Here is a 115,343-nt window from a genome sequence, read left to right as displayed (position 1 = left end):
AATCACGCCTGCAAACTGGTCGGTGGTGGTGTTGCGGATACAGTTGCCTGAAGTCTGAATGGCGTGCATTTGCACTGATGCCAATTCCGCCAAAATATCAGGCACTTGTTCAAGTTTGACCCAGTTAAACTGCATATTGGTGCGAGTGGTGATATGTCCGTAGCCACGGTCGTACTGCTCGCTGATGTCGGCAAGTTTACGCAACTGGTAGCTCGCCAGCAAACCATACGGCACGGCGACCCTAAGCATGGGGGCATGGCGTTGAACGTACAGTCCGTTCATCAGTCGCATGGGGAGAAATTCTTCTTCGGACAGCTCACCTGCCAAAAAACGTTGGGTTTGGTCACGAAACTGTGCCACTCGGTCATCAACAAGCTGTTGGTCGATGGCGTTATATTGGTACATGGGGTTTATCCTGTGCTTTTTGCAATTTTTAACTTGCTTATCATAAAGGCTAGTGATGATTTTGCTAAATTCCAAATCCATATAAGCATATCAATATAAGGCATTTATTGGCATAAAAAAACGCCAATTAAAAAATTAGCGTTTAATTTTTAAGCTGTTCCCAATCTCGCAATTCACGCAACATTTCCACGCCTGTTGAATCTTGATTGGGCGTTTTATCACGGAAATTTTTTAGGGCATGGCGTACCAATTCGACTTTATAATTTTTAAAGTTTAAAATAAACCATTCAATTTAATCATTTAATTCACGAGTTGGCAACACATCTTTCACCGCATCACGCAAATCGTGCATGGCTTTGACCGTCATATCCCAATCAATACAACCATCGGTAATCGACTTGCCATATTCTAACTTTGACAAATCAGCCGTTAAATCTTGACGACCACCTTTTAGGTGGCTTTCTACCATCATACCAATGATGGAGCGATTGCCATTTTTGATTTGCTCGGCAATGTTTTGAATCACCATTGGCTGTAAATACGGGTCTTTGTTTGAATTGGCATGGCTAGAATCGACCATGATTTTGCCAGATACTTTACCTTTTGCTAGTTCATTTTCGGCTTGGGCGACTGCGGTAGCGTCATAATTGGGTTTACCATTGCCACCACGAAGCACCACATGGGCATAAGGGTTGCCTTTGGATTTGATAATGGCAACTTTACCATCGGCTGCCAAGCCCAAAAAGCTATGCCCAAATTTCACCGCCTGCATAGCATTGACAGCGACTGTCATACCGCCATCTGTACCGTTTTTGAAGCCAACAGGACAAGATAGACCCGATGACATTTCACGATGCGTTTGGCTTTCGGTGGTTCTTGCCCCAATCGCTGACCAGCTAATCAAATCCTGCATATATTGTGGTGTGTTGGGGTCAAGGGCTTCAGTGGCACAGGGCAAGCCTTTTTCATTCAGTTCAAGGAGCAGTTTACGAGCCGTGTACAAGCCTTTATTGATGTCAAAGCTATCATTCAAATCTGGGTCATTGATTAAGCCTTTCCAACCCACGGTCGTACGAGGTTTTTCAAAGTACACACGCATGACGATATAGATGCTGTCTTCGATTTCTTTGGCAAGCACAGCCAGTTTATCGGCATATTCATGGGCGGCGGTAACATCGTGAATTGAGCAAGGTCCGATGACCATCAATAAGCGTTTATCTTTACCATCAAGGATATTTCGCACGGTTTCACGACCTTGGGTGACGGTGTCGATGGCTTTTTGGCTTAAAGGTAGTTGGGTTTTGAGTTCCGCAGGGGTGACGAGCGGTAAAATTGCTTCAAGGTTCACATTATCTACATTAGCAATATCAGTTTGGGCAAAAGTTGTCATAATACTCACAAATCATTGGGTTAAACTTTTAAACAATCACTATAAACCAAATGTTTTATAATGTCATTAATAGATTCAAGGTAAAAGCCTACTTTTAGTTAGCCTATGGATAAAAATTTTTCGTTAACCAGTTTTGTATAGTATAACAAATAAAGTATCAATATACTAGTACAAAATAACAAAATACTGAAAAAATTGGATAGTTGATTTTACATTTGAAGGGTTTGGCTTTACAATCTAATGAATTGACAAAATTTACCACATAAGGACACTACTTTTACCATGACTTCCCACCCCTCATCTGCTGATATGCCAGAGGCGAATGCCTATCCAACCGCCAAGCCAATCACGGTACGTCCATTGGTGATTGGTATTGTGGCAGGCGAGGTGTCTGGCGATGCGTTGGGGGCGGACTTGATGCGACAGATGAATAATATCCGTGATGATATTATTTGGGTCGGTGTCGGCGGTAGCCAAATGCAGGGACAGGGGCTGACTTCGGTAATTGATATGTCACGCCTTGCGGTGATGGGGCTGGTTGAGGTGCTAAAGCATTTGCCTGATTTATTTAGGGCAAAAGATGAAATTTTGGCGGAATTTGATAAGCATAATATTGATATGTTTATTGGCATTGATGCCCCAGATTTTAATCTACGCTTAGGCGAACGCCTCAAGGCTCAAGGTGTGTATTGCGTGCAGTATGTCAGCCCCTCGATTTGGGCGTGGCGTGAGGGACGAATTGAAAAAATCAAACGTGCGACTCATTTGGTGCTGTGTCTGTTTCCATTTGAGTTGCCTGTGTATCGCAAGCATCACCACCCTGCGATATGCGTGGGGCATTCGCTCTTACACACGCTTGACCCCAATTTGACCCAAACCCCCATCCAAGAACTTCGCCGTGAGCTGATTTGGGACAATGACGAGTTACGTCAATTTTTTACCAAGCATACCGACCAAGAGATGAGTCATTTGATTGCGGTGATGCCCGGTTCTCGGCGAGGTGAAATTAGTGCGATTTTACCGATGATGCTCGAAAGTATCAGAAAAATGTTAATTATTGATAATAAACTGTTTTTTATCATTCCCACGGTCAATCGCAATCATCATGGTATTGTATCGGCGTATTTAGAAACCCAAAGCGACAGCGTTCGCCATCATACGGTGGTATGTTGTGATGAGTCGCAAGCGAATTTTAGCCAACAAGTAATGGCTTGTTCAGATTTGATTTTGCTTGCATCTGGGACGGCAACGCTTGAAGCGATGTTGTTGGGTCGCCCAATGGTGGTGGTGTATGTGATGAAAAATTTGACCTATCAGCTTGCCAAGCGTTTGGTAAAAGTGCCTTATGTGGCGTTGCCGAATATTTTGGCAGGGCGTGAGATTGTGCCTGAGTTGATTCAACAAGAGGCGAGTGCAGAGAATATTAGTCGGATTGTTAGTCAGACCTTAACGCAAAAAAATTACCATAAGCAGTTGCGGGATTTACGCCAAACGACTGCATGGCTACGTGAGCAAAGTAATGTCAATCCTGCGTTTGCGGTGATTGATGGGTGGCTTGAATGGCAAAAAGGGTCATAACAAAAACCCTTTTATCAAATCCCTTGCATCCGTTTTCGCCCCAAGCACCGTCATAAAGGTATAAGCCCCAATAAATTTACGGCTAATAAACATAAACTCTTTGGGTGGTACGCTAAACGCCTTAGAAGTCGCTGACTTGCCTGCCAACTGAATCACACGATTGTGTAAATCGCTATTTGCCCACACATAATTGCCCTCGCTATCCAATGCCTCTGGCGGAATGGTGGGGTTGAGTTGAGGTAAACTAAACGGCTCACTGGCAAGCAAAAACAACTCCGCCATATTGTCACGAATTTGGGCGTTCATCTCAGCAAAAAATGCAAAATGCTCACCTGCCTTGTCAATCGCATTCAACATTGCCGACTTATCATGGTAAAATCCTGCGTGCAAAAATCCTTGTGCGATGCTTAATAACGGCTCATCAAACTGGCGAATCGCCCCAAAATCTAGCAAGACTAATTGGTCAACAGGTTCGGCATTTTGCTCATCGCTATTTTCGTGAGTATTTTCAGCAAGGCGAATCAAATAATTGCCAAAATTGGGGTCAGTCTGCATATCGCCCCATTCAAAAATCTCTCGGAGCATAATCTCAATCGAGGCTTCACCGATACGATTTCGCCGTGCTTGTGACAGCCCAAATACTCGCTCATCCAAAATCGACACGCCCTGCTCATAGCTCATGGTCATCAAGCGAGCCGTGCTGTATTGCGGATAGATTTTGGCGACCACATAGCGGTTATCATTGGCTAATCGCTGATAAAACTTTTGCGTGGTGTTGGCTTCGGCAGTGTAATCAACCTCATGGTGCAACAGGTCACGAATTTCTTCAAACCACTCATCAAGTTCACGAGTTTGTGGTACGACATTGGTGACTTTTAACAAGTGTCTAAATAACGCCAAGTCACTGTCGATTGCTTCGCTGATATTAGGATATTGCACCTTGAGGGCGACTTGTTCGCCTGTGGCTTTGAGGGTGGCTTTATGCACTTGAGCCAGTGACGCTGTGCCGATGGGTGTGGGGTCAATGTCAAAATCATGGATTTTTTCACCCAATTCACGAATGATAGCCGATTCGATAATCGGATAAGCAAAAGCGGTGGTTTGTGCGTTAAGGGTTTGTAGGGCTTCGGTGATTTCTGGGGGCAGAAAATGCTCGCCATATAGGGCTAACATTTGACCGATTTTGACGACAGAACCTTTGAGTTTGCCCAGTTCATCGACAAGGTATTGGGCTTGCTCACGCATAAAGGCTTGTTTTTGGACGGCTTTTTCTTCTTTGGATTTGAACAAACCAAACGCACTGTTTGTCGCCCAACGTCTGCCGATATTGAGTGAGGCTTTGGCAATGGATAGCCTACGGTCAAGGGCGGAGGTTTTTAGTTGGTCAAGTGGCTGATTTGAGGCGGTTGCCACGTTTTCATGGGTCATGTCAGTCTGTCCAAAACATAAAAAAAGCAAACCATTTTAACATGATTTGCTGTTTTTTGCCTGTGTTTGATTTTGTCTAATTTTCAAAATCCACATTCAGAAACCATTGATTGGCTTGTAATTTAATCGCATTTAGAGTCTCATGTCATTTAGGCTAATCACACCTGTTACTAAATTCTGATAAAATAACATTTATAACAATATTTTGAAAAATTATTAACGTTCTTACTTAATGTTATATCCAATAAATTTTTGATAAACTGCTATAGGGTAACATCATGGCTGATAAAAAAATAACGATAACACCAATGCTACAACAAAAAAAATTTTCAAAAAGTTATGCTAAAACATTGGCATTGCTGACTATTGTATCGCTATTTGCCATCAATTTATTGCCTTCAATCACATCCGAACCCAGTCAAATTATCATTTCAGATAATGCCTATAGCCAATGCAAATTTAACCAAGCATTGCAACACGCCCAACGATTAGGATTAACCGTAGAAAATACCGACAGATTTGGTTGGTATAATTTTATTGGTAAACAACAAGCCGTCAATGAATTTCAACAATGGTTTTTTAGCCGTGACAAACAATCTACCACTGATGATATACACACCCAAACTTGTCAAGTCCATCATTTACGCCAATTGGCTAAAAATGCCAAACCAGCACTAATGCCGTATATTCCTGATAATGCCGATTATGTCAGTTACCATCCAACCCAAAATAAAGCCGTTTATTGTCATTACAAATTCTCAAATGTGAGTTTAAGTGGTGATAAACCAAACGCCAATATCGGCTCACAGTGCGAGTTTTTGACGATGGAATATAACCAAGTCGTGAGTTATGACATTTCAGATATGGAACGCAATAATATTGATGGTTGGAAAAATAATCGCTATTACCCTTATGACATTTATCAAGCAAATTCGTATGTCGCAAAATGGGAAGACAAACCAACGAGTTATTTTGGCTTTCAGCTTTTGACCGCAATTAATTATGCTAACTTTGGCATTGGGCAAAATTATTAATCGGCTAAAAACTCTGATATCACTTGATTTAAAAACAAGAAACCTTGCTCACTGCATTTCACATTGTCAGTGGTTAAATCAATCAAGCCACGCTTTTGCAAGTCAATGAGTGTAGGCTCAACCACTTGCCAATCAAGCCCTGTCCGCTCATGCCAATACACCTTTGGCACGCCATCTTTCAGCCGTAAGCCATTCATCATAAACTCAAATGGCAAATCATCATTGGCAATCGCTTGCCAACCAATCGGCGATTGATTATTCAAATAATCTTTTGGCAGGCGAGATTTGCTAAAGCGAAAAATACCATCCACTGTCGTTACTTTACCATGAGCCCCTGCCCCAATCGCCAAATAATCACCAAATTGCCAATAATTAACATTATGTCGGCTAGGCTGTGGGTGGTCTGATTTTGTCCAAGCGGATACTTCGTACTGTCGAAAGCCATTGGCAATCAATAAATCCGACCCTTGCTCAAAAATATCTACCAAGATGTCATCATCAGGCAATACAGGTGTATTACGATAAAAAACGGTATTCGGCTCAATCGTCAGTTGATACCATGAAATATGCGACACGCCCAAATCAATGGCTTGTTGCAAATCTGCCAACGCCTCACTGAGTGACTGATTGGGTAAGCCGTGCATCAAATCGACATTTAACCGCTTAAACCCTGCCTTTTGAGCATTGCTAATCGCCTCTATCGCTTGTGAGGGGTTATGAATCCGCCCCAGTTTTTGTAACTTTTCACTGGCAAAGCTTTGCACGCCCAAGGATAAACGATTGATACCCACCGCCAGATAATCCGCAAAAGGGGCGTGTTCTACCGTTGCAGGGTTGGCTTCCATGGTGATTTCGCAATCATCGCTTAATTTTAACAAGCCACGAACCCCATCAAACAAGGTCTGATAATTGGCAATCGGTAGCAGTGAAGGCGTTCCCCCACCGATAAAAATTGAGCTGATTTGTCGCCCTTGTACATACGGCAACTGGCTCACCAAATCTGCAAGCAGTGCCGATATGTAGCCATCAAAGTCGATTGGGGCTTGGCTTTCGTGGGAATTAAAATCACAATAGGGGCATTTTTTGACGCACCAAGGGATGTGAATATATAAGGATAAAGGAATGTCTGTCGGTATTAACATAGGGGGCGCGATTGAAATGGCTGTAAGGACGATAACGTCAAAAGGGTCAATGAAAATCGCATCAGCCACTCGATTTTGTGGTTGCTATTTTCTATACTTAAAAAACGAATAATGGTAGCATATCCCAACATATTAATTTACTGTTTTTAAGTGTTTTAAGGATTATCCATGTCAAAGTTTAACCAATTTTTATTACCCATGACCTTATGTATGGGTTTATCCGCTTGCGGTGGCTCAGGCAGTGAAACCGTTGACAAAGGTCTGAATAATATCAATGACGCCTACAAAAACATCGAAGCCAAGCTAACCAATAAAGAAAAAAGCATGGCAGAAATCCTAAAAGGCATTTTTTTGCCAGAAGAAAGCCTTGATAATTTCTTGGATAAAATCACCCCAGAAGGTGGTAAAGGTGGGCTGTATGTCGGTTATTTTGTTGAAGATAATGACAACGATACCAAAGACAGCGATATCGGTGCGGTGTACTTTGATATAGGTAAGGATTTTGCCTCATCTGTGTACGGGCAAATGAGCTATCAACAAAAAACCTGCCAAGCCAGCAACCTGTTAACCAGTAACAATATCTCTGTCAAAACTGATGAAGCGATTGGCGGAGCTTTCTCAGGTACGCTTGACCCTGCGACAGCCTTTGATAATGCAGTTTTGAAGTTTTTGCAATTTGATAAACTCAAAACCACGGTATCAGGTATGCCTTTTAATGGTCAATACGATGATAAAACCGACAGTTGGAATGGACAATACACCTACGCTGTGGGATTGGACTTCGGTAAAGAGCTATTTTCCAATAATGACGGCTGTGATGTGCGTTATACCTTGAGTGATAAGGGCGATTTTCATATACATCCGCTTAATTACAAACTGGGTACATTGAATCTCAAGCTCAGCGGTACAGGTAGCACCACTAACCTAAACTGGACTACCCCAAGCGACACCGCCTATACCTTGGTAAGCCAAATCAATGTCGATAAAGCAACCAATCATCAAACAGGCTTTGTACGTACCAATCAGATGACCTATGGCAATACCTTTACGCCATTTATTGACAGTAGCAAAGCCAACTATGCGTTTGTTGTGCAAACCTTTGACAGCCAAAATCGTTTGACAGGCTTCCAAGCGATTGTTCAAGATTTATAACGATAACACTTACACATTTGCATAAACGGTAGGTTGGGTTGAGCATGTAAAACCCAACATTATCAACCAAAGTTCTCAAAAAGTTAGGTTAGGTATCATCCTTCGACCCAACCTAACTATGGTGTTTTTACATAAACTTTACAAATACCTGTATGCAATACACCAATCACACTCTACGCCACGTTGTGCCATTTTTACCATCTTCCAACTCAACCCCTTGAGCCTTCAAATCATTACGAATTTGGTCAGCTTTGGCAAAGTCTTTATCGGCTTTGGCTTTTTTGCGAGCTTCTATTAACGCATCGATATCGCTATCGCTTAAACCATCATTTTCCCCAATTTGGGCTTGTAAAAACGCCATTGGCTCAAGTTGCAAGATATTCAGTGGTTTTGCCAAATCTTTCAATAAATTCGCCAAAGCCACCGCTTGAGCATTGCCCTCGGTAGTTGCAAGGTTCACCGCTTTGTTTATATCACGAGCCAACCCAAACAACACGCTGATTGCCCCTGCACTATTAAAATCATCGCACATGGCTTGATTAAATGGCGTTTCGAACGCTGTTTTATCAATCTCGCCTGCCTGCTCGGTCAAACTTTCTACCGATTTTAGGGCTTGATAAAGGCGTGTCAAACTGGTGTGCGATTCTTTGAGTGCCATGTCCGAAAAATTGACAGGACTGCGGTAATGACTGGACAGGATAAAAAAGCGAATGGTTTCTGGGTGAAACAATTTTCTCACATCACGAATGGTAAAAAAGTTGCCCAATGACTTGGACATCTTCTCGCCATCGACATTGATAAACCCCACGTGCATCCAGTTATTGGCGTAAGTTTTGCCAGTCGCCCCCTCAGATTGGGCGATTTCGTTTTCGTGGTGTGGGAACTGCAAATCATGCCCACCGCCATGAATATCAAAAGTTTCACCCAAACAGCAGGTACTCATCGCCGAGCATTCGATATGCCACCCAGGGCGACCGATACCCCACGGTGATTGCCAATTGGGTTCGCTTGGCTTGGCGGATTTCCATAGCACAAAGTCAAACGGATTCTTTTTATCGGTTTCGACTGTTACTCGTTCGCTTGCCCCTGCCTGCATATCGGCAAGTTTGCGTTTTGACAGTTTGCCATAATCAGCAAAATTTTCGACCGCATAATACACATCCCCTGTTGAGCCTTTATAAGCCAAGTTTTTGCTTTCAAGGGTTTGAATTAGATTTTGCATTTGTGGAATAAAGTCGGTCGCTTTCGGCTCGCTATTGGGACGCACACAGCCCAACGCATCGGCATCTTCGTGCATTGCCTCGATAAAACGAGCGGTTAATTCATGGATAGTTTCGCCATTTTCATTGGCACGGTTGATGATTTTATCGTCAATGTCGGTGATATTTCGCACATAATTGACCTCGTAGCCTGCGTGTCTTAGCCAACGCACCACCACATCAAAGCCCACCATGACCCGTGCGTGACCGATATGACAGTAGTCATACACCGTCATGCCACACACATACATACCGACTTTGCCAGCTTGTAGGGGTGTGAAAGGGCGTTTTTGTCCGCTCATGGAGTCATAAATTTGAATGGGCATGGGTTGGTTCATGGTTTTGCCTTTACGGTTGATTTAATGGTCTATAATCAATGTTGATATAACATAACATTAAGAGGCTTATCATACCTAAATTTGTCAAAAAGTGCTATGATTACAAAAAATCTGATGCAATGAGAATGATGGAAAATTTATTTTTACTGGATTTAGCTGAAGTTTAACAGTATAAGTATTTTAAGGATTTAAAAAACCTAATAGCCTGTATTCATTAAACAAAAATTACTGCTGTAGGGTGGGTTAGCGAATGCGTAACCCACCCTACAAGTTGCTTAAATTTTACTGTCAGTACAGGTTCAATGTAAGACTGTACGCAATCAGATAATTTTAAAATAAAATATTCTCAAGGTAAGGTGCGTCATACGCACCTATTGAAGGTATTGTTTTTGAATGGTGCGTAGAACGCACCTTACGAATGTAAATTTATTTAAAATCATGGATTTATCAATGTTAATTATTATATCGAACGCAGATTAATTAAAGGCAAACCAAAGATGGGCAATCGTTTATCAAAAATCTACACACGCACAGGTGATGATGGTACAACAGGCATGGCAGACGGCTCACGCATTAGCAAAGCCGATTTACGCTTTGATACAATGGGTAAGATTGATTTATTAAACTCACAAATCGGTCTATTGCGTGGTTATCTCACCCAAGCCAACCATCCCCAATTCGACAATTTACTCAGCCGTATCCAACACCAACTATTTAACTTGGGCGGTGAGCTTGCCATGCCTGAATACAAGGCGATTCAAGCGGATGACATCACCACACTTGAGCAACAAATTGACGACTGGAACGACAGTTTACCTTACCTTAAAGAGTTTATTTTACCTGCTGGCTCGATTGCGACCAGTCAAGTGCATATTGCTCGTTGTTTAGCTCGAGATAGTGAGCGTTTATTGGTTAGCCTGCATCAACGAGATGGCAATGTGTCGGCAATAAGCTTACAGTTTATCAATCGTTTATCCGATTGGCTGTTTGTCTTAGCTCGTGTAGTGGCACGGCTAGATGGTGGTCAAGAAGTGCTTTGGCAAAAATTTTAGCAAAAACAATCACAAATAACACCCTTGGCAATAACCAATGACACTTGATAATTTTTTATGGTATTTATTGAGTACCTGTTTTATTTCCGCCACCCCCGGTTCAAACATGATTTTAGCATTTCAATTTGGGCTAAATTATGGGGTGAAAAAAACCTTATGGACGTTAGCAGGGCTAAGTTTTGGGCTGTTTATATTGCTGACCATTTCGCTATTGGGATTGGGATTTATCAATCAACAAGCTCCTGTGTTATTGACCGTGGTCAAAGTCTTGGGGGCATTGTATTTGGGCTATCTTGGGCTACAAGCATGGCGACACGCCAGCCAACCATTGGGCGAACATGAGCAACAGGTGATACCTACACCTTGGCAGTTATTCAAAACAGGGATATTGGTGTCGTTATCGAATCCCAAAGCGATTTTGTTTTTTGCGGCATTTTTTCCCAAGTTTATCAACTTTTCTGCCCCACTCGCACCGCAATACCTTTGGCTTACCGTGGGATTTTTTGCCATCGAAACCACTTGGCAACTGATTTATACCATGAGTGGCAAGCAATTGGCGAGATGGCTGAATACAGGCAATCGTTTAATGTGGCTCAATCGCTTGTGTGGAGGAATTTTCATTATGATTGCGGTGGCGTTGATAGTGGACGTATTGCATTAAATCCAATGCTTTATCACAATATCCACGATTAATTTCACCGCCAATAAGGTCAGCAGATAAGGCAACAAGGTTTTAAGCCAATCCAAACGGATATGATGACGCAGTTTTGTGCCAAGCCATGAGCCGAGCGTTGCCATCACTACCATCATCACCAGTAATTGCCAATATTCCTTAAAGTCAAACCCCATACTGATATACACCAATAATTTAGCGGTATGCACCACCGTCATCATCAACGCCCCTGTGGTGACGACCACATGATTATCAGTATAATGTTTGTTCAATACGGCAATATTCAGTGGGCCGGGTGTGCCAACAAACACGCCTAACCCTGTCTGTATCAATCCCACCAAAAAGAAACTTTCAAAACGGCGTATCAGTTGGTTAAACTTATCCGACCAAGTAATCAGCAAAATATACACGCCAATAAATAACGGTACAAATGCAAGCTGAACAAAGCGAATCATCACGCCAAAAATCAGTAGCCCCAACAGCGAGCCTGCAAAAAACTGCCAAAAATACTTAAAATCCAAACCATCTCGCCCAAACCAAGCCCGTGTACCATTACTGACCAATTGGGTGACCGCATGCACAGGTACAATCGCTGGGGCAGGCATAAACAATGGCATTAACCCAATCAAAATCATCCCCCCACCCACGCCAGTGACAGCGGTAAGGGCAGAGGTCAAAAGATTGGCAATTGCCAATAATACATCATTGAGCATTACCCAATTTTATCCACTTTCATATACGGACGTAGCACTTCTGGGACAGTAATCGTACCATCGGCATTTTGGTAATTTTCCATAATTGCAAGTAAAGTACGACCGACTGCCAAACCAGAACCGTTTAGCGTATGCACCAATTCGGTTTTTTTGCCGTCTTTAAAACGTGCCTGCATACGGCGAGCTTGGAAATCCCCACAGTTTGAACAGCTTGAAATCTCACGGTAAGTATCTTGGCTTGGCAACCATACTTCGATATCATAAGTCTTGACCGCCCCAAAGCCCATATCACCGCCACATAGCATAATCACACGGTATGGCAAGCCAAGCTGTTGCAAAATATACTCGGCTTGAGCCGTCATGTCTTCGAGTGCTTGCATGGAGGTATCAGGATGGACGATTTGCACCATTTCGACTTTTTCAAACTGATGTTGACGAATCAAACCACGAGTATCACGCCCTGCACTGCCTGCTTCGCTACGAAAACAAGGCGTATGAGCGGTGACTTTAATCGGTAATTGCTCTGGGGTCAAAATCACATCACGTACACTGTTGGTCAGTGGCACTTCAGAGGTTGGAATGAGATAGTATTCTTTTTCACCACGTAATTTGAATAAATCTTCTTCAAACTTCGGCAGTTGCCCTGTGCCTTGTAGGCTGTCGGCATTGACCATATACGGCACATACATTTCGATAAAACCAAATTTTTCGGTATGGGTGTCTAGCATAAACTGGATTAATGCTCGGTTTAGCCGTGCTAATTGACCTTTTAACACGCTAAAACGGCTACCTGTTAGCTTGGATGCCATTTCAAAATCCAATTGCCCCAAGCCCTCGCCAATGTCGGTATGGTCTTTGATATCAAAATCAAATTGGCGTGGCTCACCCCATTTACGCATTTCCACATTGTCATTTTCATCTTTGCCCTCTGGCACTTCATCGGCTGGCAAGTTAGGGATTGCCAATGACGCTTCGCTGATTTTATCTTGTAGGGCTTTTAGCTCGTCTTCGGCTTGCTTCATATCACCGCTGATGACCTGCATTTGAGCCATCAATTCATCGGTATTTTCGCCATTGCGTTTCATTTCACCGACTTTTTTTGCCCCTGCATTTTTTTGGGCTTGCAAATCTTCGGTTTTGACTTGAATGGCTTTGCGTTTTTCTTCTACGTCTTGCCAAAAGGCTTTATCAAGGGTGTAGCCACGTTTGGCAAGTTTGGTGGCAATGCCGTCAAGGTCGGTACGCAATAATTTTGGGTCAATCATAACAATTCCTAAAGTTTATCAATCAACAAATCCCCCTTATCATAGCAAGAATGACGCTATTTTTCACATAAAATAATGGGCGAAATGGATTATTACTTTATTTTTATCCCTAGGTTGGGTAAGATAGCTTCTCAATTTTTATCTTTTTGTAACTAGCGAACCGTTTATGGCACTTTATCCTTACACCTTGCAACCTGTGGACTTAAACTTGACCGAAGACGAATTTCGTCAAGCCCAACTACAATTATTTGATGCCAACAATCAAACCTTAACCAAAATCACCACCAAAACATGGGCGATTTTGGCGGTTATCGTGGTATTGGCGATTTTGGGTTTGGTGTTTGTCAGTGGCTATTCCACGATTCTTTTTTGGTTAATGTTGGTGGGTGTGGTGGTATTTTTGTTGGCTCGCACTTATGGGCTAAAATGGTATGTAAAACAAGAATTTGAAAAACAAATGGCTTCGCAATCCATGCCTGCCGAAATGAGCCAAATCAAACTCGGTATCCAACAACACGGTATCGTGATGAGTATGCCTGCCCCTGCCATGCCTCAAATGCCTCGTGGCTTTAATCAGCCGTTGGTGCGTGGCGGTGCGATGCAACAAGCCGTCATCAAATGGGATAACGTCACCAATTGGCAAGAAACGCCTGACTATATCTTTATGATGTTTGATGTCAAAAATCCCAAAACAGGCGAAAGTCAACAAGGTAGCCAAATCGTACCCAAACGCCTTGCCTCACAAAAATTTCCGATTGACACATTAAAGCACCATTTACAAGAAAAAATTGGCAACCAAGGCTTTGATTTGACCGATAAACCAACTGATAAATATTTTCCAGAAAATAAATAACCAAAAAAAACATGAGCCACTACAATTTTTCACAGTGGATTGTCGATGAGTTTGTTATTATTTGATGAGCAGTTTAGATCTTATGTTTTGTATCTTTAATCATTAAATTAAGATTGATAAATTTTACAAATATATAAAAACACACTAAACTAGCAGTGTAAATTCAATAAATCGTTTTATCACAACCATGAAAAGATAACTTTTCTACAATAACTGTTAAATGGAGAATTATAATGGCGACTAAAAAATCAACCAAAGACCTTGGTATTGCAACCCAAGATATGAGCAAAATCGTTGACCAACTCAATGCGGTCTTAGCAAATTATCATTTATATTATATGAATGTACGTGGCTATCACTGGAATGTTAAAGGTTCGGACTTTTTTACCCTACACGTCAAATTTGAAGAACTTTACACCCAATTACAGCTACAAATTGACGAAATTGCCGAGCGTATTTTGACCCTTCGTGGCACGCCAATGCACGCTTATAGCGATTTTACCAAACTTGCCCAAATCAAAGAAGATAAAAACGTTACCGAAGGTCGTGCGTGTGTCCAAGGTGTATTGACAGGCTTGACCATGCTGATTGGCAAACAACGTGAAGTCATCGAAATGGCAGAAACTGCCGAAGACCAAGGTACTGCCGATTTATTGACTGGTTACGTACAAGAGCAAGAAAAATTGGTATGGATGTATAATGCCTATTTGGGTTAAACATTGACTATCGTAGGGGCGTAATGCTTATGCCCTGATATTTAAAGCGACTTTGACGAGTCGCTTTTTTTATTAATTTTTATGCCAAATTTTGCTATAATCATCAGCCAAAAACTCACTTATTCCCTTAAAATTACCAATTGCGATGCCCTATGAATTATTCAATTTTTTGCCAAACCAAAAACAATGCCCTTACCGAACCGATGTTTTTCGGTCAGCCTGTGAATGTCGCACGCTATGACCAACAAAAATTCCCTATTTTTGAACAGCTTATCGAAAAGCAACTGTCATTTTTTTGGCGACCCGAAGAAATTGACGTATCCAAAGACCGCATGGATTTTGCCAATCTTGCCGAGCATGAACAGCACATTTTTTTGAGTAACCTCAAATACCAAACCCTACTCGACTCGATTCAAGGTCGTAGCCCCAATGCCGTGCTATTGCCCTTGGTTTCGCTACCAGAGCTGGAAACATGGATTGAAACATGGTCTTTTTCTGAAACTATCCATTCTCGTAGCTATACCCATATCATTCGCAACGTGATGAATGAGCCAAGCAAGGTGTTTGATGATATCGTGGATAATCCGTATATCCTTGAGCGTGCTACCGATATCGCCAAATATTATGATGATTTGTACCATTTTTCCCAACTGTATAACCTGTATGGCGACAGTGAACAGCATATTCATGGCAAAACCGTCCACATTAACCTCACTACGCTCAAGAAAAAACTTTACTTATGTTTAATGGCTATTAACGTACTCGAGGCCATTCGTTTTTATGTGTCATTCGCCTGTTCGTTTGCCTTTGCCGAACGTAAGCTGATGGAAGGCAATGCTAAAATCATCAAGCTAATTGCTCGTGATGAAGCCTTGCATCTTAATAGCACTCAACATATGCTAAATATTATGCAAACAGGGCGTGACGACCCAGAAATGGTTGAGATTGCCAAAGCCTGCCAAAGCGAAGCGATTGAGATTTTCCGTACTGGGGCAGAGCAAGAAAAAGCGTGGGCAAAATATCTATTTAAAGATGGCTCGATGATTGGGTTAAATGAAAATATTTTGACGCAATATGTTGAATATATTACTAATTTGCGTATGGAAGCAATTGGTTTGCCGTCTATTTTCCCAGAAAGTAAAACCAATCCAATTCCTTGGATTAATGCGTGGTTATCGTCTGATAATGTGCAAGTTGCCCCACAAGAATCGGAAATTACTTCGTATTTAGTAGGTCAAATTGACGCTGAATTGGGTGACAATGCGTTTGATGATTTTGAGTTATAATTGAGTATGGCTTGGATTTTTACCAACAGTCGTCAATTCTATTTACATGATGGTGAAACCTTGCTGGCAGGGTTATTGCGTGTGGGGATTGTGGCTGACCACCAATGCGGTGAGGGGTATTGTGGCACGTGCAAGCTTACTCACCAACCGCTTAATTCTAACAGCCAAATTATGTATGATAATACGCCGATTTTTATGTTAAATGAGGGTGAAATTTTGCCTTGTTCGGCACGCATTGTAGGAATTTTACAATTGGATTTGGCATAAAACCATGTCAAAATTTTGCTTTTTAACCGATAATTTTTTGTGTTAACCCTTGATAAATCCCCTATTACCCCCATTTATCAGCTATAATACTGCGTTTAATTTTAAAAAAAATTCCAGCCTAAAAAAGTGAGTCCCCATGAGCGAACAATCTACCTCTCAACTAGCCACCCTCATCCAACTGGGTAAAGAACAAGGCTATCTGACTTACGCCGAAATCAACGACCAACTGCCCGATTCCGTCACCGAAAGCGACCAAATCGAAGACATTATCCAAATGCTCACTGACGTGGGTATTCACATCTACGAAACCGCCCCAGACGAAGATGACATCATGCTAAGTAACGATGGCGATGATGATGATATCGCTGTCGATGAAGCGGCCGCCGTGCTTGCGTCCGTTGAGTCTGAGCCAGGGCGTACCACTGACCCTGTGCGTATGTATATGCGTGAAATGGGAACGGTTGACCTACTCACTCGTGAAGGCGAAATTGCCATTGCCAAACGTATCGAAGATGGGATTCGTGATGTGCAGTACGCCATGACCTTTTGGCCGGGTACGGTTGAGATGGTGCTTGATGAATACCACCAAACCGCTGAGGGTGAAAAAAAGGTATCGGATATCATCACAGGCTTTTTGGACAATGCCGAAGGTGACGAGATTCTGCTAAATGACACGGATGAAATCGATATTCCTATCATCAGCACCCAAACCAAAAAAGTGGATGCAGACGAAGCAGAAAGCGAAGAAAGTGAAGATGAATTAGAAGAAGGTGGTGAAGAGGTTTCAGAAGATGCGGATGCAGATGAAGCCAGCGGTCTTGACCCAGAAGAAGTGCGTGTGCGTTTTGAAGAGCTAGAACAACTGTATCAAGTTGCCAAAACCGCCACGGACAAACATGGTCGCAGTAGCCCTGAAGCCATCGAAGCGTATAAAACGCTTGCCAACTGCTTTATGTTATTCAAACTAAACAGCCGTGTCGCTGATAATGTCATGGAAATGATGCGTGAAGTCTATGAAGATGTCCGCAAACATGAACGCCATATTATGAAATTGGTGATTCGCCGTGGCAAAATGCCCAAAGAAGAATTCCGCAAAACCTTCCCTAATAACGAAACCAACCTAGAATGGCTACCTAACCGTATCGCAGGTAAACCAAGCTTTGCCGAACATTTAGAGCGAATTTTGGACGAAGTATTGCTTTATCAAGGACGTATCCAAAACCATGAAAAAAATCTAGGCATGGATATCTACCAAATGAAGCAAGTGGCTCGTGAGATGTCGATTGGGGAAGCCAAGGCTCGCCGTGCCAAAAAAGAAATGGTAGAAGCAAACTTGCGTCTGGTTATTTCAATTGCCAAAAAATATACCAACCGTGGCTTGCAATTCCTTGATTTGATTCAAGAAGGTAATATTGGCTTGATGAAAGCGGTAGACAAATTTGAATACCGCCGTGGTTATAAGTTCTCGACCTATGCAACTTGGTGGATTCGCCAAGCCATCACTCGCTCGATTGCCGACCAAGCTCGAACCATCCGTATTCCTGTGCATATGATTGAAACGATTAACAAAATAAACCGTGTTTCTCGTCAATTATTGCAAGAAATGGGACGTGAGCCAACACCAGAGGAATTGGGCGAACGCCTAGAGATGGACGAGGCGAAAGTGCGTAAAGTGCTAAAAATCGCCAAAGAGCCAATTTCGATGGAAACGCCAATTGGTGATGATGAAGATAGCCACTTGGGCGACTTTATCGAAGACTCGAGCATCTCAAGCCCTGTGGATGAAGCGACCGCTCAAGGCTTAAAAGAAGCCACTCGTGAGGTCTTGGCAAACTTGACCGAACGTGAAGCCAAAGTGCTAAAAATGCGTTTTGGTATTGATATGTCAACCGACCATACGCTAGAGGAAGTCGGTAAGCAGTTTGATGTAACTCGTGAGCGTATCCGTCAGATTGAAGCAAAAGCCTTGCGTAAACTACGCCATCCGTCACGCTCTGAACATCTGCGTTCGTTCTTGGAAAATGACTGATAAGATTTAGCAGTATTAATTGAAAAAGGCGTAATGATTACGCCTTTTTTATTGACCTTGAAAACCACCAAGAACACCCCATTTACTCCTTATCAAAAAATAAGGAAACCACAATGACTGACAAAACCGTAAATATTAGCCAACTTGATGCAGGGCTTGCTACCAAACTTCAAGGCAAAAAAACCGACATCCAAAACCCCGAACTGTGGAACTTTCCTATGGATTATCCACTGAGCATCATCGGACATGAAGGGCATAAAGACACCTTGCTAGATGAAGTCAAACTTATCTTAGGCACGATGTTCCCAGATTTTGATTTGGCAAGCCTCACCGTCAATCCTTCTCGTACAGGGCGTTTTCACTCGGTACGTGCCAACGTCTATCTGACTGAGGCAGAGCAAGTGAACCGTCTTTATCAATTGCTTGATGATGCTAGCACCGTCAGAACTGTTTTATAATTTTGAAATTGGGGCTTAGGCATCTTTATGACAACCTTAACAATTTCTGAAGAGTTACAAACGCTGTTAACACAATATTTAAGCCAATCATTACCCAAACCTATCACGCTTGACCCCACGGTTTTGGCTTACCGTTGGCAGACCAATAGCCGTACAGGTTATGGTGAGCTTGTGCCGTTAACAGTCGCTTCCAGTGTTAGCCTTGATGACTTAATTGGTATTGACACTCAAAAGGCGAAATTGGTGCAGAATACTCGCCAATATCTCGCAGGATTGCCTGCCAATCATGTGCTAATGACAGGTACTCGTGGGGCTGGTAAGTCGTCATTGATAAGGGCATTACTCAATACCTTTGCCAAAGATGGCTTACGTATTATTGAGGTGGCTCGTGATGATTTGGTCATGCTTGAGCCGATTCGTCAAGCGGTGCGAAACTTGCAACAAACCCACCCTAATCACGGTTGTCACTATGTGATTTATTGTGATGATTTGGCATTTAATGGGCAAGATGAAAATTACCGCACCTTAAAATCAATTTTAGACGGTGCATTAGATAGCGAACAGGATAAATTATTGGTATATGCGACCAGTAACCGCCGTCATTTGTTACCGCAACTAATGAAAGACAATGTAAATATTTATAATGGACAGACCGATGAGGTCAATCCGTATGAAACCATTGATGAAACGGTATCATTGTCCGACCGTTTTGGCTTATGGCTATCGTTTCATCCAATGCCACAGCCTGTGTATTTGCAGATTTGCGAACATTATTTAACGTATGCTAATTTGGCATTTGATGAGAAAGCCAAAGCGTCTGCGTTGCGGTTTGCCAGTGAACGAGGCGGACGCTCTGGGCGAGTGGCGTATCAGTTTAGTCGGTATTATATTGGCTCAGAAAAACTACCAACTACCCATTACTCCAACATGAGCTGATACGCTTTTTGATAGGCAGTTTGATTAAAAGCATGACTGCCTTCAATGTAAGGTTCGATTTTCTTAATTAGGCGTTCATCTAGCACATTATCGCCATTTTCATCCTTTGTTTTATGGGTTTTCATATCCTCAATCGCCACTTCTGCTAACATTTGCTCAAATCTATCTACCGATTTTTGTTGTTTTGCTAATTGGTTGGCTTGTTGAGCTTCAGCTTTTTTGAGCGATTTTTGATAGGTGCTTTCAATTTTTTGACAAATCCCTTGGATTTTATGTTTGGCTTGTTTATCCAAGCTATCACTGTCTAATAAGGTGCTACAAGCATCATTTTCAAAAATTAACGGCACATTCTCAAGGGCGTCAGATTCATTTTCATTGCTTTCGTATTCATATTCATCATCGTAACTGTCTTCATCGACCTCATTTTTTAATGCCTCATACAGTTTGGCAAAAATTTTGGCTTCTGGTACACCTTTTTGGCGTTGTTGTTGAATATCAAGGTATTTTTGTTGATGCAAATAGGCTTGATAAACCGCTTCATCGACCGTGTCAGCAATGTCTTCATCGGTATAGGTATCATCTTTGGCATCATTATTGCTATCATTAGCAGTGAATTTAGCATCGGTTGGAATATCATTGTCTACGGCATATTCCATTGCAAAATTTTGGGCGGTTGCCTGTAATTTTGCCATTTCAACGGTGTTTAGTTTCTCTTCATCATTTTTCAATAAATATTGATAGACATATAAGGTTACAAACTCTTGTTGATAGCTATTTTTCTTGATAAGGCTGTTAGCAAGTTGCTCAAGATTTTCTTGTTTGTCAAATTTATCCGATTTTTTAGACATTGCCCATAAGCTATCTTCTTTAGTCGCTTCCTCAAAACTGACCGCATTTTTAAAGATAGCAGGGTCAACTTTGGCTTTACCATAATCATAAAAATTCAGCACAGATTGCATTTTGAGCGGATGATTATCTTGGAGGACTTTGGAAGTTGATGGCATCAGATTTGGTATGGCATCAATGCTTTCGATACGAACCAATTGATTGTTTTTATTAAACAAATAGTTAATTTTTGAATTTGCCGTGTCATTCATCCCCATACTTGCAAAAATTTGCGAGGCAGATTTTCTCAGTTTGGCATAGCTTTCTGGGTTTTGTCGAATGATATCTGCCAAGGCTTTGGCAGTGATAAGTTTGTCAGATTTATATTTATCAAAGGCTTCAATGGCTTGACGGCTCGATTCATAGCTTTCGGCTTGCTCTGTGCTAATCGCTTCATCTGAAGCGGTTGTATCGGAGGTTTCATCCGTTGAATCGCTTGAAACATCTTCTGCTGTCGCTTCATTTTCTGTTTCGGCAGTCATCTGCGTAGCGTCTTCTGTTTCACTGTCAGTTTCTTCAATTTCTTCTGCCATCGCCATTGATTGCCCTTGCAATTCGTTAATGGCTTGGTTCATTCGTTCGGCGGCTTGCAAGGCTTGCTCATTAAGGGTAGGTGCAAGCACGGTTGAGTTTTTGTCAAAAAGCTGTTTAATCGGTGAATGCGACATTTCTGCCAAATTGCCTTTATCCATCACTTGTCCAAAGGTTTTTTGGTTTAGATAAATAAATAGCACATAACTTGTTAACACATCTTCATAATGAACGTGATGAGCCACACGCTGGGCAATACCTTGCTTTTGGTCTTCCGCAGTAAGAGGGAGTAGCTGATAATCACTTTCTTTAGCAAGTGTGGGGGTCAAAACGGTAAATTCTCGCAATAATCTCAATAAAGGCAAGGTATCTACGCCCATTTTTTTGAATAATTGCCCATAATCATACGCCACATAACGCCCATCATACTTTGGATTGGTAACAAATGTAGACAGCATCGATATATCAGCATAAATTTTGGCTTGTCGCAAGTCGACTGCCAACGGCAACTTCACATTGGCATTGGCATTCGTGCTTCGATAACCCCATTCTGGCACGATACTAAACCGTCCTGCCCCCATATCTACCACGCCTTGACCATGATAGTAGATTTTTTGACCGATGGCTTGAAAGGTCTTGAGCATGGCGATATCGCTATCGCTTTGGTGATTGATACCTGCTTGCATCAATTCACGTTGCTGGCTATTGAGTTGTTGTTGATTTATCAGCTCGGTTAATAGCTTGTCACGGCTAGGACTTTTGACCAAATCATGGGTCAAAGGCACAGATTGGGGCTGTAGGGCAACATGAAAATCAAAACCATAGCTTTGTAAACCGACTAAATTTTCGTGAGCTTGTAAGATATTTTTTTGTAATTGAGGCGAAGTGGTGTTGGTTTTTGGCAAGGACGCACAGCCAACTAACGTGGTCAATAGCCCACCTAAAATTGTCACATGAATCACAGATTTAATAGCAATCGGCAATGGTTTTGCCAAAAATAAGTTTGGTAAATTTTTGGTTAGCATGGTATTTCCTAGGCATGAATTTGGTTATGATTTTTAACTTTTATATAAAAAAGTGTTAGTATTGTTTTATAATCCAATAAATTAATGTTTATTAGTAATAAAGTCAAGCCTTTAATTTAGCGTCAGTGGTGATAAATACTTTATCGTCATCGACTACTTATCTGTAATTTAATTTTTGGCAAAATCATGGTAGAGTAACATTTTTCACAAAAAATATAAATTATGTACACACCCCAAGACCAACTGACTGAACTTGTCCGCCTACTTGAAGAAAAAAACCACATCTTCACTGCTGACCCTATTTTAATCACCGAAAAACTGCAAAAAGAACCCAGTGAACCCCTCACCAAATTACGTCACCGAACCACTCGTATTGACAGTGATGGCAAACTGGCTCATTTACTTGCCACCATCGACAGCCGTATCAATGGCTCAATTTGGGGATTAACTTTATTGTGGTTTGTGTTGGGATTTGTCGGACTATTTGGCGTGATGCAGGTCGAAAAAGTCAACTTTTTTTATATTTTAGCCAGTTTATTGGGCTTTAATACCTTGATGTTATTGGTATGGCTTGGCTATTTACTATTTGCACCTCGCAATAAACCCACATTGTTGGGCAGTTTTTTTAGCCCCAGTACACTGGTGCGAGGTAAGGATACACTGACCCAAACGGCTGTCGAACTATACCAACAACAACTGAATCACGCAGGCACAAAATGGTTTGTTAGCCGTATTAGTCATCAATTTTGGTTGGCAAGTTTGTTGGGTATGTTGCTATCGTTGATTTTACTACTACTGGTAAAAAATTATAATTTTGTTTGGGAATCAACACTGCTGCAAAACTCAACCGTGGTTGATTTGATTAATATCATGGGATGGTTACCCAATCTAGTCGGTTTTCCCACCCCATCCGCTCAAGATATCATCACCGCTCAGATGAACCCAGATATCACACCACAAATGGTGGCATTTCGTTGGGCGATGTTGCTCATTGGTAGCTTGGTCATGTATGGCATCGCCCCACGGCTGATAGCGTGGCTGTTTTGTCTAATTATGGTACGCTCTAGCCGAATGAAGCTGGACATTAAACAACCTTATTACCAAAAAATAATCGACTTTTGGCAACGAAAAATTACCGACCCAGACGACAGCCCCACCGAGCTAAAACCTGTCGCTCCAACTGCCCAAGTTAGCACCCATAAAAAACTGGTGGCGTTATTGGAATACCCTGTGGATGATGAGTTTTGGTATCAATTTGCAGTTGGTCACAATGTTGAGAATTTTGGCATTGTTGATGACAGAGATGATATGGCTCGTTTAACTGAGCAGTTGGCTTCACAAAATGTACAAGTGTGTCTTGGCATTCCCCCTCAAGCCCTACCTGACCGAGGCACGATGCGAAAATTGGATAGCATTGCTCAACATTCGAAAGGTGGATTAATTGTGCAACTATTAGATTTTCAAAAGGATTTTTTACCTAGTCCGACCGAATTGGCACAGCTGAAAACTCGCAAAGAACAATGGGAAACTGCATTGGCAGAACGCCAAATTCCATTGGTGCGGATTCATTAGGCATTGATTTTCTACCCAATAATTAGGGCGTGTCCCCAATTTGGCATACTTAACGTTTAATGGGCTAAGAAAAATCAATAGTTACAAAAATCACTTGAAATATCATAAATTAATCTTATATAATGATAAATCCTATTGGGGATGTTCTGGCTTCGACGCTGGTGATGAAACTCAATGATGCATGTCGAGTGAGTATGTTCACTCGTAAATAAAATATACATTTTAAACTAGTCGCAAACGACGAAACTTACGCTCTAGCAGCCTAAGGGCTGCTTGGGACGGCACAGATTGCCATTGGTCTGGTTGCTCTCCCCGAAGCGAATGCACGATGGATAGCTTAGGTTGTTGTCTCGCCAATCTGAGCAAAACTTTAGAGGCTCGTGCTTGGTATCCTGACTGTCGGTTCACTAAGCATTAAAGCCATAGACAGACTCTAAACATGTAGAGTCATGGGCGTAGTGCTGGCGGACGCGGGTTCAACTCCCGCCATCTCCACCATTTATTTATAATAAAGTCAATCACTTAGGTGGTTGGCTTTTTTATTTGACAGGATTTTGACAGATTTATCTATGATTTTTTGAGCATGGTCTAAATCTGTCATTTGAATAATAACAAACTTTTGCTATCTTTTTTACTTTTTAAACATCGGCAATTTGCTATTTTCAATTTTCAGCAATGCCTCTGGCAGTTTTTCCACCACCGTGCCAACCAAAGCCTGAGCCGTTTGAGCAAAGCCCAATTTTTCTGCCAATGTCGGTTTTTGGCGAGAATGAATCGCAAACACCTCATTATCCTGCATTTTTGCCATGATATAGCTATCCGAGGTTTCGAGTTTATCGACTAATTTTAGCTTAATCGCATCTTCACCGTACCAATGCTCGCCTGTCGCCACTTTATCAAGTTCAAGCTGTGGGCGGTATTTGGTAACAAAATCTTGAAATAAGGTGTGGGTTTCTTCCAATTCTTGTTGAAATTTGGCTTTATCTTCTTCGGTATTTTTACCAAACACGGTCACCGTGCGTTTGTATTTGCCTGCGGTAAACACATTGACATCCACATCATGTTTTTCAAGCAAATCATGGAAATTTGGCACTTGAGCGACCACACCAATCGAGCCAACCACGGCAAAGGGTGCAGATAGAATCTTATCCGCCACGCACGCCATCATATAGCCCCCACTGGCAGCGATTTTATCGACACATACTGTCAGCGTCAGCCCTGCATCTTTGATACGAGCGAGCTGGGCGGCTGCTAAGCCATAAGCGTGTACCATACCACCGCCAGATTCAAGGCGTACTACCACTTCATCGCCTGTTTCAGCAGTGGTCAAAATGGTGCTGATTTCTTCTCGTAATTGCTGAACGTGCGAGGCTTTGATATCGCCATAAAAATCAAGCACAAATACATGATGTTGTTTATTTTTGCTTTTAAGGGCTTTGGCTTTATCTTTAAGGGTTTGTTTAATAAAGGCTTTTACGCCTTTTTTGTCGCCCATTTCGAGCATCAGTTGTTGCTTACGGTTATTTTTAACTTTATTTAAGTGGGTGATTTTAAGTTCGATGGGATGTTTGGCATTTTGAAACAACATATAATCGTATTCCTATTTACATTTTACATTCGGTAAAAAGCTTGTCATTTTTATTGTTATGGTGTTGATGTCAGATTTTTCAAGATGCGAAATTTAGCACAATATAATTTACCCAAACCATTGAGAATTTGCCCCAAAAACGGCATAATAGTTGATTGAATTTTTTTTGATTTTAATTTTTCATTTAAATAGCGAATATAGTTTAGGAAAGCGTTGTTATGATGCGTACACATTATGCTGGTAATCTTACCGAAGAACAGATTGGGCAAACCGTCACTGTCGTGGGCTGGGTGCATCGTCGCCGTGACCACAGCCATGTGATTTTCTTTGATTTGCGTGACCGTGAAGGCTTGCTACAGGTTATCGTTGAAAAAGCGGACGACCCTGCCCTGTATGATGCGTCTGGCAAAATGCGTAATGAATACCTATTACAAATCGCAGGTAAAGTGCGTGCAAGGGACGAAAATGCCTATAACCTTGAGCATAAAAGCGGTAAAATCGAATTGGTTGCCGAAACCATCGAAGTCGTTGCCGAATCAGAAACCCCACCATTCCCATTGAATGATGACTTTGTCACCGTATCAGAAGAGCTACGCCTCAAATATCGCTTCCTTGATATGCGTCGTCCAGAGATGCTGGAACGCATGAAATTCCGTGCCAAAGCCACGTCAACCATGAGACGCTATCTTGACGACCACGGATTTTTGGACGTTGAAACCCCAATTTTGACTCGTGCCACACCAGAGGGTGCAAGGGATTATCTTGTGCCAAGCCGTGTGTCAAATGGCGAGTTTTATGCCCTACCCCAGTCGCCACAGCTATTTAAACAGCTATTGATGGTGGCAGGTTTTGACCGTTATTATCAAATTGCCAAATGTTTCCGTGATGAAGATTTGCGTGCCGACCGTCAGCCAGAATTTACCCAAATTGACATCGAAACGTCATTTATGAGTGATGAAGACATTATGAATTTGGCAGAAGGCATGACCAAAGATTTGTTCAAAACCATGATTGGTATTGAGTTTGCCGACTTTCCACGCATGACTTATGCTGATGCAATGCGTGACTATGCGTCTGACAAGCCTGACTTACGCATTCCGATGAAACTGATTGATGTTGCCGACATCATGCAAGCGGTTGAATTTAAAGTATTCTCTGCCCCTGCCCAAGACCCAAAAGGTCGTGTGGTTGCGTTGCGTGTGCCAAACGGTGGCGAAATGACTCGCAAACAAATTGACGAATACACCAAATTTGTCGGTATTTATGGGGCAAAAGGCTTGGCGTATATCAAAGTCAATGATGCGAGCAACATCAACAACGGTGTGGATAAAGAATCTGGCTTGCAATCACCGATTATCAAAAACATGACCGATGAGGTATTGGTCGAGTTGATGAAACGCACTGAAGCCCAAACGGGCGATATTATTTTCTTTGGTGCGGACAAAGCCAAAGTGGTGAATGATGCAATGGGTGCATTACGTGTCAAAGTCGGTCTTGACCTAGAGATGACGACTTGCGAATGGGCACCATTATGGGTTGTGGATTTCCCAATGTTTGAAGAAACGGATGATGGTAAATGGACTTCGGTGCATCACCCATTCACTCGTCCGAAAGGCACAGTGGAAGAGATGAAAAACAGCCCAGAAACCGCCCTATCTATCGCTTATGATATGGTGTTAAACGGTACTGAAATCGGTGGTGGTAGTCTTCGTATTAATACGTTAGATATGCAAAAAGCGGTATTTGAAGCCCTAGGCATTGATGAAGCCGAAGCTGAAGAAAAATTCTCATTCTTGCTAAATGCGTTAAAATACGGAGCGCCGCCACATGGTGGTTTGGCGTTTGGTCTTGACCGTTTGATTATGTTGATGACGGGTTCACAGTCGATTCGTGACGTAATTGCCTTCCCAAAAACCAAAACTGCTGAATGTCCGCTGACTGATGCCCCTGCCCCTGTTGACAGCAAACAACTGCGTGAATTGGGTATTCGTGTGCGTGAAAAACAAAGCGAAGGTAAAGCGGAATAACGCCTACCTATGAATGGATTTAAGCTGATTCGTTATTTGCCCATGTGGGTGTTATATGCCCTTGCCACGCTGGCAAGTTGGGTCATCGGTCAGCTTAAATCACAAAGTGTATATCGCAACTTACACACCAATTTACGTCTTGTATTTCCGCAATTGAGCGATGATAAACGTGAGCAACTTCAACGTGCCGTCATCGCCAATCAAGCCAAAAATGCAGTTGAATCATTCAAATGTTGGGCGATGCCTGTCGAGTGGAGCATTGCCCAAATTCATACCGTGCATAACCAACATATCCTGCGTGACGCCCTTGCCGACCCTAAAGGTATGCTTGCCATCGTCCCCCATCTTGGCACTTGGGAGATGATGAACGCATGGCTCAATCAGTTCGGCTCGCCCACCATCATGTACAAACCTGTCAAAGGCAAATCCGCCAATGAATTCGTATTGGCAGGGCGTGAACGCCTTAATGCTACACTTGTTCCCACCGATGCCACAGGGGTAAAAGCGATTTTTAAAACCCTCAAAGAAGGTGGTTTTAGTATTATTTTACCTGACCATGTGCCAGACCCTTCTGGCGGTGTGGTTGTACCGTTTTTTGGTATACCGACCATGACCAGCACCCTCGCCCCCAAACTTGCCAGTAAAACAGGTTGTCGGCTTGTCGGCTTGGTATGTGTTAGACGTGATGATGGCAATGGCTTTGATATTCATTGTGAAGACTTGAGCAATCCCAATCTGTATAGCAAAGATATCGAAACCGCAACTTTGGCAATGAATCATGCGATTGAAGCGATGATTTTACGTTTCCCCTCACATTATATGTGGAACTATCGACGCTTTAAATATGTGCCGAATGTCGATGATGTGTATGCCTTAGATGATAATGAGCTGGCTCAAGTGTTGGCTACTTATCAAGATAATAACTTAACGTTGAAATAGTAAGGTGCGTCACACGCACCTTACCCATTGGATTTAACGCTAACATTGGATAGCAAAATGACCCATCAAGCAGACTGTCAAATAAACCGCCATGATACAGACACCAATTATGTCCTCTGTATGAAATGGGGAACAAAATACGGTGCAGAATACGTCAATCGCTTATATAGCATGGTCAAGCGTCATTTGACCTTGCCGTTTGTGATGGTGTGCTTGACTGATGATAACACAGGGATTGATAGTGACATTCAATGCTACCCTATTCCGCCTTTAAATCTTCCCAATAATCTGCCCGAGCGTGGATGGAAAAAACTCACGACTTTTACACCGAATTTATATGGTTTAAAAGGCACGGCATTGTTCTTGGATATTGATATTGTCATCGTGGATAATATCGACTGCTTTTTTACTCACAAGGCAGAGCATGATGATAGCGTGATGATTATCCGTGATTGGAAAAAACCGTGGCGAATGGTGGGTAACTCATCAGTTTATCGTTTTAAAGTGGGGTATAATACTTACCCTAACCTACTTGAGTTTTTTGAGAAAAATTTTGAAAAAATCCGTCAAGAAGTCCGCCATGAGCAGGCATATTTGTCCAATTATTTGCGTGAACATCATCATTTAGAGTATTGGGATGCTTCTTGGTGTGTGAGTTTTAAATACCATTGTTTGCAAAAAATCCCAATGGCGTATTTTGTACCACCCAAAAAACCAATTGGGGCGAAAATTGTGATTTTCCATGGCGAAATCAATCCGCCTGATGCGATTGCTGGCGGTGGTGGCAAGTGGTATCGCCATGTTTTGGCAAGTGATTGGATAAAAGAGGCGTGGCAATAATTAAAGGGATTAATCATGGGTAATAATATTTCTATTGTAACTATGTTTTTTGATATTGGGCGTGGTGATTGGTCAATAGAAAATGGTATTGCCGATTTTGCCAATCGTAACAATGATAAATACTTTGCTTATTTTGCAAATTTGGCGAAGTTAGAAAATGATATGGTGGTATTTACCACGCCTAATTTTAAAGACCGCATACTTGAGTTACGTCAAGACCGACCAACGCAATTTGTTATGGTGGATTTAGATAAAGAGTATGGCGAATATATTGCTCAAATCAGCAAAATTCAAAATGACCCTAATTTTTACAATCAGTTGCCTAATGAGCTAAGAAAAAACCCCGAATACCGTTCGCCAACTTATGTATTGATTAATAATCTAAAGACACATTTCGTCAATCAAGCGATTAAAGGTGGCTTAACAAAGCATAAGCAGATTGCTTGGGTGGATTTTGGTTATTGCCGGGATGAACATACTTTGGGCGATATTACTGAGTGGAGATATGCGTTTGACCCACAATTTATGCACTTTTTCACCATTAAACGCCCAAATTATTTTGGCGTAATCAAAAACCCTCGTTTTGCCAGCACACTAGATGATGCTTACCATGCGATTTTTCATAACAAGGTTTATATTATTGGTAGTATTTTTATAGGAACAAGTGAGTTATGGCATAAATTTGGTAAAGCTTTAGGGGATGTTCAGCACGCCCTTTTAGCAGAGAATATTATTGATGATGACCAAGGCGTTTATGTGATGACGTACGTCAAAAATCCCAATTTATTTGAATTACATTTTTTGGGTAAAGGTCATTTTGACAAAGCGAATTGGTTTAGTTTATTTAAAATTTATCATCAGTAGTATTTAAAAAACCATAGTAAGTTAAGCTATTATATACTTTAATTTTTGGTGTGCCATGCAAACTCAATTTATGCAAGGTTGATAGTTGCTTGATATTCTCAAAATATGTTGGGTTAAATTCTTGTTCAATCACATCTTGAAGCAAATGAGGTAATGTATCATCAATAATTGGAAAATTAAACAAGTTAGGTATGGCGACTTTCAGCTCATTTAGTAAAATTTGATAGAAAAAATAATGTGTAACAGGTTTATTAGCTTGCCAAAAGTACAATAATAAATCCAGCACTATACTTGCTAATTGGCTATTTGGTTTAGTAAAGATAATACTATTTAAATAATTAACTTTAAAATCATTATGCCAATTAAAATAGCAATGCCCATTATGCTCTGCCCAATGCTTCATCTGTGAATTTGGGCATCGTGAATAAACAAAAAAACCATATTCAGTATATTCTTTTGGTAGTTTATCTGTCATCAACACGGACGCATCAAGCCAAACACCGCCATACACTACTAATAAAGCCGTGCGTAAAATATCGGCATAATATGCAGGGCGAAAATCTGAACGTTGACGAATTTTTTCCAAAAATAGTGGCAAATCCAAATATTCACTGAACGTATTGTCAGTCAATCTGATAACTTGGTAATCACCTTTAAACTTATCAACCGAAGCAAAGCACAACCGTGCTACCTCTGGTAAATCGTCTAACCCCTGCCCCCAATACTGCCAAATGATTTTTTGCCCGACCAACTCAGGCTGTTTGGCAATCATCTCATACTTGGGGATTTTGCCTTGTTCATAATCCATAATTGCCTGTTGCCAAAACTGAGCAACGGCTTCTTGCCTTGGCATTTCATCAAAATGAAATTGCCATTGTTTACGTGTCGCCCTTGGTACTAGCAAATTGTAAAAAGGCTTAAATGGCTTTTTACTAAAATTATCAAAAATAAACTGATTAAATTGTGCCATACAGATGTTGAACCCCTTTCCAAACCGACATCTAATTAGTCGTTTTTTGCAAAAATCTGCTCGACTGATTTAACTTTGCTTTTAAACTTTCGATATGACAGCCAACCCAATTTACTACTGACTTGGTCACGATAGACATTAAATTTTGGGGTAAACTCACTTTTAACATGGTCAAACAAATCCTGCCGTCCCAACTCGTCAAGCTCTGCCACCATACTGGCAAACCGACTATAGGTTTTATAAAAAATAAAATCTTGGTCGGGGTGTGTTTTTTCATCGATGCGTGATTGCCATTGACACACCGCATATAGATATCCCCCCAAAAAGTCATCGACATATTGTTTATCCATGGACTTGACAATCGAGCCTTCACGCTCACGATAGTCAATCAGTGGGTATTTGAGATAACTATAGGTTTGGCAAAATTCCGCCAAATCCGCCATATAATAGATATCTTCAAACTTTTTGCCAACTTGGTAGCTGATATTGTCAATGACTGATTTTTTATAAATTTTACACCATACAAAGTTACTGTTAGTCGCCACTAAGTTTCTAAAAAACGATTCATTATCATTGTGGAAAACGTGATTCGCCCTACCTTCAAAACTCCGTTTGGTACGCCGATAATTACCTCGCCATGCGATATAGTCACCAAACAATACATCCACAGGCTCATCTGTCAATCGCTCTATAATTTTGGCATAAGCACCCTCGTGCATGACATCATCCGAATCAATAAACCACACATATTCCCCTGTAGCAAACGGCAACAAGGCATTACGAGTGGCAGATAAACCTCGGTTATGTGGTGCATCATGGATGGTGACTTGTGGATGACTGGAAAATGCCTCAATAACTTCACGGCTATTATCCGTTGAGCCATCATTCATTAAAATCACATTAGCACGCTCATCAATTTGAGCTAAAATGGACTGCATACACTCGGTGACATAGTCAGCAACATTATAAACAGGGATTAAGATACTGATAAAAGGATGGTTATTTGCAGTCATATCTTCTCAAATGAGTTCAATTAAAGATTATACTTGATTGGTCAATTTTAAACTGGCATGGTATTTTGCTTGTTTGATTTGACGGTATTTACGCACAAAAAAATTAAACGGCTGAAATACCCAGCGTTTCGCATCAATGATGATATAGTTTTCACTAATATTTAAGGTATGCAAACCGTCTGGATAGATTACGGATTGTGACTGTATTTGTGTTTGTGTCAACTCTTGCCAAGTAAGAGGTTGGCTGTTGCTATTGATGTGTAACGCTTTGATAAACAGTGATTTGCCATACTCTTTAAGGTGATTTTCTTGCACTGGTAAATAGACCTGCTCATCAAGAACTAGCCTAAATGCCCCACCGCCTAGCCGACTGTGATTATCATCGCTAATATACTCAATCTCAATGGCTTTCCATGCTTCATTTTGATAACCAAAAACTTTGCGTTCAGCCGTTTTGTGCAAACTGGTGACTAGCCACTTTTGATTATTATTCTCAAATACCACGCTATCAATGTATTTACCATTGTCAATGGTTTGCACCACTTGCCATTTTTTTGGAAAATCAATGGCTTTAAAAATATAAATGGCGTTTTTTTCATGGCTTTCTGGCATCAAAAAAATCTCGCCATTTGTCTGCCAAACTTGTGGAAATGACAAATGAGAGCCCAACGCATTGATATCATCAAGGGCAAAATCTTCTAATTCGTGTAAATTACTATCTAATACTCGACACCGCAAATGCCCTTTGACCCAGCTATGATTTAATGCTTCATAAAAAACATATAACTTGCCTTGATATTCAAACAAGAAAGGGTCGGCTTGAAAGTGATAACGCACCGCAAGCCATACTATTTTATCATCTTGGCAAATATTGGTTAAGGTATCAAGTGTCAAGTCAGACGATTTTTTAGCGATACCAATATTCCACTCTTCGTGGTAAAAATATTTTTTTAGCATGGTAAGTTTTACAGGTTAATTTTTATCGTTGGTATTGGTCAATTGACTAAATAACTTTAAATAGTTCTCAGCCATCACGGATTTATCATAATATTTTACGGTTTTTTGTTGGGAAAGCGTTGCCATTGCTTGATAGCTTTCAATGTTTGACAAAGTTGTTGCCAAAATATCAGCCAGTTGTGTCGCATTATTCACATCAAACAAAAAACCATCTTGCTCATGTTCAATCAACTCGCTGATACCCACCACATCACTACCAACCACCACACAGCCCGAAGCCATTGCCTCAATGACGGATAAACTTAATCCTTCATGGAAACTCGCTAACACAAAGACTTTATGACTCGCCAGTTGCTCTGCCATATCGGAGCAATGACCGAGCAACATCACTTGGTCTTGTAAGCCGAGTTTAGCGATTTTATCCACCACGGCTTGCTCGTGACGACCGTTACCAGCACCCAAAAAGTTAAGTTTTGGTGTGATATTTTGGTTTTTTAACAATGCCAACGCATCAAGCAACACGGCATGATTTTTACCCTTAGAAAACCTTGCTACCATGATAATATCATGTTGTCTTTCGACTAAAGGCTTATCACTAGAAAACTTCTGCGTATCAATACCATTAGCAATCGCCATGATTTTACATGATAAATTTTGAGAGCGAAGCACATCGGCAACGCCTTGTGACACGCCAATCGCATAATCGGTATATTTACTCAAATGGCGTGTTTGCCACAGTCGAAATGGCGTATAACGTTCTTTGGAAGCATGTTCTACTTGGATTAAATGCGGTACACCTGCCTGCTTGCCCGCCCAACGTCCGATTAAATGTTCTGGGAAACCATGGGCAACCAAAATATCGGGCTGAAATTCTTGGCAGATTTTTTTGAGAGCAAAGATAGTGGCTAGATGACTACTACCTGTCACAACTTGGTAATCAATACCTAGACTGTCTAGTCTTGCTAATTTATCGGCAGTGGTGGTCTTCTTTTGGCGTAACACAAGCAAACTTTGTAAATTTGGCTCGCTTAAATTTGAAAAGCTGTTGTGAGCTTGCACCAATTCAACTGCAAGATTGGTCGCCCCAGAAAAGCCCCCTGTCACAAAGTGTATGACTTTAATTTTATTTGTCATCGTATGATTAACCGCTTGCTCACCCAGTTATTAATGTTAAAAAATAAAGGATAGTCATTTTAACATAACTATCCTTAGTATTTAACCTTTTAGCTCAAGTCAATTACTCATCGACATAACTTAACCAGTGAGCGTATTTGTCATTACGACCTTGCACCACATCAAAGTATAAGCTTTGGATTTTTTCGGTCAATTCGCCTCTTGCCCCATTACCGATTTCACGGTCATCATACTCACGAATTGGCGTGACTTCGGCAGCTGTACCTGTCATAAAGATTTCATCCGCAAGGTAGAACTCATCACGAGTGATACGGCGTTCATGCACCTTGATACCCAAATCATTAGCAAACTGGATAATGGTACGGCGTGTGATACCATCCAATGCACCGCCAGCAAGGTCTGGGGTGTGTAGCTCACCGTCTTTGACCAAGAATAGGTTTTCACCAGAGCCTTGGCACACATAGCCTTGAGGGTCCATCAAGATAGCTTCGTCATAGCCATTTTTGGTGACTTCTTGATTTGACATAATTGATACTGGGTAGTTACTGACCGCTTTGGCTTTACACATGGTGATGTTAGGGTGATGGTGGGTGTAGCTTGAGGTTTTGACACGGATACCTTTTGCCATGCCTTCTTCACCGAGATACGCACCCCATGTCCATGTCGCAATCATGCTATGCACGGTGTTGTCTTTGGCAGCGATACCGAGCTTTTCAGAACCGACCCAAATCAATGGGCGTAGATAGGCTGATTCAAGCTTATTATCTCTCACGACTTGTTTTTGGGCTTGGTTTAGCTCATCGAAGCTGTGTGGGACTTTTAGCTGAAAGATTTTTGCTGAATTAAGCAAGCGTTTGGTATGGTCATCAAGACGAAAAATAGCGGTACGTCCATCTGCTGTTTTGTAGGCACGTACACCCTCAAACACGCCCATGCCATAATGCAAGGTATGGGTCAAGACGTGGATTTTGGCATCACGCCAGTCAACCATTTGTCCATCCAACCAAATAAATCCATCTCTGTCTGCCATGCTAGGAATTTTTGTCATTTTTTCACTCCTTGTTGAAAATGCTTGCGTTAATGGTATATTAATAAACGAACAATATTCAACTATAATTTCATTTATATGAATTAGCAATCGCCAATCCACGCTATCGAATTAGCTATTATAGGCTAATTTTGCTTGAATACTTCAATAATTAATCATTAATTACGATTAATTATTTTTTGTTTCATATAAAAAAAAGTTATATTTATGGGTTGGGTTAATACCATTTATAACGATTGAGGACGTTGACCAATCAAGCGTTGCCATTGTTCATCAACAAAATTACGCAATTCATGCCAATCGGCTTCTGCTACCACGATTTTCTGCCCTGCCAATGCCAGCGTATGGGTCATGGCTCTTAGCTTGAGGTAAGCTTGGGTCAATTGTTCACACACCACAGGGTCAATGATACCTGTCTGCCCCAATGCCTCAAAAATCCGTACATTATCACTCCACACCGCAAGGCTTGGATGGGCATTGGCATACGCCAACACCGCAAACTGGGCGATAAATTCGATATCCACCAATCCGCCTGCGTCTTGTTTGAGGTGGAATAAACCCTGTTGTTTGGTGTGTTTATCACTGCCAAGATGGTCTTGCATTTTATGACGCATTTCGGCAACATCGACACGCACCGCATTTTCATCCCTTGGTATGGTCAGCACTTGTTGGCGAATTTTGTCAAATTGTGCCATCACACCACTATCACCGCAGATGGCTCTGGCTCGCACGAGGGCTTGATGTTCCCATGACCATGCTTTGTCGAGTTGATACCGCTCAAACGCATGGGTCGAAACCACCATCATCCCTGCCTGCCCAGACGGACGCAACCGCATATCAATCTCATACGCTTGACCATCACGGGTATGCACCGTCAGATAGTTCATCAGTTTTTGGGCAAGCCGAGCAGCGAATTTCATGCCACTGATGGGTTTATTCCCCAACGTCATCGCTTCTTCATCAATGTCATGGATAAACACCAAATCAAGGTCGGAGCTATAACTCATCTCAAGTCCGCCCAGTTTGCCATAACCGATAATCGCAAAGCCATTATGTGCCTCGCTGACAGGCTCGCCTTTGGCATTGAGCGGATAGCCATGTTTTTGCACCAAACTGCTAAACACTCGCTCCAATGTCTTGGTAAGCACCACTTCGGCAATAAAAGTCAACGAATCAGACACCTTCATAATCGGACGTTCTGCCAATACATCACTGGCAGCCACGGCTAGCACTTGGGTTTTTTTGAAAAACCGTAAGCTATTAATCATGCCCTCTTCGTCATCTGGCTCAATGCGAAGCAACTGTTGGCGTAAAATACTATCAAGTTCCGCTTTATCGGGTAAATGGCGGTATTTTTCACGCAAAAACGAATCCAATAACACAGGATAACTTGCCAATTCTTCGGCAATCCAAGGGCTTGCGACTAGCATGGGAATCAGCTTGGTGGTGGCTTCTGGGTTTTCGGCAAACATTACCCAATAAATCGAACGTCCACTCACCGCCTCTAGCAAGTTCAACAAGCGAGGCAACGCCACATTGACCGCCTCATCCTCAAGGGTCGGCTGTAGCAAGGCATTGACCAACAACGGATAAGCGGTATCCAATCGACTTCTGGCTTCTTGGCTGAGTTTTTTGACCAAATTACTTTGCCAAAATTGCTCAAGGCGTTGCTGGTTGTCGGCAGTCAAGCGTTGTTGCAACGCCTCAATATTGGCATCATGGTTAATGCTGACTTGCTCGCTGGGCTGTTTACGCTCAGTGACCATATTGTCAAACGGTAGCTTGACGGTTTGACGATAGGCGTTGAGCTGTGTTAATAACGCTTGCCAATCGGCAAATCCTAGCACTTGGGCGAGATTGGCTTGAAGCGTGGGGTCTTTGGGCAAACGTTGGGTTTGCTCGTCATTAATGGCTTGAATACCATGCTCAAGACGGCGTAAAAAACGGTAGGCGGTATCCAAATCTTGATAGGTCTGTTTATCCAAAAAGCCCATTTCGTGCAAACGTTGCATCGCCGTCAAGCAATGTTTCACGCTAATATTCGCCACTCGACCGCCATAAATCAATTGAAATGACTGCACAATAAACTCAATATCTCGAATACCGCCTGCCCCCAATTTGACATTATCGGTATCTTGGCGTTGTTCGACTTGGTTTTGAATCAGCGACTTCATCTCACGAAGTGCTGAAAACGCACTATAATCGACATAATAACGGAACACAAACGGCTTAATCAAGGCTTGCAAATCGTCATCAAAGGCAGTCGGATTGACCACACGGGCTTTGAGCCACGCAAAACGCTCCCACGCTCGCCCATGTTGGGCAAAGTATTTTTCGAGGGCGGATAAATGAATCGCCAAATCACTGCCATCGCCCCACGGACGCAGACGCATATCAATACGAAACACAAAACCATCTTGGGTTTGCTTATCAAGCAAATTGATAATGCCTTGACCCCATTTGGTAAAAAACTTTTTATTATCAATCGACTTTGTGCCATTTTCACGGCTACCATTGGTTTCGCCCTGCCCTTGATGCACAAAAATCAAATCAATATCACTGGATAAATTGAGTTCTTCCGCCCCCATTTTACCCATCGCAATAATCGCCAAATCATCAACTTTGGCTTTATTTTTGATGGTAAAAATCGGCTCGCCATAACGTTTAATCAAATCTTGATACACATAATCTTTGGCAAAAATCAGACAAAAATCAGCAAACTTGCTTAATTCCCATGTCAATTGCTCAAGCGAAATCAGCCCCAACGCATCTTGCCAAATCCAACGTAGCATCAGCAAATTTCGCAGATGACGCAAACCACGCATCACACAGGCTTCATCCGCCACTTGGCACTCATCGTCCAACGTATAATCACGGATTAAATCCTTGATTTGTTGGTCATTAAGCGTCATGGTGAGCGGATAGCTTTTGATAAAGGACTGAGCAATCGTGGGTTTTTCTTGCCAAATTCGATAGCCAAATTGACTGGCTAATCGTAGGGTTTCAACTTGCTCAGGCGTTGGGATTAACATAGGCATGATGGTCTTCCATATCGTGGCAACAATCTATTGATAGTCGTTTAAATAGAAATAAGACAGTTTGGTAGGGGCGTATTGCATACGCCCAAAATCTTCAAGTTTCATTGCTGATTTAATTCACTATACATTGATAGCCTAGCACATTCACGCCGTTGTCAAAAGCCTTTTAGCGATTTTATTAGCCATTGTTTAGCGTTTATTTATTTGACGAAACAATAGTTTGTTAAAAAAGTTAACCCATCAAAAAAAGAAACATTTGGTAACAATTGGTAACTAACACTTGTCAAATCTTAAATTTGCTCTATGATAAAAGCAAGCATGGAAAGCCCAGTATTTAAGCCGATATCCGAGCTAGTCATGGATGCTAGCGAGGCATTAACCAATGGCTTAGGTACGATTTTATTTGGATGAAAGGAATCAACCCCAGCGGTTTTAATTACAAAGTCACTATATTGTAACCAAGTGGTCATAATAGTGGTTCATAATAAGAACCTACTTTAGTTTTGGTATATTCGATAGCCAAAGCTTTATGCGCTACTTTCATCTGAATGATTTCAACAAACAATTCTAACCACAACACTTTAAAGGAGTATTATATGTCAACATCAGCCACCACAAAAAAAGTTGCCTTGGTCACAGGGGCCTTGGGCGGTATCGGTACGGATATTTGTCACGCCCTTGTCAATGACGGCTATCACATCATCGCCACTTACACCCCTCGTGAGGGTCAAGAAACCCACCGTGGGCATGATTGGGTTGCTCAAGAAGGTCTAAAAGAAGAAGATTTCACCTTTATCGAAGCGGATTTAACCGACCACGAAGCGACCACCCAACACATTAATGAAGCCATTGAAAAATTGGGTCGTATTGACGTATTAGTCAATAACGCAGGGATTACTCGTGACAGCACCTTTAAGAAAATGAGCTTTGACCAATGGTCAGCCGTGCTAGACACCAATCTCAAAACCTTATTCACCGTGACCCAACCTGTGTATCTAAAAATGCTAGAACAAAAATCAGGGCGTATTATTAGCATTAGCTCAATCAATGGGGTAAAAGGTCAATTTGGTCAAGCCAACTACTCTGCCGCCAAAGCAGGTATCATCGGTTTTAGCAAAGCCCTTGCCCAAGAAGCTGCCAAATCTGGCATCACAGTGAATGTCATCGCACCCGGTTATACAGGCACAAAAATGGTGATGGCTGTGCCAGAACAAGTCCTAGAAGGCATCAAAGCTGGCATTCCAATGGGTCGCCTAGCCGAACCTAAAGAAATCGCCGCTGCCGTCATGTACCTTGTCAGTGATGGGGCGAGTTTTATCACTGGGGCGACCATTAACGTCAATGGCGGACAATATATGCAGTAAAGCATCGTATATAAAATAAAAAAGGCGATAAATTTATCGCCTTTTTTATTACTTACTATTTAAGTTTTAAAACAAATCGTTACCTGCTCGCCATTGGTATTGGGGCAGTAATAATGGTTGCTACGCCCATGTAGTTCATTGTTACTAAACATCGCATCTAAACTCCACACAAGCATGAGAGCAATCGCTAAACTAACCAATAAAATCACCACCAAACGATGAACGGTCAGCTTGGGTTTTGGAAAAACCGACTCAGCACTTGTCGTTGGGGCAAGTGTATCAGTGTTATCAAGATAGGTTGGCATGTCCTTTGATTCCATTAACGGTGTTTTTTTATCATCCAATGGTTGTTGCATGGCTGTCCTCTATGTCATAACCGTGCATTACCTAGGCAAGGTCAACAATTTATACCGCATTATTTTTGGGTAGTTTGTTATTGTTAATTACATTATAACGCATGAATGTTACTTAATTATAACAATGTATCAAAAAATCACCAGTCCATTTGACCGATAAACCATTGGCTTTATCAAAAAAGCGGTTATTATTTTATTAATTTTTAGGGCTAATTAAGTAAAAACCACCGATAAACAGGATAAGCGGTATAGCATGGCTGATTGTATTTGGGCAATAATCCTCTTACAATAGACCTCTTTCCATACCCAAGTTTTGCCATAATATATCGTGGGTAACGCTTTGCTAACTCACGCTAATCGGTGGTTTGGAAACAAGTCTAATCGCCATTTTGCCAATGTCATTACCCTAGGATATCATTGTTTCATGTTAAGTCATCGTGAGCTACAAAAACGCCAAACTCGCCATGCTTTTTTTCAGGCAGTATTGGATTTAACCATGCAAGGTCATGCGTTTTCATCAATTTCGTTGCGTCAAATTAGCCGTGAGGTGGGGGTCGTACCGACCGCATTTTATCGACATTTTAAGGATATGGATGAGTTGGGCGAAGCGTTGGTAAACGAGGAGTTGGGCAATGCGTTGCACCAATTGCGAGAACATTTGCAAATGGGACGCTTACGCACGCATGAACAGCAGATTGCCAGTAGTGTGGCATTATTTTTCGAGAGCATTGATACATCGCCTTTATATTGGCATTTTATTGTATCTGAGCGTTTTGGCGGTAATCGAGCGGTATATGAGGCATTGGATGCTCAAATTCGATTATTTGTCAAAATTTTATCCGCTGATTTGCGGTTACAGCCTGCGTTTGGACATTTAGCTCCCCATGTATTAGCGCTGATTGCGGACATGGGGGTCAATATGTATTTTTCATGGGTGTATCATTGGTTAAAATTAGCAGATGCCGATAATGCCACCCAACAAGCGTATTTACAACGTTGCACCAAACAAGCCCAAGTGGTGTTTTATGGGGTAAGTAATTGGAAAACTAACGGTTAGGTGATACAAGGTAGCTTTCTATGACACCATATAGCTGTTGATATTTTTTATTGATAGTAATACTGCTCACGCCTAGTTTTTGCTAACCATTGGCAACCCCTTTAAATAAACACACTAGAGCATTTTTTGTACAAAACAACTTTTTATATCATGTTAATATAGAGCATCATTTTTTAGAAGTGGATTTACCATGAAATCAGCTACCAATGCCGAAAATGCCTCACACAATGCCACTGCCACCACCGCTCGCCAATGGCAAATCCTTTCACAACTTGACCGCAAACGTTGGTTAGGGACAACGTATATCAAAGAGCAGTTGGATTTGATGGGATTTGATATTAGCTTACGTACCATTCAGCGTGACCTCAATGCCCTTGCCGAACGCTTCCCCATCGAAAAAAACAATGCCAATCCGCAAGGCTGGCGTTGGCGTGAAGATGCCCCTATGCAAAGCTTACCTCACATGAATCTGTCGCAAGCCGTGGCGTTTAGCATGGTTAAAGATAATTTAACCCAACTGCTTCCGCCTGCAGTGCTTGATGAACTCGTACCTTGGTTTGACCTTGCCAATCGCCAGCTCAAAGAAAGCAAAGTCGCCAATACATGGCTTCATCGTGTACGTATTTTATCCGCCAATCAACCGCTTATCGCCCCTAGCGTCAATGCCGATGCTCAAGAAGCCGTATATGAGGCTCTGTTTCAAAATAAACAACTCATTGCCAATTACAAGGCTCGAGGACGAGAGGAAGCCCAAGCTTATACCCTCAATCCATTGGCAATTATCCAACGTGGGGTGATTATTTATGTGATTGCAAGCCGTGATGATAAGCCAATTGACGACATTCGCCAGTTTGCATTACACCGTTTTGAATCCGCAGAAGTATCAGAAAATCCTGCCAATTTGCCCGATGATTTTGACCTTGATGCCTATATCAACACAGGGGCGATGGGCTTTAATTTTCCATTGTTTGAATCTCTCAAAACCGAACCTACCAGCCCGCCCAGCCAAGCCATTCATTTGGTCTTTGACCCAAAAGCAGGTACAAGTCTGCTTGAAAGTCAACTCAGTGACGACCAACAAACATGGGAAGATGAACAAGGACTGCACGTCACTGCCACAGTGAATTTGACCTCACAACTGGTTTGGTGGCTCAGAGGGTTTGGTAAAGGTTTGTACCAAGTTAAGCCTGATATTTTGGCGTTGGCAGTGTATGAGCATAATGATTAACACCCAATTTTGAGCAAGCAAATGACAAAAACTAACGACAACCCAAACTTAGACAAAACAACAAATAACCAAATCGTGTATAGCACGTTGTTAGACGATTCACCGATTGTTGCCAAAAAACCAGCTAACAATGAAATTGGTAATGTAAATAATACAAATAGTGCTAACACAAATAAAACCAATGCTAATAGCATGATGGATACTGCCATTAATGCTGATGTTAAATCCCCTACTATTCCTACTTTGCACCGTATACATAAAGGTGAGCAACTTACTGACCAGCATATTTTAAGCCAAAGTCATCAAGTGATTCCCACTGATGACCAACTGGTCGATGATAAAGCCGAGGCAGGCAAGATGATTGAACAAATGGACGTTGCCTTAAAGCAATGGCTATTTAGCGTCAATTGGCAACGTACTGATGTACCAAAAGCAGGTTTGCTCAATAAATTTAAAGGCAAAACCCAACTGCTTGACTTAGAATTGGCATGTTTATTGTGCAACCGTTATGGCGAAGTCATCGAGCGTGTGTGGTTCAAAAATGTGCGTGACCGTAGCGAAGCCATCCGCCATCATGGTGATGAGTTGCTTGGCTCAAAACCACCCACGCCCAATAATGTTGACCCTACCATTCCTAGCGATATGGCAATGTATGCCGAATCCAGTGACAGCGAAATGAACCAAGAAAGTATTGCGATTTATCTTCCCAAGATTAGCAATGAAATTTATCACCTTGTTTGGGTACTCTCAAGCTATGATGGTCATCCGCTGAATATGGCTCAAGCAGGGCATTGTAAAATGAGCGATGATGAGGGTAACGTCATCAGCGACCTTCACTTAGCCCAGTTACCGAGTGACTGCAAGGCGGTATGGGTTGCCACCTTGACACGGGCAAGAGAAAGTTGGCGATACATTGACGAAAAAAAACCGCTAACCCAATATAAGTTAGCGGATATTGAAACCCAAATAATGACCGAACTCACTCGTACGGCAAAATAACACCCGACCCACAATGTAAAACTATAGGGCTATTGAATAAACCCAAAATCTAACCTATCACACAGGGCGTAAGCATTACGCCCCTACAAAAATGCGTATTTTTTATCTCTTAGGACTTACGCAAATTTTGAATGTATCTTGCTAAATAAAGACACTAGACCCCTGCATTCGCAGGGGTGACGAAATATAAAAAGAGCCGTCATTCCCACGAATGTGGGAATCTAGTGTCTTTTGCGTAAGTCCTATCTCTTTTAGCTCAACATTATCCCAACTATGCCAATAAAGCTTGAGCAATCCTAATATCCTCAAAATCCACATTGACCGCCTCTGGTAATGCAGGGCGAGTATATGACGGAACAGCACTATCATCAATCACCGTTGTGGATTGGGTATAAGTTTGCAAAAATGAGGTTAATCGCCCTCTACTGATAATTTTACTTGACGCTAATATGGTAGAATTTGCAGTATCAGCCACACTGGCAGTCGCTAAACTATCTGAATGTTGATACTGATAGCGAATAAAGCCAAAACTCGCAAGGCGTGCAAGGTCTATTTTACTGACAATCTTCGCCACACCTTGTATGCTTAATTTATCATCCTTACCCAGTAATAATAAAAGTTGGCGTTCTCTTGCCGATAAAGCAGTCGCTTGCATTATGTGATGTTGATTACCAATTAAGGTAATTGATAACACTGTTGTCATCACATCATTATTGATAAAAACTTCCATTTTTCATCTCCCCATTCAGCGTATTGAATGTTACCCTACGCTAATACATAAGATATATCCGAGTATTATACTGGGAATTAATTATAAAATCATTACAGTCTTTACAAAAATTCTTAGTAATCGTCCTTTTAATCCATCATTACTCATCAATATGATGCAATGAATGCCCACAATGCGGACAAAAATGTAATGATTGAATACGTTTTTGTTGCAGTTGTTGTTCTTTTAACAATTGGTCAATCACCATGCGAGCCTGCTCTTGCGACAAACCAATCTCTTTTCGCAGATTTTCGATGGTAATATTTTCGTGTAGCACATCAATTTCATTTTCAAGTAATTGCTCTCGAAATTCCATTTCAAGCCGTTCTCGCCGTAACGCCAATTCATTGGCAAGCCCAGATGCCAAGATACCTGCAGGCAATGCCGCCAAGCCGACACCCAAAATCGTCATCATCGCCCCCAGTGTCTTGCCCAATGGTGTAATCGGCACGACATCGCCATATCCCACCGTGGTCAAGGTGACGACCGCCCACCACATGGCTTTGGGAATTGAGTCAAACTTATCGGGTTGGGCTTGATGTTCGACCAAATGAATGCCACTAGCAGCCAATACTACTAAAATCATCAAAATCAATAACACCGCTTTAAACGATTCTTTTTGTTTGGCAACGACTTTTAACAATAATCTGAGAGCGACAAAATAACGAGTGAGTTTAAACAAGCGAAGCAAACGTAAGACAATCAAATAGCGTAAATCAATCGGCACAAAGAAATTAACATATGCAGGGGCGATGGCGATAAAATCAATAATCCCATGTGGGTGACGAATCCATGTAAGGCGGTTATGGGTGGCAGAATATTGCGGTTTATGCTCGGCAGACGACCACAACCGCAAAAAATATTCAATGGTAAACACGGCGATTGAAAAATGCTCAAACCCATCAAAAAATGGGCGATGGGCATGATACCAATCGTGCATGGAGCTTAACACGACCGAAGCCACATTTGCCATAATCAAGGCAATCAAAAAACGATCCACCAAGCGATTGATACGGCTTTCGTAATTTTCGTTATGCAATAAATCATACACATAACGGCGAAAGATTTTTTTGGGGTGTGGTGGCAAGGGTGGTATAGGGGCTTGGGGAATCATGGGAGGCGGTTTCAGTTTCTTATTATTGTCACAAATTGTAACATGGTTATTTTAAGCAAGAAATGGCTTTTAATTATTTTTATGCTAACCCACTTTTTACGAAACAGTACGAAACAGGAGGCTATGCTGATGAAGCAGTAACCCCCAAACTCTGCTATAATAGCAAACCCTCTATCCTACTATTTTTACCAAATTCGCTTATGAACGCATTTAATTTATCCGATATCCCAAATCCTTCCCAAACTCGTGTCATCGTGGGTATGTCTGGCGGTGTGGACTCTTCCGTCACCGCTGTGCTACTCAAGCAAGCAGGCTTTGTTGTCGAAGGCTTGTTTATGAAAAACTGGGAAGAAGATGACGGCACAGAATATTGCACCGCCATGACTGACCTTGCCGATGCCCAAGCCGTTGCCGACAAAATCGGCATCAAACTGCATACAGCTAACTTTGCGATGGAATACTGGGACAGGGTATTTGAGCATTTTTTGGCAGAATATGGGGCAGGTCGCACGCCCAACCCTGATATTTTGTGTAATAAAGAAGTCAAGTTTAAAGCCTTTCTCGATTATGCGTTGACGCTCGGAGCGGATTATATCGCCACAGGGCATTATACACGGCGTGGCATGACCGATGACAACGGCAAAGCCCCCTTATTGCGTGGCTTGGACAATAACAAAGACCAAAGTTATTTTTTACATGCTGTCAGTGGCGATAAAATTGCCAAAACTTTATTTCCTGTGGGCGAACTAGAAAAACCACAAGTGCGAGCAATTGCCGAAGAATATGACCTTGCTACGGCTAAGAAAAAAGATTCGACAGGGATTTGCTTTATCGGTGAACGGCGGTTTAAAGACTTTTTACAACAATACCTACCTGCCAAAAAAGGCGATATCTATACCGATGACGGCAAAAAAATCGGTACGCATGACGGCTTAATGTATTACACACTGGGTCAGCGTGGTGGGATTGGCATTGGTGGGGTGAAAGACCGCCCAGAAGAACCGTGGTTTGTGCTACACAAAGATTTGGCAAATAATCGCCTTGTCGTGGGGCAAGGGCATGAGCATCCAATGCTTCAATCCACTGAACTCACCGCCTATAAACTTGATTGGGTGGTATCTGCACCAAGCGAGATTTTTACACCGCAAGGCTTTCGCTGTACTGCCAAAACTCGCTACCGCCAGCCCGACCAAGCCTGTACGGTGTTTGCGTTGGATAATGATGAGGTAAAAGTGGTATTTGATGAACCACAACGAGCCGTGACCGAAGGGCAATCGTGTGTGTTTTATGTCGATGAAGTGTGTTTGGGCGGTGGGGTGATTAACAGTATTAATGCTCCGACTGCTTTATAACTAATATAGGACTTACGCAAATTTTGAATTTATCTTGCTGAATCAAAGACACTAGACCCCTGCCTACGCAGGGGTGACGAATAACTTAAATTTACCTGAGTTCGATATAACAAACGCCATTATTATTGATAAATCTATGATTTTTAAAATAATTTAAATTCGTAAGGTGCGTTTTACGCACCATTCAAAACCAATATCTTCAATAGGTGCGTATGACGCACCTTACCTTTAGAATATTTTATTTTAAAATCATATGATTGCGTAAAATCTTACACCGAACTGAGGTTAAATTTGGGCGTATGCAATACGCCCCTACAACGATATCGTATTAATTTAGACTTAATCTACTACTTGGTTTACATCATAGCTAAGTTGGGCGACTGGCTCAAGCTGTGACGTGAATTGATAAAACTTCACATCATAGCTCCCCACTTGCCAGCCCTCATACGGCTGATAACTAACCCAATTTTCGTTAGAATTTGGCACAATCAGCTTTTTCTCAAACAATAAAACCTCACCTGTCGTGCGATTCGTCCATTTGACAAACACATTTGCACCCAATTTCACTTTGCCAAATGTATTGAGATGAGCAAATAATTTTTGCTTCTTTTGCAAAACCGCTGTGTTCAATGATTGACTTGGCAAATTAGTAGAATCACCTATCAACACTTGCCCTATTAATGGCTGATTATCATTGGCTTTATACAGCTCTTCAATGGCTCGATTGGCAAATTGACGCTTATCATTAATCAGTTCAGCATCTTTGGTCGTCATAAATCGCTCAACATATTGATTAAGTTGGGCATTTGGCAGAGCATTGACCAGTTGTTTGGCTTGTTGCTCATTAAATTGTTGGGTGTTAAAGGTGTTTTGATTGGCTTGTTTGGCATTATTAGTCAGTGTCGCCATTGGACTACTGGCTATCGTAGATGCAATGATTTGGGGGAAATTGGGTTGAGCTAAGGCATTGGCAGAAATGGGGTGTTGGTTTTCTTTACTCAAACTATTTTGGCTATCTGTATGATTAGATTGGTAAGTAATAGCAAATGTGGTAAATACCCCTAAGAAAAAAACAGCCAAGGTATAAACTGCAAAAAATAGTTTGTTCTTCATTTTTCACCAATGGAAACGGCTAATCAATATTAGCCGTCTTGATATATCACCCGAAGAATTTATTTACATACGAAATTGACACCATTTATATTATATGGTGAAGAATAAGTGCTAGCTGTTGAGAAAAATCGACCAATATTACCATCTATATATAATTTATTCGAATCACAAGCAACAGTTACATTTGCATCTTTAGTAGTATCTATATACTTACAGGTTGCACCATTTCTAGCATATACTACATTATTAGACACTTCACAAACAGTCGTAGACGTCGGATCAATAGGCTTTACAACTTGTTTGGTTATGGTACATTTAGCTACTTGACAACTAGAATCACCTTTACAACTATCCAAAGCCACCTTAGTTGGACAACTATAAACATTCCCATTAGCTAATGTTGAGCTAAAGGTGGAATTTACTGAACCCGAGCTATCTGAGCTACCGCCACCACAAGCTGTCAATGCCATTGAGCTAGCAAACAATACAACTAATGCTGATAATTTTTTCATAATAACACCTTTTTTGTTGTGTTGAAATCAACGTTTAATCAATGAACATCACGCTTAAAGTGACAAATCTAATATGAATAATACCTAGAATTGTTTTTGGTTATTTTCTATAAACTTGATTATAACAAAATCTTCACATAATGGACATAAACCTCTCACCGTTTATCGGAAATTACTCACAAATTTTTATGACATTTTACCCACACTTTATTATTCAACCTAGATTGGTTATGATACCCCCTAATCTCTAAAAAAATAACCACCCATAATGACCCATCAAATTCTCATCATCGAAGACGACCCAGCCATCGCCAGCACCCTCAAATTCACCCTTGAGCGTGAGGGTTGGCAAGTCACATGGCTTGACACCGCTTCGGCAGTGCTACCCACGCTCGCCCAACTGCCCACCCTGTCCGCCATCGTCATGGATGTCGGTCTGCCAGACGGCGATGGCTTTAGCCTGTGTCAGCAAGTCCGCTTTGGTGAACATCATAGTCACGTGCCGATTTTATTTCTCACCGCTCGCAATGATGAAATTGACAAAATCATCGGTCTTGAAATGGGTGCAGACGACTATATTACCAAACCATTTAGCCCTCGTGAGGTCATCGCAAGGCTCAAGGCGATTTGGCGGCGTGAGGAAATGCACCTTACCCAAACCCACCCCACACCCAATCCACCGACCTATGAAGCTCATCACACTGAACCTCATCCTAAACCTAGCACCCAAAACTTTGCCCAAGATTTTAGCAAACAATTACCCACAGGAAGCTGGCAATATACCGACCATAACTGCCAATTAAGTTGGCAAAATACGCCGTTAGTATTGAGCAAAATGGAGCTGACCATCATGCTGACGTTGCTCCATCAGCCGAATCGTATTTTAAGCCGTGAGCAAATTTTACACCAAGTCAGTGATTACCCAGAACACCGTTTGGCTCGCACCATTGACAGTCATATCAAGACCTTACGCCAAAAATTGGCAGAAATTGACCCTACGTGTGAAGTCATCATTACCCACCGTGGGTTAGGCTATGGATTAAAGCAATAATGACCATGCCTGCGTTTCATCATTTTTTGGATAAAATCTTTGCTAAACGCTTGACCTTTAGCGTGTTTTTTCGCATTTGGTTAGCATTTGCTGTGATTGTGATGTTTGCCAGTGGGCTTGCCATTTATCAATTACAAAAAAGTATCAAGCCCTCCGCCCAAAAGGTGGTGGAAGATACCTTGGTGGATATTTCTCGCACGCTTGCGACCACATTAAGCCCTGCCGTAGCCTCTGGCGATATCCGTGATTTGGCATTTCAACAACAGCTTAATCAAGCATTTTCACCCAATGGGCAAACCGCCATTCCGACTTGGTTTGACCAAAAAACCCACAGCCAGCTTCATGTGTATGTCACTGATAGCCGAGGCGTGGTGCTGTATGACAGCCAAGGCGTGAGCGTAGGCAAGGATTTTAGCCGTTGGAATGATGTGTATCTGACCTTACATGGCAAATATGGAGCAAGGTCAACCCGTGTCAACCCAAGGGATGAAGCCAGTTCTGTCATGTATGTGGCTTCGCCGATTGTCGATAACACCCATCAGCTTATCGGTGTGGTGAGTGTGGGCAAGCCAATTTTGACCCTACTGCCTTATATTGACAAAAGTCGTGAAGAAATGTTTAAAACTATGCTGTATATCACAGTTATTTGTTTGGTTTTATCTGGGCTGATGGCATGGTGGTTACGCCATAGCATTCAAACGGTCAACCGCTATACCCAAAACCTTGCCAATGACCCACCGCCACATTTTTATTTGGGAAAAGAGCTAAATCAACTGGTAACCACCATTGATGAGATGAAAAATACCATTGAAAACAAAGCCTATGTCACAGAATATGTGCATACCTTGACACATGAGCTCAAAAGCCCACTCACCGCCATTCGAGCCAGTGGCGAGCTATTGGGTGACGAATTACCCCCTGCCAATCGAGAACAATTTAGCCAAACCATCATCGAACAGTCAGATAAATTACAAACATTGGTAGAAAAATTACTGGTGATTGCCAAACTTGAACAGCCCAGTTTTAAACTTAGCCAACAACTAAGCGATGTTAAGCCGTTAATCCAAACCCTTATCACGGCTCAACAAGCCAAAATTCAACAAAAAAACTTACAGCTAAACTTACAATTTGACACGCAGAATCAGGCTTATATTGATAGTTTTTGGCTATCCCAAGCCTTACAAAACGGCATTGACAATGCCATCAAATTTGCCAAACACCATGTTATGATTATCACCGAACGCACGCCTCAAGCTTTGCGTATTCATATCATCAATGACAGCCCTACTTTGCCAGATTATATTTTACAAAAAGCCTTTGAGCGGTATTTTAGTGTCAATCTTGCCGAGCAACATAACAAAGGCACAGGATTGGGCTTAACCCTTGCCAAACAGGTGGTTGAACGCCATCAGGGCAATGCGATAGGGTCGATTGGCTTACAGCAATTGGAGAATGATGTTGATAAAAACAACCAAAATTGGGATAAACAACCGCAAAATAATAAAAAATTAGACCATTTAATTTTTGATAAAAAAACACCATTTAGTTTAGAAAAAGTCAATAATAAATTTGATGGAAACTTGGTAATATTAACCATACAATTACCCACATCTTCTAGCTAAATCATTGTAAATAATAATATTAAGACTTACACATTTAACCAAATCATAGGTTGGGTAGAATATTATATAAAAATTTGTTTAGTTAAGCATTTACTAAATAACCCTTTAGCATTATAATATTTTACAATTGTTTTAAATTAAGGTACTTATATGTTTGATTTTTCTTCTAATCTACGTTATGGGGCATTACTCATTGTTAGTATGATATTGGTTGGTTGCAACCAACCCTCGCAAACAAACACCCAATCCATCGCTAGCTCCGCTACCCCGCCTCAAAATAGCACTTCTACTACCCCAGCTTCTAGCATGGCTCAAGCTACTGCTTCAGCAATAACCAACGTTGAAGCGTATACTGTCGCTATTAACCCTTACTATCCACCTTTTGAATACCGTGAAGCGGATGGTTCATTATCAGGTTTTGATGTCGATTTATTGAATGCCATCGCTCAAAAACAAGGCTTTAGCGTCAATTACCAACAACATAAAATTTTAAATATCGTTGATACTATCAAAGATGGTAAAGAAGATATGGGTGCATCCTCCATCTTTATTTTGCCAGAACGTGCCGAAGTGATTGATTACTCAAATTCTTACTTTAGCTTACCCCTTGCCTTCGTTGGCATCCAAAAAGAAGGACACCCCACGTCCGTTGCAGATATTAAAGATAAAACCATTGCGGTACAAAAAGACATCATCATGGAAACCATTGTTGACCAAGATTTTGTTCCCAAAGGCAATACCAAAGTGGCAGAAAAATCCAACTTTTTGGCTCTCAAATCCGTGTTAAATGGCAAATCTGATGTGGTTTTGGATAACGTTATCACGCTAAAAGGCTTACAAAACGAACATAAAATCAATAATTTATATTATTTACCACTCGATGAATCAAAGTCATTACAGTTGGGTTATGTGGTCAAAAAAGGCAATACTGAATTATTAAACAAACTCAATGCGGGTATCCAAGCCGTGAAAGCGGATGGTACGTATGACAAAATTTTTGATAAATGGTTTGGACCATCATCAAAATATGCCTTTAAAAACATCACCGTCAATAACGGTACAGCATCTGCACCTGCCAATCCTTAATTTTAGCATCTCAACAAACTGACAAAATCTAAAAAGGGCGTAAGATTACGCCCCTTTTGTTTGTGTATTCATATCAAATTTTACGTTGATTCCAACCCATTTTTTTCCGCCACGTTCCCACGCCCCAACACAGCAAATAAATCAAAAACGAAATGGTGGTAATGTAAGGCGAAATCGGCAAGCCTGCCCCCAATGACAATAAAATCCCCCCTACCCCTGCGGTCATCGCAAACCCCATCGACAACAGTGACACAAACAGTGGACGAGCGGTGATTTGGGTAGCAGAAGCGGTGGGGGTAATCAATAATGACAATATCAGCAATGCCCCCACAAACTGCACACTCACCGCCACCACAAGGCTTAACATCAGCATAAATAGTAGCGATAGCCATTTGAGATTAAGGTGTTGGGCTTCGGCAATTTGTGGGTCAATGGCAGAAAATAACATTCGCCTACCAAATACCGCCATCACTGCCAATACGATGACTGCCACCACCATCATGCCTTGTAATTCGGTGGGTGACACTGCCACGATTTGCCCTGTAAGCAAGCCAAATTTATTGGAAGAACGCCCTTGGTACAGCGATAAAAATAGCACCCCCAACCCTAAGCCAAACGGTAGCATAATGCCGATGAGTGAATTGCGATTTTTACCATCCAACCCCATCACCGCCAAAATCATCCCTGCAACCACCGAACCAATCACCGCCCCCAACGTCACCGAAGTGCCTAACCACAAGGCACACGCCGCCCCTGCAAAGGACAGTTCAGCTGTGCCATGCACCGCAAATGCCATATCACGAGCTTGAATCATCGGACCGATTAGCCCTGCCATCACACCCAAAATCATCGCCGCTACTAGTGATGAATACACCAACGGCAACAACTGGGCAAAATTATCAAAATTGATAATGGTATGAAAAAAAGACGCAAGAAGCATAACGGACTCAAATTATTATAGGCTAAATTCTCGATAACGCCGAACCAACGACACATCCCCCACCTCAGCCTGTTGCTGATGCAGGTACACCACCTTATCAATCAAGGGTAAAATCGGCACAAGTTCATGGCTAATCATCAAAATCGCTGTGTGATGGGTCTGCTTACGGTGGGCTAAAATCTCGCTTACCACTTGTTGACTGGCGATATCAAGGCTTAACAGTGGCTCGTCCATCAGCAATAGCTCTGGCTCACTGACCAATGCTTGAGCGATTCGCATGCGTTGTTGCTCCCCGCCTGACAAAAGATGCAGTGGCGTGTTGGCAAAGGCTTTCCCCCCTACCTCATCCAGTGCTTTGTCAATGTGATAATTTTTTTGTTTGGTCGATAACCACGCCCGCCCCAACGTGCGTTTGGGGTCAAATAAACCAAACAAATAGGTGTGTCCATCCAGCCCTAACGCCACCAAATCTCGTCCACGAATCGGCAGTTTGGGGTCAAAGTCTTTGAGCTGTGGTACATAGCCGATACGTAAGTTTGGCAATAACTGAATCTGCCCTGCACTGAGTTGATAACGTTGTAAAAGGGTCTGAAATAGCGTGGTTTTACCTGTGCCATTTGCCCCCAATATCGCCACAAACTCACCTGCATGAATGGCGAAACTGACATTTTGCCATAATAACCGTTGCCCAAACTGCATGGTGGCTTGCTCGACATTAATCAAGGCTTGGCGAGTGGGTAGCACTGCCACAGGCTCACAGCGAAGGTGAGCAAGGGCAGTTGAATGAGAGGATAAAGAGGTAGAATCAGTTGGTAGCATAGTTGGCTATTTTAGGGCTTTGTAGTAGCCTTGGCAATATCATCAATGGTTTTTTCCATAAATTGAATATAGCTATCCACGCCTTGTGGGAAGGTTTCGTAAGTTTGTACCACTGGGATTTGCTTAGACTGAGCAATCGCCACCAATTTTTTGGAAGTAGCATCTTCGGTTTGGGCATTGACCAATAACAGCTTGACCTGTCCATTATTTAATAAGTTGGTGCTATCGCTCAAGGTTTTGACCGACACACCTGCATCCGTTTCGGATTGTTCAACATAGCTTTCTGGCGTGACATCCTTGATGCCCATATCTGCCAATAGGTAGCCCACCACAGGCTCAGTCGCAAATGCGGTCAAGTTTTTATCTTTTCCGATGGCTTGGGCTTTGGCTTTTAGGCGGTCAATTTCTTGGTTAAAGGTTTTGGCATTATTGGCATAGTCGGCTTGGTGAGTTGGATCGGCTTTGCTCAGTTGTTCGGCAACCGCTTGGGCGACTTTTTTGGCAGTGTCTAACGAATAAAAGACGTGTTCATTAAACTCGCCATGATGATGGTGATGGTCATGCCCTGCTTCTGTTTCTTTAGCAGGTTCAACATTTCCTTTTGTAAGTTCAGCTTCGTTTGCATGGTCTTTATCATGCTCGGCTTGTTGTTCGTGCTTATCATGCTCATGTTCGTGGTCATGCTCATCCGCATGGTCAGCCTCAGCAGGCTGTAGTCCAGACACAGCTACCGCATCAATGATGGTCGGTTTGGTTGGCAATGAATTAGCTATCACCGTAGTCCATTCATCATAACCACCGCCATTGACCAACATGACTTTGGCTTTGCTGATATTTAACTTGTCATTGGCGGATGCTTGATAATCATGCGGATCTTGGGTGGGGTCATTCACAGCGATGATGACATCGACATGGTCACCGCCCACGGCTTTGGCAATCGCTCCCCAAACATTGGTGGAGGTGTATACACTGATTTTTTCGCCTATGGGAGAGGTGGCAGTCATTGAGGCAGTCGCAGTGGTTGTACTGGCAGTTTTTTCAGTCGGTGCTGGTGTATTGGTTTCACTGGGTTTTTGACAAGCGGTTAAGCCCAATATCGCACCCATCGTTACGACTAATAATTTTTTGGTATTGGTTTTTGGCATAGTTGATATCGACATAATTTTCTCCAAAGCGGTGTTGCAAATTAATCAGTAAACGAAAAAATGGCTACTATCATACCGTATTTTTGCCGAATTGCACCTGTTTTTATGGACTTTTTATTAACATTATCATAGATAAATCTTCACAACGTGAATATTACTTTTTAGCGTCTGAATTTTATGCCATAATCTCACCGTTGGTTTTTTAATATTAGACTTCTTTCCATACCCCATCCCCTGCTAAGGGGATGGCTGGGGTGGGGTCAAATAATCATATCAAACTCATAATAGGTTATGCTAATGAAAAAATCCCTACTTACCTTGGCGGTTTTCGCCCTCCCTATCTTCGCAGGTATGTCAAATGTACATGCCGAATCACGCCCCATTGACAAAAATGCTCGCCTAAAAATGGGGGCAAATGCCTCGTTTAATCAATACGCCTACGCTCAAGATAACGATGTCACCTTTATGCCACAAGCATTTTATGACAATAATCGAGTATATATCGAAGGGGCTGAAGCAGGCATGTATGGCTATAAAGATGCTCAAAATGAATGGCGACTGACTTTAGGGTATGACAGCCGTCAGTTTAACCCAGAGGATGCCACCAAAGCCCCACTTAAAGGGCTGGATGAGCGAGAATGGTCAGTGATGGCAGGCTCAAGCTATATGCGAATCACGCCGTATGGTGGCTTTAAAGTACAAGCCGAAACCGATGCTTTGGGGCGTAATAAAGGCACAGGGGTCAAACTTGCTCACCTCAGCAAATTTAAACTATTGGATGACAAAGTCACCGTGTATCCAGAACTTGGCTTGCAATGGTTTGATGATAAATACAACAATTATTATTTTGGTGTAAGTCAACAAGAATCCACCAAATCAGGTGTGGCAAAATACCAAGCAGACAGTAGTGTCAGCCCTTATCTAAATGTCAGTGCTAGCTATGCCATCACCCCAAAATGGAGTGCCTTTATTAGCCAAAATGTTGAATGGCTAAGTGATGAGCAGAAAGACAGCCCATTGGTGGAAGATAATATCAATAGCAAAACTAAAATTGGGTTTAATTACCAATTTTAATATTGAACGCTTACACAAATGGATTTGCGACTTCACTGACATTGTTTTGTTGGGTATTGACAATGGTTTGGTGAGATTGCTCCGTTGCCCCATGCTGTTCTAAATAAGCCACAATATCTGCCATGACTTGCTGGAGTTGTTTTGCCAATTCAAGGCTATCTTGGTCGAGTGTAAAGGTGGCATTGCCATATAAATTGACTTGTTGCCCTTGATTTTCAAGGGTTAATTCGCCTGCATTGGTGGTGATGCCGACACTTTGGCTGCCATTGTTAAATGGCGAAAAATTCAGTGGTGAACGTTGGGGCATGTGATTCAATCCCTATTGTGATTAAGTTTGTTATCAATTTTACCCTATTCATTGGGGTTATGTGTATGGTTATGACGATGAATGATGCTGTATCTTTACAAATCAAATACCTTACGGATGCCGATTATGAGCTGACCCATCAAGCCATGCTCAACCGCACCCTTGAGCGTATTGAACAGAAAAAACACGCTGATAGCACAGGACAACCAGCCACCACAAGCGATGAGTTATGGATTGTTGACCATAATGATGTTTATACCCTTGGGCAAGCAGGTAAGCCTGAGCATATCCTACAACGTGATAATACGCCAATTATTCACACCGACCGAGGTGGGCAGGTGACATGGCACGGGCATGGACAGCTTGTGGTGTATTTTTTATTTGATTTGAATACGTTGGGTTGGGGCGTGCGTGACCTTGTGAGTCATGCTGAAAATATTATCATCGCCACGATTATGCCCTATTTGCCGACTGGTTATACGGCTTCGGCTCGTAAAGATGCCCCGGGGGTGTATGTGTATAATACGGATGGGCTAGAACTGGGGAAAATTGCTTCATTGGGCTTTAAAATCAAGCATGGTTTTAGCTACCACGGTATTGCCCTGAATTTGGTCAATGATTTAACGCCGTTTACTATGATTAACCCTTGCGGTTATGCAGGTATGACAATGCTTCGATTGGCGGATTTTGCCGCCATTGATGTGCAACAAGTCACGGAAGAATTTATCGCACAGGTCAAATGTGTGCGATAAATTTATGGGGATAAATGATTTATCCTAATTTTAAAAAGGTTTGGCTACACCACTTTTTCTTTTTTCTTGAGCAATACAAGTACCGCACCATTGCCACCTTGGTCGACAGGGGCGGAGCAAAATGCTAAAACTTCTGGTAATTGACGTAGCCAGCCATTCACGCAAGTTTTTAGGATGCTATCAACACCTTTACCATGCACAATTTTCACCACACTTTCATTTTGTTTGCGAGCTTGATGAATCAACTGGCTTACAGCTTCTCTTGCCTCTTCGATGGTAGAACCATGCAAATCTACCGCATCATACCAACGCAGTTTGCCTTGTTTTAATTCGTTAAATACTTTGTTTTGTAGCGTTGGCACTTTATAGCTAAGATATGCCTCGCCTGCCACAGGATTTAGCAAGGCTTGCATATCAGATAATTGGTGATTGGCTTCATCATCTGTGCCTTGGGCGGCCGCACGTTTGGCAAGGGTGCTGGCATTGGGCTTGACGATGGTTTTGGATTTGTCTGCTAAGTTTTTATCTTTGATGGGCTGTACGCCTGTCATGGCTTGCATAAACAACAATTTATCATCATTAAGGTGTTCACTGTCGTACTTCTTGACTTGTTTGGCAACTTGTTGTTTGCTTGGTAGCATGACGTTACCTGTCGGTTTGCCATTTTCATCGCTTTCTTTGGTTTGACTGCGTCCTTTGCCCAGTTCGGTTTTGAGCTGTTTGAGTTGGTCTTGCATTTCTTTAGAAAATAAATCCGCCATATGACTACCTTTATTGGGCAATGTTGAGCCACACATATTGACTCATTAAACAAACAAAAAACCCCTTGAAACTCAAGGGGTTAATTGCTATAAATGGTACCAGTGGTCGGACTCGAACCGACACGCTTTTAAAGGCATCGGATTTTGAATCCGACGTGTCTACCAATTTCACCACACTGGCATAAGTGGTTATACTAGCTTTTTATGTTTTACATATCGCTCTGTATGTGGGGTGCTATTTTAGCAAAAAAAAATATTTATGCAAGCACTTTTTTATATTTTCTCATTTTTTATCAAAATTTATCCTCATTGCCCCATTAGGGCGAATTTTGCAAATGAATTGATACGATTTTATACAATATGATACTGGACTATCGAGTATCATTTGCTGACTTTAAAGCTTTTAGTTTCAATAAGGTACTACGGATTGTTTTTTGATACGCTACGTCTTGGTTTTTTGGGGATGCCAATGCTTGGGTTGATGGCTTGTCAACCGAGTGTGCCTAATGCTGAGTCACGTTCAGAACAACCTGCCTCCCAAGTAGCTACGTCTGCTTCGACCGCCAAACAAACCACGCCTGCCCCAGCATCGACCGCTACCACACCGCCAGTTGAGTTGGTGGTAGGTTCTACCCAAAATTTGGAAATCGTGATGCCAATGTTGGTATCTGAGTTTGAGCAACATTATCCCAACATCCGTATCAAGGTTAAGTTTGGTTTATCAAGAGTGTTGTATCAGCAAATGGAGCAAGCTGACAATGGCTATGATGTTTTTTTATCTGCCAATCAGCTATATCCGCAACAATTGGCAGATAAGTCAAAAACCACCCCCAGTTTGGGGTATTCTCAGCCTTTTACTTATGCTCGTGGGCAGTTGGTGTTGTACAGCACCAAACATCCCATTGTGAATACGCCGACTTCAACGCTCAATGATTTGGTATTAGAAAATAAAGACTTTAAGATAGGCACGTCAGACCCTGAAACCACTGGCTATGGCAACGCTTCTCAAGCGTGGCTAATCAACCAAAATCTGTATGAAGGAACAAAGGATAAACTGGTTAATAGTGATAATTTGAATGAAACCTTCCAATTAACGGATAAAGGTGTGGTAGATTTTGGCTTTGTGTCGCTGGCACAGGTGATGGAAAGCCCCAATAATAAATCGCTTCGCTCGATTAATCCACAAGCCAATTATATGATTTTGCCAAAAGATAGCTATCCGCAGATTTTACACGATGGGATTATTTTAAAAAATTCTGATGCCAGTCAAGCCTTTAGCAAATACTTACAATCACCAAAAGCCCAACAGATTTTTAGCAGTAGCGGATACCTACCTTTATGTAATAATACTAGGCTGATGCCTGCTTGTAAATAATTGGCGTTACCCATCAATGCGATTGATAACGCTGGTAGAATTTGAGGGTTTGGGCGTATTCAATACGCCCCTACAAAATAGGTTAGGACTTACGCAAAATTAAAGATTCTACTTTAAAAAAAGACGCTAGACCCCTGCATTCGCAGGGGTGACGAAATTTAAAAAACAATCGTCATTCCCACGAATGTGGGAATCCAGTGTCTTTTGCCTAAGTCCTATAGGTAAAAAATTCGCTACAGCTTGTCAATAACTGCTCTAAGCTGTGTTGCCAACTCTGCCAATTCGCCATGATTCGCTTGGCGGTCTTCGTGATTACCCAATTGATGAATGCTACTGGGAATCAAATGCACGTGGTAATGAAACACCGATTGCCCTGCTTGGGCATTGTTAAGTTGCATTTGTACGATGCCATCACGTTGTAGCACTTGGCGTTGGGCGGTCATCACTTTTTTGGCGGTGTCAAACACAGCAGTGATATAGTCGCTTGGCATATCACTCAATTCCACGGCTTGGCATTTTGGAATCACCAACACATGACCTGTTGCCATTGGCATGATGTCCATAAAGGCAAGGGTTTTATCGTCTTCATAGACTTTGTGACAAGGAATATCGCCTTGAATGATTTTGGCAAAAATATTTTGTGGGTCGTAAGTCATAACAAACTCCTTGATTAATGGGATGGGGTCGAAATTTTTAGCCTATTTGTTGTAATAACTGATGTAACGCCTCGCCTGCATTGTCTGTTTTCATAAATTGTTCACCAATCAAAAACACGTGAATATCATTAGCTAACATCCGTTTAACATCATCCGCTGAATGAATACCGCTTTCGGTAACTAACAAACTATATTTGGGAAAGAGTGGCTTTAAATTTAATGTGGTATTGATATCAACCACAAAGTTATTTAAGTTACGGTTATTAATACCATAAATATTTTGGCGATGTTGAGGCAAACGCAATGCTCGTTCGACCTCATGGGCATCATGGCATTCAATCAACACACTCATACCTAGACTGATTGCTAATTCGTGCATTTCTCTGACTTGCTCATCAGATAAGCACGCCATAATCAGTAAAATACAGTCCGCCCCTAACGCACGTGATTGTAAAATATGATAGGGTTCAATCATAAAATCTTTACGCAATATCGGTAAGCTCACGGCTTGGCGTACTTGCACCAAATATTCATCCGAACCTTGAAAATAGTTAACATCTGTCAAAACTGATAAACAACTTGCCCCTGCCTGCTGATAGCCTAAAGCGGTGCGAATGGGGTCAAAATTGGGGGCAATCACGCCTTTGGAGGGTGAGGCTTTTTTGACTTCGGCAATCACTTGGATACCCGCTTGACGTAAACGATGGGCAAAATCTCGCAAGTCATCGGCGTTGGATTGGGCGATTTGTTCAAGGTCATAGTAGCTTTGGCGTTGTTTTGCAATCACCAACTCTTGTTGTTTGGTGCTAACGATTTGTTGCAATACCGAAGGAATTTGATGGCTCATAGGGCGGATTATCCAAAATAAATGGGGTTACTATGGTCGTTTAACCTAGAAATAAGACATTTTGTAGGGGCGTGTTGCATACGCCCAAAATTTTGAAGTGTTATTTCTAATTTAAGTCACGATAGATTGATGACTGAGTAAATTCAGCAAATTGTTGTAGCCTTGTGAGGGCTTCGCCACTGTTAATAATCGCCATTGCCATTGCAACGCCCGCCTTATGACTGTCGGCTTTCCCTGCGACATAGATACTCGCCCCTGCATTCAAGGCAATCATCGCACTGGCTTTTTTGGCAATCATCGACTTATCCGCAGTATTGGGTGCAAGGGCTTGTTGGATAAGCGTCAGACTTTGGGTAGGGCTGTCAATCATCAGTCCTTTAAGGGTTTGCGACTGAATGCCGAGGTCTTCAGGCTCAATATCATACACGTTGACTTGACCTTCCTTTAATTCAGCAACGTGGGTATGGGTCGCCAATGAAATTTCATCCAAATTATCCATCGAGCCTACCACCATAATGTGATTTGCCCCCAAATTTTTGAACACATAAGCCAATGGCTCACATAACGCAGGGTTAAACACGCCAATGATGGCGTTTTTTACACCAGCAGGGTTGGTTAAAGGCCCTAAGATATTAAAAATCGTCCGAGTTTTGAGATTTCTCCGCACAGGCATGGCGTATTTCATCGCAATATGGTGATTGGGGGCAAATAAAAATCCCAACCCCAGCTCTCGAATCCCTTGTACAATCCGCTCACGGCTAAGGTCTAAATTGATACCTGCTTGACGCAAAACGTCCGAACTACCAGATTTGCCAGAAACCCCTGCATTGCCGTGTTTGGCAACATGACACCCTGCACAAGCCGTCACCAATGCCGAGGCGGTAGACACATTAAACAGATTTGCCCCATCCCCCCCTGTGCCGACAATATCCACCACATGCGACAAGTCAGATAAATCAACCGTCACTGCCAGCTCTCGCATGACTTGGGCGGCCGCCGTAATCTCCTCGATACTTTCACCTTTCATCCGCAAAGCGGTCAGTAATGCTCCCATCATCGCATCAGGGCATTGTCCCTGCATAATCGCTAGCATCACGCCTCGCATTTCGGTATAGGTCAAATCAATGGTATTAATCACCCTATCTAATGCGGTGGTTAATAGTAATTGATTTTGGCTTTCCGATAAGGGCTGGTTTTGCTGTAACGCAGTGATGATTTCTCCCAAATAAGGCGTGGTCGTATTGGTCATAATAGCTCTCAAAATTTATCATTTTAGGACTTACGCAAAAATACCATTTGTAGGTTGGATATGTAAATCCTATATTCATCAATATGTTCTAGTTAACTGATACAGTTTACTGGATTTGGTGCATATTGTGTTATGAAATTTTGTAATAACTGATGTCCATATTCACTCAAAATCGACTCAGGGTGAAACTGCACCCCAACCACCGCAAGACGCTCATGGCAAATACCCATAATCGACTCACGCTCACCTGTACTATCTTGCGTCCATGCCGTCACACGCAAACAACTCGGTAGACTATGAGCATCAATGACCAATGAATGATAACGAGTCGCCAAAAACGGCACTGACAGTGAAGCAAAAATACTTTGTTGCTCATGGTAAATACGAGATACCCGACCGTGCATGATATGCTCGGCTCGTACCACGCTTGCCCCAAAGGCTTGACCGATGGCTTGATGACCTAGACAAATACCCAAAATGGGAATTTTCCCTGCAAAATAACGAATAATATCCAGCGTCATCCCTGCCTCATTTGGCGTGCAAGGACCCGGCCCAATCACAATATAGTCAGGTTGCAACGCCACAATATCGGCAATACGATGGGTATCATTTTGCCAAACCGTCACCGTCATGGGTGGCTGATTGGGCTTGGCAAGTCGTTGGCAAATCTGCTCAAGATACTGAAAAATGTTATAGGTAAAACTGTCATAATTATCAATCAGTAAAATCAAAAATACTCCTTGAGCCAATATTGCGTAGATTTATAACACTCCCAATAAAGATTGGATTGTAGGTTGGGTTGAGCATGCGAAACCCAACATTATCAAACATGACGTTGGGTCTCATACTTCGACCCAACCTACAAATGACATTTTGGTATAAATCCTATTATTAACAATACCTACAGGCTAAAACCGTTTCATTTAAAATAAATTGACGCACATCATTGAGCATGGTCACATCATAATTATGCACATACGCCACCGCAAGCTCTCGGCTTGGGTCGCACCATGCCATTGAGCCATTATAGCCCATATGCCCAAACGCATGGGTAGTATCAGCAAATAAGCTAAACACTCGATGATAACCCAATCGCCACTGCATCACCGCAGGCATGATTTTATCAAACTGTTGGTTATGGATTTGGCTAAGTTCGGCAAAGATTTCCGCTTTGATAAGGGATTTGCCTTGCCATTGCCCATCATTGGCTAGCATGGCATAAATCGTGGCAAGTGCCATACTGGTCGCCACGCCATTGGCGGCAGGGATTTTGGCTTGTAGGCTGGTTGGGTGATAATAATTAAACTGACGGCTTCCTGCTGGGACTAAAGCGGATTTGTAGTCATTGGGGTCAACTTGCGTGGGGCGAAAATATAAGCCATTAATCGCTTGCGTGGTCAAAGCGTTATCGGTTTTTGCTAAACGTTGCCAGTCTTGATAAAACCCAAGCGTCTGATAAAACGCCATCGTTTCTGCGGTATCAGTGGTTAGCACAGGTTTGGCATGGGTATCTTTTTCACGAATTTGTTCTGCAACTTGGGCGACTTTATCCGCTGGTACACCAAAATATGCCTGTCCCACCAATCCCAACGGCTCAAGCAAATACTGCTCTAACGCCTTTTGTAATGGCAACTGCGTCACTTTTTCAATCAATCCACCCAATACCCAACCTGACACCAAGGCACTGTATGCCACAAAGCCATCATCGGTTGTCGCATTTTGATTAACATTAACATTGTCATTGGTATTATCGGTTTGTGGATTTGATGAGGGCTGATAAACCTGCATCTGCTCGATATTGGTCAGCATGGTTTGCCAATCTAGCATATCTTTGGCGTGTTCAGTCACCGCTGTAATATCAAACAGTCCTGCCTCATGCGTGAGGATATCTCGCAAGCTAATCGCTTGCTTACCGTTTTGGGCAAAAGCTTGCCAATACTCACTAATCGGACGGTCATATGCCAAAATCCCCTCAGATACCAAACGGTGAATTAGCGTAACCAAAACGCCTTTACCTGTCGAAAAATTCAGCGACAAGGTATCAATCGTCCAAGGCGTGGTGTCGCCTGTGGTTCTGTCGAGTTTGGCAATACCGTGAGCTAACGTGGTGACAACTTGACCTTGGTAAAATATCACCAAACTACCGCCACCGTATTTTTGGTTAAGGTCAAAATTGGCTAATAACTTAGATAATTGTTGATTAAGGGAATTAAAATCCATATTAAATCTCTTGTCAAAGTGCTAAGACTATCGTGAATCAAATTAGAAATAACCGTTTGCCATCTTGGGCGTATGCAATACGCCCCTACAAAACCTGTGTGATTTCTAATTTAAACGATTATATGATTGGCTATCCTAGGCGTTGGGCGACCACTGGTTCTAATGCCAACAAACCAAAATCCTTGCCACGTTGCACCGCATCAACAGCTGAATACCCTTGTAATAAACCTGCTTGCAATGCCACGATTGCCCCCACACGGTTACCCGATTTGCAGTGCAATAGCATATTTTGTGAGGCATATTGGGTCATGGCTTGGTCAAATTGATTGATAGTGGCTTCGGTTAAGTCATCCGCCCCACTGACAGGGATATTGACATAGCTCATGCCTGCCTGCTCGATTGCAGATTGCTCATCAAAGGTCAGCTCACTGGCTGGCTGAACATTAATCACCACATTGATACCTGCTTGTTTTAAGGCATCAATCACACTTGGAGCAATCGCCCCAGTGACCACGATATTGGGTTCAGGTGATAGCACTTGCCCAAGATTCTGCTCGGTAAAAGTAGTTTGTAGTTGGTCAATATTTAATGGTTGAATTGTCATACGATTATCCAGTAATTATGTGGTTTTTTGATAGTGTGTAAAATAATTTTTGACAATCGTAAGGTGCGTCATACGCACCCATAAAAAGCCTGATTGTATCTAATGTGGTGCGTTAGACGCACCTTACATTTGGTTTATTTTTTAAAACTTATCAGTTTTTAATTATTCTCTGTAGCAAGTTGTACCACTTGCCCAATCAAATGCGGTTTTGGGCTATTGACATCGTACACACCAAAATCAATCTGCTCATCACGGTTATCATATTTGGCAATAAATTCAACTTCTGACGGCAAAAAAATCGGCAATTTAAATGACACATCACAACGAAACGCTGTTAGCAAGTCACCCAAACTGGCTAAACACTTGGCTTTTGTCCACATACCATGAGCAATGGCTTTGGGGAAACCAAAGGCTTTGGCGGATAATGGGTGTAAATGAATCAAATTAAAATCCCCTGAAACAAAGGCATAACGTCTGCCGATATCTTCTGGAATTTCCCAAAAATTGTGCATATCATTTTCATCAAGTTCAGGTTTTACACTGGGATTTTGATTGGCTGATGGGCTAGGATTGGGTTTTTTGCGTTTTTGGCGTGACAAATAAGTCGAAGTGCCTTGCCATACCAACTCATCTTTTTCATACACTTGGGTAATAAAGTCAAACTGCTGACCTTTGTCGTGTTCACGCAAATTGGCAAAGCTCACTGCCATTTTGAATTCGCTACTGTCTTGAATCAAACGATATTGGGTAACGCTATTTTCAACGTGAACCAATCCCAACATGGCAAACGGAAACGGCTCTTTGACCATCATATTCATCTGCAACGCTTGCGACAACACCGCAAAATAGGTCGGTGGCACATAGCTGTTATGGTCAAAACCACAAATTTTACGGTAATCCGCCAAATTATCATGGTCAATCTGCAAATTATCAACCGTGTAAGTGGCTTGTGGCAACTGACATTTATCAAGTTTTTCATGGTCGCCAATCGGTAATAAACTTTTGATAATATTGGCGTAAGTGGTGTGGGGTTTTGGCAGGGCTTTAAAATGTTGGTCTGACATACGTCACTATCCTTGCTAGTTGGCTCGGCAAAATGCCTTTTTTATTTAAGTTATCAAATTTGGTAAATTATTATAATAGAAATGGCATAAAAAATTTGTGGATTTTTGCTATTTTTTGGCAAAAAATTGGTAAGCAATAATTTATATGGTCGTATATCATCCTTTGACATAAAAAATACCATAGTAGGGGCGTATTGCATACGCCCTATTGAATATAGGTTGAAACTCTTTAAAAACAGGATAAATCGAGGTTGGGTGGAAGAATGACAGCCAACATAAGCCATTCAAATTATTGGGGATCGCAAGCTCTACCCAACCTACAATTTGGTTAAATGCGTAATTCCTATAATTATTACGCCCCTAACAAACTTTGCCCACAAACACGCACGATTTGACCATTCACCCCACCAGATGCAGGGCAAGCGAGCCAAGCGATGGTTTCAGCAACGTCCACAGGCAATCCGCCTTGGCTCATCGAGTTCATACGGCGACCTGCTTCACGAATCGCAAAGGGAATGGCGGCAGTCATTTGGGTTTCGATAAACCCCGGAGCAACAGCATTGATGGTCATGCCGTTTTGTAGGCGAGGTGCGGTGGCTTGTACCGCCCCAATCACGCCTGCCTTACTCATGGCGTAGTTGGTTTGCCCCAAATTCCCTGCAATCCCAGAAATAGACGACACGCAGACGATACGAGCATTGGCATTGAATACGCCTTGCTCAAGCAAATCATCGTCAATTTGCTGTTCGGCTTTGAGGTTGATATTCATCACCAAATCCCACATGGCTTCATCCATTTTGGCAAGGGTTTTATCACGAGTGACCCCTGCATTATGGATGATAGCGTCCAATCCACCACGTTTTTTGGCGACTTCGGCAATTTTCTGCCCTGCATCACCAGCCGTGATATCAAGGGTCAGGCTTGAACCGCCGATTTCCCCTGCAACTTTTTGCAAATCGGCTTGTTGGGGAGCAACGTCCAAACAAATCACATGAGCCCCATCACGAGCCAATACTTTGGCAATCGCTTCGCCAATGCCACGGCTTGCCCCAGTCACTAGCATGGTTTTGCCTGTCAAAGGTTTATCCCAATTGACCGCCACATCCGCCCCTTCAGCGACTCGCACCACTTGTCCAGACACATACGCCGAGCGAGGTGACATAAAGAAACGCAAGGTAGATTCTAAGTTTTGCTCCGCATTTTTACCGACATAAATTAGCTGTGAGGTAATGCCACGTTTGAACTCTTTACCCACGGATTTGACAAAACCCTCTAACGCACGTTGGGCGGTCGCTTGGGCAATACTTTCACACTGCTCTGGTGGCACACCTAGCACAATCACACGCCCAGATTTGGCAATCGAGCGAGCGATGGGATGAAAAAACGCATACACTTGTTTTAGCCCATCGGTGTCCTTGATACCTGAAGCATCAAAAATGGCGACTTTATATTGGGCATCGGCTTGAAAATTTTTGATGGTCAAATTGGCGGTTTCAAGAGCAACGACACTGGTTTTGGCTTCATCAACGAATACTTCGGCATTCACATTTGCCAAAATGTTGGCGACACTGGCGGTCAAAGTGGCGTTTTGGCTCGCCCCCACAATCACACTGCCTGTCACAGGAGCTTGCCCCTCACGAAAGCGTTCGAGGGTCACAGGTTGTGGTAAACCTAAATTTTGGGCGACTTTTTTACCTAGCCCTGATTGGACAAATTCTGAATAACGGTCTGACATAGATTTTCCTTATTAATCAATTTTGTAAAATAAAAACATAACCAATAAAAATCAGCCTAACATAAAATCCAAATTGGCAAAATTTTTAATTGTAATAGGACTTACCGCAAAAGACGCTGGATTCCTGCATTCGCAGGAATGACGGAATATTTTTAATTTACTCGTCACCCCTGCGTAGGCAGGGGTCTAGTGTCTTTATTCAGCAAGATAAATTCAAAATTTGCGTAAGTCCTATGTAAAAGAGTGCATATTACTTCCAATATACCATAAACCTAGCCTTAATCCAGTATTTAAAACTTAAAATTATCACATCAATAATAATATATAAAATATAGTTATTATTTACAAGAAATCCCCCAAGTATGGTAAAAATTTGTGTTAAGATTAAAAAATATTGCTTTATTAAAGTTAAATCCAAAAATATAAGGACTTCCCATGACCGTATCAGCCCCTCGTAAAGTCGCTATTTTAGGCGGTAATCGCATCCCTTTTGCTCGTTCAAACGGACAATATGCCAACGCCAGCAACTCTGAAATGCTCACCGCCGCCCTTAATGGCTTGGTCGAACGCTATGATTTACAAGGTGAACGCCTTGGCGAAGTGGTCGCAGGTGCGGTGATTAAATTGAGCCGTGACATCAATATGACTCGTGAATGTGTGTTAAGCACTGCTTTAAGCCCACAAACGCCTGCCTATGACATCTCGCAAGCCTGTGGTACAGGGTTACAAGCCACGTTTGCTGTGAGTAATAAAATCGCCCTAGGGCTGATCGATTCTGGCATTGCAGGCGGTGTGGATACCACATCGGATGCCCCACTGGGGATTGGTGATGGCTTACGTAAATCTTTATTAAAACTTAATAATGCCAAAACCGCCAAAGACCGTGTCCAAGCGGTATTAAGCATTAATCCCAAAGACTTGATTGACGCACCGCAAAATGGCGAGCCTCGCACCAAACTATCTATGGGCGAACACCAAGCCATTACCGCCCTTGAATGGGGTATCACTCGTGAAGACCAAGATGAACTTGCCTTTAACAGCCATAAAAACCTTGCTCGTGCCTACGAAGAAGGCTTCTTTGATGATTTAATCACCCCATTTAAAGGCTTAACTCGTGACAACAATTTACGCCCTGATATTTCAATCGAAAAACTTGCCTCATTAAAACCTGCTTTTGGGAAGAAAAACGCTAACCCCACCATGACCGCAGGTAACTCAACGCCATTGACCGATGGGGCTTCGTGCGTGCTATTGGCAAGCGAGGACTGGGCAACCGCTCATAACCTTAAACCATTGGCATACATCACCCACCAAGAAACAGCAGCGGTGGACTTTATTGGCAAAGCTGGGGTAAAAGAAGGCTTGTTAATGGCCCCTGCGTATGCCGTACCTCGTATGTTAGAACGGGCTGGCTTGACCTTGCAAGACTTTGATTTTTATGAAATCCATGAAGCATTTGCCTCGCAAGTCTTATCAACCCTCAAAGCATGGGAAGACGAAAAATTCTGTCAAGAGCGTTTGGGATTGGATAAAGCGTTAGGTTCAATCGACCGTAGCAAACTCAACGTCAACGGCTCATCTTTGGCGGCAGGTCATCCATTTGCTGCCACAGGCGGACGCATCTTGGCAAGCACTGCCAAATTACTTGACCAAAAAGGTTCTGGACGTGCGTTGATTTCGATTTGTGCGGCAGGCGGGCAAGGTGTCGTGGCGATTTTGGAAAAATAAGGTAAAATCTTTGTCTTATGCCTAATCAACCAAACACCTTACTAGAGAATATTATGCAAAAACAATCCTTGATTGCCATATTATTACCTGTTTTTAGCTTGGTTGGCTGTGGCGGTAGTGGTTCAAATCCTGTTGTTACGCAACCAACGCCCCTACCCACCCCAACAACCAACCAATGCGACAAACAACTACTTGACCAAACCCAACCCATCATTAGCGAAAAACTCGCTCAAAATGCCTATCCTTTATGTTTTGATGGGTTTAAAGTCATGTATTCTGGGGTTTCCAAAACCCCTATTTGGGTGGCGGAGTACCTTACACGCCAACGTTTGACCTATGCCAAATCCTTGGTACGTGAAGATAATTTCCATGAGGAAACCCAACTGCCTGTGGGTGCAAGAAGCTATTTGGCAGATTATAGCAACTCTGGCTATGACCGAGGGCATTTAGCCCCCAATGCGGATATGTCAAATAAAACTTCGCAATATAACAGCTTTAGCCTTGCCAATATTGCCCCACAAAATCCGACCAATAACCGCCAAACATGGGTAAAAATCGAAAATAAAACCCGAGAGCTGACCAATCAATATGCGTCAAGTTATGTGGTGACAGGGGTGGCATTTTTAGACCCACGAGTAAAAATGCTCAATAATAATGTGTTTATTCCCACGCATTTTTTTAAGGCAGTTTATTTGCCAAGCCAAGCCCAAGCAGTTGCCTTTATCAGCCCCAATGATGCTAGCAATACCGTAGAGGCCATCTCGCTCAATGAATTGGCAAAACGCACAGGAGTCGATGCTTTCCCAAATTTACCCTATGCGGTAAAATCTATGCGTATGACGGTTAATCTTGATAAATAACGGTAAATAGAATTGCTTCCCATCACAGGGGTGGTGAGTTATGTAAATATGCCAACATCTCAGCCAATGCCTTTTGATAATCCGCTTCGCTGTAGCTATTTGATGGCGAGTTTGGCTGAGTGGCTGTTTGATTTTGATGAAGTTGATTCTCTTGCCAATCACCCAAAATCTGCTCACGATTTAACGCACCGCCAGCCCCAAAACTAATATGTAGCGAAGCATTATCCCCACCCTTAAAAAAATCTTTTACCGTCAACTGGTCACTACCGCCGACCATGTTTAAGGTCAAATCGTTTTTGACTTGCGACACAAGGGCTAGTTGGTCAAATCCCCTATCGGCAAAATACACATTGTCCACGCCACCGCCTGCATTGACAATGTTATCCTGCCCAAACCCTGCGGTAAAATAATACAAATCATTGCCTTTGCCCCCTGCCAATATATCGTTGCCACCACCACCGACTAGGACATCGTTATCACTACCGCCCAATAAAATATCCTTGCCTGTATTGCCCATCAGTATATCATTGCCTTTTGCCCCCCATAGCAAATCGCCCTGCCCTTGCCGACCCAGCACCGAGCCACCTTCATGGGTGTTTATCAAGGTGTCATTGTTTGGCGTGCCGTAATGGGCGTTGGCTTTATTGACAAGGGATTTTGCTTCATAGGTATTCCAGTCAAATGCCTTGTTCATGGCTTGCTGAAAGTCGGTGGATATCCTGTCATCTGGGTGTTTGTTATTCAAAAAACTCAGCTTATTGTATTCATCATAAGTATAGGATGGTGGGTGAATTTGTCCGCTTGGAATGAGGTCAAGATTGAGCTTGGCAAAGGCGGTCACGGTGTCAGCTTGGCTCAGATTGGCATTGATGATGGCTTCCATCAAGGGGTATAAGTCAAGGCTTTGAATGGTCTGCTGATTGTCGAGCCATGCTTGTTTTTTGAGGTGTGAGATACCGAGTTCTTTGGCGACCAAAAATTCGTAATACATGGCTTCGCCCTCGGCAAGGGTGCGAGCGTTGGTATAGTCTTGTGGGCTGTCAAATTGGGTAAGGGTTTGTTTTTGTTGGTATTGTCCTGTGGCGTGTCCAAGTTCGTGGGCGAGTGTGATGAGGTTTTTGTAGGTTTTGGATAGGTAGATGGTATTGCCTTTGGCGACTGCACCGTCTGCGATTGTGCCGATGATAAATGTGCCTGTAAAGCGGTTGAGTAGGTTGACTAAGGTGGGGGATTTTTCGATGTCGGTTGGGTTAAAGCCTGCTTGAATTAGTTGTTGGTTGTTGGGGTTAGTGAGGTCAAGGGGCATTGCGGTTTCCTTATAAAATCATTGAATTAATCATCTACATTAAATGGCTAATTGAATGGTTTTAGAGGTGTTGGTCGCTCGGTTGTCGTGTAGGGTGTCTTCGATAAATTCGGTACTGCGAAAGGAGATGACTTGGTCGCCTTTTTTGATGTCTGTGCCTGCGATGTCTTGTTTGGCTTCAAAGAGTGTGCCTGAGAAGCCTGTGGTGGTGTTGGCTTGGTGGGCTTTGACTTCCCAGTTTTGGACAAATTGGCTGGCGGTGACGGAAGTGAATTTGGTGGAGTGTTCGTTGCCCGATTTTAACATATCAACATCTAAAATTATTTTTTCATCATCAGCAGATGCGGTATTTACAATAGTATTTTTCAACCCCATAAATGCTTCTGAAGCCATTTGAACATTAACTAATTCTAGTAGCTGTGCGGTACTTGGTTGGTTGTTTTGGTCTGACATAATATTTTCCTTTTGGTTAAATTTAATTGATTGATTCTAAAAAACTATTGCTTTGGTATTAAAACTTTTTCTACAAATGAGCGAGTAGGTATGCTCTCCCGTCCATCAATTGGACAGCTAATCGCCCCTGCAAGCCAAGGCTCTCTTTGCCCTGCATGACTGCCTTGCCCTGGCTCTAAGGCATACCACGTTTTTTCGGCTAAAATTTCATTGGTTTGTGTATCTGTAATGGTTACTTTAGTTCCTGCTACCCAATATTCACGGTCTTTTGGGTCAATGTAGTTAATATAATCAATAGCATATCTGCTTGGTTTTTTAACCAGTTCTGTTAGTGTCCTTGAAAGAGCTTCGCTATTAGCATTAGGCTTTAATCTATGCTGTATATATTCATTATCTTTCTTTACATCAACAAAATTATAGCCTTTTGTTACTTTAAAACTTGAAGGATTATATGGTTCATATACCAAGTTTCTATTTTCAACATTCCATCCTAAGAATGAATTAATATAGTTATCAGCAATTTTTTGTCTTGGCAACCCTGCATCCGCCCACATTGGGTCATCCCACGCATTATAAGTCTGACGATTCCAATCAGGACGCACCTTTAACAAAGTCACCCCCTCCACATTATCCACCGTCTTATAAATCTTCTCTCCTGCTGACTTACACCGCTCATCAAATATCGCCTTGGCAGTCGAATATCTATCCTGCTTGGCTTCTACCACCTTTTTATCTTCATTTATCTGTAATGCTATCGGTGTAATAAATCCACACATCACCAATATCCCTGCCACTACCCCAAAAAACTTACGATGTACCGATTTACTTACCATCGCTACAATCACAGTCACCACGATAGTCGCCACCAGAGCCATACCCCAGTAACTATAAAATGCAAACTTTGAAAAAATGGATAACAACATGATTTGATTTTCCTTATTTTTATGAAATTACGGTTTATATCACCATCAAAGCCCCAATATAAAAATCATTTGATACAACCACCCATAAGCATACCGATTTTACAACATTAATCAACTTTATTATCATTATTTGGATTTTTTATGCTAACTATCAACAACGCCTACACCACCCTTGACCCACGCCTCTATCACAAACAACCACCCAAGCCCCTCACCAATCCCCAAGCAGGGCATTTTAACCCCCTAGTTGCCACCCAACTCGGCTGGGATAAAGACGATTTCCTAACCCAAAACTGGGTAAACATTTTAGGCGGTGACATCGTCCCAAACGGCTTTGACCCCCTAGCTATGGCGTATGCAGGGCATCAGTTCGGACAATGGGCAGGGCAACTCGGTGATGGGCGTGGGCTACTCCTCGTCCAAGTCATTGACCGACACGGCACACTCACCGACCTCCATCTTAAAGGGGCAGGCTTAACCCCCTACTCTCGCATGGGCGATGGGCGAGCCGTGATTCGTAGCACCGTGCGTGAGTACCTTGCAGGTCATGCGTTGAACGCCCTTGGTATTCGCTCATCCAATGCGTTGGGCTTTGTCGTCAGCGACACGCCAGTCCGCCGAGAGAGCATAGAGCGTGGGGCAAGCCTACTTCGCACTGCCGATTGTCATATTCGCTTTGGGCATTTTGAGTGGGTGGCGAATTTCGCCCCAGATATGCTCTTGTACTTTACCCGTTATGTGATTCAAACTTACTTTGCCGACTGTATGGAGAGCGATACACCAATTGCGGATTTTTTACGCCAAGTCGTTGATAAAACTGCCAAAACCATTGCCGATTGGCAACTCTTTGGCTTTGCTCATGGCGTGATGAATACCGACAATTTATCCATCACAGGGGCGACCCTCGATTTTGGGCCTTATGGCTTTATGGAGCGTTTTAATCCGCTATGGATAAACAATCATTCGGACTATCAAGGTCGCTATGTGTATCAAAATCAACCATCTATTGGACAATGGAATTTGTCACGCTTAATCTCGCTATTTTTACGCTTAAATGGTGAAAAATTAACGGCAAACCATAAGGCTGAAACGCTGGATAGAGAGGTTTTAACGGAAATTTTGGATAAATTTGGTGAAATTTTTTATGGTTATTATCAAAAAGGATTGTGTCAAAAATTCGGGCTTGAAGTGAATGAAGCAAACTGCGATTTTGCATTAGAATTTTTACAACTTATGCAAAACCACAAGCTTGATTTTACCAATAGCCAACGAGCGTTAGTGGCAATCGTGGCTAATAACAGTAAATTTGAACATGAACACCAACTGTTCGCCACCTTAACAGCCGAATTGCAACAAGCCAATGCGTTACAACAATTTGAACAATGGCAAAGCGATTATTTGCAAAAAAATCCCAATCTTGAAAAAGTGATAAACCACAATCCGATTTATATTTTGCGAAATGGCATCGCACAGCGAGCGATTGAACTGGCAGAACACAATGATATGAGCGAGGTCGATAGACTGTTTCAGCTACTCACTAAGCCGTTTGAACCTAACCCATTGGCAAAACCGAGTGACACCGCACCGCCCACCGTTAATGAGGCAGAAATTTTTGTCAGTTGTTCGTCTTAATGGTTTAGCTATAATCAATTTTTTGTAGGGGCGTAATGCTTACGCCCAATACCTCAACGTGTGACGCTTGATTTAATTCACCAAAAATCCAAATGACTCAAAGTTCACAGTCGCAAAGTTCGCTAGATAAAACGCCTGTATTAATGATAGAATATTTCAAATTTGATTACATTACGTTGAATGACTATTTTTTTACTTGATAAAGCGAAATCATTATGGATAAACTCACCACACAAAACCCTGCTTCCGATAAAGAACAATTTGAACAAGCCGCCCTGCATTACCACGCCAACCCAAAACCCGGAAAAATCTCGGTCACGCCCATCAAAGCCCTTGCTAACCAACGTGACTTGGCACTTGCCTATTCTCCGGGTGTAGCGATTCCTTGTCTTGAAATCGAAAAAGACCCCAAAAAAGCCGCTCTTTATACCGCTCGTAGCAATCTAGTCGGTGTGGTTACCAACGGTACAGCCGTGTTAGGTCTAGGTAATATTGGACCTCTAGCGTCTAAGCCTGTGATGGAAGGTAAAGGCGTATTGTTCAAAAAATTTGCAGGGATTGACGTATTTGACATCGAAGTCGCCCAAAACGACCCAGACAAATTTATCGAAGCGATTGCCTCACTTGAGCCGACTTTTGGCGGTATCAACCTAGAAGATATCAAAGCACCAGAGTGTTTTTATATCGAGCGTGAATTGCGTAAACGCATGAACATTCCTGTGTTCCACGATGACCAACATGGTACAGCGATTATTGCATCTGCCGCCTTGCTCAATGCCCTACAAATCACAGGCAAAAAAATCGAAGACATCAAAGTCGTTTGTTCTGGTGCTGGGGCAGCCGCCATTTCATGCCTTGACCTAATCTGTGCATTAGGGGCGAAAAAAGAAAATATCTTTGTCGGTGACTCAAAAGGTATTATCACCACCAGCCGTGACAATCTTGACGAATCAAAACAACGCTACGCTCGTGATACCGATGCCAAGACCTTATCCGATGTCATCGCTGGGGCGGATATGTTCTTAGGTTTATCAGCAGCTGGTATGTTAACCCAAGATATGGTTAAGCAAATGGCTATCGACCCAATTATCTTTGCCCTTGCCAATCCAAATCCAGAAATTTTGCCAGAAGATGCCAAAGCCGTGCGTCCAGATGCCATCATTGCCACAGGTCGCTCGGATTATCCGAACCAAGTGAATAACGCCTTGTGTTTCCCTTATATTTTCCGTGGGGCGTTAGACGTTGGGGCAACCACGGTCAATGAAGACATGAAACTTGCCTGTGTGCGTGCGATTGCAGCCATGGCTCACGTTGAAGCAACCCCGCTAAAAGGGCAAAAAGCCGTTGACGAATCAAAGCAATTTGGGCGTGAATACTTGATTCCCGGTCCACTTGAGCCAAATTTGATTATCGAAATTGCCCCTGCGGTCGCAAAAGCGGCGATGGATTCTGGCGTGGCGACTTTACCTATCGAAGATATGCGTGTTTATAAACAAAAATTGTCTGAATTTGTCTATAACTCAGCCTTCTTGATGAAACCGATGTTTGCCAAAGCCCAAAAAGACCCTAAACGCATCGTTTACTGTGAAGGTGAAGATGAAAATGTCTTACGTGCCGTGCAAGTCGTGGTCGATGAAGGCTTGGCTCGTCCAATTTTGGTCGGTCGTCCTGCGATTATTGACAATCAAGTCAAACGCTTGGGGCTTCGTATGGTTGCCGAACAACATTATGATTTGGTTAATATCGAAAATGACCCACGCTACAAAGACTACTGGCAACATTATTACAAAATCGCCCAACGTGATGGCGTAACCGTAGAGTTGGCTCGCCGTGATGTCCGCCGTAAAACCTCATTAATTGGAGCATTATTGGTTGACCGTGGTGATGCGGATGGTATGATTTGTGGTACATTTGGCTCATATCACTTGCATTTAAGCTATGTGCAGAAAGTGCTGAAAAAACAAGACGGTGTCAAAGATTTTTATGCCCTAAATGCCCTATTACTTCAAGGTCGTAACTTATTTATCGCTGATACCTATATCCACGAAGACCCAACTGCCGAACAGCTTGCCGAAATGACGGTCTTGGCTGCCAAGGAAGTCCGCCGTTTTGGTATTGAACCTCGTGTGGCATTGTTATCACATTCTAACTTTGGCTCGTCAGACTTCGCTTCTGCCAAGAAAATGCGTGAAGTCTATCGCCTATTAGATGAGATGGACGTGGACTTTGAGTTTGATGGTGAAATGCACGGTGATGCCGCCCTTGATGACCGCTTACGCAATGCGTCATTTCCATTTAGCAAATTGACAGGCTCGGCAAATCTCTTGATTATGCCTGACTTGGACGCTGCCAATATTGCCTATAACTTGCTAAAAACAGCGACCAATAGCGTCACGGTTGGACCAATTTTATTAGGTTCTTCTAAACCTGTGCATATCTTGACGACTTCCGCCACTGCACGCCGTATTGTTAATATGACCGCCGTTGCTGTGACTGAAGCACAAGATTTGGCGAAATAAGTTTATAATTTCTTGTAGGGGTGTATTGAATACGCCCTTCGATAAAATAGTAATCATAAATTTAATAAAAAAGGTAATGTCTTATGATATTGCCTTTTTTTATAAAAAGAGAACTCCCTTATGAAAGTATATTTAGTTGGCGGTGCGGTGCGTGACCGTCTGCTACAGCGACCTGTCACCGAACACGATTACGTGGTCGTGGGTGCGACCCCACAGCAAATGCTTGAATTAGGCTTTAGCCAAGTCGGAGCAGATTTTCCTGTATTTTTGCACCCTCATAGCCATGACGAATACGCCCTTGCCCGCACCGAACGCAAGTCTGGCAATGGCTATCTCGGCTTTACCGTCCATGCCGACCCCAGTGTCACCTTAGAAGAAGACCTCATCCGCCGTGACCTTACCATCAATGCAATGGCAATCGAAGTCAATGGCTTATTTGATAGCACGTTAAAAAACGACACCATCATCGACCCGTATGGCGGATTGCAAGACCTTGAAAACAAACAACTTCGCCATGTGTCGAATGCCTTTGCCGAAGACCCTGTGCGTGTATTACGCCTTGCTCGCTTTGCCAGTCGCTATGCCCCACTGGGCTTTGAAATTGCCACTGATACCCAAAAACTTGTCAAACAAATGCGTGACGCAGGCGAGCTTAATCACCTTGTCGCAGAGCGTGTATGGGCAGAAACTCGCAAAGCCCTTACCCAAGAATGGGCGGATGTTTATTTTGACCGTTTGAACGAATTGGGCGTGTTACACATTATCATGCCAAACTTAGAAAAAACCCTTGAATTGGATAAAAATTCATATCAATCAAGCTATTGGCAACGCACCGCCAAAAGCCTACGACTTGGCTATCAGTTTAATTTGGATGAAACCGCTCGATTTGCTTTGTTTGCCACCATTTTTTTAGCAGATAGCTCTTTAAAGAATAACGATATCAATAATTTAACCCAGTTTTGCCAACAACAAAAAATCCCTAAGCAATTACAATCCTTTAGCGAATTTTTTATTAGTGAGTTTGAAACCTTGTCAGAATTTAATGACTTGGATTCGCAAGCACTTTTTGAGCTAACCAAACGAGCAACTTTGCTCAAAGACAATCACAAACTCACCCAAGCCTTATTATGCCAACACATCTATCAAATGGCGTGCGAGCAAATTAAACTTGATAAAATCACTGAGCTTTTACAGCCCATCTCTGCCAAAGATGTCGATAAAGATTTAAAAGGTAAAGCCATTGGGGAAGCGATTGACAAGTTGCGTTTAAGCTTGTTAAATGACTTTATCACAACGCATAAGGGCTAACTTATGAAAAAACATATTCTTATTATCAATGGTGCAAACTTAAACTTACTTGGCAAACGTGAGCCAGAAATTTACGGCTACCAAACCCTTGCTGATATCGAAGCCAATTTACAAACACTTGCTAAAGAAAAAGGTTTAACACTGACCTTTTTTCAATCCAATAGCGAAAGCGAACTCATTGATAAAATCCACCATCACGGACTATTAACTGACAACGCAAACGAAAAAATTGATGCCGTCATTATCAACCCAGCAGGCTTTACCCATACTTCAGTAGTATTACGAGATGCGTTATTGGCAATCAACAAACCATTTGTCGAAGTACATTTATCCAATATTCACAGCCGTGAAGCCTTTCGCCATCACTCCTACTTTAGCGACAAAGCCGAAGCGGTAATTTGTGGCATGGGGGCGTTTGGTTATGAGGTTGCATTGCAGTTTTTTGCCAACAAATAATGTCTTTTATCAAAATAAGTAACATTTTAGCAATTTTAAGTGTACACTCGTACACAAATATGGTTTAGAATAGCTAGGTATTTTTGAAAAAAATTGTTACAATATTGAAAAGTTTGCCACGACTTTGGCAACAGGCTAATGACACATAAAGGTGAAAATCATGGATATTGGTAATATTAAACAGTTGATTGACTTAATGGAAGAACGGTCGATTGCCGAGCTTGAAGTGCAAGATGGTGAGAAAAAAGTGCAAATCACTCGCCATTTACCACAAAGTGTGGCAAGCGTTGCCCCAATTGTCACCACTGCCCCTGCAGTAGTCACCCCAACCAAAACAGGCAAAACCGAACCCTCACCGATGGTCGGCGTATTCTATGTCGCCCCAAGCCCAAATGATGCCCCTTTTATCAAAGTCGGTCAGCAAGTCCAAGCAGGCGACACGCTAGGTATCATTGAAGCCATGAAAATTATGAATCCCCTTGAAGCCACCCAAAGCGGTATTATTGAAGAAATTTTGGTACAAAATGGCGATGTGGTGCAATTTGGTCAGCCGATTGTCCGCTATCAATCTTAATCGAAATTTATAATCGTTTAAATTAGCCATAAAATAAGTGTGTAGGGGCGTATTGCATACGCCCAAACTTTCAAAGTTTTATGCCTCATTTTATTGATTTTAGTACCCATCTTTATGAAAAGGCTTTAAAAATCGTTAGGGATAGCTATGATAAAAAAACTCTTGATTGCCAATCGTGGCGAAATCGCCTTACGCATTGTGCGTGCGTGCAAACAACTTGGCATAAAAACCGTGGGTGTGTATTCCACTGCCGATGATAACTTAATGCACTTGCGTTTTGTCGATGAGGCGATATGTATTGGGCGACCCAGTGCCATCGAAAGCTATCTTAACATTGACACCATTTTGACGGCTGCCGAAATTTCTGGGGCGGATGCCATTCACCCCGGTTATGGATTTTTGTCAGAAAATGCGGAATTCGCTGAACGTGTCGAAGAAGCAGGGCTAACCTTTGTCGGGCCCGAAGCCGAGCATATTCGCTTGATGGGTAATAAAATCTCTGCCATCAATGCCATGAAAAAAGCAGGTGTTCCCACTGTACCAGGTTCGGTTGGTAGCGTCACCCTTGCCAATGCCGAAGAACAAGCTAAACAGATTGGTTTCCCTCTGCTAATTAAAGCAGCAGCAGGTGGCGGTGGTCGTGGTATGCGTGTGGTCGAACGTATCGAACACTTGCTACCGCAAGTCCAAGCCGCCAAGCAAGAGGCGGAACTTTGGTTCGGTGATGACAGCGTCTATATGGAACGCTATCTAAAAAATCCTCGCCATGTCGAAGTACAAGTATTGGGCGATGGTAAAGGCAATGCCATTCATCTATTTGACCGTGATTGCTCGCTCCAACGCCGTCACCAAAAAGTATTAGAAGAAGCCCCTGCCCCTGATATCCCAGACGACATCAAAGCCCCTATTCTTGAGGCGTGTGTGCGTGCGTGTGAGCAAATTCACTATCGTGGTGCAGGTACATTCGAGTTTCTATATGAAGACGAGCAATTTTTCTTTATCGAAATGAATACCCGTGTGCAGGTCGAACACCCTGTTACTGAGATGATTACAGGCATTGATGTGGTGGTAGAACAGCTTAAAATCGCTTCTGGCTATGGTCTATCATATCATCAAGAGGAAATTGATATTCGAGGTCATGCTATCGAGTGCCGTATCAATGCTGAAGACCCAGCAACCTTTATGCCATCCCCTGGTACGGTGACCAACCTTTTTACCCCAAATGGCTGTGGCGTGCGGTTTGATTCACATTTATACCCCAATTATGCGATTCCGACCTTTTATGATTCGCTAATTGGCAAATTGATTTGTCACGGTCAAACCCGTGAGCAAACCATTGCCAAACTACGTCACGCCCTTGATGAGCTGATTATTACTGGGGTAAAAACCAATGTACCGTTACATCGTGACGTGATTTTGCAAGATGAGGCATTTTGTCAACAAGCCCAAAATATTCACTATTTAGAAAATCATTTGCTAAAAAAGTCAGAGAAAAAAGAAAGTAAATAACTTTTGATAAAAATACAAACTTGTAGGGGCGTAATGCTTACGCCCTTATTGATATTTCAAAGACCAGTCAATAGACTGGTTTTTTAATGCCCTGCCTTTTGATTATACATATAATAGCTGATTTGCCACGCACCATTTTTATTTTTAAATACAAATACTTCACGGTTATTATCAACAATTTTTTTCGCAAGTTTTTTATGATACACCGTTGCATTGTCTGCATGGGTAGTTCGGACGATGGCGGTATCACCAATCACTTCAACACTGGTTGAAATGTAGTCAATCCCAGTAAAATCCATCACATCAAAGGCTTGTTCATAACTCTGACGAATCGCAGATTTGCCTTGCAAAGTGGGTTTACCTTGAAATTCAATCACTGCATCATCGGCAAATACACTCATAATCGCATCAGTATCGCCTTTTGCCATTGCTGTTTGGTAAAATTGTAACGTATCTAAAATAGCTTGCTTAGGGCTTTTTTCAGCTAAATTAGCAGAAGATGAAGGTGTAGTCTGACCCATGATAGAACTCTGTGATGGTGAAGTAGATTGAGCTAAGTGAGTACAACCCATTATGCTAGCTATCACAAATGGTAAAAAAATAGCCTTTAAGTTATTGGACATTATTTCTCCTTATTAAATTAAAAAAAATTTGTAGCTATCATTATGCCAAATTTTATCGATATTTTTTGTTAGGTTAACGTAAATAAATATCCTATCAAATCGCTAAACTTTTCAATGCCAGTTTTAACAAGTTTTGCGTGGTAAGCACCTCATTGCCTAGATTATTTTTGGCAATCTTAATCGCACTTTGAGCTTCTTTATCACGATAGCCCAATGCCATTAATCCTGCCTCCACTTCTGCAATTACTACCACCTCATTACTGCTATCGGTCGGCATGGTAAGGCTACTCTGCCCTTCATTTATCAGCGTGTCGGCTGAACCCCCTAAATCTTTAAGCTTATCCGCCAATTCCACAATGAGGCGTTGGGCGGTCTTTTTACCCACCCCTGGAATACGTGTCAGGGCATTTTCATCACCATTGATGACATGGCGTTTGAGTTCGTTAAGGGTTAACGTTGACATCATTGCAAGTGCCATTTTTGCCCCCACACCATTGACTTTAAGCAGTTGGCGGAATAGCTCTCGCTCTTGGTGACTTAAAAAGCCAAATAGCAAATGAGCATCTTCACGGACGATAAGCTGTGTCCATAATGTGGTTGGTTGATTCAGTTGCAGTTGGCAAAAGGCGTTCAGCGGTAGTTCAATTTCATAGCCAACACCGCTTGTGGTCATAATGATGGCGGTAGGTGCAAGTAGATGAGCAACTGTGCCGTGAATTTGTCCTATCATGGTTAATCCTTATTTGGTGTGAAAAAAATAGAGGCATAAAGCCCCTATTTTCATCAAAAATCTAAAAATAATTATTTATAATACTCAACCATTTTTTCTAGGCTGATTGGACGGATTTTGCTGGCATTGCCTGACGTACCAAAGGCATTATAACGCTCAACACACACCGCTTTCATCGCATCCACGGTTTTAGCGAGGTATTTACGAGGGTCAAATTCGGCAGGATTTTCCGCCATAAATTTGCGGACTGCCCCAGTTGACGCCAAACGCAAATCGGTATCAATATTCACCTTACGTACGCCATGCTTAATGGCTTCTACGATTTGCTCAACGGGTACACCATAGGTTTCGCCGATATTACCGCCATATTCATTGATGACTTTTAGCCATTCTTGTGGCACGCTTGACGAACCGTGCATGACAAGATGAGTATTTGGAATACGAGCGTGGATTTCTTTAATACGAGCGATTGATAAGATATCATCGGTTGGTGGACGAGTGAACTTGTACGCACCGTGACTTGTGCCAACTGCAATAGCAAGGGCATCGACATTGGTATCACGCACGAACTGTTCGGCTTCATCAGCACTGGTAAGCAGTTGTGAATGGTCAAGCACACCTTCTGCACCCACGCCATCTTCTTCACCTGCCATGCCTGTTTCGAGGCTACCCAACACGCCAATCTCACCTTCGACAGATACGCCACAAGCGTGGGAAAACTTCACCACTTCACGAGTGACCGCCACATTATAGTCATAATCCGCAGGGGTTTTACCGTCTTCTTTAAGTGAGCCGTCCATCATCACCGAGCTAAAACCAAGCTGAATCGAGCGTTGGCACACCGCAGGGCTTGTGCCGTGGTCTTGGTGCATGACGACTGGGATATGTGGGAATTCTTCCACCGCCGCCAAAATCAAATGACGCAAAAATGGCGAACCTGCATACTTTCTTGCCCCAGCTGAGGCTTGTACGATAACAGGCGAGTCGGTTTCATCCGCCGCCATCATAATAGCACGCATTTGTTCTAGGTTATTAACGTTAAAAGCAGGTACGCCATAGTTGTTTTCGGCGGCGTGGTCAAGTAATTGACGTAGGGAAATCAGTGCCATATTTTTCTCTCAAATGGATAGTTATAAAATAGAGGTCGTCACAGTATAGCAGAACGCTTGGGCAATTTGAATGGTATTTTATAGCGGATAAACATGAAAAAACCCCACAAATTGTGAGGTTCTTATTGCAATTTAATCATAGAAAAAGACAGATTTCATAGGGGCGTATTGGATACCCCCAGTTACCATACTCTTTTTTCTAATTAAATTATCTATCATTTATAGCTTGCTAGTTAATTCTGGCAATACGGTAAAGATATCACCTTCTAGGAAGTAATCTGCCACTTGAGCAATTGGTGCTTCTGGGTCATTGTTAATCGCTACGATGACTTTAGAATCTTTCATACCTGCCAAATGCTGAATCGCACCTGAGATACCTGCAGCGATGTAAAGATTTGGGGCAACGATTTTACCCGTTTGACCGACTTGTAGGTCATTTGGTACGTAGCCTGCATCCACAGCAGCACGAGAAGCACCCATCGCAGCACCCAATTTATCTGCCAATGGCTCGATATATTTGGTGAAGTTTTCACCGCTTGCCAAAGCACGACCACCTGACACGACAATTTCTGCCCCAGTCAACTCTGGACGGTCAGATTTTGCCAATTCTTCGCTGACAAATTTTGATTTGCCCAAGTCTTGACCTGCTGATACTTGCTCAACACTGGCAGAACCACCTTCGCTAGCAGTATCAAATGCTGTCGCACGCACGGTGATGACTTTTTTGCTTTCGGTGTCTTTAACGGTCGCAATCGCATTACCTGCATAAATAGGACGCTCAAAGGTTTCAGCATCAACCACAGCGGTGATATCAGTCACCATATTTACGTCTAGTAAGGCGGCTACACGAGGCATAAAGTTTTTGCCATTGCTGGTCGCTGGGGCAACGATATGGCTATAATCGCCTGCCAATGATACCACAAGGTCAGCCACGTTTTCGGCAAGTTGGTGTTCAAAAGCTGGGTTATTTGCACATAGGACTTTGGCAACGCCTGCTACTTTACTGGCTTGCTCTGCCACAGCTTCACAGCCATTACCTGCTACCAATACCACCACATCACCACCCATTTTGCTGGCAGCGGTCACAGTGTTTAGGGTTGCTTTTTTTAACTCTTTGTTATCATGCTCTGCATATACTAAAATTGCCATGAGAATTTCCTTAAAGTTTATTATCAAAATCGGTTAAATGTCGGCAGATATCACATTAGATAACTTTTGCTTCATTTTTTAGTTTGTCGATGAGTTCATCAACTGATTTGACTTTTACGCCTGCTTTACGTTCAGCAGGTGGCGTGACTTTAACGACTTGAATGTTAGAAGCGGTTGATACGCCATAATCTTCTGGTTTTTTCTCATCCAGTGGCTTTTTCTTGGCTTTCATAATGTTTGGTAATTTGGCATAACGAGGTTCGTTCAAACGCAAATCCGCCGTAATTACGGCTGGCAATGCCAATTCAAGGGTTTGTAAACCACCATCAACTTCACGCTCAACTTTTACATTACCACCTTCAACAGCAACTTTTGAGGCGAATGTGGCTTGACCCACGCCCATCAAGGCAGATAGCATTTGACCAGTTTGGTTGTTATCATCATCGATGGCTTGTTTACCCAAAATAATCAATTGAGCTTGTTCGGCTTCGGCGATGTTTTTTAGGATTTTGGCAACTTGTAATGGACGCACGGTGTCGTTAGTTTCGACCAAAATACCACGGTCAGCACCCAATGCCATTGCACCACGGATTTGTTCTTGAGCTTCTTTTGGACCAATAGAAACTACAACAATTTCGCTTACCACACCTGCTTCTTGTAGGCGAACCGCTTCCTCGACTGCGATTTCATCAAATGGGTTCACAGACATTTTGACATTGGTCAAATCAACGCCTGTATTGTCCGCTTTTACACGAACCTTGACGTTATAGTCTACTACACGTTTAACAGCGACTAATGCTTTCATACGTTCCTCGTTTGTTATCTAAGTGAATTAATAGCCCTTAAATTGTTGTCATACAACTTGCTATGCTGTCGGCTTAATCAGCCATACATTGGGGAATGGGTATGGTGAAATAATCCCTAACACAAATCAATCACAAGTTGTGAACGGTGGGTCATGCTTGGTGATTTTTTAGCAAAATATCAGCATTCGCTAGAAATATAGCATAAATTGAACGCTACTTGGTAGTTTTTTAACGAATAATTGCATTCAAGTAAGATAATTTTTTCCATAAAAAGATGTCAATGATACTCACCCAAAAAATTTTAGTATTTACGCAAATTTTAAATTTATCTTGCAAAATAAAGACGCTAGACCCCTGCCTACGCAGGGGTGACGGAAAATTTAAGAGATTTCGTCATTCCTGCGAATGCAGGAATCCAGTGTCTTTTGCGTAAGTCCTAAATTTATCAAATTTTATCTATTATTTTATTTTTACCATAAAAAAAGCAACCTTTGGTTGCTTTCTCGATACGGTACTATAATATTCAAATAATAGAATTAGGTCTATTATTATTGTGGTTCGATTTGCTCTGCTTGTGGGCCTTTTTGACCTTGGCTTAGAACGAAGCTCACACGTTGACCTTCTTTAAGGGTTTTGAAACCTGAGCCTTGAATTGCACTGTAATGTGCAAATACGTCTTGACCACCATTGTCTTGAGCGATAAAACCAAAACCTTTGCTTTCATTGAACCATTTTACAGAACCAGTAACTTTGTCTGACATAAAAAATCCTACTTTTTTAAAAATTTAAACTATTTCAATCCAAGCCGAAGCTATCGTTGTAATAGCTTATCTTGCATAGATGAATCCTCAGCTAAGTCACGCTTTTTAGTAAAGTTCATGCTAGCTGATAATCACAGTATATCCTAGTTAATCCAAATTACCTAATACTAAATTGTTTATTTTCACTTTTTTTTTAAAATATTGTTAAAAAATACGCTTTTTGATTAAAATTTTCTATTTATCGCCATTTGACAGGCAATCATTAAGACATTTTTAGTAGAAACTCACCTGATAAATAGCTTTTGGTCAGAATACTAAGGCTTGTCAAAATAATAACCATCGAAAAAGATAAACTATAATCCATATACTTTGACGGCATTTGGATGTTTTCGATATCATCAATGTCAATATCAGTATCTTTGAGTAAATAAAAACCATATAGCCAACCGAATAAACTATATAGGATATATGCCACAGGCACGACCTTAAATAAAGGCGAAAAATCGGCAAAATATAGCACAGCGATTGATACGATACTCCAAACAGTTTCGAGCATTGAGCTAAAGTGAAATAAACTACTGTCAGGCATTTTGCCTTGGTAGCGTTTTAGCAGTAAGGATTCATAACTGATAAATAAGCCAACAATGACTGTGCCTGCCACATACAGGGCTTGCCAACTTGGGGTGTATGGGCTAGGTAAGCCTAGGCTGGTAGCAAGGGTCGTAAAATCTAAAAAAAGTTGCAAAATAGCTCTCAGATTGGGCGGTAGAAAGTGGCGTATTGTATAATAAAAAACCTTGCCCATGTAAGAATTTACACAGGCAAGGTGTTAATTGGTTAAAAATTAGACAGCTTTAACAGTCTAGTTTTTATCTTTATCAATGATTTTGCTATCGGTAATCCAAGGCATCATACCACGCAATTTTGCCCCAGTTTTTTCGATTTCATGCTCGGCAGTTTGACGGCGGCGAGCAGTCATTGATGGGTAGTTCATCGCACCTTCAGAGATAAACATTTTGGCATATTCACCCGATTGGATACGTTTCAACGCATTACGCATGGCTTGGCGTGATTGGTCGTTGATAACTTCTAGCCCTGTAACGTACTCACCGTATTCGGCGTTGTTGCTAATGGAGTAATTCATATCAGCGATACCGCCTTGATACATCAAGTCCACAATCAATTTTAACTCATGTAAACACTCAAAGTATGCCATTTCTGGGGCGTAGCCTGCTTCAACAAGGGTTTCAAAGCCCATTTTAACCAATTCAACCGCACCACCACATAATACCGCTTGCTCACCAAATAGGTCAGTTTCGGTTTCGTCTTTAAAGGTAGTTTCGATGATACCTGAACGACCACCACCCACGCCAATGGCGTAAGACAAGGCAACTTGTTTGGCTTGCCCAGATGCATCTTGGTAAATAGCGATAAGGTCAGGGATACCGCCACCTTGGACAAATTCGTTACGCACGGTATGACCAGGGGCTTTAGGGGCAATCATAATCACGTCAAGGTCTTTGCGTGGTACAACTTGGTTGTAATGAATGGCAAAACCGTGAGCAAAGGCAAGAGTTGCACCTTGTTTGATATTTGGCTCAATGGTTTCGTTATAAAGTTGTTTTTGGAATTCGTCTGGGGTCAAAATCATAACAAGGTCTGCCCCTTTGACGGCTTCGGCAGTTTCTGCAACTTTTAAGCCTGCGTTTTCGGCTTTTTTCCATGACGCTGAGTCTTGGCGTAAGCCAACGGTGACATCTACGCCACTGTCTTTTAGGTTTAGTGCGTGGGCGTGACCTTGTGAGCCGTAGCCGATGATGGCGACTTTTTTGCCTTGAATGATGGATAAATCACCGTCTTTGTCGTAATAAATATTTAAGCTCATTTTCAAGTTCCTTTAGGTTAATTAAACTGTTTACTTGGCTAAGTTTTCAACAAATTCATTGGTTAAAGTTTCATGTTTCCACTCACTACCAATAGCAGGTTCAGGGAAATTTTTCCAACTATAACCAATTTTCTTTTCAAAATCATATATAACGTGCGGATAGTCATTGATAAATAACAAACCTATCAAACCATTCTCATGCCAACAAAGTTGGGCTTTACTGGGAATATCTTTGTCAGTTACATCTGAAACATTATAAATGTGTAATGCGTCCACTATGGGCTGTTCTTTATTATCACTATTTAGTGCATAAAAATAAGCTGTTTCTTCATCGTCTTCAAATACAATCGAAAAACTTGAACTTGGAGAATCTGAAGCAAGCCATGTGTCCGTTCCAACTAAATACTCTGCTTCTTCATGTAAATAAAACATTTTCTCTCCTAAACGGCTAAAGTTTTTTCACCCCTTGCAATCCCAATCACGCCCGAACGCACCACTTCTAAAATACGCTCACGCCCCATTACTTCAACAAATCCATCCAATTTTGCCGTATCACCAACAATCTGAATGGTATAAATATTTGGGGTGACATCCACGATACTGGCTCGGAAAATATCCGCCGTACGTTTGATTTCCTCACGCAATGTCGCTGTGGCTCGCACCTTTATCAACATCAACTCACGCTCTACATGTACCGTGTCCGATAAAGTCGTCACTTTTACCACTTCAATTAACTTATGCAATTGTTTGGTAATCTGCTCGATTTTATGCGGTTCGGTATCTGTCGTCAAGGTCAAGCGTGATAGCGTTGGGTCGTCTGTGGGAGCGACATTCAGCGTTTCGATATTATAACCACGTTGGCTAAACAATCCCACCACACGAGAAAGCGAACCTGCTTCATTTTCCATTAAAACTGAAATTAAATGTTTCATTATGAACGTTCCCCTTTGGCTAACCACATATCACGCATTGACTGTCCTGCAATTTGCATTGGATAAACGTGTTCATTACGGTCAATAATCACGTCAATAAACACCAATTTATCCTTGAGCGATAAGGCATACGCCAATTGCTCGTCAAGTTTGGCAGGGTCTGTGATTTGAATGCCAACATGACCGTAGGCTTCGGCAAGTTTGACAAAATCAGGCAACGAATCCATATACGAATGTGAATGACGACCTTCATAAATCATGTCTTGCCATTGTTTTACCATGCCAAGTTGGGCATTGTTTAGGTTTAAAATCTTAACAGGCAAATTGTATTGTAAACAGGTCGATAATTCTTGAATGTTCATCTGAATCGAACCTTCGCCTGTGATACACACCACGTCACGCTCTGGCTTGGCAAGTTTACACGCCATCGCATACGGCAATCCAACGCCCATCGTGCCAAGTCCGCCAGAGTTCAGCCATTGACGTGGCTCGTCATATTTGTAATACAGGGCGGCAAACATTTGGTGTTGCCCGACATCCGAAGTGATGATGGCTTTACCATTGGTCAATTCATACAATTTTTCGACAACGTGCTGTGGCTTCATGCCATTGCTGTCGTCTTTGTCGTAGCGTAAACCATGACGTTTTCGCCATTCATTAATCTGTGACCACCAATCATTAATCGCTTGCGTGTCAAGGTTTTTACCAGTTTCTTTAACCATCGCCAACATATCAGTCAGCACACTTTTGACATCGCCCACAATCGGAATATGCGAATTAATGGTCTTTGAAATTGACGCAGGATCAATGTCAATATGGATAATTTTGGCGTTTGGGCAAAACTTTTGTACATTATTAGTGACACGGTCGTCAAACCTTGCCCCCACCGCCAAAATCACATCGGCATTGTGCATGGTCAAATTGGCTTCATAAGTGCCGTGCATACCGAGCATACCCAAAAATTGACGGTCAGAACCTGCAAATGCCCCAAGCCCCATCAAAGTATTGGTGACTGGTAAATTTAGTAAATGAGCCAATTCTCGTAATTCATCACTGGCATTACTGCTAATCACGCCACCGCCAGAGTACAATACAGGGCGTTTGGCAGACAACAACACTTCAACGGCTTTACGAATTTGACCGCTATGACCTTTGGTGGATGGTTGATAAGAACGTACATTGACCGATTGTGGGAACACATAAGGAAATTTTTCGGCAGGAGCGGTGACATCTTTGGGAATGTCAATCACCACAGGGCCAGGTCTGCCAGAACTTGCGATATAAAAGGCTTTTCGCACAATCATCGGAATGTCGCTGGCATGGCGAGCTTGAAAGCTGTGCTTCACAATCGGACGAGATACACCAACCATATCACACTCTTGGAACGCATCATCACCAATCAAGCTTGAAGGTACTTGCCCTGCAATCACCACCATTGGAATTGAGTCCATAAAGGCAGTCGCAATGGCAGTCACGGTGTTAGTCGCCCCTGGCCCTGATGTGGCAAGCACCACGCCAGTCTTACCTGTCACACGGCTATACGCATCCGCCATATGTCCTGCCGCCTGCTCATGGCGTACCAAAATATGTTCAATTTGGTCTTGCTTAAATAGGGCATCATAAATATGAAGCACTGCCCCACCCGGATAACCAAAAATATACTCAACGCCTTCATCAATTAAGGCTTGCACAAGCATCTCACCGCCTGACATCATCACAGGCATACCTTGACTGGCAAGCTCGGTTTTTTTGTCAAAATTGGGAGCAGAATCTGGGCTGGTATTTTCGCCCGTCATATTGGGTTGCATCGTGGTTTGAGGGGCGGTTTTGGGGGTACTCGTGTCAGTCACTTTATCACCTTTCATCTCATCAGTTGCTAATTAGGGTAAAATTTTACGCCTATTAGCGATTGCGTTATTGAACCAAATATATCAATGAATCAATCGGTTCTAATGCTCTGGTAACTTGTTGTGAGGCAAAACGACTAACAGCGATAAGGATTGGCAAATAGACGTGGATTTGTTTAATAAACTATTAAAGTAAATTATTTAATAAACATTTTCCTGTGACCAAAAGAAAGATAATCAAACCTTGAGAAATAATAGATGTTAAAAACGGTCAAAATCTCAAGCATAAGATATCACAACATGATGGCTACTTTGTGTCTTTGCTAACCGATAAGTCAACGCTGTTAAATTCCGTTTAACAACAACAATGGTAATCATCCTTTAGCCTTGGCTAAACCCTTTGACATACACAAAAGGTGGATTTTTACCGAATAACAAAAAACGGTAATCTTTTGTTATTGACCAGTAGATGGCTCTATCATTATATTTTTTGGGGTTATTGTCAATAAAATGTTTGGATAAGAATTGATAACAAATTTTTATGAATATACTTTTTTATCAAAATATCGATTAGAAACATGAATAATTGAGTGCTGATAACCGTGTTTTTTATCATAATTTGTTGTCTTTGTAGATAACTGTATGCTAATCTAAACGATATTTTAACTCTAATTCTAATTTGGTAGAAAATGCAATGATAAAACCTCTTAGCCTAATTTTGTTATCACTTGCCACCCTAACAACCCAAGCTGCTACTTATTATAAATGGACGGATAGCAATGGCATACCACATTATAGCCAATATGCCCCTACCAATGGCGTTGACCTAAAAAAAGTACAAGTCATCAATAACCGTGAATTAGGTCCTGCTACCAGTGCTACGGCTAGCGGTGCAAATGGTTCAGCCCCCCCTACGTCAAGCACCATGACCCCAGAACAAAAACGTATTGCTGAGCTTGAAGCTGAGAAAAAAGCCCAGCAAAAACAACAAGATAAAGAGCATTGCAAATCACTACAAAACAACCTTGCCAACTTAAATATTGGTGGTCGTCTTTATGAGATGGATAATAAGGGTGAACGTAAATACCTTGATGGACGTGAAATCGAGCTACGCCGTCAAAAAGTTGCTCAAGCCATTAGTCAGTATTGCAAATAATATTGTATAGATACTTTTTAATATTACTAAAATAATTATTAAATATGACTTGGTAAAGTATTCTCTACAAATGATTAATAGTAAAACCGTGTGACATAATCATGCGGTTTTTTTATGCTTATTTGCCAACACGCCTCGCCCCTTGCCAAATATTTGACCTCAAAATGCGTCCGCTCGCTATCGCTTGGTACTTGGGATTTTATCACGTCTAATTGCCAAATCTCGTTTGCCATTTGCTCGGCTTCGTCAATATAACTTTGGATATTACTGGCTAAAATAATCTCGCCATCCGCTTGCAAACAGGCTAATAATAACTCAAAAAACGGCATATTTAGCCAACGTTGATTGGGATTGTGTGGTTCTGGATTGGGGTATAAAATAAATATTTTGCTTAGGCTATTTTTTGGAATAGCGTGAGTGACCCACGCCACTGCGTCAGCATGAATCACGGTTAAATTTGGCAAATTGGATAAGCCCACTTGGTCAGCCGATTTTTGCATGGCAGTAAATTTTTCGGCAGTACGCTCGATGGCGATGAGTTGATAATTGGGATTTTGACTGGCAAATTGTAAAGCGTGCTTGCCCTTGCCTGCCCCAATCTCAAGGCAGATATTATCCTGTTGCCAAAACTCAGATGGCATGGGGACAAAATCTCGTGGGTGGCGGATTTTATCCAGTTGAAATAATCGGCTAAAATGATGGCTGGGCGTGGTAATTACTGAGTTTGGCATAGCGAGCTTCTAATGATAAAAATTGACCGTTAAAAATTGGATTGCAGTATAATGGGATTTAGCCATTGAATAAAGATAGGATTTACGCAAAATATCATCTGTAGGTTGGGTCGAAGCATAAGACCCAACATAAATCATTGATAATGTTGGGTTTCGCACGCTCAACCCAACCTATATTTTGTAAAAATGCGTGAACCCCTAAAAATTAGGATAATCCATGAGCGACAATCAAACACCCAATATAAAAACTTACCCCTGCCCACAATGTGGTAAGCCAACGGTATGGCAGGATAATCCGTCCAAACCGTTTTGTAGTGAGCGGTGCAAGTTGATTGATTTGGGGGCGTGGGCAAGTGAGGATTATAAAATCGCTTCGGTGGAAACGCCGTTTAGCGATGAAATGAATAACGCTCATTAATTATCGTAAGGTGCATTTATAGTCTTTTAAACTAGAAACAATACCGTTTTGTAGGGGCGTATTGCATACGCCCAAAATTTCAAAGTCTCATTTTTGATTTAATTTACTATAGAATTAGCTGTTTTCGAGCGTTTTTTACATGGTGTTGAACTGTTTTAAGAACTTGACTTGCCATGACCGACTCAATTATGCGTATAATATCTCACAGCATTTTAAAATGAAAAATCCTTAGGAAAAGCTATGACCACGTCAATTTCACACCTCCTCCCTACCTACAAACGCCAACCCATCAGCTTTACCAAAGGGCAAGGCTCATATCTGTACACCGCAGATGGTACGCAATACCTTGACGCACTGACAGGTATTGCTGTCTGTGGTTTGGGGCATTGCCACCCACGCATTAGCCAAGCCATTGCCGAACAAGCCCAAACTTTAGTACATACCAGTAACCTGTACGGCATTGACTGGCAAGAAACCGCAGGCACAAAACTCTGCGAAATGGCAGGTATGGACAAGGTGTTTTTTGCCAATAGTGGTGCTGAAGCCAATGAAGCGGCATTAAAAATGGCTCGCCTATACGCCAGTAAGCGTGGGCAAACCCAAGCCAAAGTCATCGTCATGGAAAATTCGTTTCATGGTCGCACCTTGCTCACCGTGTCCGCTACCGCCAATCCCACTGCTAGAGCAGGATTTTTTACCTTAGATGATGACTTTGTGCGTGTGCCATTTGGCGATATCGAGGCGATTAATCAAGCCATTAGCGAAAACAGCGATATTTGTGCGATTATGCTTGAGCCGATTCAAGGGGAAAGTGGGGTACGCACGGCAGACAACGGCTTTGAGTTCTTGACCCAAGTGCGTGAGGTGTGTGATAAAAATAATTTGCTGATGATTTTGGACGAAGTACAAACAGGCAACGCCCGCACAGGCAAATATTTCGCCTATCAACACAGCCCTATCAAACCCGATATCTTGACCACTGCCAAAGGCTTGGGCAATGGCTTCCCTGTGGGTGCGTGCATGACGAGTGGTAAAGCCAATGACATCTTTGGCTATGGCTCGCATGGCTCGACTTATGGCGGTACACCGCTTGCGTGTCGTGTGGTGAGTGAAGTGATTGACGTGATTAATGATGAAAATATATTGGCAAATGTCAATCAGCAAGGCGAGTTATTAACCCAGTTATTACTAGATGGTTTGGCAAATGACGGTGTCAGTGTGCGTGGTAAAGGCTTGATGTTGGGCGTGGTATTGCCAACGGATAAGGGTATTAACTTTGGCACATTGGTCGATAAAGCCCGTGATGAGCAGAAATTGCTGATTAATGTCGCAGGTGGCAATGCTATTCGCTTATTACCACCGTTAAATCTGAACCAAGCGGATACCGAATTGATGGCTGAACGCTTGGTAAAACTGGTGAAAAGTGTGATTTAACAAGTCATAAGTAAAGGGACAAAATTATCAATGGTTTTCCGTTCGCCCTAAGCTTGTCGAAGGGTAACATTAATAGGACTTACGCAAATTTTTAATTTATCCTCTTAAATAAAGACGCTAGACCCCTGCCTATGCAGGCGTGACGAGTAAATTAAAAATACTCCGTCATTCCTGCGAATGCAGGAATCCAGTGTCTTTTGCGTAAGTCCTAATTAAATGAAAATCTGCCAAAACAGCAATTCCATCATTTTTCCATATTTCATCATGGGTTTTTCATAAAACTTGCTCAATTTTTGCATAATGCGTTGTTAAGCTAACCCTGTGTTTCCCTTTTGGTCAATCACAGGACAACCTTATGCAAAAATCCCTCATGTATAAATTTTTTACCATCGTTGGGCTATGTGCCTTGTTTTTATTTGGCTTGGTATTTATCAGCAATTTGGTGAGTGAACGCCAACAATATTACCACACAGTGATGGACGACATCAAAAAAACCCACGTTGGTGACCAGCAAATGATTACCCCGTTTGTCGCCATTGCCAACGCCCAAGGCGTTTATATTCCTCAATTTGCCACTCGTAGCGAGCTGAACAATCAAACAAAGGTCAGTAACCAAGATTATAAACGCAGTATCTATCGGGCGATTAGTTATAATGATGCGATTAATATAAAACAAGAGTTTAATTTTAATCAAACTTTGACAAATCCTGCCCCTTTTATCAAAAAAACCGAACAAGGTTTTACCATCATTAATGATGACAAAGCACTCAAGCCCTCGGCTCAAAGCAATCCTACCCCCACGACCGCCCAAGCTACACCGCCCAATTCAGCCACATTTCCAAGCACAGCAACATCAACTACCGTGGCTACGCCAACTGGCAACCCAACCCCCACAACGCAAGCGAATAACCAACCCCCAGAGCGGTATTATCAATGGCAAACCGCCAAATTGATTATCCCTGTATCGGACTTGCGTGGGGTCAATCTGCCCACTGTCACCATCAATGGTAAACCTTACAACGCCCAATTTCCCAAACAAAAAACAATCACAGGCATGAACTATATTGAGGTGAATTTGGCAGAGGTTTTTGCCAATGAAACCAATCGCTTAAACTTACAGACCGCACCACTCAAGGTAAATATCGACCTTGGTATTGCAGGGGTTGACAGTATCAGCGTGATGCCATTGGGCGACCAGTTTAGCCTTGCCTTGCAAGCCAATTGGACAGAGCCAAAGTTTTATGGTGATGCCCTGCCCACCAAGCAATTTAGCCCAGCAGGGTTTAGTGCAACTTGGCAAAATCAATTTTTGGCAATGAATAACAACCAACAAATCAGCAATTGTTTATACAGTCAAGGGACGATGGACTGCCCATCAACGTCTACTATTTCAACCAATAACCAACGCTCAGAATACGAGGCAGTCGAAAGTGCGGTGGGCGACAATAACTACAAATGGCTCAGTACCGCCTTTGTCGATACCAACAACACTTACACCCAAACTGACCGCACCCTAAAGTACGCCTTGCTATTGTTGATGGTGTCATTTGGCACGTTCTTTTTATTTGAAGTGCTAAAAAACCTCCGCATTCACCCCATTCAATATGGCTTGGTTGCTACGGCGTTACTGGTATTTTATGTGTTATTGCTGTCATTTGCCGAGCATATTGTCTTTTGGCAAGCCTATCTCATCGCCTCGGTGGCGTGCGTGGGGCTGATTGGTTGGTATGCGTCATTTGTGTTGCACAGTGTCAAACGCAGTTTGGGATTCTCAACCATTTTGGGCGGATTGTATGCAGGGTTTTATCTGATTTTGGCAAGCGAAGGCATGAATTTGTTGTTAGGTGCGGTGTTCTGTTTCGCCTTGCTAGCGACCGTGATGTTCCTAACACGCAAAATCGACTGGTATAAAATTGGGGAAAATAGAAGTTCAGCCAATGTTAAAAATCCCCCTGCCCCAGCGTTGACCCTTGCTGAACAAATCAAACAAAGTGGGCAATGAGAAGATTTGAAATAGTAAAATATGATTTTTTGTAGAAGCTTATTGTATAAGCCCTCTGTTTAAAAAACCTGAACTCGGGATAAGAAGTGTTAACATTTTACCTATAATCCCCCCTTGCGGAATATATTCCTCACCTTTTTCAAAGGGGGACTTGCCCACCGTTTTAGTCTAAGTTATGGGGGTATAGCCCCCTCTTTCGTAAAGAGGGGATTGGGGGAGATTCAAATAATAGCAATATCAATAGCTTATAATTTTTCTTAACCCGAACTTAAGTTAAAAAAGCTAAAATCTCAAACAGGGCGTAAGCATTACCCCCTACCAATTCACATTTTTAGATTGGATAAAAAAAGGACAAACCATGAAACTCCTCCATCTCACCCCTATCACCCAATCGCACAACAGCGATGCCATGCTAACGCCACCTGTCAAAGCGATAGCCAATGAATTTGAGGCATTGACTGACAGCAATTTAATTGGATTGGATAAATCGACTGTTAAACTTAAATTGCTTAGGCTAAATTTAGAATTTGTCGAGTTTGTGCATTGGCTGATGATTCCGCAACTGCATAAAAATTTGTATTTTGATAAACAAATTTGCCGTGTGGTAAATAATTTAAACCAAATGTGAATTCATTATAAAACGCTAGTTGATTTATAAAGGTGCGTGGGACGCACCCTACGCAATAAAAATTTTTGTCTTATGTAAAGAATAATTTGTTAAAATCAACTCGGACGTTCACAAGCCATACGGTGTAAGCCTTTATCAAAACTTCAACACAACGTATAATAATATTTTGCCACTTTGACGAATGATTATGACTGCCAATATTGCCGTTTTTGGACACAAAACCCCTGACACCGATGCCATCGTTTCTGCCATTGCCATGAGCTACTGGCTCAATCAGCAAGACATCCCTGCCACCCCCTACCGACTGGGCGACCTCAATCAAGAAACCAAATTTTTGCTAAATCTCGCCCATGTTCGCACGCCAGACCTTATCAGCCAATTGCCCCAAAATACGCCCATTGCACTGGTTGACCACAACGAAAGCCAACAATCCATTGATAATCGTGAACATTATGAATTGCGTTATGTCATCGACCATCATAAATTGGGAGATTTGACCAGCAGTGAGCCATTTTATCTGCGATTACAGCCTGTCGGCTCGACTGCGACTTTGTTGTATTTGATGTTTCAAGAAATGCCGATTGACAAGCCTAAGCTAATGATTTCACAGCAAATTGCCTTGCTAATGCTTGGGGCGATTGTATCCGATACGCTCAATTTGACCTCGCCCACCACCACTGATAGCGACAAAACTGCCGTGGCGGATTTGAGCCATTTGGCTGGCGTGCATGATGTCAATGACTTTGCCCAACAGCTATTTGAAGCCAAAAGTGATGTCAGCCATTTGACTGACCTTGAGTTGATTACCAGTGATTATAAGCAGTTTAGTTTTGGTAAAGACGGCAAAAAATGGGGCATTTCTGCGATTGAAACGGTCAAACCACAAGCGATTTTTGAGCGTCTTGCCACCTTGCCCACTGCCATGACCACGCTGAAACAACGAAATGGCGTGGACTTTGTATTGGTGATGATTGTGGATATTATCAAACAACAATCTTGGGCGGTTGCCTTTGATGATGAACAAAATTATATCGTAACGCAAGCCTTTAGCAGTGAGGTAAAAAATAACCTCATTGATTTGGGGAGTTTGGTAAGCCGTAAAAAACAGTTTGTCCCTGCGTTGGAACGATTTTATCAAATTTAAATGATGCCTATAATGAAACGACAAACTTTCAGCCATGAGCAGATTATGAAAACAACCATTCATTCATCCGTTAATCAATCTCTCTTTCACACTAAACTTAGTCATGGAATAAAATTGGGCTTCAGCTTTGCTGGATTGATGATGCTTGCTTCACTATCTCAAGCAAATGATAAACAAAATACCACCCCCAATGAACCCCAAGAAATTGTGAATCTGCCACAGGCGAATCATCTACAAACGGCTTTATCTGTAGCGAAACAAAAAAACTTGGCAACGCACCCCACTTGGCTAGGCTTATTGTATTATCCGACTGAAGGTAAAGCCAAAGGGCAAAGCCGTGTTGTCAATGAATTTAACTCCAAAACTAATCAAGACAAGTTTTTTGTTAGCCCACAAGGGGCAGGCGACCCAAGTGCTGAACTGCACGCCATGCTCACTGCCCTATTTAACCCCCATCAGAATCAACAAAACTCCGTGCAATGTCGCTTTCCTGCTCGCACACATTGGCTCAAACAACAATTGAGCTTGAGCGACAATGACATACCTACCGTCAACTGTAGCGATTTTGATGCTTGGTTTGCCAAAATTAATCCTCAAGCCAGTTCGGTCATTTTTGCCAGTGAATATCTCAATAATCCACCTTCGGCATTTGCTCATAGTTTTTTACGATTTGACAACCCATCGCCCACCCACTATTACCTGAATTACACGCCCAAAACCACCGAAGGGGAAAGTTTTGCCAAATTTGCCTACAAATCCAGCATTGGCGGTAATGCAGGCGAATTTACTATCAATGACTATGAAACAGGCATTATCTCTTATCTTGATAAAGAAGGGCGAGATATTTGGCAATATTCGCTGAACTTAACTGCCGAACAACATCAACAACTGGCTCGCCAAGTATATGAAATTAAAGACCAAATTTTGCCATATTATCTATTAAGTGATAACTGTGCGTCTGAAATTTTAGAGCTACTTAACACCTTATTACCGCATAAAAACTTGCTAAAAAGTCATACCCCCATGACCTCGCCTGCCCAAATCATGCGTGCCTTACAACAAGCGGATTTGGTGAAAAATACCCTATTTACACCCTCCGCTATCACCACACAGCAAGCCCATCGTAATCAGCAACAATTTCCTCAATTTATCAAAACCTCTATTCTTAACCAAACCAATCCATTATTGTCGCCAAAACTCAGCCGTATTGACCTCGGCTATCATCGCACCGAAGCCCATCCTGCATCCACAAATGATGACAAAAATAGCAAAAATGCCCTAAGCCTTGGCTATCGCATGGTGTATCACGATGCCCTCGACCGTCCCACTGGCTATCCGTTTGGCTCACAGGTGACTGCATTGGCAATGGGTGTGCGAGCGACAGATGATGCCAATACAGATAAACTGAAGTTGGACTATGCCACATTGCTAGATGTGCGTTTGCTATCGCCCATCAACACCGCCAAAGGGGATAAAAGTAAAACCTCATGGGGGGTGAAAGTGGGCTTAGAGCAAGTACAAGACGGACTACGCCAACAGGCGGATAATGAACATCTGGTGGGTAATGTCAAGCTGGAATATGGTAGGGCATTGGGTTATGGTCAGCCAATAAGCCAAGGGGATTTACCGCCCAATCTTTGCTATGGGTTGGGAGCAGTGTCCGCCCAAGTTGGCAAAGGCTTGTATCATGGCTATCGCACAGGCATTGGAGCAAATGTCGGCTGTATTCAACAATTTGGGCAAAACTGGCGTGGTTTGCTTGAGTTAAGTTTGCCGTATTGGGTGAGTGGCGATAGCGATAGTGAACGCTATTGGCAACCCAAATTATCATTGGGAACGCAGTTTGATGTGACTAAAGACAATGCGGTGCGAGTGACCGCTAGCCGTGAATGGCTACCGAAAGATAAGATGAATGATAATGTGGATACTGTGGCGGTTAAATGGTTGCACTATTTTGAATAACATCACGCCCACCCAAGTGTACGCAAAACCGCCATCCCAACGGCTAGGCTTACCATCGAAAAAATGGTGGTAAAGCCCAAAATATTGGCAGCCAACACATCGTTTGCCCCCATACTACGAGCCATCACATAACTAGCCGCCGCCACAGGCGATGCTACCATCAAAAACATCACGCCCATTTGTACAGCTGTCAACCCAAACGCCAGTCCCACACCCACCGCCATCAATGGAGCAACGACAATGCGTGCCATACTTGCTTGCATGGATACCCCAGACATCTGAAACATCGACTTGATATCAAGGGTTGCCCCTGCACAAATCAACGCCAACGGCAACGCCACTGCCGATAGCAATTCTCCTGTTTTGACGATAAATTTTGGCAACATCGGCAAGCCACTGAATTTATAAATAAATGCCGAAATAAGGGCAATAATCAGCGGATTGGTGACAATTTTTTTGGCGACATCAATAAATTTTTTACCAATGGTTTTGGGTGCGGTATCACTACGGCTCAAAGTAATCACGGCAAGTACATTATACAAAATGGTAATCAGCCCCATATACACCGCCCCAATGCTCAAGCCCTGTTCGCCATACGCATTGCCCACGGTGGCAAGCCCCATAATCGCCATGTTACTGCGAAATACGCCCTGTACAAATACACCTTTATCGGCTTTATCAGCGACAAAAAAATACGCATACAACTCACCAAGCACAAATAAACTCATGGTGACGGTCAATCCTGCACTTAACAGGGTCAATTGTTGGCTAATATGGATATCGCTTTTGAGAATGCTAAAAAACAGCAAACACGGCAAACAATACGAAAATACCATATCCGAGGCGGTTTCGACAAAGTTTTGGTTGACGGCTTGTTTGCGTTGCATGATAAAACCCAATGCCATTAGTAGGATATTGGGTAGGGTGATTTGGAGGGCGAATAATAATGCGGATAGCATTCTTATACGGCTTTAAGTTTTTTACTTTTTTTAATCATCATCGCTACTAACTGCACGGCAGCAGGGGTCACGCCACTAATCCGCCCTGCTTGGGCAAGCGTAATCGGGCGTACTTTTTCTAGCTTTTGTACGATTTCATTGGACAAACCCGAAATACTTTGATAATCAAAATCTTCGGGGATTTGGGTGTTTTCCAGTTTTTGCATTTGCCCAATTTCCACCGCTTGGCGGTCGATATAGCCTGCGTATTTCACCCCAATTTCGATTTGCTCGCCCACTTGCTCGCTGACAGGCGATTCGGTGATTTTGGCGATATCACCAAAGCTGATATTTGGACGTTTTAGCAAATCTAAAGTATTGACTTCTTTGGTCAGCACTTCGTCTGGGTTGTTATCAATAAAGGATTTGCCCAACGCATTATTGGGGCTTGCCCATAGCGATTTTAGCCGTGTGGTTTCGGTTTCGATGGCAGTCATTTTATCACTATAGGCTTGCCAACGTGCATCATCGACCAGCCCCAATTTTCGCCCCATTTCAGTCAGACGTTGGTCGGCGTTGTCTTCTCGTAGCATGAGGCGATATTCAGCACGACTGGTAAACATCCGATACGGCTCATTCGTACCGTTGGTAATCAAGTCATCGACCAACACGCCCATATACGCCTCGTCACGGCGAGGTGTCCACGGCTCTTTACCCTGCGTGCGTAGCCCTGCATTGAGTCCTGCCAATAGCCCTTGAGCTGCCGCCTCTTCATAGCCTGTCGTACCGTTGATTTGACCTGCAAAATACAGATTGTCAATGGATTTGGTTTCAAGGCTTGGCTTCAAGTTTTGTGGGTCAAAATAATCGTATTCAATCGCATATCCGGGGCGAAGAATATGGGCGTTTTCTAGCCCTTTCATCGAGCGGACTAATTGCAGTTGAATGTCAAACGGCAAACTGGTTGAAATGCCATTTGGATAAAGTTCATGCGTAGTCAAGCCCTCTGGCTCAATAAAAATCTGATGGCTGTCTTTATCCGCAAAACGGTGAATTTTATCCTCAATTGAAGGACAATACCTCGGGCCTACACCCTCAATCACGCCAGAATACATGGGCGAGCGGTCAAGCCCACTGCGGATAATGTCATGGGTGCGTTTATTGGTGTGGGTGATATAGCAATTAACTTGGTGAGGGTGCATCGACACATCACCCATATACGACATCACAGGCAACGGCGTGTCACCTGCCTGCACGGTCATCACGCTAAAATCCACGGTGCGAGCATCAATGCGAGGTGGTGTGCCTGTTTTGAGCCGTCCGACTGGTAGTTTTAGCTCTCGTAAGCGTTCGGCAAGGCGAATGGACGGTGGGTCGCCTGCTCGTCCACCTTTGTGCTGTTCTAGCCCAATATGAATCGTACCACCCAAAAACGTGCCAGACGTTAGCACCACTGCCCCAGAGCTAAACTCAATCCCTGCTTGGGTCACGACTGCTACCGCTTTGCCATTTTCGACCAAAATATCATCGGCGGCTTGTTGAAAAATATCCAAGTTTGGCTGATTCTCTAACGCATAGCGAATATGGGCTTTGTATAAAATACGGTCAGCTTGGGCTCTAGTCGCACGCACTGCCGCCCCTTTTCGGCTATTTAACACTCGAAATTGAATCCCTGCATGGTCGGTTGCCAACGCCATTGCACCGCCTAACGCATCAACTTCACGCACGAGATGCGACTTGCCAATCCCACCAATCGCAGGGTTACATGACATTTGCCCCAAAGTTTCGATATTATGGGTCAGCAAAAGCGTTGATTGCCCCATGCGAGCTGCAGCCAGTGCCGCCTCTGTGCCTGCGTGACCGCCACCAATCACCACCACGTCATAGATTTTTGGATATTTCATGCCTTTTCCCACCGTACAAAACCGCTTAATTTGCGTCAATCTTATACCAATCCCAATTAATATTGCATTGTAGGGGCTTATTGCATAAGCCCAATGTTTAAAATTTCAAACAGGGCGTAAGCCTTGCGAAGCAGTGCTTCTCACCTACGAGTTTAATTTTAGAGTTTGGTATTTATTTAAAAACCCTTTATTATACAGGATAAAGGTGCAATTTTGGCAAAAAAAAGCCAAAACCGTTAACGATTTTGGCTGATAAAAATAAAGCAATCGAATGATTATTTGGTAAATTCACCATCTTGAACGACCAATAATTCATCACCCACGCTGACCACACGCAAAGTATGTCCGCTATTAATCACCTCGATATTCGCACCGACTTTATCTTTATAGTCTTTATGACGGCGGTAGTTATGCTCAATTTCAAAGCGAATGACATGCACCAACAAGGTTTTTAACTCATCAAAGCTATAAGCCGTCCAGTCCACATCAAGGTAAGGGGCAAGTTTACCTGTCACCATACGCACGGCATTATCAATTTTTACCACTTTGGTTGTCATGGGCGACTCCTTTAAGATTTAATTATCATCATGCTCATGCTAACGGATTTACGCCCAAATATCAATACGCCTCTGCATGGCTTATCGATCATGTTAAAATTGCCAAATCGTTACAGGCTCACGTTGTTGACGCTCACGGAATACTTGCGTATTTTGGTAAAAATCTGCCGATTGATTGGGGCAAAAATTGGGAATCCCCAACACTGGTAAGGGTTGAAAACTTTTTGAGGTCAATTGGCTAGTTTTATGGAAAAAATAGTCCGTTAAAAAATCATCGAGTTGTTGGCGTTGGCACGGCAAGGTTTGACCAAAAAACTCATCAGTCACTTCAATCAATAACGTATGACTGCAAATCGGCAAACGTGGCTCAATCAACTTTTCCAACAACGCATGACCGATGGGAAAAAAGGTCGTTTGTTGCCTTATATCACTTGTACCAAGCCAACTTTGCCGATATTGCCAAAGGGCGGTTTGCCAATCAAACTGTTGTAAAGCAGTCAACACACGCCTATCACTGCTGACCACCACACCGCCATTTTCATCAAATAATGTCAATACATTGCGGATGGCGGTGCGTTTGGCAGTCACGCCATTTTCCAAAATATCTTGCTGATGAAGCTGATTAAACACGGCTTTGGTTTTGGGAAAACTCAGCCAAATCAATCCCCCTAGCCAGTCGTGTAAATTATTGCGAGTGGGAACTTGCCCTGTTTCGGCGATAAAGGTTTCATAAGCGGTGTTGGCAGGTAACGCTTGTTGCGATACAAACTTAATAGGCATTTTTTGGTAATTTTGCAAAAGATTGCCATTGGCTAAATTCGAGGTTGGCATCGCTTGCAATTGCTGTACCGCTTGATTAAGAGCAAGGGCAATCACTGGCTCGGCTAAATTATCAGCATTATTTATTTGGTCGAGCTGGTACTGTAGCTGTTGTTGTAGCTGTTTTTTTAATTGGGCAAGATAGGATAAATTAGCATACCAAGGTTGGGAAATATCGTTAAGCCATCGGTTAAACATTCATAAAATTCCAAATTTGTGAATAAGCCTTGCAAATAATAGGGGCAATGAATATCAAAAACCCATTTTCAATGTTACAATTTCACCCAAATTTTCACAACCCCTCTTTTTCATCTTATTTTTGAGTAAAACCATGCAAAACTTGACCAACGACCATTACCAACAATCCGCCCTTGACCTTAGCCTTGAGCTAATGCGAGAACCTTCCGTCACCCCTTACGATGCCGAATGTCAAAATATTTTAGCCAAACGCTTGGAAAAAATTGGCTTTGACTGTGAATTTATGTACTTTGGTGAAAAAGGGGCAACAGGACGTAATGCTGAAGTCAAAAATTTATGGGCTATCAAAAAAGGCAATCGCCAACAAAGCGACAACACAGAAACACCTGTCTTATGTTTTGCAGGGCATACTGACGTTGTACCGACTGGCGATGTCAATAAATGGACGTACCCACCGTTTGAGCCGACCATCAAAGATGGCATGTTATATGGGCGTGGTTCGGCAGATATGAAAACTGGGATTGCTTGCTTTGTGGTAGCGGTAGAAAATTTTGTCAAAAATCACCCCAATCATCAAGGCTCGATTGCCCTACTCATTACCGCTGATGAGGAAGGCCCTTCAGTCAATGGCACAGTTAAAGTAGTCGAAGCCCTGCAAGCTCGCCAGCAACCCATCACTTATTGTTTGGTCGGTGAGCCATCAAGCACGCACACGCTAGGCGATATCATCAAAAATGGTCGCCGTGGCTCATTGGGGGGCATTGTCACCGTCACTGGCAAGCAAGGTCACGTTGCCTATCCGCATTTGGCGGTCAATCCGATTCATTACGCCATGCCTGCCTTTGCCGAGCTTTGTGGGCAAACTTGGGACAATGGCAACGACTATTTCCCTGCCACCAGTATGCAAATCTCTAACATCAATGCAGGTACAGGGGCGAATAATGTGATTCCTGCCACCTTGACCGCAGAGTTTAATTTCCGTTTTTCTACCGAAACCACCGAAGCCGAACTTAAAGCCAAAACCCATGCGATTTTTGATAAGCATTTTGGTGACGGTAAGGCGAAATATGAGATTGAATGGAAACTCTCTGGCAACCCATTTTTGACCCCACAAGGCAAATTGGTTGGGGCGTGTCAAACAGCCATTAACAATGTGACGGGCGTGACAACTGAACTATCAACCTCTGGCGGTACGTCTGATGGGCGGTTTATCGCACCGATGGGGGCAGAAGTGGTGGAATTGGGTGTGCGTAATGCGACCATCCATCAAGTTGATGAGCGTGTGGAAGTGGCGGATTTGGGTAAATTGGCACAGATTTATGAGGGGATTTTGGTTGAATTGTTAGCCTAAAACTAATATTTTAGGACTTACGCATTTAACCAAATCGTAGGTTGGGTAGAGCTTGCGATACCCAACAATTTGAATGGTTTATGTTGGGTGTCATTCTTCCACCCAACCTACAAATGGCATTTTTGCGTAAGTCCTACTATTATAGTCTTTCAAATTGCAAATAACACAATATGCTAGGGGCGTATTGTTACACCCCCAATTTCTACTCACTCACCCAAGTAAGCCCTAAAATCAAGCCATTTCTTGTTTTACCAAGTCCGCCAATTCATTGGCAAGTACATCGCACTCGATTTCGTCTTCACTTTCGACCATCACTCGAATCAATGGCTCTGTCCCTGATTGACGAATCAGCAAACGCCCACGCCCTGCAAGCTGTGCTTCCGCTTTGGCAAAGGCTTCAACCAAGGTAGGAAAATTATAAGGGTCTTGTTTTTGTGCCAATCGCACATTGACGAGCTTTTGTGGCAAAACGCTATAACCTTGCATTAGCACGGATAAAGGCTGCTCAGTTTCCGCCATCACTGCCAACACTTGCAAGCCTGCAACAATCGCATCGCCTGTACTGGCTTTATCAAGGGTCAAAATATGCCCAGAAGATTCACCACCCAAAGTCCAGCCATTTTTCTCAAGCCCTTGCATCACATAGCGGTCACCGACTTTGGCACGTTCAAAGGCAATCCCCTCACGCTCAAATGCCAGTTGCAAGCCCATATTGCTCATTAATGTACCGACCACGCCCACGGCTTTTTGTTTGGATTTGGTGGCAAGAATGTATAAAATCCCATCCCCATCGACCAATTCACCTTTTTCATTGACCATCACAATGCGGTCACCATCACCATCAAGGGCAATACCCAAATCCGCCTCATGCTCAATCACGGCTTGTTGCAAGCCTTCTGGATGGGTTGAACCCACGTTGTCATTAATATTAATACCGTCAGGTTTATTACCAATACAAACGACCTCCGCCCCAAGCTCTCGCAATACACGAGGAGCAACGCTATAGCCTGCACCATTGGCACAATCTACCACGATTTTAAGTTGGCTTAAACTCAAATGATAAGGGAATGAACCTTTACAAAATTCGATATATCGCCCTTTGGCATCTTCGACACGGAAGTTCTTACCCAAGGCTTCAGGGGTATCAATCACCACATTAATATCTTGAATTTCGGTTAATTTATCATTGATGGCTTGCTGTAATTCATCAGAGAGTTTTTTACCTGTATTAGAAAAAAACTTCACGCCATTATCATAAAAAGGATTGTGCGAAGCTGAAATCACCACGCCTGCATCCGCATGAAAACTGCGTGTCAAATGGGCAATCGCAGGGGTCGGAATCGTGCCTAGCATATGCACATCCACGCCAGCTGCATTAAATCCTGCTTGCAAACAGGCTTCAATCACATAACCTGACAAACGAGTATCTTTACCAATCACCACGTTGGGGCGATGGTTCTCACGGTTGTCACGATGCTCCGCTTGATGGGCTAACAATACTTTCCCTGTGGCATAGCCGAGTTTGATTAAAAATTGGGGGTGAATCGGAAACTCACCAAATTTACCACGAATCCCATCAGTACCAAAATAGCTCATGCTTGTTGCCTCGCTGTTAGATTAAATTATTTGTAAGTACCGAATCAAAATTATCTTATAACATTAAATCTCGTAGTGTGGGTTAGCAAAGCGTACCTACAATAATTCAGATTATAATTTTAGGACTTACGCAAAAGACACTGGATTCCTGCATTCGCAGGAATGACGAAGTATTTTTAACTACTCGTCATCCCTGCGTAGGCAGGGGTCTAGCGTCTTTATTTAGCAAAATAAATTTACAATTTGTGTAAGTCCTAAATTTAATATTATTCACTTATTCGGTTAAATTATACTGAATAGCATAGCAAAATTTGGGGCTATTGGCGATAGTTGTTTAGGGATTAATACCAAACCCAAAATTTAAATTCGTAGGGGCGTAATGCTTACGCCCTGTTTGAAAATTTAAAGCTTGGGCTTATGCAATAAGCCCCTACAATAAGATAATAGGACTTACGCATTTATACCTATCGTAGGTTGGGTTGAGGTTACGAAACCCAACATTTTCGACCTTTTGTGTTGGGTGTCATGCTTCCACCCAACCTACAAATGACATTTTGCGTAAGTCCTAGATAAATAAAAACAGCAAATTTTGAGCAATAAAAAAGCCGAGATAAAACTCGACTTTTTTATCATATTTAAAAATTAATTCACACGGTAATTCGGTGCTTCTTTGGTGATTTGTACATCATGGACGTGTGATTCTTTCATCCCTGCTGACGTTACACGCACAAATTGGGGTTTACTACGCATTTCCTCAATGGTCGCACAACCTGTATAACCCATTGAAGAACGCAAGCCACCTGCCAATTGATTCACAATACCATTTACAGGGCCTTTGTAAGGTACACGACCTTCAATCCCTTCTGGTACAAGCTTTTCTACACCTTCTTTGGCATCTTGGAAATAACGGTCAGATGAGCCATTTTGCCCACTCATCGCTCCCAAACTACCCATACCACGATAGGCTTTATAATAGCGTCCTTGGAATAGCTCAACTTCACCAGGGGCTTCCTCAGTCCCTGCCAATAGCGAACCAACCATGATACAAGATGCACCTGCTGCCAAAGCTTTTGCCATATCGCCAGAAAAACGAATACCACCATCGGCAATCAATGGAATGTCATTTTTAAGGGCGTCTGCCACATTGCTAATCGCTGAAATCTGCGGTACACCAATCCCTGCAATGATGCGTGTGGTACAAATTGACCCCGGCCCAATACCGACCTTGACCGCATCCGCCCCTGCATCACGCAATGCCAATGCCGCATCACCTGTGGCAATATTACCGCCGATGACTTGAATATGTGGGTAGTTTTTCTTGACCCATGCCACACGGTCAATCACGCCTTTAGAATGTCCGTGTGCGGTATCCACCACAATCACATCCACATCAGCACCGATTAATGCCTCAACACGAGCTTCGGTATCTGCCCCAGTGCCAACTGCCGCACCCACACGCAAACGACCTTTTTCATCTTTACACGCATTGGGGTTATTTTCGGCTTTGGTAAAATCATTGACGGTAATCAAGCCTTTTAGAGCAAAACTATCATCGACCACCACGACTTTTTCGATACGGTGTTCATGTAATAATGCCTTGATATTTTCGGTACTTTCGCCCTCTTTGACCGTCACCAATTTTTCTTTGGGGGTCATAATATTACGCACAGGCTGAGATAAATTATTTTCAAAACGGATATCACGATGGGTCACAATACCTACCACTTGACCGTTTTCGACCACAGGCACACCACTGATTTTATTTTCTTTGGTGATACGTAATAACTCACCCACGCTGACATCAGGCGATACGCTGATTGGGTCAACCACCGTACCTGCCTCAAACTTTTTGACACGGCGAACTTGGGTCGCTTGCAAAGCGATATCCATGTTTTTATGCAAAATCCCAATACCGCCAAGCTGTGCCATGGTGATTGCCATTTCTGATTCAGTAACGGTATCCATCGCCGCTGATACTAGCGGTAAGTTTAGCGTGATACCACGAGTTAGGCGAGTTTTGAGGTCAACCATCTTGGGCAACACTTCAGAATAAGCAGGTAGCAATAACACATCATCAAAAGTGAGTGCTTCATCAACAATTCGTAACATAGGTGACCCCTCATCATATATGGTATAGTTGTTTAAAGTAGGAATAAGAAAGTTTTGTAGGGGCGTATTGCATACGCCCAAAATATAATTCCTAATTTTAAACCCTATAATAAAGTAAAAATAAAATACGGAAATAAAAAATTGGCTAAAATTTGGTTACCTTAAAACCGCAAAAGGCTGAACAGTATCCTGCCCAGCCTTTGGATTTAGCGTGTTGTCATTTGTAAGCTCAAATTGACACCCTACGGTAAGTTTTAATTTAACCGCCTATTCTATAGCAAATCGAGTTGTTTGGCAAGAAAAAACCCCACTTTATTGCAAAATGGGGTTTTATAATCAAATCAAAACCATTGACTAGGTCAATTGAGCCACATCAATTTTGTTCGCATCTTCGGTGTATTCGCTCATACGGTCGAAGTTAAGGTATTTGTAGATGTCGGCTGACATGCTGTTCAATTTACCTGCGTACTGTTGGTACTCTTCATTGGTTGGTAGTTTACCCAATACCGCAGCGACCGAAGCCAATTCTGCTGAAGCCAAGTAAACGTTTGAACCTTGACCTAGACGATTTGGGAAGTTACGAGTTGAAGTCGAAACAGCCGTTGACTTAGGTGCAATGCGTGCTTGGTTACCCATACAGAGTGAACAGCCAGGCATTTCTGTTCTTGCCCCTGCTTGTGCATACACGTTGTATAAGCCTTCATCCATCAATTGACGCTCGTCCATTTTGGTCGGTGGTGCAATCCATAGGCGAGTTGATAGGCTACCTGCTGGTACTTCTTTTAACAAGGCAGCAGCGGCACGGAAGTGACCGATATTGGTCATACATGAACCGATAAACACTTCGTCAATCTTGTCGCCAGCTACGTCTGCCAAAGTTTTGGCATCGTCTGGGTCATTTGGACAGCAAAGGATAGGCTCTTTGATAGCACTCATGTCAATGGTGATATCGGCTGCGTATTCGGCATCGGCATCAGCACGCATTAGGCTTGGGTTGGCAAGCCAGTTTTCCATACCTTTGATACGGCGAGCGATGGTACGAGCATCACCATAACCTTCGCTAATCATCCATTTTAATAGGGTGATATTAGAAGTTAGGTATTCTTTGACAGATTCTTCTGACAAAGTAATGGTACAACCTGCAGCAGAACGTTCGGCTGAAGCGTCTGATAATTCAAATGCTTGCTCAACGGTCAAATCTTCCAAGCCTTCGATTTCAAGGATACGACCATTAAACACGTTGACTTTACCAGCTTTTTCAACGGTTAATAGACCTTCTTTGATGGCTTGTAGTGGGATAGCATGGACTAGGTCACGCAAGGTGATGCCTGGTTGCATTTCACCCACGAAACGCACACGCACTGATTCTGGCATGTCCAGTGGCATCACGCCAGTCGCTGCGGCAAATGCTACCAAGCCAGAACCTGCTGGGAATGAAATACCCAATGGGAAACGAGTATGTGAGTCACCACCTGTACCAACGGTATCAGGCAATAGCATACGGTTTAGCCATGAGTGGATAATACCGTCCCCAGGGCGTAGGCTCACGCCACCACGGTTCATAATAAAGTCAGGCAGGGTGTGTTGGGTTTGTACGTCAACTGGCTTTGGATAAGCAGCGGTATGACAGAATGACTGCATGACTAAATCCGCTGAGAAGCCCAAACATGCCAAGTCTTTTAGCTCGTCACGAGTCATTGGACCTGTGGTATCTTGTGAACCAACAGTGGTCATTTTTGGTTCACAGTATGCACCTGCACGCACACCTGCTACACCACACGCTTTACCCACCATTTTTTGAGCAAGGGTATAGCCTTTGCCTGTATCGGCTGGTTGTTCTGGGGTTGCAAAGATATCAGACGCACCCAAACCTAGGTATTCACGAGCTTTGTTAGTCAAGCCACGACCGATAATCAATGGAATACGACCACCTGCACGCACTTCATCCAGTAGCGTTGGTGATTTTAATTCAAAAGTTGATAACACTTCATCTGAATCATGTTTGGTGATTTTGCCATCGTGTGGGTAGATGTCAAATACGTCACCCATGTTGAGTTTTGATACGTCAACTTCAATTGGCAATGCACCTGCATCTTCCATGGTATTGAAGAAAATCGGTGCGATTTTACCACCTAGACATAGACCGCCACCACGTTTGTTTGGCACGCCTTCGATGTCATCACCCATCAACCATAACACTGAGTTGGTGGCTGATTTACGGCTTGAACCTGTACCCACAACGTCACCCACATACGCTAGTGGAATACCATCAGCTTTTAGGGCTTCGATTTGTTTCATTGGACCAATCACGCCGTCTTGGTCTGGGGTAATGCCATCACGAGCATTTTTTAGCATTGCCAAAGCGTGTAGTGGGATGTCTGGGCGTGACCATGCGTCTTGAGCAGGTGATAGGTCGTCAGTATTGGTTTCGCCAGTGACTTTGAAGGTTTTGTAAGTGGCTTTTTTTGGCACTTCTGGACGGTTGGTGAACCATTCGGCATTTGCCCATGATTGCAACACTTCTTTAGCAACTTCGTTACCTGCTTCGGCTTTGTCAGTCACGTCATGGAACGCATCAAAGACTAGCAAGGTTTTTTTCAACGCTTCGCCAGCGTCTTTGGCAAGTTCTTTATCGTCTAGGGCTTGAATCAATGGCTCAACGTTATAGCCACCTTGCATTTGTCCTAGCATTTTGATGGCTTGCTGTTTGCTTACTAGGCTTGAAGTCGCTTCGCCTTTGACCACGGCCGCCAAGAAACCTGCTTTGACATAGGCAGCTTGGTCAACCCCTGGTGGAATACGATTTTCTAATAAATCTACCAACACGGCTTCCTCGCCTGCTGGTGGGTTTTTGAGCAATTCAACCAATTCGCTGGTTTGTTGTTCGTTCAATGGCTGTGGCACAACACCCTGTGCTTCACGTTCTGCGACATGTTTGCGGTAATCTTCTAAAAACATGAGTTCGTCCTCTTGATCATGTGGCGGTGAGAAAAAATTCGTGTAGTCTGCCGTTCACTGGCTGATAATGGCTAGCTTAGGCTGGCTTGAAAAATCTACCCCCATAATATACTGTAATTGTGATGAAATGTTAATGAAAAATTGCAAAATTGCTCACATAACCAATATTTATTTAAAAAATGGGGCTATATATTTTGGTAATTAAAATTTAACTTTATGGGATGGTGTTTAAGTTAACCTGAATTCGAATTAAAATAAATTATAAACCATTAATATTGCCATCATTTAAATCTCCCCCAACCCCCTCTTTAAAAAAGAGGGGGCTATAACATAATAATTACACCAAGCAATAAAAAACAGAGGGGTATCATACGCCTCTGTTTTGGTAAAATAACTGGACAATTGTAATTTATAGTCTGATTTTCCGTGGGTTACGCCAAAAAAAACGGCTGACCCACTCTATAAGATATTTTTGTTTCGGCACTTATAATGCTTGACTGGCTTGCTCACGTTGCAATTTTTTGGCTGTTTGGTAGCATTGTTCGATATGGTCATTGGCGATTTTTTTAAACATCAAATAACCAATCGTCCCTGCCACGATTTGACCACCAAAAGGAATAAATTTGGTGACTTGCTTGGCAACGATACGACCGCCAAAGCCTTGGAAGGTTTTTTTGGCAATACTGCGAGTCAACACTAGCCCTGCAAAATCCACGGCTTTATCTTTAAAGTCGGCAATACTGTCTTTGTTTTTATTGTCCAAATTGATAACCTGGTCATCTTCCGTCAAACCAAAACGGCTTGAAATTTCAGGTAATAACTTGGTTAATAAGCCAGCATCTACTACCAAATCCATCATAGGAATTGGCACAACGGCAGCGGCTGCTGATACTTTGGCTTGTTTTTTAACTTCTTCTTCACATTCAAGTTTGACTTTCTCAAGATTTAGCTTTGGGTCAATCTTGGTTTTAATTTTTTCAACATTTGCAATCGCCATAGGTAGTTCCTTCAAAATAAAAATGATTTAACTGCTATTAAATTTGGTAAGATATGCGGATGACGCTGGTTAAAATATAAGCGATAACGCCACTACAACCTTATTCAATTTTCGCTCACTATTTTAATCAGCTTCTGCCCCCTTGATAAGCCCTATTTTGCAAATAATTTGCATGATTTTGTAGCTTTTTATAGCCTTTGTCCTATTTTATTAACATAAGGCTTACGAAGTTTTCTAATAATTAATGATGGTATCTAATGTTAACTATTACGCCCCGTTATCAAAAACTACTTGCTTCCACTCAGCCAAACTCAAATGTTACCCATGCCAGTTTTAACGAAGCCTTGTCCTCAGCCAGTGCCAAATTTGGGCTATCCGAAACGCTGACACGGATTTTATTGGGGCGTGGGATTCACGATGCCCAACAGTTATCGACCTCATTTGGGGTAATGCTCTCAGCGGATGGGCTATTGGGATTGGATTCGGCGGTGAGCTTACTTGACCAAGCTCTTGATAAGGGTGATAAAATTTTGATTGTGGGGGATTTTGATTGCGATGGGGCGACTAGCACAGCTTTGATGGTGCGTGTGTTGCGTGCGATGGGTGGGCAGGTGGAATTTTTAGTGCCTGACCGCTTTAAATATGGCTATGGTTTGACCCCAGAAATCGTGCAATTGGGGATTGAACTGTTTGCCCCTCAATTGATTGTAACAGTGGATAATGGTATTTCTAGCCATGCAGGGGTAGCGTTTGCCAAACAACACGGCTTACAGGTGATTATTACCGACCATCATCTGACCAATCATGCCAATCCGCCTGCCGATGCGGTGGTCAATCCCAATCAACTGGGATGTACGTTTGGCAGTAAAGCCTTGGTGGGCGTTGGTGTGGCGTTTTATGTGTTGGGAAATTTGGCAAAATCTCGCCGAAACGCAGGCAAGTCCACCACCCAAGTCAGCCAATATTTGGATTTGGTGGCGTTGGGAACGGTGGCGGATGTGGGCGTACTTGACCAAAACAACCGCATTTTGGTGCATCATGGCTTGCAAGCGATTCGTGCAGGGCGTTGCTGTGTGGGGATTTTGGCAATTTTAGAGCAAGCAGGCAAACAAGCGGAGCAAATTACAGTACAAGATTTTGGCTTTATCATCGCCCCTCGTATCAATGCGGCAGGACGCATGGATAATATGCGAATTGGGATTGAATGTTTGTTAAGCGATGACTGGGGCGAAGCGGGGCGATTGGCATATCAACTGGATAAACTCAATCAAGAACGCCGTCAAACTGAAACGCAAATGCGTCAACAAGCCAATGATATTTTACAAAATACCACGCCCATCCCTGCCAATCTGCCCCTCAAACGCAGTGTGGTACTATACCAAGATGACTGGCATCAAGGGGTAATTGGGATTGTGTCAGGTCGACTCAAAGAAACCTATCATTTGCCGAGTATTGTATTCGCCCCTGCTGATACCACTGCCACCAAAGCGACCGATAGTATTAAAGGCTCAGCTCGCTCGATTGAAGGTATCCATATTCGTGACATGATAGAGGCAGTGGCACAAGCCAATCCGCAGTTGATTAGTCACTTTGGCGGTCATGCGATGGCGGCAGGGCTGACGCTACAACGCCAGCATTTTGAGGCGTTTTGTCAAGCCTTTGAAACAGCTTTGGCAACCCTTGATGAATCCGTATTTGAACAAACCCTATTCAGTGATGGTCAACTTGCAGGGGCAGAATATAGCCTAAATTTTG

Annotated in this window: 102 protein-coding genes, 1 tRNA gene and 1 other RNA gene (2 of these 104 running past the window's edge); 46 read left to right on the top strand and 58 right to left on the bottom strand. The window is 42.5% G+C overall.

Translation table 11 applies throughout. The features are described 5' to 3' along the window. Positions 1-405: the 5' portion of a nitrite/sulfite reductase gene (locus ACK1U4_RS02920; protein ID WP_419400458.1), read on the bottom strand. It extends 1,305 nt beyond the left edge of the window; only the first 405 of its 1,710 coding nucleotides appear in the window; its start codon is at positions 403-405; its stop codon lies off the left edge, out of view. Between the two features lie 292 nt (positions 406-697). Further along, positions 698-1,795, bottom strand: a complete 1,098-nt coding sequence (locus ACK1U4_RS02915) for a 3-deoxy-7-phosphoheptulonate synthase (protein WP_419400459.1) — start codon at positions 1,793-1,795, stop codon at positions 698-700. Between the two features lie 309 nt (positions 1,796-2,104). On the opposite strand from ACK1U4_RS02915, the gene lpxB reads away from it, so the two are divergent. Continuing rightward, the gene (gene lpxB / locus ACK1U4_RS02910; protein ID WP_419400560.1) at positions 2,105-3,373 is read left to right on the top strand and encodes a lipid-A-disaccharide synthase; all 1,269 of its coding nucleotides are present in this window, start codon (positions 2,105-2,107) and stop codon (positions 3,371-3,373) included. On the opposite strand, the gene ACK1U4_RS02905 is transcribed toward lpxB, so the two are convergent. Then, positions 3,368-4,801 (bottom strand): ABC1 kinase family protein, encoded by a 1,434-nt coding sequence (locus tag ACK1U4_RS02905; RefSeq protein ID WP_419400460.1) that lies wholly within the window; start codon positions 4,799-4,801, stop codon positions 3,368-3,370. The two genes, lpxB and ACK1U4_RS02905, sit on opposite strands and share 6 nt — an antisense overlap. A gap of 278 nt (positions 4,802-5,079) precedes the next feature. Here ACK1U4_RS02905 and ACK1U4_RS02900 point away from each other — a divergent pair, with 278 nt between their 5' ends. Further along, positions 5,080-5,835 (top strand): hypothetical protein, encoded by a 756-nt coding sequence (locus ACK1U4_RS02900; protein WP_419400461.1) that lies wholly within the window; start codon positions 5,080-5,082, stop codon positions 5,833-5,835. On the opposite strand, the gene hemW is transcribed toward ACK1U4_RS02900, so the two are convergent. Then, complete coding sequence (hemW, locus tag ACK1U4_RS02895; protein ID WP_419400462.1) at positions 5,832-6,977, bottom strand: radical SAM family heme chaperone HemW; 1,146 nt, start codon at positions 6,975-6,977, stop codon at positions 5,832-5,834. The genes ACK1U4_RS02900 and hemW overlap by 4 nt on opposite strands. Positions 6,978-7,145: 168 nt before the next feature. Here hemW and ACK1U4_RS02890 point away from each other — a divergent pair, with 168 nt between their 5' ends. Continuing rightward, positions 7,146-8,129 (top strand): hypothetical protein, encoded by a 984-nt coding sequence (locus ACK1U4_RS02890; protein ID WP_419400463.1) that lies wholly within the window; start codon positions 7,146-7,148, stop codon positions 8,127-8,129. 166 nt (positions 8,130-8,295) lie between these two features. Here ACK1U4_RS02890 and cysS read toward each other — a convergent pair whose 3' ends face one another. Beyond that, positions 8,296-9,726, bottom strand: a complete 1,431-nt coding sequence (cysS, locus tag ACK1U4_RS02885; RefSeq protein WP_419400464.1) for a cysteine--tRNA ligase — start codon at positions 9,724-9,726, stop codon at positions 8,296-8,298. 497 nt (positions 9,727-10,223) lie between these two features. Here cysS and ACK1U4_RS02880 point away from each other — a divergent pair, with 497 nt between their 5' ends. Together ACK1U4_RS02880 and ACK1U4_RS02875 are read left to right on the top strand one after the other, a co-directional pair. Then, positions 10,224-10,778 carry a cob(I)yrinic acid a,c-diamide adenosyltransferase gene (locus tag ACK1U4_RS02880; RefSeq protein WP_419400465.1) on the top strand — a complete coding sequence of 185 codons (555 nt, stop codon included), beginning with the start codon at positions 10,224-10,226 and terminating at the stop codon, positions 10,776-10,778. A gap of 37 nt (positions 10,779-10,815) precedes the next feature. Next, positions 10,816-11,439 (top strand): LysE family translocator, encoded by a 624-nt coding sequence (locus ACK1U4_RS02875; protein ID WP_419400466.1) that lies wholly within the window; start codon positions 10,816-10,818, stop codon positions 11,437-11,439. Here the strand turns inward: ACK1U4_RS02875 and ACK1U4_RS02870 are convergent. Together ACK1U4_RS02870 and serS are read right to left on the bottom strand one after the other, a co-directional pair. Continuing rightward, positions 11,436-12,164 (bottom strand): sulfite exporter TauE/SafE family protein, encoded by a 729-nt coding sequence (locus tag ACK1U4_RS02870; RefSeq protein WP_419400467.1) that lies wholly within the window; start codon positions 12,162-12,164, stop codon positions 11,436-11,438. The two genes, ACK1U4_RS02875 and ACK1U4_RS02870, sit on opposite strands and share 4 nt — an antisense overlap. Beyond that, a complete protein-coding gene (serS, locus tag ACK1U4_RS02865; protein ID WP_419400468.1) occupies positions 12,164-13,429 on the bottom strand; it encodes a serine--tRNA ligase in 1,266 nt (421 codons plus the stop codon). Before serS ends, ACK1U4_RS02870 begins: the two co-directional genes overlap by 1 nt. Positions 13,430-13,595: 166 nt before the next feature. Between serS and ACK1U4_RS02860 the strand changes: the two genes are divergently transcribed. The 7 genes from ACK1U4_RS02860 to ACK1U4_RS02830 all read left to right on the top strand — a co-directional run bounded on the left by ACK1U4_RS02860 (position 13,596) and on the right by ACK1U4_RS02830 (position 19,974). Then, positions 13,596-14,282, top strand: a complete 687-nt coding sequence (locus ACK1U4_RS02860; RefSeq protein WP_419400469.1) for a YcxB family protein — start codon at positions 13,596-13,598, stop codon at positions 14,280-14,282. A gap of 230 nt (positions 14,283-14,512) precedes the next feature. Further along, a complete protein-coding gene (locus tag ACK1U4_RS02855) occupies positions 14,513-14,998 on the top strand; it encodes a Dps family protein (protein WP_419400561.1) in 486 nt (161 codons plus the stop codon). Positions 14,999-15,150: 152 nt separating this feature from the next. Beyond that, positions 15,151-16,284 (top strand): class Ia ribonucleoside-diphosphate reductase subunit beta, encoded by a 1,134-nt coding sequence (gene nrdB / locus ACK1U4_RS02850; protein ID WP_419400470.1) that lies wholly within the window; start codon positions 15,151-15,153, stop codon positions 16,282-16,284. 6 nt (positions 16,285-16,290) lie between these two features. Beyond that, on the top strand, positions 16,291-16,551 hold the full coding sequence (locus tag ACK1U4_RS02845) for a 2Fe-2S iron-sulfur cluster-binding protein (protein WP_419400471.1): 261 nt from the start codon (positions 16,291-16,293) through the stop codon (positions 16,549-16,551). A gap of 136 nt (positions 16,552-16,687) precedes the next feature. Next, positions 16,688-18,580 carry an RNA polymerase sigma factor RpoD gene (gene rpoD / locus ACK1U4_RS02840; protein ID WP_419400472.1) on the top strand — a complete coding sequence of 631 codons (1,893 nt, stop codon included), beginning with the start codon at positions 16,688-16,690 and terminating at the stop codon, positions 18,578-18,580. A gap of 113 nt (positions 18,581-18,693) precedes the next feature. Further along, on the top strand, positions 18,694-19,038 hold the full coding sequence (locus ACK1U4_RS02835; RefSeq protein WP_419400473.1) for a YbeD family protein: 345 nt from the start codon (positions 18,694-18,696) through the stop codon (positions 19,036-19,038). A gap of 27 nt (positions 19,039-19,065) precedes the next feature. Beyond that, positions 19,066-19,974 carry an ATP-binding protein gene (locus ACK1U4_RS02830; RefSeq protein WP_419400474.1) on the top strand — a complete coding sequence of 303 codons (909 nt, stop codon included), beginning with the start codon at positions 19,066-19,068 and terminating at the stop codon, positions 19,972-19,974. Here ACK1U4_RS02830 and ACK1U4_RS02825 read toward each other — a convergent pair. Continuing rightward, positions 19,956-22,415 carry a hypothetical protein gene (locus ACK1U4_RS02825; protein WP_419400475.1) on the bottom strand — a complete coding sequence of 820 codons (2,460 nt, stop codon included), beginning with the start codon at positions 22,413-22,415 and terminating at the stop codon, positions 19,956-19,958. The two genes, ACK1U4_RS02830 and ACK1U4_RS02825, sit on opposite strands and share 19 nt — an antisense overlap. Positions 22,416-22,637: 222 nt before the next feature. On the opposite strand from ACK1U4_RS02825, the gene ACK1U4_RS02820 reads away from it, so the two are divergent. Further along, on the top strand, positions 22,638-23,987 hold the full coding sequence (locus ACK1U4_RS02820; protein ID WP_419400476.1) for a DUF2868 domain-containing protein: 1,350 nt from the start codon (positions 22,638-22,640) through the stop codon (positions 23,985-23,987). A gap of 137 nt (positions 23,988-24,124) precedes the next feature. Continuing rightward, positions 24,125-24,485: a transfer-messenger RNA gene (gene ssrA, locus ACK1U4_RS02815) on the top strand. 133 nt (positions 24,486-24,618) lie between these two features. Here ssrA and sohB read toward each other — a convergent pair. Then, entirely contained in the window at positions 24,619-25,575 is a 957-nt protein-coding gene (sohB, locus tag ACK1U4_RS02810) for a protease SohB (RefSeq protein ID WP_419400477.1), read from the bottom strand. A gap of 218 nt (positions 25,576-25,793) precedes the next feature. On the opposite strand from sohB, the gene aspS reads away from it, so the two are divergent. Genes aspS through ACK1U4_RS02790 form a run of 4 tightly spaced genes read left to right on the top strand, consistent with a single transcriptional unit; the run spans position 25,794 to position 30,245 of the window. Beyond that, on the top strand, positions 25,794-27,602 hold the full coding sequence (gene aspS / locus ACK1U4_RS02805) for an aspartate--tRNA ligase (RefSeq protein WP_419400478.1): 1,809 nt from the start codon (positions 25,794-25,796) through the stop codon (positions 27,600-27,602). 9 nt (positions 27,603-27,611) lie between these two features. Further along, positions 27,612-28,541, top strand: coding sequence for a lysophospholipid acyltransferase family protein (locus tag ACK1U4_RS02800; protein ID WP_419400479.1), 930 nt, complete (start codon positions 27,612-27,614; stop codon positions 28,539-28,541). A gap of 57 nt (positions 28,542-28,598) precedes the next feature. Continuing rightward, a complete protein-coding gene (locus tag ACK1U4_RS02795; RefSeq protein WP_419400480.1) occupies positions 28,599-29,381 on the top strand; it encodes a glycosyltransferase in 783 nt (260 codons plus the stop codon). A gap of 15 nt (positions 29,382-29,396) precedes the next feature. Further along, positions 29,397-30,245, top strand: coding sequence for a WlaTC/HtrL family glycosyltransferase (locus ACK1U4_RS02790; protein ID WP_419400481.1), 849 nt, complete (start codon positions 29,397-29,399; stop codon positions 30,243-30,245). Here ACK1U4_RS02790 and ACK1U4_RS02785 read toward each other — a convergent pair. From ACK1U4_RS02785 to ACK1U4_RS02755, 7 genes are all read right to left on the bottom strand, one after another. After that, entirely contained in the window at positions 30,226-31,215 is a 990-nt protein-coding gene (locus tag ACK1U4_RS02785; protein WP_419400482.1) for a capsular polysaccharide synthesis protein, read from the bottom strand. The two genes, ACK1U4_RS02790 and ACK1U4_RS02785, sit on opposite strands and share 20 nt — an antisense overlap. 35 nt (positions 31,216-31,250) lie before the next feature. Beyond that, complete coding sequence (locus ACK1U4_RS02780) at positions 31,251-32,228, bottom strand: glycosyltransferase family 2 protein (RefSeq protein ID WP_419400483.1); 978 nt, start codon at positions 32,226-32,228, stop codon at positions 31,251-31,253. Positions 32,229-32,255: 27 nt separating this feature from the next. Beyond that, positions 32,256-33,185 (bottom strand): glucosamine inositolphosphorylceramide transferase family protein, encoded by a 930-nt coding sequence (locus ACK1U4_RS02775; protein ID WP_419400484.1) that lies wholly within the window; start codon positions 33,183-33,185, stop codon positions 32,256-32,258. Between the two features lie 15 nt (positions 33,186-33,200). After that, complete coding sequence (locus tag ACK1U4_RS02770; protein ID WP_419400485.1) at positions 33,201-34,319, bottom strand: glycosyltransferase; 1,119 nt, start codon at positions 34,317-34,319, stop codon at positions 33,201-33,203. Between the two features lie 103 nt (positions 34,320-34,422). Beyond that, complete coding sequence (locus ACK1U4_RS02765; protein WP_419400486.1) at positions 34,423-35,367, bottom strand: branched-chain amino acid transaminase; 945 nt, start codon at positions 35,365-35,367, stop codon at positions 34,423-34,425. Positions 35,368-35,594: 227 nt separating this feature from the next. Further along, a complete protein-coding gene (glnE, locus tag ACK1U4_RS02760) occupies positions 35,595-38,405 on the bottom strand; it encodes a bifunctional [glutamate--ammonia ligase]-adenylyl-L-tyrosine phosphorylase/[glutamate--ammonia-ligase] adenylyltransferase (RefSeq protein ID WP_419400487.1) in 2,811 nt (936 codons plus the stop codon). Positions 38,406-38,695: 290 nt separating this feature from the next. Next, positions 38,696-38,875 (bottom strand): hypothetical protein, encoded by a 180-nt coding sequence (locus tag ACK1U4_RS02755; protein WP_419400488.1) that lies wholly within the window; start codon positions 38,873-38,875, stop codon positions 38,696-38,698. Positions 38,876-39,001: 126 nt separating this feature from the next. On the opposite strand from ACK1U4_RS02755, the gene phbB reads away from it, so the two are divergent. Then, positions 39,002-39,769, top strand: a complete 768-nt coding sequence (phbB, locus tag ACK1U4_RS02750; RefSeq protein ID WP_419400489.1) for an acetoacetyl-CoA reductase — start codon at positions 39,002-39,004, stop codon at positions 39,767-39,769. Between the two features lie 59 nt (positions 39,770-39,828). On the opposite strand, the gene ACK1U4_RS02745 is transcribed toward phbB, so the two are convergent. Then, a complete protein-coding gene (locus ACK1U4_RS02745) occupies positions 39,829-40,125 on the bottom strand; it encodes a hypothetical protein (RefSeq protein ID WP_419400490.1) in 297 nt (98 codons plus the stop codon). 424 nt (positions 40,126-40,549) lie between these two features. Here ACK1U4_RS02745 and ACK1U4_RS02740 point away from each other — a divergent pair, with 424 nt between their 5' ends. From ACK1U4_RS02740 to ACK1U4_RS02730, 3 genes are all read left to right on the top strand, one after another. Further along, on the top strand, positions 40,550-41,182 hold the full coding sequence (locus tag ACK1U4_RS02740) for a TetR family transcriptional regulator (RefSeq protein WP_419400491.1): 633 nt from the start codon (positions 40,550-40,552) through the stop codon (positions 41,180-41,182). Between the two features lie 190 nt (positions 41,183-41,372). After that, positions 41,373-42,410 (top strand): helix-turn-helix transcriptional regulator, encoded by a 1,038-nt coding sequence (locus tag ACK1U4_RS02735; RefSeq protein ID WP_419400492.1) that lies wholly within the window; start codon positions 41,373-41,375, stop codon positions 42,408-42,410. A 21-nt stretch (positions 42,411-42,431) separates the two neighbouring features. After that, on the top strand, positions 42,432-43,409 hold the full coding sequence (locus ACK1U4_RS02730) for a TerD family protein (RefSeq protein WP_419400493.1): 978 nt from the start codon (positions 42,432-42,434) through the stop codon (positions 43,407-43,409). 271 nt (positions 43,410-43,680) lie between these two features. Here ACK1U4_RS02730 and ACK1U4_RS02725 read toward each other — a convergent pair whose 3' ends face one another. Together ACK1U4_RS02725 and ACK1U4_RS02720 are read right to left on the bottom strand one after the other, a co-directional pair. After that, a complete protein-coding gene (locus ACK1U4_RS02725) occupies positions 43,681-44,139 on the bottom strand; it encodes a hypothetical protein (RefSeq protein ID WP_419400494.1) in 459 nt (152 codons plus the stop codon). A 139-nt stretch (positions 44,140-44,278) separates the two neighbouring features. Further along, complete coding sequence (locus ACK1U4_RS02720) at positions 44,279-45,292, bottom strand: ion transporter (RefSeq protein WP_419400495.1); 1,014 nt, start codon at positions 45,290-45,292, stop codon at positions 44,279-44,281. 200 nt (positions 45,293-45,492) lie between these two features. Here ACK1U4_RS02720 and mnmA point away from each other — a divergent pair, with 200 nt between their 5' ends. Continuing rightward, on the top strand, positions 45,493-46,644 hold the full coding sequence (gene mnmA / locus ACK1U4_RS02715) for a tRNA 2-thiouridine(34) synthase MnmA (RefSeq protein ID WP_419400496.1): 1,152 nt from the start codon (positions 45,493-45,495) through the stop codon (positions 46,642-46,644). 339 nt (positions 46,645-46,983) lie between these two features. Here mnmA and ACK1U4_RS02710 read toward each other — a convergent pair whose 3' ends face one another. Continuing rightward, positions 46,984-47,757, bottom strand: coding sequence for a hypothetical protein (locus ACK1U4_RS02710; RefSeq protein WP_419400497.1), 774 nt, complete (start codon positions 47,755-47,757; stop codon positions 46,984-46,986). A gap of 59 nt (positions 47,758-47,816) precedes the next feature. Beyond that, complete coding sequence (locus ACK1U4_RS02705; protein ID WP_419400498.1) at positions 47,817-48,269, bottom strand: hypothetical protein; 453 nt, start codon at positions 48,267-48,269, stop codon at positions 47,817-47,819. Positions 48,270-48,537: 268 nt separating this feature from the next. Here ACK1U4_RS02705 and ACK1U4_RS02700 point away from each other — a divergent pair, with 268 nt between their 5' ends. The 3 genes from ACK1U4_RS02700 (at position 48,538) to ACK1U4_RS02690 (ending at position 52,028) form a co-directional block, all read left to right on the top strand. Next, on the top strand, positions 48,538-49,320 hold the full coding sequence (locus tag ACK1U4_RS02700) for a response regulator (protein WP_419400499.1): 783 nt from the start codon (positions 48,538-48,540) through the stop codon (positions 49,318-49,320). A 5-nt stretch (positions 49,321-49,325) separates the two neighbouring features. After that, positions 49,326-50,942: a two-component system sensor histidine kinase CreC gene (creC, locus tag ACK1U4_RS02695; RefSeq protein ID WP_419400500.1), complete on the top strand. Its 1,617-nt coding sequence runs from the start codon at positions 49,326-49,328 to the stop codon at positions 50,940-50,942. A 150-nt stretch (positions 50,943-51,092) separates the two neighbouring features. Then, a complete protein-coding gene (locus ACK1U4_RS02690) occupies positions 51,093-52,028 on the top strand; it encodes a substrate-binding periplasmic protein (protein WP_419400501.1) in 936 nt (311 codons plus the stop codon). Positions 52,029-52,101: 73 nt separating this feature from the next. Here the strand turns inward: ACK1U4_RS02690 and ACK1U4_RS02685 are convergent, their stop codons facing one another. The 3 genes from ACK1U4_RS02685 to ACK1U4_RS02675 are packed head-to-tail and all read right to left on the bottom strand — an operon-like array spanning position 52,102 to position 54,947. Then, complete coding sequence (locus ACK1U4_RS02685) at positions 52,102-52,968, bottom strand: metal ABC transporter permease (protein ID WP_419400502.1); 867 nt, start codon at positions 52,966-52,968, stop codon at positions 52,102-52,104. A 15-nt stretch (positions 52,969-52,983) separates the two neighbouring features. Continuing rightward, a complete protein-coding gene (locus tag ACK1U4_RS02680; protein WP_419400503.1) occupies positions 52,984-53,787 on the bottom strand; it encodes a metal ABC transporter ATP-binding protein in 804 nt (267 codons plus the stop codon). An 11-nt stretch (positions 53,788-53,798) separates the two neighbouring features. Further along, the gene (locus ACK1U4_RS02675; protein ID WP_419400504.1) at positions 53,799-54,947 is read right to left on the bottom strand and encodes a metal ABC transporter solute-binding protein, Zn/Mn family; all 1,149 of its coding nucleotides are present in this window, start codon (positions 54,945-54,947) and stop codon (positions 53,799-53,801) included. 282 nt (positions 54,948-55,229) lie between these two features. On the opposite strand from ACK1U4_RS02675, the gene ACK1U4_RS02670 reads away from it, so the two are divergent. Further along, the gene (locus ACK1U4_RS02670; RefSeq protein WP_419400505.1) at positions 55,230-56,006 is read left to right on the top strand and encodes a MipA/OmpV family protein; all 777 of its coding nucleotides are present in this window, start codon (positions 55,230-55,232) and stop codon (positions 56,004-56,006) included. Between the two features lie 10 nt (positions 56,007-56,016). Here the strand turns inward: ACK1U4_RS02670 and ACK1U4_RS02665 are convergent, their stop codons facing one another. Continuing rightward, the gene (locus ACK1U4_RS02665; RefSeq protein WP_419400506.1) at positions 56,017-56,313 is read right to left on the bottom strand and encodes a hypothetical protein; all 297 of its coding nucleotides are present in this window, start codon (positions 56,311-56,313) and stop codon (positions 56,017-56,019) included. 71 nt (positions 56,314-56,384) lie between these two features. Here ACK1U4_RS02665 and lipB point away from each other — a divergent pair, with 71 nt between their 5' ends. After that, positions 56,385-57,065, top strand: a complete 681-nt coding sequence (gene lipB / locus ACK1U4_RS02660; protein WP_419400562.1) for a lipoyl(octanoyl) transferase LipB — start codon at positions 56,385-56,387, stop codon at positions 57,063-57,065. A gap of 44 nt (positions 57,066-57,109) precedes the next feature. On the opposite strand, the gene ACK1U4_RS02655 is transcribed toward lipB, so the two are convergent. Together ACK1U4_RS02655 and ACK1U4_RS02650 are read right to left on the bottom strand one after the other, a co-directional pair. Then, entirely contained in the window at positions 57,110-57,862 is a 753-nt protein-coding gene (locus ACK1U4_RS02655; protein ID WP_419400507.1) for a Smr/MutS family protein, read from the bottom strand. Between the two features lie 58 nt (positions 57,863-57,920). Continuing rightward, positions 57,921-58,007: transfer RNA gene (locus ACK1U4_RS02650), tRNA-Leu, on the bottom strand. A gap of 246 nt (positions 58,008-58,253) precedes the next feature. On the opposite strand from ACK1U4_RS02650, the gene modA reads away from it, so the two are divergent. Continuing rightward, positions 58,254-59,201, top strand: coding sequence for a molybdate ABC transporter substrate-binding protein (gene modA, locus ACK1U4_RS02645; protein WP_419400508.1), 948 nt, complete (start codon positions 58,254-58,256; stop codon positions 59,199-59,201). Between the two features lie 233 nt (positions 59,202-59,434). On the opposite strand, the gene ACK1U4_RS02640 is transcribed toward modA, so the two are convergent. The 8 genes from ACK1U4_RS02640 to ACK1U4_RS02605 all read right to left on the bottom strand — a co-directional run bounded on the left by ACK1U4_RS02640 (position 59,435) and on the right by ACK1U4_RS02605 (position 67,576). Beyond that, on the bottom strand, positions 59,435-59,857 hold the full coding sequence (locus ACK1U4_RS02640) for an HIT family protein (protein ID WP_419400509.1): 423 nt from the start codon (positions 59,855-59,857) through the stop codon (positions 59,435-59,437). Positions 59,858-59,894: 37 nt separating this feature from the next. Further along, the gene (gene trpC, locus ACK1U4_RS02635; RefSeq protein WP_419400510.1) at positions 59,895-60,704 is read right to left on the bottom strand and encodes an indole-3-glycerol phosphate synthase TrpC; all 810 of its coding nucleotides are present in this window, start codon (positions 60,702-60,704) and stop codon (positions 59,895-59,897) included. A gap of 106 nt (positions 60,705-60,810) precedes the next feature. Further along, on the bottom strand, positions 60,811-61,953 hold the full coding sequence (trpD, locus tag ACK1U4_RS02630) for an anthranilate phosphoribosyltransferase (RefSeq protein WP_419400511.1): 1,143 nt from the start codon (positions 61,951-61,953) through the stop codon (positions 60,811-60,813). Positions 61,954-62,045: 92 nt separating this feature from the next. Then, positions 62,046-62,684, bottom strand: coding sequence for an anthranilate synthase component II (locus ACK1U4_RS02625; RefSeq protein WP_419400512.1), 639 nt, complete (start codon positions 62,682-62,684; stop codon positions 62,046-62,048). A gap of 160 nt (positions 62,685-62,844) precedes the next feature. Continuing rightward, positions 62,845-64,173 (bottom strand): serine hydrolase domain-containing protein, encoded by a 1,329-nt coding sequence (locus ACK1U4_RS02620; protein ID WP_419400513.1) that lies wholly within the window; start codon positions 64,171-64,173, stop codon positions 62,845-62,847. 130 nt (positions 64,174-64,303) lie between these two features. After that, a complete protein-coding gene (locus ACK1U4_RS02615) occupies positions 64,304-64,777 on the bottom strand; it encodes a beta-lactamase hydrolase domain-containing protein (protein ID WP_419400514.1) in 474 nt (157 codons plus the stop codon). 158 nt (positions 64,778-64,935) lie between these two features. Beyond that, positions 64,936-65,841 (bottom strand): MaoC/PaaZ C-terminal domain-containing protein, encoded by a 906-nt coding sequence (locus tag ACK1U4_RS02610; protein ID WP_419400515.1) that lies wholly within the window; start codon positions 65,839-65,841, stop codon positions 64,936-64,938. A gap of 352 nt (positions 65,842-66,193) precedes the next feature. Further along, positions 66,194-67,576: a 3-oxoacyl-ACP reductase gene (locus ACK1U4_RS02605; protein WP_419400516.1), complete on the bottom strand. Its 1,383-nt coding sequence runs from the start codon at positions 67,574-67,576 to the stop codon at positions 66,194-66,196. Positions 67,577-68,011: 435 nt separating this feature from the next. Here ACK1U4_RS02605 and ACK1U4_RS02600 point away from each other — a divergent pair, with 435 nt between their 5' ends. Further along, positions 68,012-69,304 carry an acetyl-CoA C-acetyltransferase gene (locus ACK1U4_RS02600; RefSeq protein WP_419400517.1) on the top strand — a complete coding sequence of 431 codons (1,293 nt, stop codon included), beginning with the start codon at positions 68,012-68,014 and terminating at the stop codon, positions 69,302-69,304. A gap of 17 nt (positions 69,305-69,321) precedes the next feature. After that, positions 69,322-70,164: a DNA/RNA non-specific endonuclease gene (locus tag ACK1U4_RS02595; protein ID WP_419400518.1), complete on the top strand. Its 843-nt coding sequence runs from the start codon at positions 69,322-69,324 to the stop codon at positions 70,162-70,164. Between the two features lie 22 nt (positions 70,165-70,186). On the opposite strand, the gene ACK1U4_RS02590 is transcribed toward ACK1U4_RS02595, so the two are convergent. The 3 genes from ACK1U4_RS02590 to ACK1U4_RS02580 are packed head-to-tail and all read right to left on the bottom strand — an operon-like array spanning position 70,187 to position 72,846. After that, positions 70,187-71,470 (bottom strand): hypothetical protein, encoded by a 1,284-nt coding sequence (locus ACK1U4_RS02590; protein ID WP_419400519.1) that lies wholly within the window; start codon positions 71,468-71,470, stop codon positions 70,187-70,189. A gap of 39 nt (positions 71,471-71,509) precedes the next feature. Continuing rightward, a complete protein-coding gene (locus tag ACK1U4_RS02585) occupies positions 71,510-71,923 on the bottom strand; it encodes a hypothetical protein (protein ID WP_419400520.1) in 414 nt (137 codons plus the stop codon). Between the two features lie 44 nt (positions 71,924-71,967). Beyond that, positions 71,968-72,846, bottom strand: a complete 879-nt coding sequence (locus tag ACK1U4_RS02580) for a hypothetical protein (protein ID WP_419400521.1) — start codon at positions 72,844-72,846, stop codon at positions 71,968-71,970. Positions 72,847-72,987: 141 nt separating this feature from the next. Here ACK1U4_RS02580 and ACK1U4_RS02575 point away from each other — a divergent pair, with 141 nt between their 5' ends. The 6 genes from ACK1U4_RS02575 to accC all read left to right on the top strand — a co-directional run bounded on the left by ACK1U4_RS02575 (position 72,988) and on the right by accC (position 80,844). After that, positions 72,988-74,478, top strand: coding sequence for a protein adenylyltransferase SelO (locus tag ACK1U4_RS02575; RefSeq protein WP_419400522.1), 1,491 nt, complete (start codon positions 72,988-72,990; stop codon positions 74,476-74,478). 215 nt (positions 74,479-74,693) lie between these two features. Continuing rightward, on the top strand, positions 74,694-76,997 hold the full coding sequence (locus ACK1U4_RS02570; RefSeq protein WP_419400523.1) for an NADP-dependent malic enzyme: 2,304 nt from the start codon (positions 74,694-74,696) through the stop codon (positions 76,995-76,997). A 120-nt stretch (positions 76,998-77,117) separates the two neighbouring features. Next, positions 77,118-78,305: a CCA tRNA nucleotidyltransferase gene (locus tag ACK1U4_RS02565; RefSeq protein ID WP_419400524.1), complete on the top strand. Its 1,188-nt coding sequence runs from the start codon at positions 77,118-77,120 to the stop codon at positions 78,303-78,305. Positions 78,306-78,308: 3 nt separating this feature from the next. Further along, complete coding sequence (gene aroQ, locus ACK1U4_RS02560) at positions 78,309-78,761, top strand: type II 3-dehydroquinate dehydratase (RefSeq protein ID WP_419400525.1); 453 nt, start codon at positions 78,309-78,311, stop codon at positions 78,759-78,761. Between the two features lie 160 nt (positions 78,762-78,921). Further along, complete coding sequence (locus ACK1U4_RS02555) at positions 78,922-79,335, top strand: acetyl-CoA carboxylase biotin carboxyl carrier protein (protein ID WP_419400526.1); 414 nt, start codon at positions 78,922-78,924, stop codon at positions 79,333-79,335. 147 nt (positions 79,336-79,482) lie between these two features. After that, positions 79,483-80,844, top strand: coding sequence for an acetyl-CoA carboxylase biotin carboxylase subunit (gene accC, locus ACK1U4_RS02550; protein ID WP_419400527.1), 1,362 nt, complete (start codon positions 79,483-79,485; stop codon positions 80,842-80,844). 83 nt (positions 80,845-80,927) lie between these two features. On the opposite strand, the gene ACK1U4_RS02545 is transcribed toward accC, so the two are convergent. From ACK1U4_RS02545 to ACK1U4_RS02495, 11 genes are all read right to left on the bottom strand, one after another. After that, entirely contained in the window at positions 80,928-81,365 is a 438-nt protein-coding gene (locus ACK1U4_RS02545; protein ID WP_419400528.1) for a YybH family protein, read from the bottom strand. Positions 81,366-81,561: 196 nt separating this feature from the next. Beyond that, positions 81,562-82,197: a Holliday junction branch migration protein RuvA gene (gene ruvA / locus ACK1U4_RS02540; protein WP_419400529.1), complete on the bottom strand. Its 636-nt coding sequence runs from the start codon at positions 82,195-82,197 to the stop codon at positions 81,562-81,564. Positions 82,198-82,268: 71 nt separating this feature from the next. After that, a complete protein-coding gene (fba, locus tag ACK1U4_RS02535) occupies positions 82,269-83,306 on the bottom strand; it encodes a class II fructose-bisphosphate aldolase (RefSeq protein WP_419400530.1) in 1,038 nt (345 codons plus the stop codon). 219 nt (positions 83,307-83,525) lie between these two features. Then, entirely contained in the window at positions 83,526-84,455 is a 930-nt protein-coding gene (locus ACK1U4_RS02530; RefSeq protein WP_419400531.1) for an electron transfer flavoprotein subunit alpha/FixB family protein, read from the bottom strand. 55 nt (positions 84,456-84,510) lie between these two features. Further along, positions 84,511-85,260 (bottom strand): electron transfer flavoprotein subunit beta/FixA family protein, encoded by a 750-nt coding sequence (locus ACK1U4_RS02525; RefSeq protein WP_419400532.1) that lies wholly within the window; start codon positions 85,258-85,260, stop codon positions 84,511-84,513. 549 nt (positions 85,261-85,809) lie between these two features. Beyond that, positions 85,810-86,022, bottom strand: coding sequence for a cold-shock protein (locus ACK1U4_RS02520; protein ID WP_419400533.1), 213 nt, complete (start codon positions 86,020-86,022; stop codon positions 85,810-85,812). 262 nt (positions 86,023-86,284) lie between these two features. Beyond that, positions 86,285-86,767, bottom strand: a complete 483-nt coding sequence (locus ACK1U4_RS02515; protein WP_419400534.1) for a hypothetical protein — start codon at positions 86,765-86,767, stop codon at positions 86,285-86,287. A 117-nt stretch (positions 86,768-86,884) separates the two neighbouring features. Further along, a complete protein-coding gene (gene ilvC / locus ACK1U4_RS02510; RefSeq protein WP_419400535.1) occupies positions 86,885-87,907 on the bottom strand; it encodes a ketol-acid reductoisomerase in 1,023 nt (340 codons plus the stop codon). A gap of 30 nt (positions 87,908-87,937) precedes the next feature. Further along, the gene (locus ACK1U4_RS02505) at positions 87,938-88,339 is read right to left on the bottom strand and encodes a DUF2251 domain-containing protein (protein WP_419400536.1); all 402 of its coding nucleotides are present in this window, start codon (positions 88,337-88,339) and stop codon (positions 87,938-87,940) included. An 8-nt stretch (positions 88,340-88,347) separates the two neighbouring features. After that, complete coding sequence (gene ilvN / locus ACK1U4_RS02500; protein WP_419400537.1) at positions 88,348-88,839, bottom strand: acetolactate synthase small subunit; 492 nt, start codon at positions 88,837-88,839, stop codon at positions 88,348-88,350. Next, positions 88,839-90,554, bottom strand: coding sequence for an acetolactate synthase 3 large subunit (locus ACK1U4_RS02495; protein ID WP_419400563.1), 1,716 nt, complete (start codon positions 90,552-90,554; stop codon positions 88,839-88,841). Before ACK1U4_RS02495 ends, ilvN begins: the two co-directional genes overlap by 1 nt. 826 nt (positions 90,555-91,380) lie before the next feature. On the opposite strand from ACK1U4_RS02495, the gene ACK1U4_RS02490 reads away from it, so the two are divergent. Then, positions 91,381-91,842 (top strand): DUF4124 domain-containing protein, encoded by a 462-nt coding sequence (locus tag ACK1U4_RS02490; RefSeq protein ID WP_419400538.1) that lies wholly within the window; start codon positions 91,381-91,383, stop codon positions 91,840-91,842. Between the two features lie 74 nt (positions 91,843-91,916). Here the strand turns inward: ACK1U4_RS02490 and trmB are convergent, their stop codons facing one another. Beyond that, a complete protein-coding gene (gene trmB / locus ACK1U4_RS02485; protein ID WP_419400539.1) occupies positions 91,917-92,573 on the bottom strand; it encodes a tRNA (guanine(46)-N(7))-methyltransferase TrmB in 657 nt (218 codons plus the stop codon). Positions 92,574-92,790: 217 nt separating this feature from the next. On the opposite strand from trmB, the gene ACK1U4_RS02480 reads away from it, so the two are divergent. From ACK1U4_RS02480 to ACK1U4_RS02455, 6 genes are all read left to right on the top strand, one after another. Further along, positions 92,791-92,991, top strand: coding sequence for a DNA gyrase inhibitor YacG (locus tag ACK1U4_RS02480; protein ID WP_419400540.1), 201 nt, complete (start codon positions 92,791-92,793; stop codon positions 92,989-92,991). A gap of 240 nt (positions 92,992-93,231) precedes the next feature. Further along, the gene (locus ACK1U4_RS02475) at positions 93,232-94,425 is read left to right on the top strand and encodes an aspartate aminotransferase family protein (RefSeq protein ID WP_419400541.1); all 1,194 of its coding nucleotides are present in this window, start codon (positions 93,232-93,234) and stop codon (positions 94,423-94,425) included. Between the two features lie 355 nt (positions 94,426-94,780). Beyond that, positions 94,781-96,427, top strand: coding sequence for a cell envelope integrity protein CreD (gene creD / locus ACK1U4_RS02470; protein WP_419400542.1), 1,647 nt, complete (start codon positions 94,781-94,783; stop codon positions 96,425-96,427). Between the two features lie 358 nt (positions 96,428-96,785). Further along, on the top strand, positions 96,786-97,055 hold the full coding sequence (locus ACK1U4_RS02465; protein ID WP_419400543.1) for a hypothetical protein: 270 nt from the start codon (positions 96,786-96,788) through the stop codon (positions 97,053-97,055). 187 nt (positions 97,056-97,242) lie between these two features. Continuing rightward, positions 97,243-98,199, top strand: a complete 957-nt coding sequence (locus ACK1U4_RS02460; RefSeq protein WP_419400544.1) for a manganese-dependent inorganic pyrophosphatase — start codon at positions 97,243-97,245, stop codon at positions 98,197-98,199. 114 nt (positions 98,200-98,313) lie between these two features. Beyond that, positions 98,314-100,161 carry a DUF4105 domain-containing protein gene (locus ACK1U4_RS02455; protein WP_419421658.1) on the top strand — a complete coding sequence of 616 codons (1,848 nt, stop codon included), beginning with the start codon at positions 98,314-98,316 and terminating at the stop codon, positions 100,159-100,161. Positions 100,162-100,163: 2 nt separating this feature from the next. Here the strand turns inward: ACK1U4_RS02455 and ACK1U4_RS02450 are convergent, their stop codons facing one another. The 4 genes from ACK1U4_RS02450 to ACK1U4_RS02435 form a co-directional block, all read right to left on the bottom strand. Then, positions 100,164-101,120: an AEC family transporter gene (locus ACK1U4_RS02450; protein ID WP_419400546.1), complete on the bottom strand. Its 957-nt coding sequence runs from the start codon at positions 101,118-101,120 to the stop codon at positions 100,164-100,166. Positions 101,121-101,122: 2 nt separating this feature from the next. Beyond that, complete coding sequence (mnmG, locus tag ACK1U4_RS02445) at positions 101,123-103,003, bottom strand: tRNA uridine-5-carboxymethylaminomethyl(34) synthesis enzyme MnmG (protein WP_419400547.1); 1,881 nt, start codon at positions 103,001-103,003, stop codon at positions 101,123-101,125. Positions 103,004-103,278: 275 nt separating this feature from the next. Further along, entirely contained in the window at positions 103,279-103,560 is a 282-nt protein-coding gene (locus ACK1U4_RS02440) for a hypothetical protein (protein WP_419400548.1), read from the bottom strand. 93 nt (positions 103,561-103,653) lie between these two features. Next, a complete protein-coding gene (locus tag ACK1U4_RS02435) occupies positions 103,654-104,577 on the bottom strand; it encodes a DUF3025 domain-containing protein (RefSeq protein WP_419400549.1) in 924 nt (307 codons plus the stop codon). A gap of 133 nt (positions 104,578-104,710) precedes the next feature. Here ACK1U4_RS02435 and dapE point away from each other — a divergent pair, with 133 nt between their 5' ends. Continuing rightward, entirely contained in the window at positions 104,711-105,928 is a 1,218-nt protein-coding gene (gene dapE, locus ACK1U4_RS02430) for a succinyl-diaminopimelate desuccinylase (RefSeq protein ID WP_419400550.1), read from the top strand. 231 nt (positions 105,929-106,159) lie between these two features. On the opposite strand, the gene glmM is transcribed toward dapE, so the two are convergent. The 4 genes from glmM to ACK1U4_RS02410 all read right to left on the bottom strand — a co-directional run bounded on the left by glmM (position 106,160) and on the right by ACK1U4_RS02410 (position 113,588). Further along, positions 106,160-107,524, bottom strand: coding sequence for a phosphoglucosamine mutase (glmM, locus tag ACK1U4_RS02425; protein WP_419400551.1), 1,365 nt, complete (start codon positions 107,522-107,524; stop codon positions 106,160-106,162). Positions 107,525-108,166: 642 nt separating this feature from the next. Further along, entirely contained in the window at positions 108,167-109,633 is a 1,467-nt protein-coding gene (guaB, locus tag ACK1U4_RS02420; RefSeq protein ID WP_419400552.1) for an IMP dehydrogenase, read from the bottom strand. A 354-nt stretch (positions 109,634-109,987) separates the two neighbouring features. Continuing rightward, positions 109,988-112,591: a bifunctional aconitate hydratase 2/2-methylisocitrate dehydratase gene (gene acnB, locus ACK1U4_RS02415; RefSeq protein ID WP_419400553.1), complete on the bottom strand. Its 2,604-nt coding sequence runs from the start codon at positions 112,589-112,591 to the stop codon at positions 109,988-109,990. A 484-nt stretch (positions 112,592-113,075) separates the two neighbouring features. After that, a complete protein-coding gene (locus tag ACK1U4_RS02410; RefSeq protein WP_419400554.1) occupies positions 113,076-113,588 on the bottom strand; it encodes a hypothetical protein in 513 nt (170 codons plus the stop codon). Between the two features lie 257 nt (positions 113,589-113,845). Here ACK1U4_RS02410 and recJ point away from each other — a divergent pair, with 257 nt between their 5' ends. Next, positions 113,846-115,343, top strand: partial view of a single-stranded-DNA-specific exonuclease RecJ gene (gene recJ / locus ACK1U4_RS02405; RefSeq protein ID WP_419400555.1) — the 5' portion only. It continues 302 nt past the right edge of the window; 1,498 of the gene's 1,800 nt are visible here — the first part of the coding sequence; the start codon lies at positions 113,846-113,848; the stop codon falls past the right edge of the window.

The organism is Moraxella sp. TY6, assembly GCF_048551375.1.
In the GTDB taxonomy this organism is placed as follows: Bacteria; Pseudomonadota; Gammaproteobacteria; order Pseudomonadales; family Moraxellaceae; genus Faucicola.
Note: the sequence above shows the minus strand (reverse complement) of the source record. Positions and strands in the feature narration are given on the sequence as shown.

Coding starts and splice junctions, on each gene's coding strand:
- ACK1U4_RS02795 (WP_419400480.1), top strand. CDS start 28,599: ATGACCCATCAAGCAGACTGTCAAATAAACCGCCATGATACAGACACC.
- accC (WP_419400527.1), top strand. CDS start 79,483: ATGATAAAAAAACTCTTGATTGCCAATCGTGGCGAAATCGCCTTACGC.
- lpxB (WP_419400560.1), top strand. CDS start 2,105: ATGCCAGAGGCGAATGCCTATCCAACCGCCAAGCCAATCACGGTACGT.
- ACK1U4_RS02900 (WP_419400461.1), top strand. CDS start 5,080: ATGGCTGATAAAAAAATAACGATAACACCAATGCTACAACAAAAAAAA.
- nrdB (WP_419400470.1), top strand. CDS start 15,151: ATGAATTATTCAATTTTTTGCCAAACCAAAAACAATGCCCTTACCGAA.
- ACK1U4_RS02800 (WP_419400479.1), top strand. CDS start 27,612: ATGAATGGATTTAAGCTGATTCGTTATTTGCCCATGTGGGTGTTATAT.
- ACK1U4_RS02440 (WP_419400548.1), bottom strand. CDS start 103,560: ATGACAACCAAAGTGGTAAAAATTGATAATGCCGTGCGTATGGTGACA.
- ACK1U4_RS02755 (WP_419400488.1), bottom strand. CDS start 38,875: ATGACCACTTGGTTACAATATAGTGACTTTGTAATTAAAACCGCTGGG.
- ACK1U4_RS02505 (WP_419400536.1), bottom strand. CDS start 88,339: ATGTTTTATTTACATGAAGAAGCAGAGTATTTAGTTGGAACGGACACA.
- ACK1U4_RS02725 (WP_419400494.1), bottom strand. CDS start 44,139: ATGGAAGTTTTTATCAATAATGATGTGATGACAACAGTGTTATCAATT.
- ACK1U4_RS02555 (WP_419400526.1), top strand. CDS start 78,922: ATGGATATTGGTAATATTAAACAGTTGATTGACTTAATGGAAGAACGG.
- ACK1U4_RS02465 (WP_419400543.1), top strand. CDS start 96,786: ATGAAACTCCTCCATCTCACCCCTATCACCCAATCGCACAACAGCGAT.
- trpD (WP_419400511.1), bottom strand. CDS start 61,953: ATGACCAATACGACCACGCCTTATTTGGGAGAAATCATCACTGCGTTA.
- ACK1U4_RS02620 (WP_419400513.1), bottom strand. CDS start 64,173: ATGGATTTTAATTCCCTTAATCAACAATTATCTAAGTTATTAGCCAAT.
- aspS (WP_419400478.1), top strand. CDS start 25,794: ATGATGCGTACACATTATGCTGGTAATCTTACCGAAGAACAGATTGGG.
- ACK1U4_RS02520 (WP_419400533.1), bottom strand. CDS start 86,022: ATGTCAGACAAAGTTACTGGTTCTGTAAAATGGTTCAATGAAAGCAAA.
- mnmG (WP_419400547.1), bottom strand. CDS start 103,003: ATGAAATATCCAAAAATCTATGACGTGGTGGTGATTGGTGGCGGTCAC.
- ACK1U4_RS02495 (WP_419400563.1), bottom strand. CDS start 90,554: ATGATGTCAGGCGGTGAGATGCTTGTGCAAGCCTTAATTGATGAAGGC.
- creC (WP_419400500.1), top strand. CDS start 49,326: ATGCCTGCGTTTCATCATTTTTTGGATAAAATCTTTGCTAAACGCTTG.
- ACK1U4_RS02915 (WP_419400459.1), bottom strand. CDS start 1,795: ATGACAACTTTTGCCCAAACTGATATTGCTAATGTAGATAATGTGAAC.
- ACK1U4_RS02825 (WP_419400475.1), bottom strand. CDS start 22,415: ATGCTAACCAAAAATTTACCAAACTTATTTTTGGCAAAACCATTGCCG.
- mnmA (WP_419400496.1), top strand. CDS start 45,493: ATGAACGCATTTAATTTATCCGATATCCCAAATCCTTCCCAAACTCGT.
- ACK1U4_RS02605 (WP_419400516.1), bottom strand. CDS start 67,576: ATGTCAGACCGTTATTCAGAATTTGTCCAATCAGGGCTAGGTAAAAAA.
- ACK1U4_RS02775 (WP_419400484.1), bottom strand. CDS start 33,185: ATGCTAAAAAAATATTTTTACCACGAAGAGTGGAATATTGGTATCGCT.
- ACK1U4_RS02460 (WP_419400544.1), top strand. CDS start 97,243: ATGACTGCCAATATTGCCGTTTTTGGACACAAAACCCCTGACACCGAT.
- dapE (WP_419400550.1), top strand. CDS start 104,711: ATGCAAAACTTGACCAACGACCATTACCAACAATCCGCCCTTGACCTT.
- ACK1U4_RS02480 (WP_419400540.1), top strand. CDS start 92,791: ATGAGCGACAATCAAACACCCAATATAAAAACTTACCCCTGCCCACAA.
- ACK1U4_RS02640 (WP_419400509.1), bottom strand. CDS start 59,857: ATGACTTACGACCCACAAAATATTTTTGCCAAAATCATTCAAGGCGAT.
- ACK1U4_RS02735 (WP_419400492.1), top strand. CDS start 41,373: ATGAAATCAGCTACCAATGCCGAAAATGCCTCACACAATGCCACTGCC.
- ACK1U4_RS02785 (WP_419400482.1), bottom strand. CDS start 31,215: ATGGCACAATTTAATCAGTTTATTTTTGATAATTTTAGTAAAAAGCCA.
- ACK1U4_RS02680 (WP_419400503.1), bottom strand. CDS start 53,787: ATGCTACCAACTGATTCTACCTCTTTATCCTCTCATTCAACTGCCCTT.
- ACK1U4_RS02740 (WP_419400491.1), top strand. CDS start 40,550: ATGTTAAGTCATCGTGAGCTACAAAAACGCCAAACTCGCCATGCTTTT.
- ACK1U4_RS02780 (WP_419400483.1), bottom strand. CDS start 32,228: ATGACTGCAAATAACCATCCTTTTATCAGTATCTTAATCCCTGTTTAT.
- ACK1U4_RS02530 (WP_419400531.1), bottom strand. CDS start 84,455: ATGGCAATTTTAGTATATGCAGAGCATGATAACAAAGAGTTAAAAAAA.
- ACK1U4_RS02880 (WP_419400465.1), top strand. CDS start 10,224: ATGGGCAATCGTTTATCAAAAATCTACACACGCACAGGTGATGATGGT.
- aroQ (WP_419400525.1), top strand. CDS start 78,309: ATGAAAAAACATATTCTTATTATCAATGGTGCAAACTTAAACTTACTT.
- trpC (WP_419400510.1), bottom strand. CDS start 60,704: ATGAGCCATCAAATTCCTTCGGTATTGCAACAAATCGTTAGCACCAAA.
- ACK1U4_RS02475 (WP_419400541.1), top strand. CDS start 93,232: ATGACCACGTCAATTTCACACCTCCTCCCTACCTACAAACGCCAACCC.
- ACK1U4_RS02600 (WP_419400517.1), top strand. CDS start 68,012: ATGACCGTATCAGCCCCTCGTAAAGTCGCTATTTTAGGCGGTAATCGC.
- ACK1U4_RS02820 (WP_419400476.1), top strand. CDS start 22,638: ATGTACACACCCCAAGACCAACTGACTGAACTTGTCCGCCTACTTGAA.
- ACK1U4_RS02745 (WP_419400490.1), bottom strand. CDS start 40,125: ATGCAACAACCATTGGATGATAAAAAAACACCGTTAATGGAATCAAAG.
- ACK1U4_RS02410 (WP_419400554.1), bottom strand. CDS start 113,588: ATGGCGATTGCAAATGTTGAAAAAATTAAAACCAAGATTGACCCAAAG.
- lipB (WP_419400562.1), top strand. CDS start 56,385: ATGACGATGAATGATGCTGTATCTTTACAAATCAAATACCTTACGGAT.
- ACK1U4_RS02875 (WP_419400466.1), top strand. CDS start 10,816: ATGACACTTGATAATTTTTTATGGTATTTATTGAGTACCTGTTTTATT.
- ACK1U4_RS02730 (WP_419400493.1), top strand. CDS start 42,432: ATGACAAAAACTAACGACAACCCAAACTTAGACAAAACAACAAATAAC.
- ACK1U4_RS02790 (WP_419400481.1), top strand. CDS start 29,397: ATGGGTAATAATATTTCTATTGTAACTATGTTTTTTGATATTGGGCGT.
- ruvA (WP_419400529.1), bottom strand. CDS start 82,197: ATGATAGGACAAATTCACGGCACAGTTGCTCATCTACTTGCACCTACC.
- ACK1U4_RS02765 (WP_419400486.1), bottom strand. CDS start 35,367: ATGACAAAAATTCCTAGCATGGCAGACAGAGATGGATTTATTTGGTTG.
- ACK1U4_RS02700 (WP_419400499.1), top strand. CDS start 48,538: ATGACCCATCAAATTCTCATCATCGAAGACGACCCAGCCATCGCCAGC.
- ACK1U4_RS02710 (WP_419400497.1), bottom strand. CDS start 47,757: ATGAAGAACAAACTATTTTTTGCAGTTTATACCTTGGCTGTTTTTTTC.
- ACK1U4_RS02655 (WP_419400507.1), bottom strand. CDS start 57,862: ATGTGTGGCTCAACATTGCCCAATAAAGGTAGTCATATGGCGGATTTA.
- glnE (WP_419400487.1), bottom strand. CDS start 38,405: ATGCCTATGTTAATCCCAACGCCTGAGCAAGTTGAAACCCTACGATTA.
- hemW (WP_419400462.1), bottom strand. CDS start 6,977: ATGTTAATACCGACAGACATTCCTTTATCCTTATATATTCACATCCCT.
- ACK1U4_RS02435 (WP_419400549.1), bottom strand. CDS start 104,577: ATGTTTAACCGATGGCTTAACGATATTTCCCAACCTTGGTATGCTAAT.
- ACK1U4_RS02580 (WP_419400521.1), bottom strand. CDS start 72,846: ATGTTGTTATCCATTTTTTCAAAGTTTGCATTTTATAGTTACTGGGGT.
- ACK1U4_RS02615 (WP_419400514.1), bottom strand. CDS start 64,777: ATGACAATTCAACCATTAAATATTGACCAACTACAAACTACTTTTACC.
- ACK1U4_RS02575 (WP_419400522.1), top strand. CDS start 72,988: ATGCTAACTATCAACAACGCCTACACCACCCTTGACCCACGCCTCTAT.
- ACK1U4_RS02835 (WP_419400473.1), top strand. CDS start 18,694: ATGACTGACAAAACCGTAAATATTAGCCAACTTGATGCAGGGCTTGCT.
- ACK1U4_RS02570 (WP_419400523.1), top strand. CDS start 74,694: ATGGATAAACTCACCACACAAAACCCTGCTTCCGATAAAGAACAATTT.
- ACK1U4_RS02685 (WP_419400502.1), bottom strand. CDS start 52,968: ATGCTTCTTGCGTCTTTTTTTCATACCATTATCAATTTTGATAATTTT.
- ACK1U4_RS02720 (WP_419400495.1), bottom strand. CDS start 45,292: ATGATTCCCCAAGCCCCTATACCACCCTTGCCACCACACCCCAAAAAA.
- serS (WP_419400468.1), bottom strand. CDS start 13,429: ATGATTGACCCAAAATTATTGCGTACCGACCTTGACGGCATTGCCACC.
- ACK1U4_RS02845 (WP_419400471.1), top strand. CDS start 16,291: ATGGCTTGGATTTTTACCAACAGTCGTCAATTCTATTTACATGATGGT.
- ACK1U4_RS02610 (WP_419400515.1), bottom strand. CDS start 65,841: ATGTCAGACCAACATTTTAAAGCCCTGCCAAAACCCCACACCACTTAC.
- ACK1U4_RS02595 (WP_419400518.1), top strand. CDS start 69,322: ATGCCTAATCAACCAAACACCTTACTAGAGAATATTATGCAAAAACAA.
- sohB (WP_419400477.1), bottom strand. CDS start 25,575: ATGTTGTTTCAAAATGCCAAACATCCCATCGAACTTAAAATCACCCAC.
- ACK1U4_RS02450 (WP_419400546.1), bottom strand. CDS start 101,120: ATGCTATCCGCATTATTATTCGCCCTCCAAATCACCCTACCCAATATC.
- ilvC (WP_419400535.1), bottom strand. CDS start 87,907: ATGAGCTTAAATATTTATTACGACAAAGACGGTGATTTATCCATCATT.
- creD (WP_419400542.1), top strand. CDS start 94,781: ATGCAAAAATCCCTCATGTATAAATTTTTTACCATCGTTGGGCTATGT.
- ilvN (WP_419400537.1), bottom strand. CDS start 88,839: ATGAAACATTTAATTTCAGTTTTAATGGAAAATGAAGCAGGTTCGCTT.
- fba (WP_419400530.1), bottom strand. CDS start 83,306: ATGGCACTGATTTCCCTACGTCAATTACTTGACCACGCCGCCGAAAAC.
- ACK1U4_RS02590 (WP_419400519.1), bottom strand. CDS start 71,470: ATGCCCCTTGACCTCACTAACCCCAACAACCAACAACTAATTCAAGCA.
- ACK1U4_RS02830 (WP_419400474.1), top strand. CDS start 19,066: ATGACAACCTTAACAATTTCTGAAGAGTTACAAACGCTGTTAACACAA.
- cysS (WP_419400464.1), bottom strand. CDS start 9,726: ATGAACCAACCCATGCCCATTCAAATTTATGACTCCATGAGCGGACAA.
- ACK1U4_RS02770 (WP_419400485.1), bottom strand. CDS start 34,319: ATGACAAATAAAATTAAAGTCATACACTTTGTGACAGGGGGCTTTTCT.
- ACK1U4_RS02705 (WP_419400498.1), bottom strand. CDS start 48,269: ATGAAAAAATTATCAGCATTAGTTGTATTGTTTGCTAGCTCAATGGCA.
- ACK1U4_RS02525 (WP_419400532.1), bottom strand. CDS start 85,260: ATGAAAGCATTAGTCGCTGTTAAACGTGTAGTAGACTATAACGTCAAG.
- trmB (WP_419400539.1), bottom strand. CDS start 92,573: ATGCCAAACTCAGTAATTACCACGCCCAGCCATCATTTTAGCCGATTA.
- guaB (WP_419400552.1), bottom strand. CDS start 109,633: ATGTTACGAATTGTTGATGAAGCACTCACTTTTGATGATGTGTTATTG.
- ACK1U4_RS02890 (WP_419400463.1), top strand. CDS start 7,146: ATGTCAAAGTTTAACCAATTTTTATTACCCATGACCTTATGTATGGGT.
- ACK1U4_RS02490 (WP_419400538.1), top strand. CDS start 91,381: ATGATAAAACCTCTTAGCCTAATTTTGTTATCACTTGCCACCCTAACA.
- rpoD (WP_419400472.1), top strand. CDS start 16,688: ATGAGCGAACAATCTACCTCTCAACTAGCCACCCTCATCCAACTGGGT.
- ACK1U4_RS02870 (WP_419400467.1), bottom strand. CDS start 12,164: ATGCTCAATGATGTATTATTGGCAATTGCCAATCTTTTGACCTCTGCC.
- ACK1U4_RS02545 (WP_419400528.1), bottom strand. CDS start 81,365: ATGGGTCAGACTACACCTTCATCTTCTGCTAATTTAGCTGAAAAAAGC.
- glmM (WP_419400551.1), bottom strand. CDS start 107,524: ATGAGCTATTTTGGTACTGATGGGATTCGTGGTAAATTTGGTGAGTTT.
- phbB (WP_419400489.1), top strand. CDS start 39,002: ATGTCAACATCAGCCACCACAAAAAAAGTTGCCTTGGTCACAGGGGCC.
- ACK1U4_RS02670 (WP_419400505.1), top strand. CDS start 55,230: ATGAAAAAATCCCTACTTACCTTGGCGGTTTTCGCCCTCCCTATCTTC.
- ACK1U4_RS02905 (WP_419400460.1), bottom strand. CDS start 4,801: ATGACCCATGAAAACGTGGCAACCGCCTCAAATCAGCCACTTGACCAA.
- ACK1U4_RS02675 (WP_419400504.1), bottom strand. CDS start 54,947: ATGTCGATATCAACTATGCCAAAAACCAATACCAAAAAATTATTAGTC.
- ACK1U4_RS02665 (WP_419400506.1), bottom strand. CDS start 56,313: ATGCCCCAACGTTCACCACTGAATTTTTCGCCATTTAACAATGGCAGC.
- ACK1U4_RS02860 (WP_419400469.1), top strand. CDS start 13,596: ATGGCACTTTATCCTTACACCTTGCAACCTGTGGACTTAAACTTGACC.
- ACK1U4_RS02565 (WP_419400524.1), top strand. CDS start 77,118: ATGAAAGTATATTTAGTTGGCGGTGCGGTGCGTGACCGTCTGCTACAG.
- ACK1U4_RS02585 (WP_419400520.1), bottom strand. CDS start 71,923: ATGTCAGACCAAAACAACCAACCAAGTACCGCACAGCTACTAGAATTA.
- ACK1U4_RS02690 (WP_419400501.1), top strand. CDS start 51,093: ATGTTTGATTTTTCTTCTAATCTACGTTATGGGGCATTACTCATTGTT.
- acnB (WP_419400553.1), bottom strand. CDS start 112,591: ATGTTTTTAGAAGATTACCGCAAACATGTCGCAGAACGTGAAGCACAG.